Origin of the sequence: Cupriavidus sp. U2, from assembly GCF_009663685.2 — a bacterium.
GTDB classification, from domain to species: domain Bacteria; phylum Pseudomonadota; class Gammaproteobacteria; order Burkholderiales; family Burkholderiaceae; genus Cupriavidus; species Cupriavidus necator_C.
Window position 1 is genome coordinate 230,687 of sequence record NZ_RCOG02000006.1, and the last position, 115,343, is coordinate 346,029.

Below are 115,343 nucleotides of genomic sequence, written 5' to 3' on the forward strand. Positions count from 1 at the left end.
GCCAGCGTGGACCAGTGCGTCCAGACTTCGGCGTTCGAGGCCGACAACTGGCCGCCGTTGGCGAACGACGTTTCCATGGCCGCATAGCGATGCCGCTCGAACAGCGTGACGGAGAACCCGCGCCTGGCCAGCGCGTACGCGGTCGTGACGCCGGTAATACCGCCGCCGATCACTGCAATGGATTTCATGTGGAAGGTCTTTCAGGACGTCATGGGGTGGCAGTCCACGGCGCACCATGCGCTTCTCGCGGACGCCCCCTCTGTCCTTGACCTGAGAGATTCGCGAGCCGGGGCTCGCTTGCTCCTTCGGTACCGCCGGCCGACGTACAAGCCGGGGTTCTTCAGAGTTCAATGGCGATACCGGTCCTTTTGCCTGAGAGTTTCCGGGGCGGTTGCTCCTTCGGCGCCGCGCTGCCTGGCGGCAGCGACGGGCTCTCCCGATATCGCGGGTACAACGGTGGCCACTATGCCATAGAAATTAAGGATTCGGCCATCAGGTTTGTTGCCGTCAGGCCGAAGGCACCAGAAAGCGTTGCGCCAGCCGCACCCAGGCTGCGGCGCCCAGCGGCAGCACCTGGTCGTTGAAGTCGTAGCCGGGGTTGTGAACCATGCAGCCGCCGAATTCGCCTTCGCCGTTGCCCAGGATCAGGTAGCAGCCGGGCACCGCATCGAGCATCCAGGCGAAGTCCTCGCTGCCATTGAGGCCCTTGGGCGCCTGCGTGACCACGTGCTCGGCGCCCACCAGCTCCTGGCAGACCTCGGCAGCCAGCGCGGTGGGGGCGGCCGCGTTGACCATCGGCGGCGTGAGCTGGCGATAGTCGATCTGCGCCGTCACCCCATGGGCCTGCGCGGTCAGGCTGACAATCTCGTAGATGCGGGCTTCCACCAGCGCGCGCGTTTCGGGCCGCGCCGCGCGCACATTGAGGCCGAGCTTGACCTCCTCCGGAATCACGTTGTGCGTGGCACCGGCGTGGATGAAGCCGACCGATACCACGGCGGTGTCGTCGGGCGCCACGTTGCGCGCCACCACCGTTTGCAGCGCGGTGATGATGGCGGCCGACGCGGCAATGGGGTCCTTCGAACGATGGGGCATCGCGCCATGGCCGCCGACGCCGCGGATCGTGACATCGGCCACGTCGGACGACAGGCTGACCGGCCCCTCCAGCACCCGGAACGACCCGGCCGGCACGCCCGGCATGTTGTGCAGCGCGAAGACCGCATCGCACGGAAAACGCTCGAACAGGCCGTCTTCCATCATCGCGCGCGCCCCGCACAGGTTCTCTTCGTCGGGCTGGAAGATCAGGTTCAGCGTGCCGTCGAAGCTGCGCGACCTGGCCAGCGCGTGGGCGGCGGCCAGCAGGATGGCGGTATGGCCATCGTGCCCGCAGGCGTGCATGCGGCCGGGCGTCTTGCTGGCGTAGGGCAGGCCGGTGGCCTCGACGATCGGCAGGGCGTCCATGTCGGCCCGGATGCCCAGCCGTCGCGTGCCGTTGCCGACCTTCAACTGGCCCACCACGCCGCTCTTGCCAATGCCGGTGTGCACCGCGTAGCCCCAGCTTTCCAGCAGCGTGGCCACCAGGCGGCTGGTGGCGCCAACTTCGAAGCCCAGTTCGGGCTGCGCATGGATCTGGCGGCGGATATTGACGAAGGTCTCGGTGTCGATGGCAGGCAACAGGTGCGGCAGCAGCTGAAACGGGGTCAGGGTCGGTTCTCGGGTCATGGTGAGGTCTCGGAAAGTCAGATTCGCGGCGTCGCGACGGATATCGACAGGGATCAGTGTTCGCGTTTCTCGACGATGCGCAGCACGGCCACCAGGGCCAGCACGCCGCACGCCATCATGTAGAAGGCGGGGGCCATCGGGTTGCCGGTCTTCGCCAGCAGCCATGTGACGACGAACTGCGACGACCCGCCGAACACCGTCACGCCCACGCTGTAGATCACGGCCAGGCCCGTGGCGCGCACGCCGGCGGGCAGCATTTCCAGCAGCATCAGGAACAGCGGCGTGGTGCCCAGGTTGATGCTGGCAGTCAGCAGCGCGGACAGGCCCAGCACCAGCGGCACGCTCGGGTAGTGGTTCATCAGCCAGAACGCGGGATAGACGGCCATCAGGCTGAACAGCAGCGACCCGACCACCAGCGGCTTGCGGCGATCAAGGCGGTCCGCCAGCGTGCCGGCAACCAGCGACACCACCAGCAGCGTGACGCCCGTGACGCAGCCCGACAGGAACGACAGCGACGCCGGCATATGCAGCACGCGGATCATGTACGTCGGCATGAAGAACACCACGAGGTACATCGTGGCCGTACCGGCGGTGCCGGCCAGGATGCCCAGCACCACCTTGCCGGCGTGACGGCGGAACAGTTCGCCGACCGGGCTCGGCGCATGGGCGTCGGCCTCGTGCGTCTCGTCGAGATTGGCGCGGATGTAGAGACCTACCGGCGCGATCAGCAGCCCGAGCAGGAACGGCACGCGCCAGCCCCAGCTTTCCAGCGCGGCGGTGGGCAGCAAGGCATAGAGCGTGGCGCCCGTGGCGGCGCCCGCCAGCGCGGAAATGCCCTGGCTGCCGATCTGCCAGCTCACGCGCCAGCCGCGGCCCTTTACATCGCCGCCTTCCATCAGCATCGCCGTGGAGGCGCCAATCTCGCCGCCCAGCGAAAAGCCTTGCAACAGCCGGCCCGCCAGGATGGTCAGCGACCCGAGGACGCCGGCCGTGGCGTAGGTGGGGGCCAGCGCGATGCACAGCGTGCCCAGCACCATCAGGCCGATGGTCAGCGTCATGGCGGCCTTGCGGCCATGGCGGTCGGCATAGTTGCCGATCAGCACGCCGCCCAGCGGCCGCATGACAAAGCCGATGCCGAACGTGGCCACGGCCAGCAGCAGCGACCCGTACGGGCTATCCGACGGAAAGAACAGCTTGCCGATCAGCAGCGAGAAGAAGCTGTAGACCGTGAAGTCGAACATTTCCAGCGCATTGCCGATGGAGCATGCGGCGATCAGCCGGAACTGGCTTTGCTTTGCCCTGGCCGGGGTGGCGGAAGTGGCGGGGGCGGCGACGCTGGCAGCGGAGAGCGGCGTGCCGGCGGGCAAGGTGGCGTCGTTCATGTGGGGGCTCCACGAACTGGGTTGCGGAAATCGTGGAGCCCTGGCGGGCATCCATCGCTCGGGTTGTACGTCCTTGGCGATGCAGTATTCCGGCAAACACGCCGCCCCGAAAATCATTTATTGTCATCGTGATAACGAAATGGCATCACCGGCACCATCACTGGCCACGTACCATCAGGACTAGTACCTACGCGGCGCATTCCGGTGTGCCATGCACGGCAATTGCGCAGGCGCGCACCATCGCAAGGCATCGGCGGCAAGCCGGTGGGGAGAAACCCTGATGAAGCTGCAACAACTGCGCGTGCTGCTGGCGGTGGCCCAGCACGGCAGCATCCACGAGGCTGCGCGTAGCCTGCATACCTCGCAGCCTGCGCTGTCGAAGGCCATTGCGGAGCTGGAGCGCGAACTGGGCGTGACGCTGATGTCGCGCTCGGTGCGGGGGGTGAGCCTGACGGCCTATGGGCTGGCGCTGGTACGGCGTGCCACCGTGGTGGAGCAGGAACTGCGGCACGCGCTGGAAGATATCGAGTCGATTCGCGGGCACGCCGAGGCACAGCTGCATATCGGCTTTACCGCCGTGGCGTCGAGCGGCGCGCTGCCGGAGGCAATGGCCGCCTACCGGCAGAGTTATCCGAATGTCACGCTGCGCGCGCTGGAGCTGCGTCCGCAGCAGATCCTGGAAGGGTTGCGCGAGGGGCGGCTCGATCTTGGCCTGATCTCGACCAACAGCGGCCCCGGTGGCGGCGGCATGCAGTGGGAGCCGCTGTTTTCGGTCGGCATGGGCCTGGCCGTGCGGCCCGGGCATCCCCTGCGCCGTGCGCGACGCCTGCGTGCGCTGCTCGATGCGGACTGGCTGACGCTCGACCCGCTGGACGATCCCGGCAGCCCCCTGGCGAGCCTGATGCGCCTGCACCGCCTGGACATGCCCAGGCGCATCGTGCAGAGCGCGTCGAACCTGCTTGGACTGCAGCTGGCAACCAGGACCGACCTGATCAGCGTGTGGTCGAACTACGTGTTCGATGGCACGGGGCCGCTGAAGCTGGACCCCGAGGCCCTGGTGCGCTTGCCGATTGCCGACGAGCTGCCCGACTTCCAGCTTTTTCTGGTCTATCGCTCCGAGGACCTGATGACGCACGCCTGCGCGCAATTCACGCGCGAGGTGCGGCATGCGGCAAAGCCGCGCCGCGCACGCTGAGTCAGGCCGGGGCGCGCGGACGTGGCGGCCTGGCGGCTACTGCTTCAGCAGTTTCAGCAGTTCGTGGGCGCCAGCCTCGGACGACGCGGGGTTCTGGCCCGTGACCAGCTGACCATCGACCACGGCGTAGCTGCCCCAGTCATCGGTGCGCGAGAACTGCCCGCCGTTTGCCTTCAGTACGTCTTCCACCAGATACGGCACGACACTGGTCAGCTGCACGGCCTCTTCCTCGGTATTGGTGAAGCCCGTGACCTTGCGGCCCTTGACCAGCGGCTCGCCGTCGGCCCGCTTCACGTGGCGCAGCACCCCCGGTGCGTGGCACACCAGGGCCATGGGTTTGCCGGCGCGGTCGAAGGCTTCGATCAGCGCGATGGAGCGCTTGTCTTCGGTCAGGTCCCACAGCGGGCCGTGGCCGCCGGGATAGAAGACCGCGTCGAAGTCGTCGGCCTTGACCTGATCCAGCGTCAGCGTGGCTGCAAGTTGCTTCTGGGCGGCCGGGTCGCCCTGGAACCGGCGCGTGGCGTCGGTCTTGAAGTCGGGTTCGTCGCTCTTGGGATCGATTGGCGGCTGGCCGCCCTTGGGTGTCGCCAGCGTGACGTCGACGCCGGCATCCTTGAACACGTAGTACGGTGCCGCGAATTCCTCTAGCCAGAAGCCGGTCTTCTTGCCCGTGTTGCCAAGCTGGTCATGCGAGGTGAGCACCATCAGGATCTTCATTGTCGTTCTCCGGGTTGGTTGGCGCCGCGGCCACGCACGCGCAGCGGCGTTGGCAACCATCGTAGGCAGCGCGTGGCAATTCCGAAAGCCCGACGTTTCCGGTTATCAGGGCGAGCGGTCGGCGTCGCGCTGCTTGCGTCCGGTAAGCATCGCGGCGATCAGGTTTTCGCGGCCCTTGAGGCTCATCGCGATGGCCGCCGCCACATGCAGCGCAATCAGGCCGAGCAGCGTATTCGACAGCCAGCGATGGATGTCGATGGGCCAGTCCTCGCCCCAGAACGGGTCGAGCCGCGACATCCAGCCGGTGACGGCCAGCGCCAGGATCAGCGCCCACATGGCCAGCATCGTGACGGCGCCCAGCGGGGTATGGCTGACGAAGCGCGGCGCGCGGCCGCGCATCAGTGCACGGCCATAGGCCAGTACGCCGGCGGGACGCGGCAACCAGGCCCGGAAGCGTGCATGCTCGGTGCCGACGAAGCCCCAGACGATGCGGAACAGCACCAGCCCGGCGGCCACGTAGCCCAGGATGCGGTGCAACGAGTCGCCCGAATCGTCGATCAGGTCATAGCAGACGATGGCCGCCACGCTCCAGTGCGTGAAGCGGACGGCCACGTCCCAGACGCGAATCGTGTCGCGCGGATAAACGCGATCCGCCGGGGTGGCCATGCTTACTTCCCGATTTCCGATTTGACGACGTCCAGCGTCTTGGTATCGAAGTAGATCTCGGCCTTCTTGCCGTCCTTCGTGGTGCCGTAGATTTCGTAGCAGTTGCCGTCGACCTTGAACTTCTTGATGTTGTAGCCCTGGGCCTCGATCCTGGCTTTCGCGTCGGCCTCGGGCATCCATTCGGACTTCGGGTGCTTCTCGCATTTGGCGCCTGCGAACGCGGCAGTGGAAAACAGGCCGACAAAGGCTGCGACGACGATCTTGTGCATGGCTCAACTCCTCGGACAAATATGCCCATCTGGGCGGGGTGCAGGCATCGTAGAGCCTAATGAGATCGATTCTCAATATAGGTTTTCCCGATGCTCCGTGGCTGCCATCGCACAATCGCTGGAAATGTCACGTCGATGTCACGTTCTCGTAATATCCCTACATTGAGCGTGGACTTCATCATTGTTCGTCTTGTGGGACAATCGCGGCCCATCGGGTAAGGGTTTTCCCGGTGCCGAGCTTCGAAAGGTTTCGCATGAAAACGATTGACTGGAAGGACTGGGAAATCTTCTGCCGCGTGGTGGAAGGGGGCGGCTTCACGCAAGGGGCCGAACTGGCCGAGGTTCCGAAGTCATCGGCGAGCGCCGCCGTGGCCCGGCTGGAAGGCCAGCTTGGCGTGCGACTGTTCGAGCGCACCACGCGCCGTGTCCGCGTCACCCAGCGCGGCCAGCAGCTCTACGACCGCGTGGCGCCATTGTTCGGCGCGCTGCGCGAGATCAGCGCCGAGGCGGCCTCGGTCAGCGCTGAAGTCAGCGGTTCGATCCGGATCGCCACCCCCTACGAGGTGGGTTCGCAGCATCTGTCGCCGACAGTGAACCGGTTGCTCAAGCAACACCCGTCGCTGCGCGTGCAACTGGACATGAACTGGGACCAGCCCGACCTGATCCGCCATGGGTACGACCTGGCCTTCGTGATGACCGATACGAGCCTGCATGACAGCTCGTTCGCCAGCAAGCGCGTGGTGCTGATCGAGCGCGCGTTCTATGCGGCGCCTTCGCTGATTCGCGAACGCGGCCTGCCGCGCGCGCCACAAGACCTGCAGGGCTGGCCGACCGTGGGCAACCTGGACGATTCGAACTGGGAATTCCTGCGCGATGGCGTGGAGACGTTTTCGCTGGATGTGGCACCGCGCATCTGCACGCACAACGCCGAGGTGCGGCTGAAGGCGGCGGTCGATGGCCTGGGCGTCACGCGCCTGTCGCCGCGCTTTGTCCACGAGCAACTGGTGCAGGGCCAGCTCGTGCGCGTGCTGCCCGGCTATTCGTCGTCGCCGCTCAAGGTGTATGTGCTGATGCCGGCGCGCAAGCTGATGCCGGCCAGCGTGCGCGCCTTCCTGAACGCGCTGGAAGAAACGCTGGGGGTGCCGGAGAACGCGCGCCGTCCCACTTCGCGCCTGGGCGCCACCTTGCTGCCGGACACCGCCGAGGCGCCGGACGGGGACGAAGCCGCGCCCACGATCCTGACGCTGGAGTGACCGGCCGGCGCTTATCCGCCGGTCTGGAAAGCGGGCGATTCAGTAAGGCTGGTCGCCGCTGCGCAGGTCGAAGCCGAGTGTGTCGGCAATCTCCAGCATTTCGTCGTCGTCCTCGCTGCGCGTGATCCAGCCTGCGTAGGCGTCGCCGCCGGTATCCCAGTTCCACAGCGTGTAGCCGGCCACGCGCAGCTGTTCGGTGGCCAGCTCCATCAGCTCGGGCACGCTGGTGCCCTCCAGGAAATCCTCGTCCTCGGGGTCGTCGGTGCCCCAGTTGATCTCCAGGTCGATGCGCTCGCAAAGCTGGGTGAGACAGCCGATGAAGGATTCGACGTCCTTCCAGTCGACATGGAAACCCGCCTCCCAGTCGATGATCTCCTTGATCTGGAAGAGCAGCATCTCGGCGTCGGCCTCGTCTTCCTCGGCGTCGTCCAGGGCTTCCTCGAACAGCGCCAGATGCCGCGTGGTCTGCTGGGTGTCTCCCAGATTGATCAGCGCAAACAGGCGGCTTACCGCGTCCTGCGCGTCGTCGTCCAGTTCTATTGCCATCTGTGGCTCCTTTGTGGTCCGGCTGCGCCTGTCATGCGGCCACTTTCCCGATCTCGCGATGCCCCCGCGGCGTCACGCGCAATGCCCGTGACGCCTGGGTAGGCTCGATCCAGCCCTTCTCCAGCATGGTTTCCAGCAAGGCGGCACCCAGCGCGCCGCCCAGATGCGGCTTGCGCTCGCTCCAGTCGGGACAGGTGCAGGCGAACTGGCGGCGCTTGCGCCGTGTGGCGTCGAGGTCAATGCCCAACTGCGCCATCGCCTGCGTGCCGTCGCCGGTCAGGTCGATCCGCGTGCCATCCACGGCCAGCCATCCCGCCTGCGACATTCGTTCGAACAGACCTACCGCAAGTTCCCCTGCCAGATGGTCATAACAGGTGCGGGCCTGCCTGAGCGCCGGCGGCGTCCCGCGCGAAACGGGCACGGTCCGCATGCGTGGCGGCTGGCTGACCAGCGACGCCGTGGCCAGCGCCTCGATGGCCACGCCGATTTCCGGCGCGGCCAGACGGTAGTAGCGGTTGCGCCCGCGCGATTCCACGGCCAGCAGGCCGCCTTCGGACAGTCGTGCCAGATGGCCGCTGGTGGACGACGCCGACAGCCCGGCGATCAGCGCCAGCTCGCCCGCGGGCCGGGCACTGCCATCCATCAGCGCCCACAGCATCGCCGCGCGCCCGGGATCGGCAAGCAGTCCGGCCAGCTGGCTGATGCCTGGAGCGTATTCCATAGTTCATGCATGGCTGAAGGGACGGATGCAAGTATAGGCAATTCGTGGCGGAACCGCTGAGCCTTGGAAATCAAGCTCTTACTAGCAAATTTGGTTCTTACCAAAGAGACGCAATCGCCGCTCAGGAGACGTCCGGACGAATCCCTGCATGGAGAACCATGTTGGCATTGGAGACGGGGCAAACGCCGTGATGGTGTGGCTGATTGCCTGTTTTCAGATTGGCTGCCCAAGCATCAGCCATTGTCGAGTCATGAATACCTTATATTCGACGACTGGTTTGGCTTTTCAGTAGTCGCGACACCGCGCCGATAATGTCTGAGGGAAGACAAGGCTTTGCAAAGACGGCGTCAAACAGGTGTGGATAACGGCGGCCGAACTCTGCCTGAGCAGCAGTCAATAGCACGACGGGAATATGGGCGGTGGTGGCGTGGGCTCGCAGCGCCTGCGCAAGTTCAAGCCCCGTCATAAGAGGCATCATAAAGTCCGTGATGATCAAATCCGGATGAGTCTCTACCACCAAACGCAGACCTGCTTCGCCATCGGCGGCGGTTCGCACTGAAAACCCTTCCGCCGAAAGCATGAAGGCCATCACATCGGCATTCATTGGCTCGTCGTCGATGACAACAATGGTGACCATGGTTCGGAAATTCGCCAGACGTCTGAGCGGTGCATGACGGTACGACAGAGCCCACTCGGCGCATGTGTCATGCAACTGTTGCTGAAAAGCGTTTGCACAGCCACGCTGCGGGAGCGCCGATGAGCGGCAACTGACGCCACAGTGTGGCAGCGTCCCAGAAGTCTTGATGGCGTGCTACAAGACCGTCCTCATCAAAGGAAAGCTGGGTGCAGCCCGGTACGTCGAAGGGATGCCGTCGCACTTTCCCCGTGAACCTCCAGGCAACAAACGCTTCACGCCCACTGCTCGCGCGTGCCTGGATCGAAAAACGCGGCGTCTCGACACGCTCGAACATATGCTCAAAGACCGCTCGGATCGAGGCGACTCCGCAGACGTCGTTAAACGGGTCGCAGAAGCGCGCATGCGGCGCGTAATAGTGTTCCAGATGCGCGAGCGAGGCGGGCGACAGTTCCTCGTACCACGCCAATAACTGGACGAGGGCATGGGGCGTCGGGGTATCTTGATCGGGCATGTCGGACAATGGATTCATGATGCACGGGTTAATCGCTGCAGCAGGCCAAGGCTAAACCGGTACGGCAGCAGACTGACGAGGCGAACCAGGCGCGTAAACCGTTGCGGGAATGCGATTTCGAATCGACCTCGTTCCAACCCGTCGACAATCGCTTCGGCTGCGGCTTCTGGCGTCATGAGCGCGGGCATGCGGAAGGCGTTACGTGCCGTCAGGCGCGATTTGACGAAGCCCGGGTTGATCAGATACACGCCGAGGCCGTGGGCACGGAGTTCCGCGTACAGGAGCTCTGCCAGGTTGATCAGGGCCGCCTTGGACGGTCCATATAGCGTGGCGTTGGGTAAGCCGACGTAGCCTGCGACGCTTGCCACGATGGCGATACCGCCCGAGCGCCGCAAACGCATCGCAGGCAGAACGGCGCTCAGCCCGTAATACACGCCGCAAACATTGGTTTCTATCGTGTCGTGCGCTTCTCGCGCATTCAATTCCCAAGGGCTCAGGGGGCGGTAATCTGCCGCGCAGAAGACCACGAGGTCGAGCCCCTGCCATGCTTCACAAAGCGCGTCGTGGGTCGCTTTCCAATCTTGAGGCTGGCGCACATCCATGGTCAGCACGACGCCATTGGGATGGCCTTCGACCACCGCCAGCAGTGCGCTAGCGCGACGCGCCGACACTGCGACCCATGCCCCTTTCGAAAGCAAATCCCTGGCGAGTGCCGCCCCGATCCCGCTCGAGGCGCCGACCAGCCAGACGCGCTTGCCATGCCAGTCGCGCAGGCGGGGGTTAAGGTGCCAACCGAGGATCATGTTCGTGCTCCTACGGTGCCGGACGGCGGAAAACGAGCGTCACCTGTCCGACTTCGAAGCCAAATTTGGTGACACGGGCGCGATTGATCATCGTTTGCGGGTCGATAAGGACCATCATGTCGTCGAACTGGACGTCGTAGACCTTCCCTTCGACCGGAAGGTGCAAGGTATAGCGCCACCGTAGGACATTGCCAGCAGATTCTCCTCTCGCCGTGCCGACGATATCCGGGGCTTCCCCACGCCAGGCGCCGTCGGGCCCGCGTTGGAGCGTCCAGGTACGTTCCTGTGTGGTGCCATCGCTGTAGCGAAACGCCTCGTGCAGGACGAATTGATCCTGAGACATGCGACCGTCGAGGGCCACATGGAATCGTTTGACGATTTCGCCACTGCGTTTCTGGAACATTCCCCAGGCTTCGGTCTTGCCTGCAAAGAACTGCGTCACGTCCAAAACTGGGTGCTCCTGTGCATACAGGCTGACATCTGGCGTCGTGCAGGCCGTGCCGAGAATCGTAGCGGCGCCTAAGATCATCGCGACGAGCGGCTTCATTGGCGTTCCTTCGTGACGGTTGCTGTGGGCGAACTCCTGCGCAGTGCCATAAGGGCTCCGAGCTTGAGCAGGCAGGGAAGGCCAGCGTAGGCAAGGGCGAGCGCCATGCCTGGCGCGCCGAGGGCGGGGGTGCCCGGCTGGTAGCCTAGCCAGGCTAGTCCCGGGAGAATCAGGGCCGACAGTGCCAGGCATAGCTTGCCGGTCAGGGTCCAGATGCCGAAGTACGCGCCCGACCCTTCGCGATCAGGTATGCATTGGGCCAGCAGGACGGCCGGTAATGCAAGATCCGCCCCCAGTGCGAATCCCGATCCGGCGCAGGCCACGAGGAACGGTACGAGGTCTCCCGGCCCTAACGTCGCGGTCCACACGAACGCCATGATCGCCAGGCTCATTGCGATGCCCCAGGCACGCTGTGGACCCACGCGCCTGGAAATCCGGACCCATAGGGGCAGCCCGAGGGCGGCAGCCAGGAAATACAGACCAAGACTGGGAGCGACCCACTGCATGGCGCCCAGCCGGTCTTCGATAAAGAAAACTGCCAGTGAGGCGGGTATGGCGACAGATAGCCCGTTCATGAAGTAGGGCACCAGGATCTTGCGGAACGAGCCGTTGTCGCGCACGGCGCTCCATACACTCAGAACGGAACGGTCTGCTCGCCCGCGCCCGGCGCTAAGTCGCGGCAGGCGTGTTGCCTGCCAGGGCGGTGCAAAGCGGAGCGCCCACAGTGCTCCAATTAGCAGAACCGAGAAAAGCGCAATGAACGGGGACATGGCGTCCCGCTGCGCCGACGCTTCGCCTGCCAGTAGCCATGAGGGGCCCGCGCTGGCGATGAGGACGCCCACGAGGCCAGCGCCTTCGCGCCAGGCCGCCGCCCGAGTCAATACATCGCTATCGTCCCCTAGCTTGGCGCCCCACGCGAGGTACGCGATGTTCATGAAGCTGTGGGCGGCGTATACCGCAACAACGGCGGCGGCAAACCAGACGGCCAGTGCGGTGCCTGCTGCCAGCGGCATCCACAACGCCGCAAAAGCGGCGGCAAGACACACAGCACTGATCCACAAGGCCGCAGGAAGCCGGCCAGTGCGCGCCAGAGTATCTGCCCAGCGCCCGAAAAACGGGTCTTGTGCGGTATCGACAAGGCGGGCCAGAAACAAGATCAGGCCAGCCGTGGACAAAGGCATGCCAAGGCGAGAGGTGTAGTAGGCCGGGGCCTGCACGTATACGGGCAGCGCCACCATGGCGAGCGGGAGGCCCAGGGCACCGTAGGCGATGAGCTGCGTCGAGCGTATCGTCATCGGGCCAACCCAAGGAGCTTCTGGCGTAGTGCAGGATCCCGAGTCGAGGGCCCAAGCCAGATGGAAAAGAATGCACGGGCAAGCACCGGATCGGCGATCTGGCCAGTCTCGCGGTCGTTGGCGAAGAAGCGTGCGCCCAGCTTTGGCGTGTACACGCCAGTCAAGCGATCCCCCGCACGCACGTTGACCAGCACACGTGAAAGCGCGTGTCGCCACTGTTCAACGGTGGATTCGGACAGCGAATTTCCGTAGATGCGCTGCATTTCTTCGATGCTGGTGTCGACCAGGCGTTTTGCACCAATGTCTCGCGCGTAGATGAGGCGCAACGCGAACGGCTCGTCGAGCACGCCCGCCGGGTCCCCGGGGATGGGAGGCTGGTCTCTCCAAAGCTGCGCTTCATAGATGCGCATCCCCAGCCAGCGGTATTCACCTTGCCCGATCATATGCGCTTGCGGCAGGGCGTCGCGCCACGAGTCGGCCGCAATACCGGGCAGAGTTGCCAGCGCAAGCGTCCAGGCTGCCAGGTGCGGTCCCATGCTAGTCGCCGCGCGCGAGAAGGAACTGCATGACGTCGATGCGACCCGCATCGAATCCTGCCTCGCAGTAGCACAGATATAGCCGCCACATGCGTACGAATGCGTCGTCGAAGCCAAGACTCAGGATTGCACCGGTCTGTGCCTCGAAACGTTCACGCCATCGCCGAAGCGTTTCGGCATAGTCCTTGCCGAAGGCCAATACCTGACGGCTTGAAAACCCGGCTCGGCTGGCGGCTTGTGCAAATCTCTCCGGACTTGGGAGCATTCCGCCCGGAAAGATGTACTCGCGGATAAAGTCGCTGCCATACCGATACGCATCGAAGCGTGCATCGTCGATGGTGATCGATTGCACGACGGCCTGACCGCCCGGGCGAAGCCTGCGGCAGACCTGATCAAAGAAAACGGGCCAATAGGCCTGCCCCACCGCTTCAAACATCTCGATGGATACGACGGCGTCGTACTGGCCTTGCAGGTCGCGATAATCGCGCAACTCCAGCCTGACACGGTCGGTCATGCCCGCCTGCTCAATGCGGATCTGTGCCTGCGCCAATTGGGCGGCGGAAATCGTGACGCCGTGCACTTTCACGCCGCGTCTGGCCGCGTGCATGGCAAAGCCGCCCCAACCACACCCAATTTCAAGGACGTGCATCCCCGGCTGCAGCCCAAGCGTGTCGAAGATATGCGCGTACTTGGCTTCCTGTGCCTCTGCCAGGAGGCGCTCGTTGTGCCCGTCGAAGTACGCGGCGGAATAGCTCCACGTCTCGTCGAGCCACAGGGCATAGAAAGCGTTGCCCAGATCGTAGTGCGCGTGGATATTGCGTCGGCTGCCGCGCCGTGTGTTCCTGCGGAAGAGCTGTCGCAGTTGATACCAGCGGCGGCCTAGCCATGCACCATCAATGGCGCCTGACAAGACCGATTCGTTCTCAAGGGCCAGGCGAAGCAGGGCAACCAGATCGGGGGTGTCGATCCAGCCGGCACGATAGGCCTCAGCAAAACCGATGTCGCCGGCGCGCAGGATGGCCTCGCAGGCGCGCCAGTCTCGCAACGTCAGCCGAGCCCCCGGCGCTTCATGCGGATCGCCGTAAATCGCCTCCTCCCCGTCCGGCCGTAAGAGCACCAGATGGCCCACGGCCACGCGCTCGAGCGCGGCCAGGAACATCCGGGCAAATACGGACGTTCGTGACGGCAGCAGGGCTGGGATACAAGGTTGTAGCAGTGCACGTTGGTCAGGAAGGCGGGTCATATGAGCGGGTATTGCCGGACGGAAGTTGGTCTTAGCCGACGGGAGGTACCGAAGGCGGGTGCTTGCCATGAAAGGGAACCGACATCCGCCACAAGCGAAACGCCTGCCAGTGGATGCGCACGATGACGGCGATTGCCGCCCAGGGCTGGGTTGCCAAGGCCATCAGCATGCGCGGCAGGGTGAGCGGGAACTTGCGACCGCCTATCGAGGTGCGAAGCAACAGGCCACCGTCGTCGAAATAGTCAATGCCGGTATAGGCAGTGCTTTCTGTTTCGCGCACTTGAAACGCGTAGTGGCCCTGCATCGTGTTAAACGGCGACACATGCAGGAGCTTGCGGGTCGCGAGCACTGTGCGCGCATGGATGGCCCCGAGGTCCGGTGCCGTAACAAGGTAAGCGTGATGGTCGCCGAACGTGTTGTTCACTTCAGCGACAAGCGCTCGCAGCGCGCCAGCCTTGTCGTAGCAATACCAGAAGCTCACGGGATTGAAGGCATACCCGAAGATGCGGGGTGTGGTCTGCAACCAGATCGGTCCGTCATCGGGCAGCCCCAGGGCTGCGAGACGTGGACGAATCCAGTCGCTCAGGCTTGTGCCATCGCGCGGACCGTAGTCGCGCGTATGCAGGCTGAAAAGTCGCCCGCGGTCCACCCCGAACCACCAGCGTTGCAAGGCTGGCAGCGAATCGATATCGACGCGCAGGCAAAACACGGGGTAAACGAAGCGGTTGCGCGCCGGGCGCAGGCGGTCGTGCATGACGCGGCAGCGCAACAGCAATGCAGGGGGCTTCATAGTTTTGACCAGGTCGGCAAGGCGCCAAAGTCGCGAGCCACTCTCAGCGCCGATTTCAAGCCGTCTTCGTGAAAGCCGTAGCCTGTCCAGGCGCCGGCGTACCACGTCCGTCGTTTGCCTTGCAACGCGGGTAGTTGCCGCTGCGCTGCAATGGCAGCGAGGTCGAAGAGAGGATGCTCGTAGTGAAAGCGACGCAACTCCGTGCCGGGAGCCGGGTCCCGGTAGGCGTTGAGCGTCACCACGACGGGCGAGCGAAACGGCAGCGGTTGCAACTGGTTGAGAAGGTAGCTCACGCACACTGCACGCTCGGCATCGTCATGGCGGCGACCGAGATAATTCCAGGCGGACCATACACGGGAGCGCCTGGGCAGCAGCGTTGCATCGGTGTGCAAGATCGCGACATTCGGGGCGTAGCGCACACTGCCCAGCACCGCACGTTCCTCTGGTGTCGCATCCGCCAGCATTCTGAGGGTATCCGGGGCGTGCGATGCGAGCACGATGGCATCGAACCGCGCAGAGCCTTCGTCGGTCATAACCGTCACGCCGGTTTCGTCCCGGCGTACCGCACGCACGGCAACGCCCAGCCGGATGTCGTCGAGATGCGCGGCGATGCGTCTGACATATTCGCGCGCGCCGCCGGCGACCGTGCGCCACTGCGGGCGGTTGCGAACCTGCAGAAGCGCGTGATTCAAGCAAAAGCGCAGGAAGGTGGCCGCCGGGAAGCGCAGGACGTCGGTTGTCGCGCACGACCAGATGGCGGAGGCCATGGGCAGCAGGTAATGGTGACGGAAGGGCTGTCCATATCGGCCGGCCGTCAACAGGTCACCCACTGAACAGCCGCTGCGCTCGGCAAACGCGAGATGGCGTTGGGCGGCACTGTTAAATCGCGCGATGTCGCGCAGCATGCCGAGAAAGGTCGGTGAAAAGGCGTTGCGTCGTTGGGCAAAGACGGTGCTCAAATTCGTGCCAGCCCATTCGAGACGTCCCTCATCGAGTGAGACCGCGAAAGACATATCGCTCGCATGAGACCGTACGCCAAGCGCCTCGAACATCCCTACCAGATTCGGGTATGTGCGCTCGTTGAATACGAGGAAACCGGTGTCTACCGGACAAAGGTGGCCATCAAGGGACACGTCCACCGTGTTGGAATGACCGCCAAGGTAGTTACCCGCTTCGAAAAGCGTGACGGCGTGATCCCGTGCCAGCATCCACGCGCTGGCCAAACCTGAGATCCCGGCGCCAACCACAGCAATTCGCAATCCCGTTTGAGTGACTGAAGAAGCGCTCACGAGCCACCTTCCTAGTTTTTTTGCAGTTATTGATGCGCCGTCTAACCGGGGTGCTACCATAGCCCTACTGTCTCGGAAAGAAGGTTACTGCATAGTAACGAAATTTACAAATGGGTATTCTGGGCAAGCTAAGCTTCAAGGACCAAACTTTCCGGTTGCGCGAGGACGCAATCCTGGATGCCACGACACGCATCCTGGCGGGGAAGGGGTTCGACCTGATGACGATGGACGACGTCGCGGGAGAGGTGGGAATTTCAAAGCCCATCCTCTACAAGCACTTCAAGTCAAAGGACGACCTTGTGGGGGCGGCAATGATTCGCTTGATCGACGGTGCGCTGGAATTTCTGGATGGATTGCCGAAAGAGCAAACTGCGGCGTTTCGCCTGCGTGCGCTCCTGGCGTGGGCGTTGCGAGTCCGCCTGCAGGGCGGGTTGCCGTTCCTGCCTTCAACGAGCCCAAGCGTTCGCGATATGCTCACGCGCAATTTGCACTATGTAACGCGCGTGCTGAAGCTGAACGGCGTTCTGAAGGGGCTGGTGGGCGAAGCAAAGAAAACAGGTGACTTGGACGCGGGGCTTCCCGATGACGTCATCCTCTTTTCCTATTACTCGCGTACGTGCGACCCGGCGGTCGACTACTTGCGCCTATATGGCAAGATGGACGACGAGCAAATCGTTTCCCATATGCTCGACGTGTGTTTTCATGGCATCGCCACGCGTCGATAATGCGGGTCGTCTCGCTATCCACTGTGCCCTAAGCCGTTGCTTCTGCGTCGGCGCTTGACCGTCGTTCCAGCCGACGCCAGACGATTTGGGACGAGCGCCATTGGGCCAATCAAGAAAGCCGAACCAGGGTCGGCTCTTGTTCGAACAGCAGAGGCTCGTCAAATAATCTGCTGAGGGCATACCTATTTGTGGGGGAACCGGAAGCTCACAGCGATCTTGTACGCGCGGTTTATTTCCGCCATTTTTTCTTCCGCGAGTTCTCTCAGTGCTGGTCCTAAATGCCCCACCCTGTCAGGATGGTAAAGAGACGCGAGCCTCCTATACGCTTGCTTTATTTCCTCTTCCGATGCGATCGGTGTGACGCCAAGCACCATCCAACACGACGAAGCGGTTGGGCTTCCACGTTTTGGACGGCGGCGTTTACTACGATGCCACACGCTGATCGCGCAAAATGCAAGCATGGACAGTCCGACGACGGCGTCGATAAGCCATGCAAAGGTTGGCGTGCCAAACATATGTGGATTGGAGGCCGCCTCAGACCCTCGTGGCGATGGTCCAGATGATAGTGAACCGTCTGCCCACCTATTTTGCGCAACCAAAACTCTCGCTGGATCGCTTGTATTTGCCGAGAAGCGTGGCGCGTCCATGATATCCCCCAAACCGCAAGTTTCCTGGCGTCGCATTGGCTCGGTCAAGGCCTGATCGCGTTGGCCCATGTCACTAACCTCGGCCACAGGCCGCAGATCCATCCCCTTCTTGGCTTTCCGCGGACCTGGTCGTACGGCGGCCTGGCAAGGAAAATCACGAAACTCAGTTGAGCCATTTGGTTGGTGACAAGCATAGATATTGCCGGCAATGGCGGATTGACTCGACAAAGAAACAGCAATCACAACTGACCATGACCCTGGCACGTGCTCCAGAGCCACGACGAGCAGAAGGTCTGTTATTCGCTTTAGCATGGCAGGCCAAATAGCAACACGTCACGTCGACTCGATGATTTGGCCATTGGCACGGATATGCCTCCTCGGGCCGCCTCGACTAACTAGTACGGAAAGATTCCGACCCGTAATTGCTCGTGATTTGTCCGGCTATACAACCGCGAATGTAAGATAGCGAACGCTCGCAGCGGGTTGACCTACCCGACGGCGGCTTAGGGTCGGTCCGAGACCGGTCGCAGTTTCCTGAAGAGCGTTGCCCGAGGTTGGGAGAATCCTTCCGGATAAGGGAGGTTGCTTCTCCCGGTTCAGCGTGACACGAGGGAGCTTCCGCCCAACCGAGCAGGGAAAGTCTACGTCAGCAAAACTGCGACGCTTCGTGCGGTTCCGAACGCTCGTCGTGATGGGAAGCACCCTGTCAGTAGCGGGGCCAATAAGAGCGCGCTCAGAGCCGCCAGTTTCGCGGAGCATCGCTGTGTCGATGGGCTGGCCGCGTGGCGCTTGCGCCATGAGATGCCGACGCTTGCAATGGGAAAGGCACGAGCCGGTCCTGTGAATCTCGCGACGTGCTGACTCGGGCGGTTTTGATCGCACTACTGGTGGTTGTCTGCTTCACGACATTCCCGACGTTCTTCGACCTGTGTGTCTGGTCGCTCATCCTTGCCGTTTCGCTCATGTTGTCCCAGGTGTGGCCGCGATGCTGCGCGCACCATTACGTGCCACGTCTGCAAATGATCGTGCGTAGCTATCTTTATCCGAAGACGGCCTTAGCCGCCGTGGCGGGACAAGGACAACCGATGCCTGCTCCTGGGTGCAGCGATATTGTTCGAAAGTGTGCGCAGCGTAAAAGCGGGTGAGAAAAAGCGGGGCGGCGCATCACTCCACAATTGTCACGCCGCATTCATGTGCAACGCCTAGCAATGTCTGCAGGTCCACGGTGCCGGCGGGGACGGCTTCGTCGATTTGCGCAAACAGGCGTGACGCGTTGCCACCATGGCTGGTCACCGAGATCATTTCGCCGCCGCCTGGGCCGAACCGGAAGTAGTGGATGGTCTGGGCTGGCACATGGACAAAAGTGCCAGGGCTCGCAGTCAGAACCTGTTTGCCGTATCCAATCTCTATCACTCCTTTGGTCACGTAAAACGATTCATCCCAATCGTGGCAATGAGGAGGGGGACCGCTGCCTTCCTGCCCTTGTTGCAGGAAGACTTCGTATCCCTGCGTGGCCGCACTGGACGCCAGGACCGTGATTTTTTCACCTACGACATTGAAGGCACGCGGATATGCCGCAGGAGTGACAGCAAACGGTTCCGGTTTCATGCTTGGCTCCCGTCAGGTTTCAATATCCCGGTCAGCGCGAGTCCGTGGGGGACACATCTGCTGAGTGTAGGCGACGCATATTGCCAAGGACAGACGTGCTTCAAAACACCGGGTTCTGACGCGGCCATGAGGGAAGCGGCGCATCAGCGACAGAGTCGGTGCAGATGGACGTCCCGGGTGAATTCGGAGCGGTGTACTTGTATCCCCGCAGCTCGGACGAGCGAATTCGCTGAGCAGCAGTGCCGCACATGGCATTTTCCGGGTTCTGGAAGCATGCTTTTCCGATCGTAGTTGTCTGGTCGCGACCTCAACCCCACTAAAGCGGGGTTGAGGCTGCCCTGGGAACAGCCGATCTGCAAACGACAGCGCCTAATCCTGCGCGTCACGACGCAGCGGGGCAGTCAAAAACAACCAAGTAGGACCTATTGCCGAGGGCGTAGGGAAAATGGGGATACAAATGGCGTTCATCGGCAACATGAAGATTGGCAAGCGGCTGGCTCTTGGCTTCTCTCTGATTCTGGCGTTTTCCATTGCAATTACCGCTATCGCCATCTGGCGGCTCGACAACGTCGCGGCCGCGACGCGCGAGATGATGAAGGAGCCGCTCCTCAAGGAGAGACTGATTGGCGACTGGTATGCCAATTTGGCATCAGGGATCCGCCGCACTAGCGCAATCGCGAAGAGTAGTGATCCTGCGTTGGGCCCGTATTTCGCCGAAGAAGCGGCGACGTCGTCCAAGAGTTCAGGCGAAATTCAGAAAAAAGTGGAAGCGTTGATTTCCACCGAAGAAGAAAGGGCGCTGTTCAGCCAGATCGGAGAATCGCGGAAGGCCTATTTGAGTTCTCGCGATGAGATCAATAAGGCTAAAGCGGCTGGTAATGTCGATGAAGCCATGCGTATCCTGGACAAGGTGTTCACCCCGGCGGCGAACGCCTATCAGGGCACCATGCGCGAACTTGTTGAAGTGCAGCGACGCACCATTGACGATACCGCCAAGGAGATTGATGGCGTTGCGGGCAAGAGCCGCACTCTACTGCTCGTGCTCGAGGGGCTCATTCTGATCCTTGGAATCATGTGTGCGTACTTCCTGACGCGCAGCATCAGCCGTCCGCTGGCCCAGGCTGTCAGCGTGTCGCGTCGCGTGGCCGATGGTGATCTGTCCAGCGAAATAGTCGTGACATCGAGTGACGAGGCCGGTGAGCTGCTGCAAGCACTGAAAGATATGAATGACAAGCTCCGCGGGACGGTCGGAAATATCCGATCGGCCAGTGTGGCGGTCGCCACTGCCGCTGGGCAAATTGCATCCGGTAATCTGGATCTATCTTCTCGCACCGAGGAGCAGGCTGCTTCGATTGAGCAGACTGCAGCCAGTATGGTCGAGCTGACGGAAACGGTGAATCTGAATGCCGACAATGCGCGTCAGGCGACTTCCCTGGCGGGAAGTGCCAGAGAGATGACGGAATCCGGGCGTTCCGATGTAGCTGCGATGGTGCAGACGGTTGGTGAAGTGAACGCCGAGTCGAAGAAGATCGCAGAGATCACCGGCATGATTGAGGGCATCGCATTTCAGACGAATATCCTGGCGCTCAATGCTGCAGTTGAGGCGGCACGTGCGGGTGAGCAGGGACGAGGCTTCGCCGTGGTCGCCGGCGAGGTACGATCGCTGGCGCAAAGGGCGTCTGGCGCAGCCAAGGAAATCAAACAACTGATCGAGACGTCAACTGTGAAGGTGCAAGTTGGCGCTCAGCAGGCCGAGGGCGTTAGTGCCGCGATGGAACGGATTAGTACGGCAATCGAGCGCGTCTCGGACATTGTCGGCGAGATTTCTGCGGCATCCGACGAGCAGAGTAAGAACCTTGAACAGGTGAGCCTTGCCATTGCCCAGATTGACCAAGCCACTCAGCAAAATGCAGCACTGGTCGAGGAGTCATCGGCAGCAGCGCAGGCTCTGCGCGAGCAGGCGGTCGGTATGAAAGAAGGGGTGATGTATTTCAAGACCGCTGGCCAATTCGCGTAAGGCGAATCTTCAGTCGTCCCAATGTTCGATCGTAATGGCGCTGCTCCTCGTGAGACACCTGGTATAAGGCGACGCCGAGAGGGCTGCGTCACGAATGTATCACTCTCAGAACCATCGGTGTCCGCACGCGAATGCGGCCGCCTGTCACTCCAAACCTTATAACTTATGTAAGGAGTTAATTTCCAGGCAGCCGCGCTTCTCGTAAGACTTTCCCGTCGGCGGCCTGCAGACGGCAACAAAGAATCAACGACTTACGACAAAACTTGTCAGAAGTTAATTTGCACGACTCAACCGTGCGCCGGGCCGCCGGTCAGAACAGGCGGTCCAGCCAGCCGTGCGGGTCCGGCGCGCGGCCTTGCTGCAGGTCGACCAGTGCGCCCTTGAGGCGCGTCGTGATCTCGCCCGCCCCGCCGTCGCCAATGGTGAAGTTGTACGCGCGCCCCTTCACCTTGCCAATTGGCGTCACCACCGCCGCGGTGCCGCACGCAAACGCCTCGCGCAGGCGCCCGCTCTGTGCATCGGCCTGCCACTGGTCGATCGCGTAGGGCTCTTCGCGCACGGTCAGGCCAAGGTCGCGTGCCAGGGTGATGAGCGAATCGCGTGTGATGCCGGGCAGGATCGTGCCGGTCAACGGTGGCGTCTGCAGGGTGCCGTCGTCGAAGACGAAAAAGACGTTCATGCCGCCCAGTTCCTCGATCCAGCGCCGCTCCACGGCGTCGAGGAATACCACCTGGTCGCAGCCCTCGCGGGTGGCTTCCGCCTGCGCCAGAAGGCTCGCGGCATAGTTGCCGCCACACTTGGCCTCGCCGGTGCCACCGGGCGCGGCGCGCGTGTAGGTGTCCGACACCCACAAGGTGACCGCCGCCGATGCGCCGCCCTTGAAGTACGCGCCCACCGGGCACGCGACCACGCAATACAGGTATTCGGCGGCAGGCTTGACGCCCAGCACCACTTCGGTGGCGATCATGAACGGGCGCAGGTACAGCGCCGAGCCTTGCCCGGAGGGAATCCACGCACGGTCCAGGCGGACCAGTTCCCGCACCGATTCCAGGAACAGCTCTTCGGGCAGCGCAGGCATCGCCAGGCGTCGGGCTGAGTTCTGGAAGCGGCGTGCGTTCGCATCGGGACGGAACAGCGCACCGCCGCCGTCCGGCAGCCGGTACGCCTTCAGCCCTTCAAAGATCTCCTGCGCGTAATGGAACACCAGGGTGGACGGATCGAACTGGATGGGGCCGTGAGGTCCGATCTTCGCGTCGTGCCAGCCCTTGCCCTCGGTGTAGCGGATGGTGGCCATGTGGTCGGTAAAGACGCGGCCAAACGCCGGGCTCTCCAGCAGGCGCTCGCGCTCGGCCGCCGGCAGCGGGGTCGTGCTCGGCGCAATCGTCAGGTTGGATCCGACAGCGGTATTCATACAGTCTCCTAGGGGTGCAGGGGGGGGCGCCACGCGCCCAGACCCCGAATTTTGCGCCATGCGCGGTGTTTTGTGGTGAGAAACGGCCATGTTACTGGCCCTTGTCCGTGGGCGGGACGTAGGCAATCCGCTCTTCCTCGTAAAGCCGATAAATCATTTCCAGCATTTCCTTGATGTCCCGTGATTCGTCCATGGCGCGCATGCTCATGATGATGGGCGACGTGAGCGTCGTGTCATCCAGCGCCATATAGCTCACGTCATCGCGCTTCAGCCCATAGACGCTGCTCGGCACGACCGAGATGCCTTCTCCGGCGGCCACGAGTCCCAATGCGATCTGCAACTCGCGCACCTCGTAGATGCGGCGTGGCGTGAGGGCGCGTTCCTGAAACGCCGATAGCACCTGGTCGGCATAGCTGGGTCTGGGCGCTTTCGGGAAGACGATCAGCGTTTCGTAGATCAGATCGCGAAGCGAAAGCACCGGTTTCGATACCGATAGCGAATGGCCGACCGGCAGCGCGACAATCATCTTCTCTTCGCGAAGAACGACGCGGCGGATGTTGGGGTCCTCGTGCCGGATCCGGCCGAATCCGATATCGATGCGGCCGTCCTTCAGCGCGCGAAGCTGATCCATGGTGGACATCTCGTGCAGGCTCAGTTCGACCGACTTGTTCTCGTCCCGGAACCGCCGGATGATCTTCGGCAGCATGCCGTAGAGCGTGGAGCCCACAAAGCCGACCGAAAGGCTGCGCTCGATGTTTCCCACGCGCCGCGTCATCGATTCCAGCTCGTTCGTCTGGGCAATGAGATGCACCGCGTGGGAGTAGAAGAACTTGCCCGTCTCGGTGAGCTTGAGCGGCCGGGAGTTCCGCTCGAACAACTGCACGCCCAGGGCCTCCTCGAGCTGCTGGATCTGGCGGCTGAGCGGCGGTTGCGCAATATGGAGCCGGCGTGCTGCGCGCGTGAAGTTCCGTTCTTCGGCCACCGCTACGAAATAGCGAAGATGCCGTAGCTCCATACAATACCTCCAGGATATAGCCCGATACTAAAACGGTGTTGGACTCGCCCGTTTGGCGCCTCTATTCTGCTTTTACGCTCGGTTTCGCCGCCAGATTATACCTTTCGAGTAGCTTTGGATTGGCTTGGAGCGAGGGTTAACCCCACCAGAAACACAGAAAGTCAGGAGCAGACATGAGTCCCAAAGTATTCGACACCAAGGAAGTGCAGGACCTGCTGAAGGCCGCTGCCAATCTGGGAAGCGACGCGGGCAATGCGCGCGCCAGGCAGATTACGCACCGTCTGCTGAGCGACCTTTTCAAGGCCATCGACGACCTTGACATGACGCCCGACGAGATCTGGGCCGGCGTGAACTATTTCAACAAGCTTGGCAAGGACGGCGAGGCGGCGCTCCTGGCAGCCGGCCTTGGTCTCGAAAAGTATCTCGACATCCGCATGGATGCAGCGGACCGCGAGGCCGATATCCATGGCGGCACGCCGCGCACCATTGAAGGCCCGCTGTATGTCGCCGGTGCCCCGGTGCGCGACGGCGTATCGCGGATCGACATCAATGCCGATGAAGCGGCGGGGCCGCTCATCATCCGGGGCACGGTATCCGGCCCGGACGGCAAGCCCGTGGCCAATGCCGTGGTGGAATGCTGGCACGCCAACTCCAGGGGCTTCTATTCGCACTTCGATCCGACCGGCGCCCAGGACGACTTCAACCTTCGCGGCGCAGTGAGGACGGGCGTTGACGGCAAGTACGAGTTCCGCACGCTGATGCCTGTAGGCTACGGCTGTCCGCCGCAAGGCGCGACGCAGCAACTGCTTGATGCGCTGGGCCGCCACGGCAACCGCCCGGCACACGTGCACTTCTTCGTGACCAGCGACAAGTCGCGCAAGCTGACGACGCAGATCAACATCGAAGGCGATCCGCTGATCTGGGACGATTTTGCGTATGCAACACGCGAAGAGCTGGTGCCGCACGTCGTCGAAAAGACCGGCGGCATTGCGCTGGGCCTCAAGGCCGATGCGTACAAGGAAATCGAATTCGATATTGCGCTGACGCCGCTGGTGCAAGGCAAGGACAACCAGCTCGTCAACCGCCTGCGTGCCGCCGCCACGGCGTAACCCCGCGCTGCGGCCTGGCTGACCAGGTCGCCCCCTTTCCGCACGAATCCTCTGCACCAATGCCACGGCTTCGCCATGAAGCCGGCATAGGGAGACAACGCATGCCCGCAACCATCGACAAGGCAAGACAACTGGACGATCTGCTGAGCAACGCCGTCCAGGACGACAAGGAGAACGGCGTTTTCCGCTGCCGCCGCGACATCTTCACCAACGCTGATCTGTACGAACTCGAGATGAAGCACATCTTCGAGGGCAACTGGGTGTACCTGGCCCACGAAAGCCAGGTCCCGAACGTCAACGACTACTACACCACCTGGATCGGCCGCCAGCCCATCGTCATCACGCGCGACAAGGCTGGGGAACTGCACGCGGTCATCAATGCCTGCGCGCACAAGGGCGCCATGCTTTGCCGGCGCAAGCACGGCAACAAGGGCAGCTTCACGTGTCCGTTTCACGGTTGGACGTTCTCGAACGCGGGCAAGCTGCTGAAGGTGAAGGACGAGAAGACCACCGAGTATCCGGTGCAGTTCAACAAGGACGGCTCGCACGACCTGCGGAAGGTTGCGCGCTTCCAGAACTATCGTGGCTTCCTGTTCGGCAGCCTGAGCGCCGACGTGATGCCGCTGGAGGATTACCTCGGCGAGACCAGGATCATCATCGACCAGATCGTCTCGCAGGCACCGGAAGGCCTGGAAGTGCTGCGCGGCAACTCCTCCTACATCTACGACGGCAACTGGAAGATGCAGATGGAGAACGGTTGCGACGGCTATCACGTCAGCACCGTGCACTGGAACTACGCCGCAACGATGGGCCGGCGCAGGGTCGAGGGCACGAAGGCCGTGGATGCGAACGGCTGGAGCAAATCGGTCGCGGGCGTGTATGGCTTCGAACATGGCCACATCCTGCTGTGGACCAACACGATGAACCCGGAAGTTCGGCCGGTCCATCAGCATCGCGAAGAGATTGCGGCGCGCGTTGGCGAGGACAAGGCGCACTACATCGTCAACCAGACGCGGAACCTGTGCCTGTATCCGAACGTGTTCCTGATGGATCAGTTCAGCACCCAGATTCGCGTCGTCCGCCCGCTTGGCGTCGACAAGACCGAAGTCAGCATTTTCTGCTTTGCGCCGAAGGGCGAGAGCGCCGAAAGCCGCGCCCTTCGCATTCGCCAGTACGAGGACTTCTTCAACGTGTCGGGCATGGGCACCAGCGATGACCTCGAAGAGTTCCGTGCCTGCCAGGCCGGTTACGCTGGCACGACGTCGATGTGGAACGACATGTCGCGCGGTGCGCCGTTGTGGGTGAACGGACCCGACGCGAACGCGAAGGGCATGGGGCTGAATCCGCGCATCTCGGGCGAGCGAAGCGAGGACGAAGGTCTCTTCGTGGTGCAGCACGAATACTGGATGCGGGTGATGCGCGAAGCCCTGCGCAAGGAACAGGCAGAGGCAGCGGTATGACGATCGACCATCAAACCATCTGCAATGCCCTGTACCGGGAGGCGCGCTTTCTGGATGACCGTCAGTGGGACGAATGGCTGGCGTGCTACGCGGACGACGTCACGTACTGGATGCCCGCCTGGGATGACGATGACAAGCTCACCGAAGATCCCCAGCGCGAGATTTCCCTCATGTACTACGCGGACCGTGGCGGCCTGGAAGACCGGGTGTTTCGTATCCGGACCGAGCGCAGCAGCGCATCGATGCCGGAGCCGCGCACCAGCCACAACGTCACCAACGTCGAAGTGCTGGCCGAACGTGATGACGAAATCGACGTTCGCTACAACTTCCACACGCTGAGCCACCGCTACAAGGTGACGGACCAGTACTTCGGCACGGTCTACCTCACCTTCCGCAAGGTGGGCGATCGCCTGCTGATTTCGAGCAAGAAGATCGCGCTCAAGAATGACTATATCCGCCAGGTGCTCGACGTCTACCACGTCTGAGCGCGCGGATCGGATCGAGACAGGACGCAGGAGGCAACATGTCCAGCTACAACATTGCACTGAATTTTGAAGACGGTGTCACGCGCTTTGTCGAATGCAAGGCCGGTGAAAAGGTCCTCGATGCCGCATTTCGCGCCAGGATCAATCTGCCGATGGATTGCTCCGACGGCGTGTGTGGCACCTGCAAGTGCCGCGCCGAGAGCGGCAGTTACGACCTGGGCGACGAATACATCGAAGACGCGCTGAGCGACGACGAGAAAGCGGGCGGCCTCGTCCTGACGTGCCAGATGGTGCCGCAGAGCGACTGCGTCATCGCCGTTCCGGCATCGTCGGCGATGTGCAAGACCGAGCAAAGCAAATTCGCGGCGACGGTCACGAAGCTCGAACAGCACAACGACGCGGCCGTCGTGCTGGAACTGGACGTGGACAGCGTTCCCCCGGTCTTCCTGGCTGGCCAGTACGTGAACATCGATATTCCCGGTAGCGGCCAGCATCGGTCGTATTCGTTCTCGTCCCCGCCAGGCGCATCGAAGGTCAGCTTCCTGATCAAGAAGATACCCGGAGGCGTGATGAGCACCTGGCTCGAATCGGCCCGACCCGGGCACAAGGTGCAACTGACCGGCCCCCTGGGCAGTTTCTACCTCCGCACCGTGGAACGTCCCTTGCTGTTTCTGGCGGGCGGCACGGGCCTGGCCCCTTTCCTGTCGATGCTCGAAGTGCTGGTTCGCGCCAACTCGCAGCAGAAGGTGCACCTGATCTACGGCGTGACGCGAGACCTTGATCTGGTGCAGGTAGAGGCGATCGAGGCCTACATCGCCAGGTTGCCCAATTTCACGTTCAGCACGGTGGTCGCGGATGGGCAATCGAATCACCCGCGCAAGGGCTGGGTGACCCAGCATATGCCGGCGGAATGCCTGAACGGCGGCGACGTTGACGTGTACCTGTGCGGCCCCCCGCCGATGGTCGATGCCGTGCGCAAGTTCTTCGACGACAACGGCGTGAAGCCGGCCAGCTTCCACTACGAGAAATTCACGCCCAACGCGGCGCCGGTGACGCCATGAGCGCCCGTCGATTCGAAGGCAAGGTGATGGTGGTCACCGGGGCTGCCCAGGGTATCGGGCGGGGCGTGGCACTGCGGGCCGCGGCGGAAGGTGCGAAGGTCCTGCTGGTCGATCGCGCCGACTTCGTCTCGGAGGTCGCGGCCGAGGCGGCGGGGGCTGACACGGCCGCCTTCATGGCTGACCTGGAGACCTACGAGGGCGCTGCCGCTGCGATGGATTTCGCGATAAAGGTATTCGGTCGCATCGACATCCTGATCAACGGCGTGGGCGGGGCGATCCGGATGCGGCCGTTTGCGCAATTCGAGCCCGCCCAGATCGATGCGGAGATTCGCCGTTCGCTCATGCCCACCCTGTACGGCTGCCACGCAGTCCTGCCGCATATGCTGGCGCAAGGCGGCGGCACGATCGTGAACGTCTCGTCGAACGCGACCCGTGGTATCCGCCGCGTGCCGTACTCGGCGGCGAAGGGCGGGGTGAATGCCCTGACACAGTCACTGGCCATGGAGTATGGCGAACACAATATTCGCGTGGTCGCGGCAGCGCCGGGCGGCACCCAGGCCCCGCCGCGACGCGTCCCCCGCAATGCGGCAGGAGACACCGAGCAAGAGCGACTCTGGATGGGCGAGGCGGTCAAACAGGTAACCGAGTCGACGTTCTTCCGGCGATACGCAACGCTCGACGAGCAGATCGCGCCGATTCTCTTCCTCGCGTCCGACGAAGCGGGCTACATCACCGGTGCCGTGGTGCCGGTGGCAGGCGGCGACAACGGCTAGCAACCGCCGGATCAAGAATTTGTCATTGGCGTGGTGCCGCGCCTGTCCCCGCCGTGCCGTCGGCCGGCAGACTGAATCCGAATACCGCTCCCTTCGGACGGTTCGGCCACGCCTGCAATTTGCCGCCGTGGGCTTCCAGGATCGTGCGGCAGATCGACAGGCCCATGCCCATGCCTTCGGGCTTGGTCGTGTAGAACGCCTCGAACAGTTCGTCGGGATCGGCCGGCAGGCCCACGCCGACATCATGCACGGTCACCAGCACCTCACCCGCGGGGTTGACCGACGAACGGACCGTCAGCTCGCGCGCATGCGCATCGATGCCGCGCATGGCCTCGATGGCATTGACGGCCAGGTTCAGGAACACCTGCTGAAGCTGGACCTTGTCGGCGGACACCATGGGCAGCGCCGGCAGCAGTTCGGTCCTGAGCATGACCCGGTGGCGCGTGAGCTCGCCGGCCAGAAGCGGCAGAGTCTCGGCGATCATCGCATTGAGGTCAATCCGTTGCGCCTGTGGGCCGGCCTTGCGCAACATGGCCCGCATGCCGACGATCACATCGCGCGCGCGCTGACCCTGCTGGACGATGCTGTGGAGCGATTCCACGGCCTCGGCGACGTTGGGTGTCTCGCGTTTGAGCCAGCGCAGGGCGACATTGGCTTCGATGGTCAGCGCGGCCACAGGCTGGCTCACCTCGTGTGCGATGGACGCCGTCAACGCGCTGAGCGTCATGACGCGGCTGACGTGCGCCAGTTCGGCCTGGGCCCGGTGCAACGCTTCGTCGGCTTCCCGGCGCTGCTCGCCAAGCCGGCTGTTCTCGATGGCGCTGGCCGCCTGGAACGCCAGCAGCTTGATCACCTCGATCCGTGCCGGCACGAACGCGCCCGGCGCCAGCCCGTTTTCCAGATACAGCACGCCAGTCAGCTTGCCCTGGTTCAGCAGCGGCAGGCACAGCATCGAGCGCGTCCGGCGCTGGCGTATGTAAGGGTCGGCCGAAAAGGATGGCTGGGCTGCGGCATCGTCGATCACCACATGCTCGTGGCACTCCAGCACGTGCCGGACGATGGACAGCGGTATCTCCGCGGCGTCGAGCGGCAAGTCCGTCAGCGCCACGGCGGTGGTGTCGTCGCGAACGGCAGCTTCGGCTGCCACGCGATGCTCCGTGCCGTGCGGCAGGATCAGCAGCCCGCGTGATGCCCCCGCGTGCGCGATGGCCGTGCGCATCAGCGTGGCCAGCAGACGATCCAGGCGGGTTTCGCCGGACACCGCCTCGGAGATCGCCATGACCGTGGCCAGGTCCAGGTGTTGAAGCGGCGCGCCGATGGTGCCCATCAACGGCGTCGAAGCGGGAACGGCATTGGCGTCGGCAGCCAGGGCGGGATGCTGCCGGTCGAGCTGCCAGACCTTGGCGTCGGCGCCCCAGTGCAGGTAGCCATGGCGAGCCTGTCGCAGATAGACCAGCGCCACGTTGTCGAGCCGCCGGCTGAGGTAGAAACGTGCCGCAAGCTCGTTGGCCAGCGCCTGCATGTGGATGAGATCGCTGTCACGTGCGGATCCGATGGCCGTTTCGAAGCCACGCATCGCGTCGATGTCGCGCCCCTCCAGCCTGGCAATTTCCGCCTCGACGAGCAGGGCCCGGTGCGCGAACGTGGCCGGACAACGCCGGGCCCACTGGGCCAGCTGCCGATGGTGGCCGGCCAACACGGGAAGGTGGATGGCCAGGTCGTCCGCGACGGCGGGATTACAGCATGCCGCGCGCGCCAGCGCCGCGTAGAAGTGATACTCGGCCTGCTCGAAATAGGCGGGAGACGTCCACAGCAGCGCACGGGCCCGTTCGGCCGCATCCAGCGCCTGCGCGGCTTCGCCGGCCAGATAGCGCGCCTGCAGCTTGCGGATCCAGTACCAGCACGACGCAAGGCGCAGCCCCACGTCGCTGTCCAGCCGCGCCTCGAACGCGGCCTCGCTGAAATCCCTCGTGTCGAAGCGTCCGAATACGGGGGTCAGCCCGCGCAAGGTCCGCACGAGCTGGCGCTGCGCGGCAAGGCGGTCCGCCACCAGTGCGAAGCGCGGTCCCCACGCGAACACGCTGCCCGTATCCGCATCGTGCTGCACGCGCCCCAGCGGGTCGCCAACGGCCAGCGCGTGGGTCATCAGGTTGCTGCGGATGTAGGCGGCGTAGGTGAGGTCGCCGATCTGCGCGGTCAGCGCCAGCGCCTGGCGCAACAGGGCGCGTGCCACGCGCAGGGGTTGCGTCCAGTGCAGCAGGTTGCCACCCGCAACCTGGTACACGCGGGCGCGCACCCGCTCGACACCCTGCTGCTCGGCCACGGTCAGTGCCAGGCGCTGGAACGCGATGCCGGCCGTCTCGTCCGGCGCCGCCGCGGTGCGCAGCATTGCCAGCCATGCATAGGCCAGACACGATTCCTCGCTGTTCCCCAGCGAGATGCTCAGGTTGACCATGCGCAGGATGACCAGCGTGCGCAGGTGATCGTCGGTGTACCACGCCGGCTGCAGCAGCGCCGTCAGCACGCGCATCGTGGCAAGACAGCCGGCGTCCGTCATGGGCGGCAACGTGCTGAGGCTGGCGATGTCCCGGCCATCGAGCAGGCTTGTCAGCAGCGCCTCTTCCTGCGCCACGACCGACGCAGCAGGCTGGGCGGTCCAGTCGATACCGGCGCGGCGCAGGTAGGCCAGGCCAATCGTCACCGCTTCGACGCGCCGCCCGCCCGTCAGCAGCAAGCCAAGCTGGAGTTGCGTGACAACCCCCAACGCGGTCAGTGACGACGTGCGTGCAGCCAGCGCCGCCAGCCGCGGTTCGGCACGCGCGGAATCCCCGGTCAGGAATTCGCATTCGGCCATATGCCGCGTCAGCGAGAACGCGAGGGCTTCGCAGCGCGCAAAGGCGTCGTCGCCAAGCAAGGCGAGACCGGTTGAAAGATAGTGAAGCGCGGCGGTGTTGGCACAGGTGGACTTGGCGCGCAGCCCCGCGGCCAGGTTCAGTTCCGCGAGCCTGTCGCGTTCGTCCTGCGTGTCGATCTGGCTGGCCGCGCGGTTCCACTGGCCGACGATCGTAAAGACGTTGGCATCGATCTCTTCCGTTGGCGTGCGGTCCAGCAGCAGGCGGCCGAGGTGCAGATGGAACGCCTGCCGCTCCGGCTCGGGAATGCGCGCATAGGCGGCTTCGAGGATGCGGTCGTGGCGGAAGCGCAGCACGTGATCCTTGCGCGAAACCAGGCCCGCATGCACGGCTTCGCGGATCGCCGGGTCCAGTTCGCCGGGCTCGCGCGTCCAGGCGCGCGCCAGAGTTTCGACCGGGGTGTCGTTGCCCAGGCAGGCCAGGAGCTTCAGCGCCGCACGGGTCCGGGCGGATAGCCGGCCAATCCGCCCGACCATCAATGCCACGACATTGTCGGTGAAACCCTTTGCCGCGATCTGGTCAAGGTCCCAGGTCCAGCACGCTGCGCTGTGGTCGAAGCGCAGCAGGCCTTCGGTCGCCAGTTCGCTCAGGAACTGCGTGGCGAAGAACGGGTTGCCAGCCGTCTTCTCCATCACCAGTCGTGCCAGCGGCGCACTGGCCGTGGCGTCGCAATGGAGTGTTTCGGCAACGAGCCGAAGCAGGTCCGATGCGTCGAGACAGCCCAGTTCGATATGGGCCACGCTGGCACCATCCGCGCGCAATGCCGCGACGCAGTGCGTGACCGTATGGCCATCGTCCACTTCCTGGCTGCGATAGGCGCAGACCACCAGCAGGTGCGTCGTGGCCGGATCGGTCAACAACTGGTGCAGCAGTGCCGTGGTTTCATTGTCGAGCCACTGGATGTCGTCGAAGCAGAGCGTCAGCGGCCCGGCGGCACGTGCCAGGGCCGCCGTGAGGCAGTGCAAGGCGAGCTGCAGCCGTGGCCCGGCCTCACGCGACTGCGTGTCGGGCACCCAAGGCACCGGACCCAGCATGGTTTCGAGTTCGGGCAGCAGCGATACCAGCAGCCCGGCGTTCGGCCCGAGGGCCTCGCTAATGACGGTGCGCCATGACGCCACGTCGGCCGGATCGCAGGCCAGCCGTTCCCTGAGCAGGCCCCGCAGCGCCTGCGCCAGCGTGGCATAGGGCAGCCGCGCGCCGGCATCGGCCGGGCCCTCGGTCGAGGCATCGGCCGGCGCATCCGACTTGCTGGTGGCGCAAAGGCCGCCACGCCCGGCGATGGTTCGCGCGAACGACTGCATGACCGACGTCTTGCCGACGCCCGAATGCCCGGACACCATCACGATCTCGCTGCAGCCCGTGGTGGCAACGCGGTCGAAGGTATCCACCAGCGTCGCCACGGTCTGCTCGCGGCCATAGAGGTGTTCGCGCAGTGCGAAGACGTCCGAATGGTCGCCCTGGCCAAGCGCGAACGGCGCGATGTCGCCGTGCGCCTGCAGTGTCTGGCGACAGTGCTGCAGGTCGCGCAGCAGGCCGGCCGCAGTCTGGTAGCGTTCCCCGGGCGCCTTTGCCAGAAGCTTCATGACCAGATCCGAAAGGATCGCGGGCACCGTGGCCACGCGGCTGGCCGGTGGCGCCGGCAAGCGCGCCAGGTGGGCGTGGACCCAGTCGATGGGGTCCGAGCCGGCAAAGGGAAGCGCGCCGGTCAGCATCTGGTAGAAAGTGATGCCGAGCGAATACAGGTCGCTGCGCGCGTCGATGGCCCGGTTCATCCGGCCGGTTTGCTCGGGCGCCATATAGGCAAGCGTGCCGGCGATTTCGCTGGCCTCAGGCAGCGGCTCGGCGCCGCGCGACGCCCGCGACGCGATGCCGAAGCCGATCAGCCAGGCGCGGGTGCGGTCGCCCGCCACCAGGAAGTGGGCCGGCTTCAGATCCTTGTGAATCAGGCCGCGCTGATGGAGCTTGCCGACGGCGCTGGCCATGGCGATGGCGATATCAAGGAACGCCGCTGCGGCCATCGGCGCGCCCAGCATGGGGGCGAGGGGCTCGCCGCCCGGATCGTCGAGCAGCAGCACGGCGGTATCGCGCTCGCGCAGCAAGGTCAGCGGGCGGGCGGCCCAGTCCGCGTCGATGTCGTCGCGCAGCGCGTATTCGTGAACAAGGCGGTCGAGGGTGGCGGGTGCGCGATGCCCGTCGGCGGCCCAGACGCCGAGCGCGGGTGTCTTGCCGCCGTCCTCCCGCAACAGCCAGCCGCGTCCGAACCGGCGGTCGCCTGCATCCCACGTGGAATCGAAACCGAGGCCGACACCGGCCCTGGGGAAGTACATGGATGACATCGCTATGCTGACGAAGGGGCGGAGGGAACACCCGAGGATTCAAGGGGGGCGCTGCAGGCAGGCCAGATAGTATCAAATAGCCGTGGGCGGCCAGGGGTATGATCTCGTCCGGAAAGCCACCCGGTGACCTGATCTCCAGCCCTTCCCAGAAAAGCATGCGATTTGAACCTCCCGCGGCCACCGGACGCATCTTCACCCGGATCAGGCAGGCAGCGCCGGCCGGGCTGCAGATATTGCGTCGCACGATTGCCCGGCGAGCCGGGGTGCTGCTCGCTGCGGCATTCGTCACGGTTCACCCGGCGTGGGCCGCCTACCCCGAACAGCCGGTCACGATCATCGTGCCGTATCCGCCGGGCGGGCCGGCGGACCTTGTCGCGCGTCCGCTGGGCGCCGCATTGCAGAAGCGACTTGGGACGCCAGTGCTGCTGGAATACAAGCCGGGGGCGGGCGGACAGATTGCGCTGCGATATGTGCAACGGGCCCGGAACGACGGCTATACCCTCGTGCTTGCCCTTGCTGCCTACGCCATCGGTCCGCTTGTCAGTCAATCGGCCGGCTACGATCCCATCAAGGATTTCCAGCCGGTCTCGCTCGTCGCAAAGCAGCCGCTGGTGCTCTATGTCGGGCCGAATTCCCGGTTTCATTCGGTCGCCGACCTGATCCAACGTGCAAAGTCGAATCCCGAGAGGGTGACCGTAGCGTCGTCGGGATATGGCAATACCAGCCACCTGGCCATCGAGCTGCTTTCGCAGGCGGCCGGAATCCGGGTGATGCATGTCCCCTATCACGGCGGCGTGCCGTCCGTGGCGGCCGCCATGAGTGGCGATGTGGATGCCGTGTTCGCCGGTGCCGATAGTCTCAGATACGTCAGTTCGGGCAAATTGCGCGCGCTGGCCGTGGCCGCCGATGTCCGGCTGCCCATTGCTCCCGAAACGCCCACCTTTGTCGAGGCCGGCGTGCGCAATATGTTCGTCACCGGCTGGTATGGCGTTCTGGCGCCGAAAGGCACCCCCGGGGACCGGATCGAGACCCTCGACCTCGCCATCCGCCAGGCGCTCTCGGAACTGACGCTCAACGAGATGCTGGCCGGTTACGGCTTCAAGGTGCTGCATGCCGGCCCGGCGGACTTCCAGATGTTTATCGAACAGGAGCTGGCACGGTGGAAGCGGCTGATCGTGGACCGGCGCATCGTCCCCGAACAGACCGATGCCCGCGCGGACAGGCCCACTGGCGGCACACGCCGGTAGCCGCGGGTGCCCCGGTTCGGCAGTTCGGCAGGCGGCGGCTATCGCCTTCGCCTGCCGAACCAGTTGTTACGCCCCAGTTCCTGCGCCACCACATGCATGTGGTGGCGTCCGATGGCGAGTGCTTCGCGCAATTCCCGCAGCAGATTCACAGAATCCAGTTCGTCCCGGTGGCGGTGCTGGCAGAGCCGGACAATCTCGATCTGCCGCCGCACCAGTTGCCGGCAGCGGGTGACGTGTTGACGAGCGGTTGCAAGCTCTTTGAGGATGGATGAGGGATGTTGCATGATGGGCTCTGTATTCCTAAAGGTAGGCCTGCCGCGCTGCAACGGCAAGTGCTGATGATCGCCAGATACCGGCGCTTCCGCCCCTGGCGGCCGGGACGTGGACGCCTAGCATGCGCCAACCCGCCGATCGCCTGGCCCGGGGGCGTGTTTCGTGCGCCCGGGACGCTACAATGAGCCCCGATTGTGCCTTCGGATGCCTCGTCCAGCCGCTGCGACGAGTGTGGGATGGGAGGAATCATGGCGCGGAAGAAACTCAAGGAGAAGAAGGTGGGAAATCCGGCGGGCGCGGTAAAGAGTACGTTGCGTTTCCCTGTCGTTGGCATCGGAGCTTCCGCGGGCGGCCTGAGGGCCCTGCAGACGCTGTTCCAGCATGCGCCGGAACAGATGGACATGGCCTTCGTCGTGGTGCTGCACCTGGCGCCGGACCTCGAAAGCCAGGTCGCGGCCCTGATTCAGCGTGTCACGACCATGCCCGTCAGCGAAGTCCGTACCACGACGCCGATCCAGGAGAATCACATCTATGTGGTGGCGCCGGGCACCCATCTCGAGATGTCCGATGGCTGTCTCAGGGTCCTGGAACAGCCGAATACCTTTGGGCGGCCCTTTGCGATTGATCATTTCTTCCGTACCCTCGCCGATGCTCACGAGCGGCGGGCCATCGGCATCGTGCTGTCCGGCTCCGGGTCCGATGGCACGATCGGAATGGGCCGGATCCGCGAGGTCGGCGGCCTGACGCTGGCGCAGTCGCCTGACGACGCCGAACATCCGGAGATGCCGCGCGCCGCCATCCACGCGGGCTGGGTCGATATCGTATTGCCTGCGGCCGAGATGCCGCAGCGGCTCATGGAGCTGTGGGAGAACATCCAGCGCATCGAGCCGCAGGATGCAGTGCTTGAAGACGACGACTTGCAGGAATCGGGGCAGTCGCCCAAGACGAGCGGGGAACGGGCGCTGTCCGAAATCCTGATGCATCTGCGTGTGCGCACAGGGCATGACTTCCGCTTCTACAAGCGCGCCACGGTGCTCCGTCGCATCGAGCGGCGCATGCAGTTCAATGGCCAGAGCGACCTGGCGGCCTATCGCGATTTCCTCCGGGCAACGCCGGACGAGGCCAGCGCGCTGCTGGGCGACATGCTGATCGGCGTGACGCAGTTCTTCCGGGATGGCGAGGCCTTCGAGTTTCTCGAGCAGGAAATGATTCCGACGCTGTTCGACGGCAAGCTCAGCGACGACGATCAGGTGCGGGTGTGGGTGGCCGGCTGCGCCACCGGCGAGGAAGCGTATTCCATTTCGATCCTGCTGGCCCAGGCGCGCGAGACGGCGGCCTCGGCCCGGCCCATCCAGGTGTTTGCCACCGATATCGACGTGGCGGCCATCGGCCGGGCGCGCACGGGGTCGTATCCGCTGTCCATCGCCAACGATGTGCCGCCGGCTCTCCTGCAGCGTTACTTCACCCGCGAGGGCGCGCACTACGCCATCAGCAAGGCGGTGCGCGAGCGCATCCTGTTCGCGCCGCACAGTCTGCTGCGCGATCCGCCGTTCTCGCACCTGGATCTGATCTCGTGCCGAAACGTGCTGATCTACCTGGAACGTGCGGTCCAGCGGCAGATCCTGGAGCTCTTCCACTTCGCCCTGCGGCCCAACGGGCTGCTGTTCCTCGGGACGGCGGAATCGGCCGACGCCGCGGATGACCTGTTTGCGGTGGTGGACAAGAAGTGGCGGGTCTATCGCGCACGCGCGGTGTCGCAGCGCGCCAAGCCGCCGATTGGCTTCCCGGTCCTGACGCCGGCCGATACCAGCATGGCCGACGACCGGCCGGCCGTTACCATGCCGCTGCGTACCGCGACCAGTTCGCCCCAGCGCAGTTTTTCGCTGACGGAACTACACCAGCGCGCGCTGGAGACGTATTCCCCACCAAGCGTCATCATCGACCGCGAATCGAACGTCGTTCACTTGTCCGACAATGCGGGCCGGTTCCTGCGGCATGTGGGCGGCGAACTGACCACGAACATCATGACGCTGGTGCTCCCCGAGCTGCGGCTCGACTTGCGCACGGCGATCTTCCGGGCGTTGCAGACCGGCACCAGCGTGGAGGCGCGCAAGGTCAAGTGGGATCATGACCCCGAAGTGTCGTGGATCAGCATGACGGTGCGGCCGTTTCACGACAAGGTTGCCAATGCCGACTTCCTGCTGGTCGTCTTCGATGAGGTGGCCGGTCACATGACCGAAGAGGAGCTGGCCGCCGCTTCGGGGCAGGACCCGGTCCTGGCGCAGCTCGAACTGGAACTGCAGCACAGCAGGGAGCAGCTGGCAACGATCATCGAGCAGTACGAGACGTCGGTGGAGGAGCTGAAGGCATCCAACGAGGAGTTGCAGGCAATCAACGAGGAGCTGCGTTCGACCAGCGAAGAGCTTGAAAGCAGTAAGGAAGAACTGCAGTCGGTCAATGAAGAGCTGACCACGGCGAATGCCGAGATGCAGGCGCGGATCGAGGATACGGCCAAGGCCAACGACGACCTGCATAACATCATTGCCTCCAGCGAGATCGCCACGGTCTTTGTCGACAAGGAAATCCGGATCAAGCGGTTTACGCCGAACGCGACCGCCATTTTCAACCTGATCGACTCCGATCTTGGCCGGTCGCTGTTCCACATCACGCATACGCTGCGCTATCCGACCCTGGTCGACGACGTAAGGCAGTCGTTCCAGTCGCTGAGGCTGACCGAGCGGGAGATCCAGAGCGAGGCGGGGCGGTGGTATCTGATGCGGCTCCTGCCCTATCGCACGGCGGACGACCATATCGACGGGGCGGTGATCACGCTGATCGATGTGACGGATCGCCATCAGGCCGAGGAAGCCGCCCGTGCGGGGGCGCAGCGGTTGCGGCTGGTGGCGCAGTCCACCAAGGACTACGCCATCATCATCCAGGACCGCGAAGGGCTGATCGTCAGCTGGAACGCCGGGGCGGAGCGGATCTTCGGCTATACGGAAGACGAACTCATCGGCAAGAGCGTGGAGGCGATATACGAGGTCAACGATCGCCAGACATCGGTGCCCGCCCATGAGCGGGACACGGCCATGAAGGAGGGCCGTGCGGACGACGAGCGGTGGTATCGCACGAAGGACGGCCGCCGGATTTACTGCAGCGGCGTGGTCACCCCCATCACGGACACATCGTTCAGCGGCTTCGCCAAGATTGTGCGCGACCTCACGGCCCGCAAGCTCCATGAGGATGCGAGCCGCGATGCGCTGGCCAAGGAGCAGGCCGCGCGCGAGCAGGCGCTCAATGCCAGCCAGTTCAAGGACGAGTTCATTGCCGTGCTTTCGCATGAACTGAAGCACCCGCTCAACCTGATTGGCGTCAAGGCGGAAATGCTTCCGCGACTGCCCGAGGTGCGCAATGTCGCCGCGGTCCGCGAAGCGGCCGGCGCCATCCGCCAGGCCGTGCGCAGCCAGGCGCAGATCATCGACGATCTGCTCGATCTTTCGCGCGTGCAGACCGGCAAGCTGGCCCTGGACGTGTCGCGCGTCGATCTGTCGGCGATGCTGGCGGACATTGCGCGGACCTGCGAGCAGGATGTCGGCGACCGCGGCATCACCATGCGGCTGGCGCTGCCGGATCGTCCGGCCATCGCCCTGGTGGACCGCGTGCGCTGCGAGCAGATCATCTGGAACCTCGTCTCCAATGCCTTGAAGTTCTCGGAGGCGAATGGGCAGATCGATCTGCGGCTGTCTCGGGAAGGCGGGATGCTGCGTATCGAGGTGAGCGACAACGGCCAAGGCATCGATGCCGCCCTGCTGCCGTACGTGTTCGACATGTACCGGCAAGGCGGTCGCGACAGGGCGAAGGGCGGGCTCGGCATTGGTCTGGCGCTGGTGAAGCAGCTTGCCCGGATGCACGGCGGCAGGGTGACCGCCAGATCGGAAGGCCCCGGCCACGGTACGACCATGACGGTATGGCTGCCCGCCGCGCCTGTCGATAACGCGTCGGACCCGGACGCCGCGGACGGCATGCAGAGCATTGCCGGCCTGCGGATTCTCCTGGTGGAAGGCGACCGGGACACGTCCGCCGCGCTCGCCGAGCTGCTGGAACTGGAAGGGGCAAGCGTGAGCGTGGCAACGTCCGGTGCCGAGGCGCTGGAGATTCTGGCCGAGGTTCCGATCGACGCCATCGTCTCGGATATCGGGCTGGCCGATATGGACGGCTACGCGCTCATGCGCAATATCCGCCAGGACACCCGCTGGGCGAATATCTGGTCGGTGGCCCTGACCGGACGCGATCACAAGGAGGATGCCAAAGCCGCCCGGGAAGCCGGATACAACAAGCATCTTGCCAAGCCGCTCGACTTCCAGGAATTGCTCGGCGCGCTGAGCGATCTGGTGTCCCGGCAGGACGGCGCCAAGTCCGACTGAGACGGCCTGCACAAGACTGACGCGCCTGTTGTGTCACGGGTGCGGAACTTGCTTTTCCCGTAAAAAGGAAAAGCCATGCGCAGAGATATTGTCGTTGTAGCTGCATCCCGGGGCGCACTTCCGGTCCTCAAGACGCTGGTCGAAGGCCTGGCCAGGGACCTGGAGCTTGTCATGCTTGTGGTGCTGCACATTGGACGGCACCGCAGCATCCTGCCGGAACTGCTGTCGAAGTGGGGCTGCTTCCCGGCGCACCACCCCCAGCACGGCGAAGCAATTCAACACGGCAGAATTTACGTGGCGCCGCCGGATCGACACATGGTCGTGCGTGGCGACACCGTGTGCCTGCTGGAGACGGCACCGGAGAATTTCTGCCGGCCTGCCGCCGATCCGCTGTTCCGGTCGGCCAGCGCACAGTACAAGGAGCGTGTGGTCGGCATTGTGATGAGCGGCGAACTCGACGACGGTGCGGCGGGCCTTGCGGCGATCGAGGCACGCGGCGGCTATCGCATCGTCCAGGATCCGGACGACTGCGAGGCGCCCTCCATGCCTCGCAGCGCAATCGCCGCGGCGGGGGCCGATGCCATTGTCGGGCAGGATGGGCTCGCCAATGCGCTACGGGCTGCCGTCAACGGGGCCGCACGGCAAAAGGAGTCGATCATGAGCAACCTGACAGACCTGGATCGCGAGGAGCGGATTGGGGACAGCGGCGTTGCGGAACCTCGGCAACTCGACGCTATCGCGGATCGCTCGGCACTGACTTGCCCGACATGTCACGGCGTGCTGTGGCGGCTGCGGGACGATCGGCCATTGCGATACCGCTGTCACACGGGCCACGCCTTCTCCGCGCTGTCGCTCGACGCCGCGAACGCCCAGGAGACTGCCGATGCAATCTGGGGGGCGCTTCGTGCCGTCCACGAACGGATCATATTCGCCCAGGAGCGGCAGCAATGGGCCAGGCGCGTGGGCAACCACACCGACGTGGCGATCGAACAGTCACGGATAGACGAGAACGAGAAACTCGCCGATCTGTTGCGCGCGGCTGCCGGCACGCGCATGAGCTGAACGCGACACGCAACGCGCGTCAGCGGCTTGGGGCCGGCGTCCCGGCACACACGCGCCACGCTATTGCTGATAGGACGGCGCGACGAATCCCGCAAAACGCTGCTGCGTCACGGCCTTGAAGTCGGCGGACCGGTAGGCATCGCGAATGTCGGACACGAACGGCTTGTTCAGGTCCTCGGTCCTGACAGCCACCAGGTTCATGTAGTAGTCAGGGATCTTCTCCAGCGCCAGTGACGACGTCAGCTTGAGCCCGGCCGCGAGCGCGAAATTGCCATTCACGAAGGCGTAGTCCACGTCATCCAGCGAGCGGGGCAACTGGGCGGCCTCCAGCTGAATCAGCTTGAGCCTGTGCGGATTGCCGTCGATGTCGCGCTCGCTTGCCCGCACGGCATCGGTGCCGGGCTTGAGCGTGACCCAGCCGATCTGCTGAAGGATGGCAATGGCGCGCGCCAGATTGGTCGGATCGTTGGGCAGCGATACGGTGGCGCCGGGCTTCACGTCGCCCAGCGTCTTGTGCTTGTGGCTGTAAATGCCGATCGGCGCCGTGGGCACCTGGATCAGCGCCGACAGTTGCAGCTTGCGGTCCGCCGAGAATTTCTTCAGATACACCACGTGCTGGAACGCGTTGGCGTCGATGGCGCCGTCGGCCAGCGCGAGATTCGGCTGCACGTAGTCGCTGAACTCGACAATTGTCACCTTGTAGCCGCGCTTTTCCAGAATCGGCTTGATGCCGTAGCGTACCTGGTCCGCGTAAGGCCCCGCCGTGGCGCCGAAGCGGATTTCCTTCCTGTCGGCGTCTGCGGCCTGCGATCCCTGCACGATACCGAACGCCAGCAACGCGGCGACCAGCTTGACCCCGGTCTTGATGAACATGTGGCTCCTTTTCTCTTGTGATATCAGAACTGGCGGAACGCGGCGGCGGCATGCCGTTGGGGCAGCCGGTCGCCGCTGGAAAACAGCTTGTGCCGTAGCGAACCCTCGGCATACGCGGTCTTGTAACGGCCCCGATCCTGCAACGCGGGAACGACCAGGTCCACAAAGTCCTGGTGGCTCTCGGGCGCCACGGTGCGGCTTAGATTGAAGCCGTCGATGCCGGTCTCGTCGACCCATTCGGCAAGCGTGTCCGCTACCTGGGACGCGTCACCGACGATGGCCGGATAACGCCCGCCCATCGTAAACAGGTCCAGCAGCTTGCGGCGCGTCCAGCCGTGCTGCGCGGCGGTGCGGGTGGCCGATTCGATGGCGTTGCCACCGCCGTAGTCAACAGGATCGTCGAGACCATAGCGGCCAAAGTCGACGCCGGTGCTGGCGGCAAAGTGGGCAAGCCCGGCTTCGCGGCTGGCGTAGTCGCGGTATTCGGCATGTTTTTCTCGGGCTTCCGCCTCGGTGCGGCCGGTGACCACCGCCGCGCCCATGAATACCTTCACGTCGTCCGGATGACGGCCGGCAGCCACAAGTTGCTCGCGCAACGCGGTCACCGTCTTGCGCGCCGCGTCCTTGCTCGGCGGCGAGATGAAGACGCATTCCGCATGGCGTGCCGCAAATCGCTGCCCCCGGCCGGAGCTGCCGGCCTGGAACAGTACCGGCGTGCGCTGTGGCGACGGCTCGGACAGGTGGTAGCCGTCCACCTTGTAGTACCGGCCGTGGTGGCTCACCTTGCGCACCCTGGCCGGATCGGCGAAGACGCGCGCGGCCTTGTCGCGCCGCACGGCGTCGTCCTGCCAGCTACCTTCCCAGAGCTTGTAGAGCACCTCCAGATACTCGTCGGCGCGGTCGTAGCGTTCGTCATGGGCAAGCTGCGCGTCCAGTCCCATCGCGCGCGCGGCGCTGTCGAGGTAGCCCGTCACGATATTCCAGCCCACGCGGCCGCGCGTGAGGTGATCCAGCGTCGAGAACCGGCGCGCCAGCAGGTACGGCTGCTCGTACGTCAGGTTCACCGTGACCCCAAAGCCAAGATGCCGCGTGGCCGCGGCCATGGCCGACACGATCAGCAGCGGGTCGTTCACGGGAAGCTGCACCGATTCCTGCAGCGTCACATCGACGTTGTTGCGATAAACGTCGTACACGCCAACGATATCGGCGATAAACAGGCCGTCGAACAGGCCACGCTCCAGCGTACGCGCCTGGTCGATCCAGTATTCGAGCGTGTTGTAGTCGGCAGACCGGTCCCGCGGATGCGTCCACAGGCCATGGTTGATATGCCCGACACAGTTCATGTCGAAGGCATTGAGCAGGATGTGCCGCCGTTGCGAACCATCGTCCATCACCATCAGATGGCTCCATGCCGGGGCGGCAACGTGTCGTTGAGGTGGAAGTTGCCGATGGCGTGGTACTTCCAGCGTACCGGGTCGTGCAGCGTATGCGTGCGGGCATTGCGCCAGAAGCGGTCCAGCCCCTGGTTGTCGAGGGTGGCCGATGTGCCGCCGAGCTCGAACAGCCGCGTGCCCGCCAGCAGCGACGCGGTGGTGGTCGATGCGCGGGCCGCAGCCACCGCCAGCGATGCCTGCGCCACGCTTTGCTCGCCGGGCGCCGCCTGGGCGGCATCGGTGGCGCGGCCGGCCCGGCGCACCAGAGCTTCGGCGGCCCGCAGCCTGACCTGGACGTCGCCAACATGATGGATGGTCAGCGGGTCCTGCGATGCACTCGCCACGCCCGCATCGATCCACGGCCGGGCGTGGTCGCGCACATACGGCAACGTGGCGGCAAACGCGCCACGTCCGATACCCAGATCGATGGCCGCGTGCAGCAGCTGGGCGAACGGGCCAATCGTCGTGGGCCGCTCGAACGATGCCAGGAAGGGCACCACCCAGTCGCCGTCGATCCGCACGTTGTCGAAGGTGACCGACCCGCTGCCGGTCACGCGCTGGCCAAAGCCGTCCCAGTCGTCGGTGATGCTGACGCCCTCGGCCGTGCGGGGGACGAACGCCAGCCACGTCACCTCGCGGCCGTCTTCCTGCGTCACCACCAGCGTCGGAATCCAGTGCGCATACAGTGCGCCGGTGCAGTAGAACTTCTGGCCGTCCACCCGGAAGCCGTCGCCATCGCGCGTCAGCCGGGTGCGTCGCCTGAAATCCTTGTGGCCGATCTCGGCCAGCGCATTGCCGAAGCGGTCGCCAGCCAGGGCGCGCTGGTAAAAGAACGCCTGCTGGGCAGGCGTGCCGCCTACGCGCAATACCTCCAGCGCGTAGAAATGGTTCTGCGGGATCTGCCCGAGCGATCCGTCCGCCGCGGCGATGATGGCAATGACCTCCGCCAGCGTCACACTGGAAACCCCAGCGCCCCCGTGCTCGCGGGGCACGGTGATGCCCCACAGGCCGCTGGCGCTGAAGGCGTCCAGCTCGTCCCACGGCAACAGGCGCTCGCGGTCCCGTCTGGCGGCGCAGGGCGCGAATTGCGCGGCCAGCCGGTGTGCGATCGCAATGGCCTCGGCATCGTCCGCAACGGCATGGGGTGCGGCGGTGGGCGCAGCGGCGGGGGCCACCCGGCCATCTGCGGGGGGCGGCGTCAGTAGCAACGACATGTCAGTTCCAGGAATGCCGCTTGGGCAGCGCGTTGTTCAGGTGATAGTTGCCGATCAGATGCAGCTTCCAGCGCACCGGATCGTGCAGCGTATGAGTGCGGGCATTGCGCCAGTGGCGGTCAAGGTTGTGCCTGGCACGCGTGGCCGACGAGCCGGCCAGCTCGAACAGCTTCTCGCTCGCATGCAATGCGGCCTCGGTGGTCAGAACCTTGGCTTCGGCCACGGCAACCGACGCGCGGGCGCTCGATGCGTCGGTGAGCGGCTGTGCGGCGATCTCGTCCAGCGTCAGCCCGGCTTCGCGCAGCACGGCGCGGGCGCCTTCGATGTCGATGGCCAGCCGGCCCACGTCTGCGATCAGGTGGGGGTCATCGGTGGCGCGTGCCACGCCGGCATCGACCCAGGGGCGGGCGTGTTCGCGCACGAAGGCCACCGCATCGTCAAAGGCCGCCTGGGCGATACCCAGGTCGATGGCGGCCTGGATCAGTTGCGAGTTGGGGCCATAGAGCCCGGGCTTGCCGGCAAGTTGCCAGAGCGGGATCACGTCATCGGGCGCGATGGATACCTGGTCGAATACCACGGTGCCGCTGGCGGTGGTGCGCTGGCCGAAGGATGACCAGTCGTCGATCACGGTCAGGCCGGCGGCGTCGCGCGGCACCCAGACCTGCACGGGGCGGTCATCGTCGTCCAGCGCCCGCGTCGGCACGCGATGCGCGTACAACGCCCCCGTCGAGTAGTAACGCTTGCCGCTGAGCCGCAACCCCTGGGCCGTCCGCTGCAGGCGCGTGGTGCCATCCAGGATGGTGCGGCTGCCCGCCGAACGCCGCTCGGGACCGGCATTGCCAAGCCGCTGGCCGGCCAGTACTTCGGCATAAAAGCGTCGCTGCTGTGCATCGGTCCCGGCCTCGCGCAGTACGCCAAGCAGGCCAAAGTGATTTTGCGGAATCTGGCCCAGCGATGCGTCGGCCGCGCTGAGGATTGCAAAGACCTCGGCCAGCGTCGCGAACGACACGTCGGCGCCGCCATGGGCCTTGGGCACCGTGATGCCGCCCAGACCGCTCTCGGACCACAGATCCAGCTCGTCCCATGGCAGCACACGTTCACGATCGCGGGCCGATGCGCCCTGTCGATAGATGCCGGCCAGCGTATGCGCGGCTTCGATGGCTTCGGCGTCGGTGCGGATGCGTCGCACGCGGGACGGGTCGGGCGGGCGCGGCTCGCGCCGGCCTGTGGTGGCGGGCGCCACCGCGTGAATGTCGGAAAGGTCGGTCATGGCGTATCGATGGAATGCGCGGCGCGGGCTGGCGGTCCGCCCGCCCTGTGCGGTGTCATCAGCCAGGGCCCCGGCGCGGCATGGTTCCGACACCATACTGCGGCGGGTCCGGTACACGAACGACGCGTTTTTTCTATCCAAACGCGACCGGAGCGCATAAGGCCATGCGCATTCCGTCGATCGGCGGCAATGCCGCGCGCAGGATGGCCGCCCTGGTGGCGCGGCGGCGCCGGCCGCGCTAGCCTTTGCGCCGGCGGCCTGGCGCATCCACCCGATACTGGCCGGGCATGCCCTTCCAGGCGCAGCGGTCGCCACCGCCGCCCAGTTCGCACGCCAGCGCCGACAACATCATGGTGGCCAGTATCAGCAGTCGATGCAGCATGGTGGCCCGGTTACTTGCGGTCGATGTCGAGCACGGCCTGCGCAAACGCCGTGGGCGCTTCCTGCGGCAGGTTGTGGCCGATGCCGCCCGTGATGTCGCGATGCTCGTAGCGCCCCGTGAACTTGCTCTTGTAGGCGCTGGGCGCCGGGTGCGGCGCACCGTTGGCGTCGCCTTCCATCGTGATGGTGGGCACGCTGATGGTGGGCCCCGTGGCGAGCTTCTTCTCGATGTCGTCGAACTTCGACTCGCCCTCGACCAGGCCCATGCGCCAGCGGTAGTTGTGAATCGTGATGGCCACGTGGTCGGTGTTGTCCAGCGACACGGCGCTGCGCGCGAACGTGGCGTCGTCGAACTTCCACTGCGGCGACGCGAGCTTCCAGATCAGCTTGGCAAAGTCATGCGTGTACTTCGTGTAGCCCGCCGCGCCGCGCTCCGTGGCGAAGTAGAACTGATACCACCATTGCAGTTCGGCCTCGGGCGGCAGTGGCAGCTTGCCGGCAGCCTGGCTGCCGATCAGGTAGCCGCTGACCGAGACCAGGCCACGGCAGCGGTCGGGCCACAGCGCGGCCATGATGTCGGCGGTGCGGGCGCCCCAGTCGAAGCCGGCCACGACCGCGGTGCGGATCTTGAGCGCGTCCATCAGCGCGATCATGTCGACCGCGATGGCGGACGGCTGGCCGTTGCGCTTGGTCTCCGGCGACAGGAACGTGGTGGTGCCGTAGCCGCGCAGGTGCGGGATGATCACGCGGTAGCCACGCTGTGCCAGCAGGGGCGCGACATCGACGAAGGCGTGAATGTCGTACGGCCAGCCGTGCAGGAGCAGGGCCACCGGGCCGTCGGCCGGGCCCAGTTCGGCATAGCCGACGTTGAGCACGCCGGCGTTGACCTGCTTGATGGTGGCGAACGACGTATGCGAGCCGGGCGTGACCGGCGCCAGTGGCGCGGCCTTCGACACGCCCGACTGCGCGTGCGCGGAACCGATCACGCCAAGCTGGGCGGCAGCCAGCGCCAGGCCGGCGGTGCCAAGAAAGTTGCGGCGCGGCAAATCGATGGTCTTGCTCATGTTTTCTCCTTTGCGTCTGACGCTAGCGTTCTACTTCGAGGGTGGCTTGTATTTCGCTTCTATCGGGCCGAAGCGCCCTCCCACATCGCCTTGTCGAAGGGCTCGGGATGGGCCTTCGACGGACGGCCCGTGCTGGAGGGTTGGCACGAGTCTAGGGAGGTGCCGCAAGCCGCATGTGTCGGCCTGCCCCGTTTTTGTATCGCTGTGTATGCAGACCCGGGCGGCACGATATGCGGATACAAATCCGCCGCTCAAATCCGCCCCATACGTCTTTGGTATGACCCCGGCATGCCGATGCGCTACGGCTGTCGGACCAACGGGCAATGCACACCGGGGACGGGCATGCCTACCATGTACGCACGGGGCACGCGGGTGTTGGCCCTGGGGAGAGACATCATGGATCAAGCCAATGGGCTCGAACTGGTCCGGCTGCGCGCGGCGGCGTCTGCACTGAGCCAGGACGCACGGCTGTGGCGCTGGTTTTCCGACCAGATGGAAGAGCACCGGCTCATTTGCGAACGCAACCGGGACTGGTGGCATATCACCGTCGCCGGGCGCGAACTGGCCTGCGACCGATCCTTCGATGTCGCCGTGCGCGCGGCCTACGCGCTGAGCCGCGCGCTGGAAGCCGTGTAGCCGTCGTTGCCGGGGCGCCATGGGGCCCCTCTGCGGCGCCAGCACCACACAGTCGTTTGCAATTTCATCGAAAGCGTCGATAATTCCGCTTCGCGTTGGGCGGGCCGACGTCGATATCGCGCCGTTTCCCGGCAATTTCATCGAATCCTTGTGCATCTTCGGTCATCTGGCTGGAGCGCGGTCCGTTCTGCTGCGTCAGGCGCAGCGCCTGGGGCCGCCCCCGCAAGCCCCGGGCAGAACGTCCATGCATAGTGAGAACCACGATGAACAGCAGTGCCGCCTTGATGCGGGAATCGACCGACGACGGTGTCGTACTGGTCGTCGATGACGACCTCGACGTGCGGCGTGCCCTCTCGGGGCTGTTCCGCTCGGTCGGGCTCGCCAGCGAGTCCTTTAGCTCGGGCGAGGAACTGCTGGCCCACGAATTTCCGGACCAACCCACCTGCATCGTGCTCGATGTGCGCCTGCGCGGCGCCAGCGGGCTGGACCTGCAGGGTCATCTCAACCGCGCCGGCAAGAGCGCGTCGATCGTGTTCATCTCGGGCTACGGCGACGTGCCGATGACCGTGGCCGCCATGAAGGCGGGCGCCGTCAATTTCATCGCCAAGCCGTTCCGCGAACAGGATCTGCTCGATGCCGTCAACGAGGCATTGCAGCGCGACCGCGACCGCCGCCAGGCCAGCTCGCAGACCCAGCTGCTGCGCGAGCGCCTCGATACCCTGACCAGCCGCGAGCGCGAAGTCATGAAGCTGCTGGTCCACGGCCTGATGAACAAGGAAGTGGCGGACGAACTCGGCATCAGCCAGGCCACCGTCAAGATCTACCGCGGGCAGGCCATGCGCAAGATGCAGGCGCGAACCTTTGCCGAACTGATTCTCATGGCCCAGGCACTGGGCATGGTGACGCCGGGCACAGGCCCCGGCGGCGACGGCGGCCCGGACGCCGACGCGGACTGATGGGAAAGTCATGCCGGCCAGCACCGTTCAGGCGGGCTGCGCCGCGCCCATGATCCGCTGACCCAGTGCGATCCCCCACTTGACCAGGCGCCGGTCGGCCGGCAGCTGGTCCTGTTCCCACGCAGCCAGCGCCGGGTCGATACCGCCCGCACCGTCCGCCTTGTCAACGGCGCGCCCCTGCAGCGCCCGCGCCAGCGCCACGGCATTGGCCGCGGCCTTGCCGGCCCCGGCGCCGGTGTGCGGGCGCGCGACGAACGCTGCGTCGCCCAGCAGCACCACGCGCCCGAACACCATGCGTGGGGCCTCGTAGTCGTGAATCAGCTGCAGGAACGGATCGGGCGTGGCGGTGACCAGCCCCGCCAGCGCGGGCGCCAGCACATCCAGCGCGCCCATCTGGAGGTTGCGTATCTCGGCATCGCGCATGGCGCCGGGCGGCAGGGAATAGTTGTGGCGCTGGCCCACGCGGTCCTGCAGCAGCGCATCGAGTTCCGGCCCCTGCGCGATCTTGCGATACCAGACCCAGTTCTGCCGGCGCTCGCCGGGCCGCACGCTGCCGTCTTCGCCCGGAATCCGGTACGACAGGAACTGGTGCGCCCGGCCGTCCTGGAACACGAAGCTGTTGCGCAGCAACGGCTCGCTGATGCTCGGGAGCGCCGTTTCGGGCAGAACGCCGCGCCACGCGGCATATCCGGCGTAGGTGGGCCGGGCACCGGGCAGCAGCTGTGCGCGCACCGCCGACAGCGGGCCGTCGGCGCCAATCAGCAGGTCGCCTTCTTCGGCGTGGCCCGACGCAAAGCGCGCCGTTACCCGGCTGCCATGCTGCGCGAACGCCGTGAAGGTTTCGCCGGCACGCAGCGTGGCGGGGTCCACGGCGCGGCGCAGGCGCAGGTAGAGGCCGTTCCAGGCGATCTGGGTCTGCGGCATGTACGCGCGTCGCTCGGCGCCGTTTCGGTCCACGAACACGCGGTCGCGCGACGGCACGCCGAAATCGGCGCCCGGATCGATCCCGGCGAAGTCGAGCGCGTCGATAACCGCTGGCTGCAGCACCAGGCCGCCGCCACGGCTGTCCAGTTCCTGGGGAGACCGCTCGAAGACGACGACGTCCCAGCCGGCTGCCCGCAGGCAGACGGCGCTGAACAGGCCGCCAAGCGAGCCGCCGATGACGATGGCGCGGGGGCGTGGTGGTGTGCGCATGGTTGACTCCGGGTGGAAACGAGATATGTGGAATGGGGACGGGAAAGCGGCTCAGGGCGCAATCAGGTGGCGCAGCCGCTCGCCGGCCAGCGGCATGTCGCGCAGGCGCTGGCCCGTGGCATCGAACAGGGCGTTGCCGATGGCGCCCGCGGTCGGGCCCATGGCCGCTTCGGCCACGCCCAGGAACGGGGTACCGGGGCGATCCACCAGATGCACGCGCACCTGCGCGGGTACCGCGGAAAAGCGCAGGATCGGATAGCTGCCCCAGTCGAAGCTGCGCACGCCATTGGCATCGAAGCGCAGTTGCTCGTAGAGCGTCCAGCTCGCCGATTGCAGGATGCCGCCCTCGATCTGGTTGCGCACGCCATCGGGATTGACGATCTGTCCACAGTCCACCGCCACGTCGGCGCGTGTCAGCCGAACCTGGCCCGTATCGCGTTCCACGGCCACTTCCACCGCCATCGCCACGTAGGCCATCAGGTTCTTGTACTTGCCGAAGGCGAAACCCACGCCGTGTCCGGGCTTGCGCTGGCGGCGCGGCCAACCGAACCGCTGTGCCGCCAGGCGGATCACGTCGAGCGCGCGGGGGTCGTCCATGTGGCGGATGCGGAATGCCACCGGGTCGGTGCCAGCCGCACGCGCCAGGTCGTCCATGAAGGTCTCGATGGTGAACACGTTCATGTGCGCGCCCAGTGACCGCATGGCCGACGTGCGTAGCGGCATGGTCGGCGAGAAGTTGTTGACGATATGGCTCGCGAGCAGCCGGTAGAGCGGAATCGCGTTGCGGTCGCCGCCGCCCTCGGGTTGCAGCATCGGCGTGGACGGGGCCGGCTTGAACGGCCGTGCCAGCTGCGTGGCAGGCAGCAGCCGGCCGGCGTTGACCACCCGTTCGTTGTGGGAGCTGCTCCACAGCGCATAGTCCCAATCGACGATCGTGCCGTCGGCCGACAGCGATGCCTTGACGTGCGTAACCATGGCCGGCGTGAAGTGGTCCCACATGTGTTCCTGGTCGCGCATCCATTGCACGCGCACCGGGCGCCCCGGCAGGGCGCGGGCCAGCAGCGCGGCGTGCGCGGCCACGTCGTCGGCGCCGTTGTGGCCATAGCAGCCCGAGCCTTCCACATGCACGCAGCGGACGGCATCCTTCGGCAGCGACAACATCTCGGCCAGGCCGTCGCGCAGCGGGTAGACCCCTTGCGAATGGGTCCAGACGGTCAGCTTGCCGTCCTGCAGATGCCCCACGGCGCACGACGGGCCGATCGATCCGTGCATCAGGTAGCGTTTCGTGCAGGTGGCCTCCAGTGTCTTCGCCGCCGGCGGCATCGGCGCCCTGGTGTCGGCAATCACGATGCGCTCCGTGGCGATCTGGCGCAACTGCGCCGCCACCTGGTCTGGCTGGGGCAGGGCGCGGCCCTTGCCCCAACGGCAACCGGCCGACAGCGCGCGCTGGGCCTGCACCGCCTGCCATTCGCGCCGGGCCACCACGGCCAGCATGCTGCCGTCGCGCACGATGGCGATAAAGCCGGGCGTGGCGCGCGCGCCGGCTTCGTCCACGGACAGCAGTGGCGCATCGTAGGCCGGCGGCAGGACCACGCGGGCATGCACCATGCCGGGCATCTTCAGGTCCTGCACGTAGCTGGGTCCACCGGTTACCTTGCCGGGGATATCGAGGCGCGGCATGGCGGTGCCGATCACGGTGAACGATGCCGGATCGCGCAGCGGCGACGTCGGCGTGGCCATCGTGTGCAAGTTCACATGCGGCAGCAGTTCGGCAAACGTGACCGAGCGGCCATCGCGGGCCGCGATGCGCGCGTCGCGCGCGGTCAGCGTGGCCGGGTCCGCGCGCAGCACGCGCGCGGCGGCATCGGTCATCAGGCCGCGTACCTGTGCGGCGGCATGCAGCAGCGCGCTGCCGCTGTCGGCCATCGTGTGGCTGCCGGCGGTCAGTCCTTCGTCGGGCAGCCGCACGGTGTCGGCCGTCAGGAACGTGATGCGGCGCGGATCGATCTGCAGTTCCTCGGCGGCCACCTGCAGCAGCGCGGTGCGAATACCGGTACCGAGTTCGACCTTGCCCGTATGGACGGTGACGGCGTTGTCGGGCGCCACGCGGATCCAGGCGTCCAGATAGGGGTTGGTCTTCAGGCTGCCGGGCAGCTTTTCGAGCCCCTTGCCCACGTGAATGGCCGCGCCTTCGTCGGCCAGCACCATCTGCGCCAGCGCCTGCCTGCCCGGCAGCAGCGAGAAGCCCACCAGCAGCGAGCCGGACACCATGAAGGCGCGTCGGCCGGGATTGGCCACGTTCGCGATGTCGTCTGCGGGGTTCATCACGCGGCCTCCGTGGCGGGTTTGATGCCGGCCTTGCCGGCATCCGCCACTGCGCGGATGGCTGCGAGGATGCGCATATGCGTGCCGCAACGGCACAGGTTGGGCTCCATGTGCGCGCGGATCTCGGCATCGTCCGGATGCGGGTTGCGATCGAGCAGCGCCTGGGCGCGCATGATCATGCCGGCGATGCAGTAGCCGCATTGCGCCGCCTGGTGATCGATGAACGCCTGCTGCAACGCGCCGGGCTTGCGCGTGGTGCCAAGGCCCTCGATGGTACGCACCTGGCGCTTGCCCACGGCCGACACCGGCAGCAGGCACGAGAACGTCGGCTGGCCATCGACGATCACGGTACAGGCGCCGCATTGGCCCAGGCCGCAGCCGAACTTCGCGCCGTTGAGCCCCAGGTCTTCGCGCAAGGCATAGAGCAGCGGCGTGGCGGGATCGATGTCGAGGGAATGGGTGCTGCCGTTGACGGTGAGCTTGATCATTGCGGGGCATCTCCCTTGCGGATGTCGGTAACGGCCTGCGCGACGTCGTTCCACGGCGGCAGGCGGGAATAGGTGGCCCGCAGATAGACGGTCAGGTCGGCGATCTGGCGATCGTCCAGGGCCTGGTGGAACGCGGGCATGAAGTGCAGGGCGTCCTCGCCTTCCCATGGCACGCCTTGCAGGATCATCTGGATGGTGTTGCGCGGCGTGGTGGCATGGATGGCGCTACTGGTGGCCAGGCTTGGCCGGTCGCCGAATTGCTGCATGGGCGACCGATCGCCATGGCACGACGCACACGCGCCGGCAAACAGCACCTGGCCACGCTGGACGGCCTGCGCATCGACGGGTGCGCTGCCGGGGCCGGCCTGCCGGGGGGCGGGCTTGCGCAGGTCCAGCAGATAGGCGGCGATGGCTTCGGCATCGGCCTGCGGCACGGTGCCCAGTTCGCGCGTCACCGGCAGCATCGGCCCGGCTGCGGCCCCATGTGCCGACGAGACACCGGTGCGCAGGTAGGTCACCAGTTCAGGCGCTGTCCACGGCACGGCGCCGTGTGCCAGTGCGGCCAGCGACGGAGCCTCCCAGCCGTCGATCACCCCGCCTTCGAACGCCTGGCTCCATTTCTCCCCGCCGATCAGGTTCAGCGGCGTGTGGCACGCAGCACAGTGGCCGGCGCCGTCAACCAGGTATCGGCCGCGGTTCCATTGCGCGCTACGCGAGGTATCGGCGGCCTGCGGGCCGGGCCGCAGGAACAGCACGTTCCAGAACGCCACAAGCGGGCGGAAGTTCAGCGGGAACACCAGCGCGTTGGCTGGCGTGCGGGTCTGTACCGGATCGCGCCGCATCAGGTACGCGTAGGCCGCCGCGATATCGTCGTCGGACATGCGCGTGAAGTGGATATACGGAAAGGCCGGGTAGAGCTGATGCCCGTCGCGGGCGATACCACGGCGCATGGCGCGCGTGAATGCCTCGGGCGACCAGTTGCCGATGCCTGTCTGCGGGTCGGGCGTGATGTTGGTGGAGTAGATCGTGCCAAACGGCGTGGCCAGCGGCAGGCCGCCCGCAAACGGCTTGCCGCCCCTGGCGGTGTGGCATACCGCGCAATCGCCCTGCGCCACCACCTGGGCGCCGCGCAGCACGCGTTGCCGGTCGAACGATGCCGGAGCCGGTGGTGCCACCGGCGCGATAGCCGGCTCCCACATCAGGTACGCGGCCATTGCGATGGCCAGCATGGCGGCAATGAGGAGGATGGATAACCATCGGCGTGGCAACGGCATCTGGGGGCTCCCGTGGATTCCTGTGTCTTGTTGACAGGCATCGTAGAAGTCGGGGCAGGGTGGCTTCAATTGCCGCGTGGTCGGTGACGCGCTAAACGAAGGTATGAGATGGGGGCGGCCAGGAGTGTGGTGGCGGGCGCAATGGCTGACTCCCCTCGGCCGTGTGGGCGAGGGGAGTCAGCCAGGGCCAGGCGCGGCAGCCGGCGCCTAGCGCAGCAGGTTGGTTTTCGCCAGTTCGACCAGTTCGTCGGCGCGGCCGTTCATGACGGCCTTCAGTGCCCACAGACTGAAACCCTTGACCTGTTCCGCCTTGAGCGCAGGCGGCATGGCCAGCTCCTGGGTGTTGGTCACGACGTCGAGCAGGGCCGGCCCATCGTGCGCCAGCATCGACGCAATGGCGTCCGGCAATAGGCGGGGGTCTTCCACGCGCTGCGCGTGCACGCCCACCGCGCGAGCCATGGCAGCGAAATCGGGGTTCTGCAGCGAGGTGCCGCTCTCCAGAAAGCCCGATGCCTTCATCTCCAGCGCCACGAAGCCCAGCACGCTGTTGTTGAAGATCACCACCTTGACGGGCAGCCCCTGCTGCACGAGCGTGAGGAAGTCCCCCATCAGCATGGCAAAGCCACCGTCGCCGGACAGGCTCACCACCTGCCTGCCCGGGAAGGCGGCCTGCGCGCCGATGGCCTGCGGCAGCGCGTTGGCCATCGACCCGTGCGCCAGCGATCCGATCAGCCGGCGCCGGCCATTCATGTGCAGGTAGCGTGCCGCCCAGATGGTGGGCGTGCCCACGTCGAACGTGAAGATCGCATCGTCGGCGGCCTGCTCGCTGACCAGCCGGGCCAGGTATTGCGGATGGATCGGGCGCCGGCCGCTGTCGCCGGTGGCCAGGTCGTCCAGCTGCTTGCGGGCGTCGCGGTAGTGGCGCACGCTCGCATCGAGGAAGGCGGTGTCGGCCTGCGGGGTCAGGCGTGGCTGCAGCGCGTCGAGCGTGGCGGCCACATCGCCCACGAGCCCGAGATCCAGCCGCGTGCGACGCCCCAGGTTTTCCGGCCGTACGTCGATCTGCACCACGCGGGCGCGTTCGGGATAGAACTGGCGATACGGGAAGTCGGTGCCCAGCATGACCAGCGTGTCGCAGTTCTGCATGGCGTGGTAGCCGGAACTGAAGCCGATCAGCCCCGTCATGCCCACGTCGTAGGGGTTGTCGTATTCGATGAATTCCTTGCCGCCCAGCGCGTGCACCACCGGCGCCTTCAGTGTCTCGGCCAGCCGCACCACCTGGTCGTGCGCGCCGGCACAACCGCGCCCGCACAGCAGCGTGGTGCGCTGGCCGCCACGCAGCAGCTCGGCCAGCGCGTCCAGCGACGCGGCGTCGGGCACCACCACGGGCGCCGGCAGGGTCATCGACGCCGGTGCGGATATCCCTGCCGTCGCAACGGCCCGCAGCGCCACGTCACCGGGAATGACGATGACCGCCACGCCCCGACGCCCCACGGCCGCGCGAATCGCGGTCTCCAGCACGCCGGGCAGCTGCTCCACGCTGGACACCAGTTCGCAATAGTGGCTGCATTCGCGGAACAGCTGCTCGGGATGCGTTTCCTGGAAATAGTTGCGGCCGATCTCGGCGCTTGGAATGTGTGCGGCGATGGCCAGCACCGGCACGCGCGAGCGATGGCAATCGAAGAGCCCGTTGATCAGGTGCAGGTTGCCCGGCCCGCAGCTGCCGGCGCACACGGCAAGGTTGCCGGTCAGGTGCGCTTCCGCGCCGGCCGCGAAGGCAGCGGTTTCCTCGTGCCGGGTGTGAATCCAGTCGATGTCGCCGCGCTGGCGCAGCGATTCGGTCAGTCCGTTGAGGCTGTCGCCAACGACGCCGAAGATGCGGCGAACGCCGGCGCCGTGCAGCACCGAGGTGATCAGATCGGCTGCATTTTCCGTGGCCATGCTGTGCTCCTTGTCCGGAAGGAATGCCTGTCAGATAAGCCAGGCAGCGAAAGATTCAACCTAGCCTACGTCGGGCCGATCCGCCAGCCTTGTATTCCGGTGGCCGCACTTTCGAATTCGCACGGTGCGCCGGGGCGGCTACGGCTGGCGCGGGATCGAGAAGGCAAAGCGGCTGCCGTGCGGCGCCAGCGCCTCGGCGCGCAACTGGCCGCGATGCGCTTCGACAATCGACTTGCAGATGGCCAGCCCCATGCCCATGCCGTTGACCTTGGTGGTGTAGAACGGCTCGAACACCTGCTCGGCAAGGTCCGGCCCGATACCGGTTCCGGTGTCGGCCACGCTGACTTCCAGCCACTGGTCGTCGAGCAGGCGCGTGGCCAGGTGCAGCAAGCGTGGCCTGTCGTGGATCTCGCCCATGGCGTCGATGGCGTTGACCACCAGGTTCAGGATCACCTGCTGCAACTGGATATCGTCGCCAAAGGCATGCGCGGGTTCGGCATCGAGCGACAGCTTCAGTGCAATTTGCCGCCGCTCGATCTCGTTGCGCGAAATCGCCAGGATATGGCGGATGGCCTGGTGGATGTCCACCTGGGCCAGCACCGGCGCGGCGTTGCGCGTCAGCGCCTGCAAGCTGCGGATCATGTCGCCCGCGCGCTGGCCCTCGCTGCGGATCGCCTCCAGCCCCTCGCGCGCATTGGCGATGTCGGGCGTGGGCCGCGCCAGCCAGCGCAGGCTGGCGCCGGCATTCGACACGATCGACATCAGTGGCTGGTTCACCTCGTGCGCGATCGACGCGGTCAGCTGGCCCACCGTGGTGGCGCGCGCCACGCGGGCCAGGTCGGCCTGGGCGCTGCGCAACGCGTCTTCGGCCTGGCGGCGCGCGGTGATGTCCGTCACCGTGCCCACGTAATCGAGTTCGCCATTTTCGCCGGGCAACGGCTTGCCAATGGCGGCCAGGTAGCGGATCGATCCGTCGGACCGCACGATGCGGTGCTCCACGCGGACGGTGGCCTGCCGCGCGACATGGGTCTCGGTGACGTGCCGCACCATCTCGCGGTCCTCGGGATGCATGTGCGACAGGAAGACCGCGAACGGCAGGTCGTGCTGGTCGGGGTCGAGTTCGTAGATGCGGCGCAGTTCGTCCGAGCCCGTGAAGCGGTCGCGCTTCAGGTCCCAGCGCCAGCTGCCCGTGTGGCTGACACTTTCGCCCATGGCCAGCGATGCCTCGCTGGCGCGCAGTTCGCGCTCCACCTGCTGGCGGCGTTCGTTTTCGGCCAGCAGGTCGTCGTAAAGCCGTGCCGTGCGCAGCGAGATGGCCGCCTGCGAGGCGATCAGCTCCAGCACGCGCGTGCGGTCCAGCGTGAAGGCGTCGCGCACCAGGCGGTTTTCCAGGTAGAGCGCGCCGATGGCCTCGTTGTGCCGCAGCATCGGAATGCACAGCGCGGAGATGTCCGCCATGCCCGACGGCTCCGACAGCTCCGCCGGGTGGCCGCCCCGCCCGAAGTACGGGTCGGTCGCAAACGGGTTGGCGCCGACCGACGTGCCGGCCATGGCGGCCTGTCCCGTTCGCACAGCCGTATGGAGCATGGTCACGGGCAGTGCGCTGGCGGTGACCGGGTCTTGCGTGACCCGCACATGAATGCCATCGGCCGTGGTGTCCGCGCTGGCCTCGACGACCGGCCCTTCGGGGCGCATGCGGATCAGCAGGCCGCGTTGGGCGCCGGCGTACTCGAGCACGATCGTCATCAGCTTGTCGATCAGGCGGTCGAGACGGATTTCCTCGCTCAGTGCCCGGGATGCCTTGATCACGCTCTCGGCATCGAGCGTCTGCGCGCTGGTGCCCAGATGCCAGGTACGCAGTGGCGTGGCATCCACGATCTCCGGATGGTCGGATTCCAGCTGCCGTGCCTTGCCGACGGCGCCCCAGCGCAGGTATGCGTCGCGCGCATGGCGACGATGCGCGGCGGCCGCCGATGCCAGTCCATGCGCGTCGCCAAGCCGCGCCGCGCGCTCGTGGGCCATGGCCGCAACCTGCACGAAGCCGTGCGCGGTGGCATGGGCGATGGACTGTTCGTAGCGCGACATGGCCGTCAATGCGTCGCCTTCCAGCCGGGCCAGTTCGGCCTCCACCAGCAGCGCCTTGTCGGCGAACGTCAACGGGTTGGCCTGCGCCCAGTCGCGCAGCTTGCGGGCATCGGCACGCAGCATCTGCCAGGCTGCCGCATCGGGCGCCGCCGGCGACGCGTCGAGCCGGGCGGCAAGCGTCAGCGCACGCATCAGATGGAAGTCGAGCTGATGGATATGGGCCGGCGCCGACCAGGCGAACGTGGCCGCGTGGTCGAGACACCGTGCGGCCGCATCGACGTGGCCGGCCAGCAGCAGGACGTTCGACCGATACACGGCCTGCCAGAACTCGAACGTGCTGAGGCGTTCCTCGGCGGGCGCCTGATCCGTCGGCACGCCAGCGGCCTGCCAGGCGAGCGTCCGCAGCCCGTCGACGAACCGTTGTTGCAGCAGCAGGATGGCCTCCACGTCGCCGAACCGGGCGGCGCGTACGAACTGCAGGCCGCGCGCGATTTCGGCCTCGACATCGTCGAGCGGATCGCCACGCGCCAGCATGACGGCCACGACATGACAGCACGCATAGCAGGCCGTGGTGATGTCGCCGTGTGCCACGCCCGCGGCAAAGCCGGCCCGTGCGCACTCGATCGAATAGGACAGCGGCTGGGTCCACACGCTGAGCTGGTCCAGCGGCAACAGGGTGCGCGCTTCGTGCCCGGCGTAGCCGGGACGCGTGGTCAGCCGTCGTGCCAGTTCCCCGTAGCGAAAGCCGTCGTGGTATGCCCCATAGCGATGGCACACCAGCACGCCGAGCCAGCCGAGCGACGCCGTGGCCGATGCGTTCATGCCATGTGCCAGCGTGAGCCGCATCATCTGGCACAGCGTGGCGAACGCCAGGTTCGGGTCCGTGAAGCTGGCCGGAATCTGCAGTGCCGCCAGCAGGCCCATGGCGGCGTCGATGCGGGCGTCGGCCACATCCGGCAGGGCAAGCAGTGCGTCGAGCCGCGTGGCGTCGAGCTGCGGCCGGATCCCGGCATACAGCGCATCGCACAGCGCATCGGAGGGATGCGGCGGCAGGTCGATGCCGAAGCCATGCAGCCCCTCGATCGCTTGCTGTACCGCCAGTGCATTCTCGGACCGTCGCATGTGGATTTCGATCTTCAACCGGTATACGCCGGTCTGCCGCAACGGGCCGGTCGGCCGTTGGAGCAGTTCGGCGGCCAGCGCCAGCGCCTCGTCGAGCCGGCCTTGCAGGAACCAGCAGTGCGCCTGTTCCTCGCGCAGCGAGAACACCAGCCCGTCGGCGGCAGCGGACGGCATGCCCGGCCCGCACGCGCGGCGCAGGCCGCTGTCGATGTATTGCAGCGCCGCGGCGTAGGCGGCCGTGCTGCGAGCGCGCCGCGCGGCGTCCAGAAACAGCGTGGCGATCGCGCGGGCGTCGTCGATCGACGTCTGCTGCGTCTCGCCGTGCATCAGCAGGTCTGCGGCGCGGAACAGCAGGTCGTCGCGCCCATCGTGCCGGGTCGATTGCGCGAGCAGGCGTCCTGCACGCAGGCTGAGCCGGGCGCGTGCGGTCGCGTCGAGGCCGTCGTGTGCGGCTTCCTGGATGCGGTCGTGCGTGAAGAAGTACGCCTGCTCGGCCAGCATCAGCAGCCCTGCGGCACGCGCGGGCGCCAGCCGGGCATGCAGTGCGCGTTCAGACAGGTCGAAGATGTCGCAAAGCAGCGCGACTGGAGAAGGGCTGCCCAGGCACGCCATGCCGCGCAGGCAGTCGCGCGTTTGCGCCGGCAGCCGGTGCAGCCGCTGGAGGCACAGTTCGGCCACGTTGTCGGTGTAGCTGCGCTGCTCGATGGCCACCAGGTCGAATTGCCAGCTCTCGCCCTGGGCCGAGCAGTGGATCAGCCGTTCGTCGGCCAGCGTCCGCAGGAACTGCCTGACGAAGAACGGGTTACCCAGCGTCTTGGCGTGGACCCGCTGCGCCAGGGTCTGCACGGCCGGCTCAGGCATGCGCAGGGCCTCGGCGAGCAACGTGGCGACCGATGCCACCGACAGGTTGGGCACGGCGATGTCCCGTACGGCCGCCTGCTGGCGCAGTGCGGCCAGCGGCGACGCGTCAGCGGTGCGCGCGCTGCAGACCAGCAGCAGGGGCAGCGGCGTCGAGGCATCGGCCAGGCGCGCCAGAAGCTGCAGCGACGGCTGGTCGAGCCACTGGATATCGTCGATCAGCAGCACGAAGGGCAGGTCTGGCTGCGCAAACGCCTGCACCAGCTGGCGCATCGCGATGCCGACGTGCACATCGGCATCGGCGCCTTGCGCGGCGGGCGGCGCCGGAAAATCAGCGACCAGCAGTCGCAAGGCCGGTGCGATGCGTGCCGCAACCTGCCCGTAGCTGCCGAGGCCCTGCGCCAGCCGCAGTTGCCACATCCGCACCGCCTCTTCGGGCAGGCCGAGGATCTGATGAACCAGCATGCGGAAGGCATCGGCCAGGACAGCGTAGGGCACGGCCTCGCGGGACGGGTCTGCTTTGCCGATCGCGCACCACGCGCGCCGCGCCTGCATGGTCTGGAGGAAAGCCTGTGTCAGGGTGCTCTTGCCCGCCCCCGATGGCCCGGTCAGCGCCGCCACGGCCGGTGTGCCACTGGCCTGCACGCTGGCGAAAGCGTCGGTCAGGGCGGCAAGTTCGCCGTTGCGCTCGTAAAGGCTGTCCGGCAGCGCCAGATCGGCGGAGATGTCGCGCTCGCCGGTTTCGAACGGTTCGATATGGCCATGCGAATGCCATGCGTCGACGCACCGGTTCAGGTCGGCTTGCAGTCCGGATGCGGTCTGGTAGCGGCGCGACGGGCTTTTTTCGAGCAGCTTGAGCACGATTCGCGACAGCATGGACGGCACGCCGGGTGCGATGGCATCGGGCGGCAGCGCCGTGCCGGCGACGTGGCCGTGAATCCATTCGCCAAGGTCGTCCGGGTTCCTGACGCCAAACGGCAATTGACCGGTCAGCAACTGGTAGACGATGACACCCAGCGCGTAGAGATCGCTGCGCGCGTCGATGGCATGCCGCGTGCGCCCTGTATGCTCGGGCGACATGTACGCCGGGGCTTCGCCCGCCAGCATGGTCAGGGCGGGGCGGTCGGCGTCGGGCTGGGAGGCGTGGATAGCAAAGCCGAAGCGGCCGATCCGGCAGCGTCCCGCGTCATCGACGAACAGGCTGCACGGCGTGATGGCCCGATGCACGAGGCCGCACTCGTGTACGGCCTTCAGCGCCGCGCTGGCACCGAGCGCGATCGACAGCACCTGCGCCACGGGCAGGCGCCGGCCTGCCAGGGCGGACACCGGCGTGCCGGCGTGGTCGTCATAGACGGCTGCCACGCCCTGGCGGTAGCGGGTGAGCGCGCGCGGCACCAGCGCCCATTCCGCGCGCAGCAGTCCGCGCAGTGCGAATTCGGTCTCGATGCGCCGCGCGGCATCGGGCTCCGCGCGCGGGGACGCCGCGTGTGCCAGCATCAGCGTGCTGCCGGTACGGGCATGCACGCCGCGCGAGAGCGCCACGATGCCATCCTGCACGCAGGCCTCGAAGCAGTATTCCGACAGGGAGAGCGCGTCGTGCGGGCCGTTCCGAAGGTGAGTCGGCAGGCTGGATTCGTCGGTCGTCATGGGGCGGCGCCGGAGAAAAATGGGAGACCTGGGAGCGGGCCTAGTTTCCGGGGCGGATGTGCAGGGCGTCCTCGATGCAGCCGATGATATCCGTATCCTGAAAGGGCTTGTTCAGGAAACAGGCTGCGCCGGCGTCGCGGGCACGCTGTTCGTAGCCTTCCTGTGCGAAGGCGGTCATGAAGATGACGGGCATCCTGTGCCCGCGGGCGCGCAGCGCCTCGCACAGGGCAAAGCCGTTCATGCCGGGCATCTGCACGTCGGTGATGACGCAGTCGATGCCGGCGATCGATGCGGATGCCAGCAGTTCCGAGCCGCCGCCATAGAGTTCCGCGGTCATGTCCAGCGAGCGCACCAGTCTGCCCATGGCATGCCGGACGGAGGCGTCGTCGTCGACAATGGCAATCACGGGGGTGGCAGTCACACGGAATCCTTGAGAAGTCTGGAGCGGTGACAGGGGCCATCGCTCGCGCACAGCATAATCCCGCCGGGCCATGCTCGACATCATACGGTGGTATTGCCGGTGTTCCGCCGACAGCGAAAGTCGGCGCAGCGACCATGATCCGCGCGGAAACCCACAAGGATATTCGCTTCGGCCCCGCTCCGCCACGAATCGGAGCGAACCCATACCAAGGTATGAGTGACGCCCCGTGCGTGGCATCCGACCTCAGAAGTTGTGCCGCATGCCCAGGGCGAACGTCTGCGGGTCGGCCCCGGCGCTGACGCCCAGTTCGTTGATCGCGAAGTCGTAGATCGCGTTCTTCCTGTTGTTGATGCGGCTGTAGAAGACGAACAGCGCCGTGCGTTTGGACAGCGGATAGTCGTAGCCGACCGTGAACTGCGTGGCGCCGGTCTCCGGGCCGCTGCGGAAAAAGCCGATCGTATCGGTGGACGACCCCGTGCCGTTGGCGGCCAGCGCAACGCCCAGCCGCACGCTGCCCGGGCCCAGCTGCTGCACCAGCGACGCATAGTAGCCGTTGCGCTGCAGGTCGCCGGTGTCGGTGCGGTAGTGCAGGTGTTCGTAGAGCGCCGAAATGCGCGTGCCCTTGAACAGCTGGTAGGCCACGCCTACCTTCAGTGCATCGTCGTTGCGCCCGGCGGCCTGGTAGTGCTGGTGGATTTCGTAGGCCAGCGTGGCGTTCAGCGGCCCCTGGTCGTAGACCACGGCGACCGAATACAGCGCCGGATTGCGCGCGACCGTGTTTTTCTCCTCGGGCAGGCCCCAGCCCAGCCAGACGCTGACGCCGGCCAGCTGCGGCGTGCGGTACTGCAGGATGTTCTTCTGGCGCCGGTCGAACGAGCTGGTGTCCTGCACGTTGTCCGAGCTGGACGTCGAGCCGTTGCCGATCAGCGCCATGTAGCCGGCCGTGGTCGGATAGTACGGGTCGTACGCCATGGTCGACTCGGTATAGGGCGTATGCCAGTGCCCCATGAACAGCAGGCCGTAGTCGCCCTGCAGGCCGATGCGCGAATTGCGCGTGGCGATGCCGCCCTGGCCGTTGTCGATCGAGAGGTTGCTTTCGATCTGCCAGACGGCCTTGAGGGAGCCGCCCAGCCCTTCCTCGCCGCGCAGACCCCATACCGAGCGGTAGTTGGTCTGGCGGACCACGCTGCCCAGCGACGTGCCGTCGGTGGCCGTGCTGGCGCGCGAGTATTCGATGGCGGTGTTCAGCCGGCCGTAGATCGTCACGGCGTCGGCCGCCAGCGCCGATGCGGGTGCGGCCAGCGCCGCCAGCAACGCCAGCCCGTCAGTGCGCCGCATCGGTCTTTTCATCGGCCTTTGCCGTCAGCGTGGCTGGTCCGGGCGTGCCGGTGATCTTCGGCACGCACTCGGAATGGAACCACGAGAGGGTCACGGGCTCGCCGGCGATCATGCGCTTGATCGGCGGCACCACCTGTTCGCCGATCAGCATGCCCAGCAGGCCGATCAGCGCCACGGCCGGCGGCGCGGGCGAGCGTACCTGCATCAGGGCATAGATGATGCCGACCAGGATGCCGGCGCCAAGAGAGACAAGATAGATCTTCATGATGGTCTCGCAATACAACAACACAACAAAACAACGAAACGGCAGATGTCGGGGTCAGCGCGTGGCGCCCGGCAGCCCCACGCCCAGCAGGTGCCGCACGCGCGGCGGCTCGCTGGCCACGTGGAACCGGGCCACGTCGCGCTGCAAGTCGGCATCGGCATTCGGCACGCGCCGATGCTGGCGCAGGTGTTCGGCCCACGACTCGACCAGGAACCATTCGGTCAGCAGTTCCGGGTTGGCCGGGTCTTCCATGACGCCCCAGTTGAAGGCGCCGTCGCGCAGGCGTTCCTCGGACAGGTGATGGACAGCGCGCAGGAACGCCTCGCGGTTGGCCGCCGGAATGCAGTATTCGATCAGGATCATCACCGGACCGCGATCGTGGGCGATGTCGTCGGCCATCTCGGGTTCGGGCCAGTGATGCGCCGGCCCCAGGTCTTCCTCGCCGCGCGGCAGGCGGATGCGGTTCAGCAACAGTGCCGCCACGACCAGGCCCGCGCCGGCAATCAGCAGCGCGTGCGGCGTGCCCAGTGCCTGGGCCACAAAGCCCCACAGCAGGCTGCCGCCGGCCAGCGCGCCGTTGAATACCATCTGGTAGACAGCCAGCGCACGGCCGCGCACCCAGTTGGGCAGGATGGCCTGTGCCGCGCCGCCCAGCGTGGTCAGCGCCAGGATCCACGCCGCGCCCAGCACCAGCAGCAGCGGCAGCGCCAGCCACACCGGCGGCGCGAACGAGAGCCCGGCCATGACCACGGCGGTTGCGATGGCGGACACCAGGATCACGCCATCGCCATCGAGGCGCTTCTGCAGCGTGGGCATCGACAGCGCGCCCAGGATGGCCCCTGCGCCAACCGCGCCCAGCAGCACGCCGTACAGCCCGGCGCCGCCGTGCAGCAGTTGCCTGGCCACCAGCGGCAGTAGCGCCCATACGCTGCTGCCAAACGCGAAATGCACGGCTGCACGTAGCAGTACGATATGAAGCTTGCTATGGGCCCGCGTGAAGCGCAGCCCGGCGCGGAAGGCGCTGAAGAAATGCTCGCGTAGCGGATCGCTCGGCTGCACGGGCCGCTTCCACCAGATCAGCGCGCCGATCACGAACACATAGCTGATCAGATCGGCACAGTAGGTGGCGGCCGCGCCGAACCCGGCCAGCAGCAGGCCGCCCATGGCCGGGCCGATGGCGCGCGCGATATTGACGCCCAGGCCGTTCAGGGCCACGGCCTGGCGCAGCGTATTCGCTGGCACCAGTTCGGGCACGATGGACTGCCAGGTCGGCCCCATCATCGCCGCGCCGATGCCGCCGGCAAACGCCAGCGCGATCAGGATCTCGATCGTCAGCCCGTTCTGCCACGACAGGAAGGCCAGCGAACCGCTGACCGCCGCCAGCGCGATCTGGATCACGATCAGGAAGCGCCGGCGGTCCAGGATATCGGACAGCACGCCCGCCGGAATGGCGAGCAGGAAGACCGGCAGCGTGGCCGCCGCCTGGATGGTGGCGACGGCGGCCGGCGACGACGACAGGTCGGTGGCCAGCCACGCACTGGCCACATCGCGCATGAAGCTGCCGATATTGCCCAGGATCGTAGCCACCCAGAGGACGGCGAACGTCGACTGGGCCAGCGGCGCGAACGAGCCGGACGGCTTGGCCGTGGAGGTTGCGGCAGCCTGTGTCATGCGCGGCCCCGCGTGCGCAGGTCGTGCCAGGCGACCAGCAGGAAGCCGCCCACCAGGCCCAGGTGCTCGAAGAACGCATTCATCAGCATGAAGTAGGCATCGGGCGGGGCGCTCCAGAAGCGGTTGGCCATGAAGGTGGCGGCCAGCGTGAAGGCGGCCAGCGCCAGCGCGCCGACCCAGCGGTACACGCCGAGCAGGATCATGGCCGGCGCGGCCAGTTCCAGCGCGATCGTGGCCGCCGCCATCGGCACGGCGGGACTCAGGCCAAAGTGCTGCATCTCGGCCACCGCGCCGGAGAAGTCGAACAGCTTGACGAGCCCGCCTTGCAGGTACGCCGCGCACAGCAGCAGCAGGGCGATCCAGTGCATCCAGCGTGGCAGCCGGTGCGTGGTGTCGCCGGCCGCCGCCAGCGGGGAAGAGGTATAGGGCATGACGGGTCTCCGGTTCAATGCAATGCGGATGGCGGGATGCAGCCGGCGTCAGAACGCCCAGCAGGAGCAGCCCAGGGCGCCCCAGAAGCTGCTTTCGTCCGATGTCGGCACGCTGGACGTCCACGCCCTGGCATGCGCGTGGCCATGCACGCCGCACGAACTGGCGCAGCCGCAGGCGGTGTTCATCGCCAGCTGCCTTGCCTTGGCCGTCGGGCGCGGCTGGTACTGGCTGCCATGGCGGGCCGGCGACCAGTCCGGCATGGCCGGCGGGATGGCGGGCGAATGCGTGCCGAACTCGTTGTCGCCGTAGACCACCTTGCCGCCCAGCACCGTCATCACGGACGTGATGTCCTGGATGTCGTCGCCCGGCACGGCGAAGTAGTCGGCCGACAGCACGGCCAGGTCGGCCAGCTGCCCAGCCTTGATCTGGCCCTTCTTGCCTTCTTCGGACGAGAACCACGTGTTGGCCTCGGTCCACAGGCGCAGCGCCGTCTCGCGGTCAAGCAGGTTGGCTTGCGGATACATCGACATGCCGCCCACGGTCTTGCCGGTGGTCAGCCAGTACAGCGACACCCACGGGTTGTACGACGCGACGCGCGTGGCATCGGTGCCGGCGCCCACCTTGACGCCCTTTTCCAGCATCTTCTTGATCGGCGGCGTGGCTTCGGCAGCCTTCGCGCCGTAGCGTTCGACGAAATACTCGCCCTGGTAGGCCATGCGGTGCTGCACCGCAATGCCGCCGCCCAGTGCCGCGATGCGGTCGATGTTGCGGTCGGAGATCGTTTCGGCGTGGTCGAAGAACCAGTTCAGGCCGTTGAACGGCACGTCCTTGGCCACCTTCTCGTAGACATCCAGCGCGCGGTCGATGGTCTGGTCGTACGTGGCGTGCAGGCGCCACGGCCAGCGTTTTTCGGCCAGCAGGCGGATCACCGGCTCCAGGTCGGCTTCCATCGACGGCGGCATGTCGGGGCGCTCGACGCGGAAGTCCTCGAAGTCGGCGGCCGTGTAGACCAGCATTTCGCCGGCGCCGTTGTGGCGGTACAGGTCGTCGCCCTGGCCCGGCTTCACCGTGGTAGTCCAGGTCTTGAAGTCGCTCAGTTCTTCCTTGGGCTTCTGCGTGAACAGGTTGTAGGCCAGACGTACCGTGAGGTTGCCCTCCTTGTGGAGCTCCTCGATGACGTTGTAGTCCTCGGGGTAGTTCTGGTAGCCGCCGCCGGCATCGATCACGCCGGTCACGCCCAGGCGGTTCACTTCGCGCATGAAATGGCGCGTGGAGTTCTTCTGGTACTCGGGCGGCAGCTTCGGACCCTTGGCCAGCGTGGCGTACAGGATGGTCGCGTTGGGCTTGGCCAGCAGCAGGCCGGTGGGATTGCCGCCCTTGTCGCGAATGATCTCGCCGCCCGGCGGGTTCGGGGTGTCCTTGTTGTAGCCCACGGCGCGCAGCGCGGCGCCGTTCAGGATGGCGCGGTCGTACAGGTGCAGGATGAACACGGGCGTATCGGGCGCCACGGCGTTCAGTTCCTCGATGGTCGGCAGGCGCTTTTCGACGAACTGGTGCTCGGTGAAGCCGCCGACCACGCGCACCCATTGCGGCGCGGGCGTGCGGGCGACCTGGTCCTTGAGCATGCGCATGGCATCGGCCAGCGACCGCACGCCGTCCCAGCGCAGTTCCATGTTGTAGTTCAGGCCGCCACGAATGATGTGCATGTGGCTGTCGATCAGCCCGGGAATGGCCCGCCGGCCATTCAGGTCGATCACTTTCGTCCTGGCAGCCGCGAGCTTCATGATCTCGTCGCGCGTGCCCACGCTGAGGAAGCGGCGGTCCTGGATGGCCACGGCATCGGCTTGCGGGTTGGACTTGTCAAGGGTGGTGAACTTGCCGTTGACCAGGATGAGATCGGGAGTCGGGTTCGGTGACATGGCGAAAAGCTCCGAAGAGGCTGCCGCGCCGAGCGCGGCGGCCGAGGCGATGAACTGCCGGCGGGTAACTGACATGGTTTCAGGCGGCTCAGGCGTTCAGGAAGGCCAGCAGGTCGGCATTGACCTGGTTGGCGTTGATCACGCACATGCCGTGCGAAGCGCCGGGGTAGACCTTCAGCGTGGCGTTCTTGACGATCTTGGCCGACAGCCTGGCCGCGTTGTCGATCGGCACGATCTGGTCGTCGTCGCCGTGCAGGATCAGCGTGGGCACGTCGATCTTCTTCAGGTCCTCGGTGTAGTCCACTTCCGAGAACTCCTTGATGCACAGGTACTGGCCCAGGATGCCGCCGGCCATGCCCTGCGCCCAGAAGGCGTCGATGGTGCCCTGCGATACCTTGGCGTTGGGGCGGTTGAAGCCGAAGAACGGCGTGGCCAGGTCCTTGTAGAACTGCGAGCGGTTCTCGGCAACGCCCTTGCGGATGTTGTCGAACACTTCCAGCGGCAGGCCGTTCGGGTAGGCGGCGCTCTTGGCCATGGTCGGCGGCACGGCGCCGATCAGCACGGCCTTGGCCACGCGCTTCGTGCCGTGGCGGCCGATGTAGCGGGCCACTTCGCCGCCGCCGGTGGAGTGGCCAACCAGCGTGGCACCCTTGATGTCCAGCGCGTCGAGCACGGCGGCCAGGTCATCGGCGTAGGTGTTCATGTCGTTGCCCTGCGCCGGCTGGTCCGAGCGGCCATGGCCTCGGCGGTCGTGGGCGATCACGCGGAAGCCCTTCTGCACCAGGAACAGCATCTGGGCGTCCCAGGCGTCGGCGTCGAGCGGCCAGCCGTGCGAGAACACCACCGGGCGGCCCGAACCCCAGTCCTTGTAGAAGATGCGCGTGCCGTCCCTGGTGGTCACGTAGTGACCCTGCTTCGACTGGCGGCCCGCGGCCGGTGCGGCTTCCGCGGCAGCCGGCGTCAGCGCGGCCATCGATGCCACGGTGGCAGCGGCTGCGCCCATGGTGCTGCCGACCAGCAGCTTGCGGCGCGACGCGTCGTGTTGTTCGGCCTGGGATTGGGGGGCGATGTTGGACATGAGATATCCCTGCAAGAAGTAGTTCAGATTGTTTGAGTTATCGGCCCGGCGCATTTGCTGGCTATTCGCCGGCCGTGCTGCGATGGCATGAACTTTAGCGGCGCGAATGCGGTGGCTGCCGCACTCGCGCTGTACATTTCATTCAAATAAATTGAATGTCTTTGACGGGGCCGATTAGCGTGCCGGCACCGGCGCGATGGATTCATGCGGCGTGCCGGTGCGCTGGGCGGCCTTGTGGACCATCGTGTAGGCGTAGTCCACGCCCATGCCGTAGGCGCCCGAGTGTTCCTTGACGAGCTTCATCACGGCGTCGTAGGTGTCGCGGTGCGCCCAGTCGCGCTGCCATTCCAGCAGCACCTGCTGCCAGGTCACGGGCACGGCGCCGGCCTGCACCATGCGCTGCATGGCGTAGTCGTGGGCTTCCTTGGTGGTGCCACCCGATGCGTCGGCCACCATGTAGATCTCGTAGTCGCCTTCCAGCATGGCGCACAGGGCGAAGGTGGTGTTGCAGACTTCGGTCCACAGACCGGCCACCACCACCTTCTTGCGGCCGTTGGCCTTCAGGGCGTCACGCACCTTCTGGTCGTCCCAGGAATTCATCGAGGTGCGTTCCAGCGTCTTGGCATTCGGAAACACGTCGAGGATTTCCGGGTACGTGTAGCCCGAGAACGATTCGCTTTCGACGGTGGTGATGGTGGTCGGCACGTTGAAGATCTTCGCGGCCTTGGCCAGGCCCACCACGTTGTTCTTCAGCGCCTGGCGGTCCATCGATTGCACGCCGAAGGCCATCTGCGGCTGGTGGTCGATGATGATCAGCTGGCTGTTCTGCGGGGTCAGTACTTCGAGCTTCGGGTTCGACATGATGAAAATTCCTTGAAACGAAGGTTGGGGCTGGGCGCGGACGGCGCAGCGTGCGCTGGCCCGTCCGGCACCGGGGTTGCATCGAAGTCGTCATGCCTGGAGACAGGCAGGATGCGACCCGACGCAAGACTAGACGGCACATGCGTCTGCAGCCATTGGCCCATCGTATTAGGCGATCGTGTCTACGGATTAGCGGTCCGCCGCGGCGTCCGCGAGCGAACTTGCAGGCGCCGGGCAAGCGGCGACCGGCGGGCGTGCGATCACGCCAGTGGACAGGACTGGACATGGGCAACGGGGGCGACGGGATAACAAGGCACGCGCAGGGTAGGCGGGCGCGCGCGGCTTTGCCATACCCACTTGGTATAGGTCCTGGCGGCCCCGCCGACAAGCAGGGTTTTGCGGGCCGTTTTGGCGGCGCTGTCCACTCAGCCAATGGTATGGGTGGCGAAGCGGCGCCCGCTGTGCTGAAATGCTGGGCGCGCCCCGGGCCATGTCGCTCCCGTGCGCGCGGATTTAGCCTGACTTGCCGCCCGTCGGGCGGCACCGCAACATGCCCTCAAGGACCTTGGAGAACAGAACCGTGACATCCCAGAGCGGGGACCCTGCCGGTACGGGCGACGACGACGCGATGGTGCTGATCGTCGATGACGACGCCATGCTGCGCGCCGGCCTGGGCAATCTGTTCCGGTCGGTGGGGATGCAGGCGGCGCTGTTCGGCTCGGCAGCCGAGCTGCTGGAATACCGCTTGCCTGATGTGCCGTGCTGCCTGGTGCTCGACGTGCGGCTGCGCGGACCGAGCGGGCTCGACCTGCAGACCCGCCTCGCGCAGATGGGTGTGCATATCCCGATCATCTTCATGACCGGCTACGGCGATATCGCCATGACGGTGACCGCCATGAAGGCGGGCGCCGAGGATTTCATGGCCAAGCCGTTCCGCGACCAGGACCTGCTCGACGCCGTGTCGGCGGCCATCGAGAAGGACCGGCTGCGTCGCCGGGGCCTGCGCAAGGTGGAGGAGATTCGCGGCAACTACGCCACGCTGACGCCGCGCGAGGCGGAAGTCATGGGCATGGCCGTCTCGGGCCTGCTGAACAAGCAGATCGCCGGGGAAATCGGCATCAGCGAGGTGACGGTGAAGATCCACCGTGGCCAGGCCATGCGCAAGATGCGCGCCCGCACCTTTGCCGACCTGGTGCTGATGGCCCAGCAGATCGGCCTCTGCAAGGCCGAGCAGTAGGGCAATCTGTCGGCAGGCCGGCAGGCCGGTCTGCCAGCGTCCCCGGGCACGCGCCGGGGATCAGGCTCAGCCGAACTTGCGGGCCGCGTCCAGCGCCAGCCCTGAACCGATACCGCCGAACAGGTCGCCTTCCACGCGCCGCGCGCCGGGCAGCAGCCGCGCCAGTTGCTCGCGCAGCATCGGTACGCTGCTGGAGCCCCCGGTGAACAGGATGGTATCCACCGCATCGGCCGGAACGCCGGCCGTCTTCAGCATGCCCTTCACGGTGCTGGCCGTCTTGTCGACCAGTTTCGAGATCGACTGGTCGAAATCGTCGCGCGTGACTTCCAGCGTGGTATCGGGCGCGATGCGCGCGAGGTCCATGGTGGTGAGCGGCGCCTCGGACAGCGCAATCTTGGCGGCTTCCACCTGGATCGCCAGCCAGTGTCCCGCACGGTCCTTGATCAGGCGGATCAGGCGGTCCAGCTTCTCGGTTTCGGCGGCATCGCGATAGTTGTCCATCACGATGGCCCAGGCGCGGCGCGTATAGACCAGGTTGATCGTGTGCCAGCTGGCCAGGTCGAAATACTGGCCCGACGGCATCGCCTTGCCGTTGCGCAACTGGCTGTTCAGGCCCAGCATCGGCATGACGCTGGCCAGGCTCAGTGCGCGGTCGAAGTCGGTGCCGCCGATGTGCACGCCGCCATTGGCAAGGATGTCCTCGCGGCGGTCGGCCTTCTTCGCGCGTGCCGGCGACAGGCGCACCAGCGAGAAGTCGGACGTACCGCCGCCGATGTCGGCCACCAGCACCAGTTCCTCGCTGCCGATGCCGGCCTCGTAGTCGAAGGCGGCCGCAATCGGCTCGTACTGGAAGGCGATGTCCTTGAAGCCCGCGTCGCGGGCAATCTCCGCCAGCGTGTCTTCGGCAAGCTGGTCGGCGGCGGCATCCTCGTCGATGAAGTGAACGGGACGTCCCAACACCGCCGCGCTGAACTGGCGGCCGGCAGCGCGCTCGGCGCGGCCCTTCAGTTCGCCGATGAAGTGCGCCAGCAGCTTGCGGAACGGCATGGCCTGGCCCATGACCTCGGTGCTGTCGTCCATCATCGACGTGCCCAGCAGGCTCTTGAGCGACCGCATCATGCGGCCTTCGTAGCCGGCCAGGTAGTCAGCCAGCGCTGCGCGCCCGTAGCTGACGAGCGGATCCTCGGCGTGGAAGAAGATCACCGATGGCAGCGTGGACTTGTCGTCTTCCAGCGGCAGCAGCGTGGGTGCGCCGGGACGCAACCAGCCGACGGTGGAATTGGACGTGCCGAAGTCGACGCCGCAAGCGTTTGAGATCATGGGAATGCAGGGGTTCAGGTACAGCAGGATGCAGGCGGCGCGCTTGTCCGCTGCCATTTGGCGGAGCGGATCGGGTGCCGTTGCGTGGGGCGCTATTGTAGGGGTTTTCCTGGCATGGATGGAAACCCACAGCGCGGCATGCCATCGGGGATCACCCCATGCGGGTTTATGCCAACTGTTCTGCACACCGGCGTTGCAGTCTACTGAAGTCGCAGGTTGCAGTGTGACTGACCGGTACGACACCACCGGCCAGCCGTTTGGAAAACCGACTGGAGACAATACCATGGTGACCAAGCAGGACGAATCACGCATTTTCCGCGAACTGGTGGCGCTGGCCACGCTGGAGGCTCTGGGCGGCGCCATTGCACTAGGCTTCGTGTTCAATCTGCTCACATGACGCGACGCGACGAGGGGGGCCGCCACTGACGGCCCCTTTTCCGTTTCCGGCCGCGTCCTGCCCCCGCATCCTGGCCGAAGGGCCGGTGCTGGTGATCCATGCGGCCTGATCGGCAGGATCGACGAGCCTCCGGCAGCCTTGCCGGAACCCCACTAGAATGGCGCATCGCCCGGCAAGGTGCCGGGCCAGACCTGGGAGTCTAGGATGCGTATTCTGGTGGTCGGTGCCGGCGCGACGGGCGGCTATTTCGGAGCACGGCTGTTGCAGGCCGGGCGTGACGTGACCTTTCTGGTGCGCGCACGGCGGGCTGGGCAACTTGCCGAGCATGGGCTGCGCGTCAAGAGCCCGCACGGCGATCTGCATATCGCCACGCCCCCGGTTGTTCTCCCGGAGCAGATCGCCGCGCCGTACGACGTGGTGCTGCTGAGCTGCAAGGCCTATGACCTGGCCGGCGCCATGGATTCGATCACCCCGGCCGTGGGCCCGGACACCGTGATCGTGCCCCTGCTCAACGGCATGCGCCACCTGGACCAGCTCGATGCCCGCTTTGGCGCGGCCCGCGTGATGGGCGGCCGCTGCATGATTTCAAGCACGCTCGACGACCAGGGCACCATCCTGCATCTGTCGGCATTCCACATCCTGTCGTTTGGCGAGCGCCCGTCGGGCAATAGCCCGCGCGCGCAGGCGCTGGCCGAAGTGTTCGGCAACGCCGGCTTCGACGTGCAACGCAGCGACGCGATGCTGCAGGACATGTGGGAAAAATGGTTCTTCCTGGCCACGCTGGCGGCTTCCACCTGCCTGATGCGGGCCACCATCGGCGACATCCTTGCCGCGCCGCGCGGCCGCGAGACCATCGCGGCCCTGCTGGACGAATGCGCCGCCATCGCGGCAGCCAACGGCTATCCGGTGCGCGAGCCGGCGATGCAGCAAGCCAGGACCACGCTGTTCACGGAAGGCTCGCCGATCACGGCGTCGATGCTGCGCGACGTGGAGCGGGGCGCCGCCATCGAATCCGACCAGATCGTCGGCGACCTGCTTGCACGCCGGGGCAGCACCGACGCGCCCACGCTCGCCATGGCACTGACCCACCTGAAGGCGTACGAGGCCCGCCGGGCGCGCGGCGGCTGACGTCAGGCCCCGCCGCCGTCGATGCTGGCTTCGCTGTTCGCGGTGGCTGTGGCCGTGCGCGCGCGCAGCCAGGCCAGCAGTTCGGCTTCGGGCATCGGACGCACCGCCTCCAGGCTGCGCACCCGTGTTCCGCCTTCGGCAAAGATCGGCTGGAGCCACACCTCCAGCGTGTCGTCGGCCAGCGCACGCGGCAGGTCGCGTTCGATGTCGCGCTGCATCTGCAGGTGCCGGTGCAGGTCGTCGTCGAACACGTACACGCTGTTGCGGCCCGCCCGCTTGGCCGCGTAGAGGGCCGCGTCGGCGAACAACAGCATGTCGGTATAGGTGCAAACTGGCGCGCGGACGCCGGCATCGGCGCTCAGGCTTCGACGGTGGTGCCCGCGTGCTGTTGCCAGAACGCCAGGAATTCGGCCACCGGCATGGCCTTGCCGAACAGCCAGCCCTGGCCGTACTGCACGCCGCGTTGCCGTAGCGCCACGCGCTGCGCTTCGGTTTCGATGCCTTCGGCCACCATATCGATGTCCAGCGCACGGGCCATCCCGATGATATGGGGCCCGACCGACTTCGACGGGGCATCGGTCGTCATCGAGCCGACAAAGGCCTTGTCGATCTTGATACCGTCCACGTCCAGGTCATGCAGATAGGCCAGGCTCGAATAGCCGGTGCCGAAGTCGTCGATCAGGATCGGGTGGCCGGCCTTGCGGAAGGCCGCGATCATCTCGCGGCAGGCGGTGTCATTGGCAAAGCCGCGCTCGGTCACCTCGATCCAGATCTGCCCGGCGCGCACGCCGGCGCGCGCCAGTGCCGCACTGATAGCGGGCAGCGTGTCCTGTGCGCGGAAGTCGTCCGGCGAAAGGTTGATCGATACATGCATGGCCGGATCGGCGGCAAGGTGCGGTCCCAGGTCTGCCAGCACGGCCTCGATCACGCACGTGGTGATGGCATGGATGGCACCGACCGATTCGGCCATCGGAATGAAGCGGTCGGGCAGCGCCACCGAGCCGTCCGGCATGCGCCAGCGCACCAGCGCCTCGGCGCCGACGCAGCGTCCGTCGTCGAGCGCCATCACGGGCTGGTAGACGGCGAAGAACGCCTTGCGGCGGATGGCGTCCTGCAGCAGGTACTTGGGGCTGCGCAGGCGCCGGCCCCAGCGCAGCATCAGCCAGGCCGCCAGGGCGCTGACCAGCAGCGCCACGGGCAGGCCGACGACCAGCAGTTGCCGCCAGGTGCCCGTCATCGCGTCGAGCGGTTCGTAGGCCACCACGGCGAATGGCAGGTGTTGCGACTGCTTGACGTCCAGATAGCGGTCCCGCCGCACCTTGCCGTCGAGCTTCCCGGCCCATGCGCGCTGCAGGGTGGCCGTATCGGTGTCGCCCCAGATCGCCACGGCCTTGCCCGAGCGCGTGTCGATCATGCCAAGGCGAATCTGCGCATCGAGCGGCACGATATCAATAAAGAACTGCGCATCGACCACGGCCACGTGCCGCCCCACGCGAAACTGGACGGCCGGCGGCGGCTCCCCGGCGGCATCGATGCGATACAAGGCCCGCAGCGCCGGCAGCGCGGTCCAGTGCGGATTCTGGCCTTCGATGCTACGCAGCGCCCCCGGCACCGATGACGACGCGCACAGCAGCTGCTCGCCATCGAGAAAGACGATCTGGCGTGCGTAGCGGTGATGGAGGTCGGCCTCGCGCATGGCGTCCAGATGGGCCTGGGTGCATGGCATGCCGCCAAACTGGTCGGCCTGGCGGGCGGCTTCGACGGCATCGCGCGCCACCGCTTCCACACGCAGCAGCGCGCGTTCGGTGAAGGCGTCCACACGCTGGCGGAACAGCTGCTCGGCCAGCTCGCGCGATACCCATGTGGTGAGCGCCACCGGGCCGCAGACGCCCAGCGCGATCGCGCAGAACATGAAGAGCCAGAGGCGCCGGGTCATTGGGTCAGGGTGGATGGAATGCGAGGCAGCATAGCAGAACGATCTCCATGACATATCTGATATTGCGCATGCAGCGACTGGCTGTCGGGCTGCCGCGCGTCCGCGTCTGGCGCCAGCTTGACAGGGGTCACGCGCAGCGCGGCCGCGCATTCGACATTTCACGACAGGACGAACCTTTTCCGGTCCGCGCGCTGCGAAGATGGCCGTATCGCCCATTCGCCCGGAAACCGTGATGGATTCGTCCCTTGATGCCTTGCCCGCGCTGTGCTCTCCTGGCGTGGCGCGCGCCGCCCATGCCAGCCCCGCAGACCCCATTGCGGCGGTCACGCATCCCGACCCCTATCCCTGGTATCGCCGCCTGGCGCGCACGCGTGCGTTCCATTACGACGTGTCGCTGAAGCTGTGGGTGGCCGCAAGCGCCGCCGCCGTGGCGGAGGTGCTGGACCATCCCGATGCCCGCGTGCGTCCGCCTGGGCAGCCGGTGCCGCCTGCGCTGGCCGGCGGGCCGGCGGGGGACCTGTTCGGCCGACTGGTTCGCATGACCGACGGCCCGGCCCACGCTGCCCTGAAGGCCATCGTGCTGCGCTATCTGGTCGGGCTGGACCTGGGCCTGGTGCGCGTGCGCGCCCATGCGCTGGCAGCGGCGCTGCCGCGCATGACGGGCGACGATGCGCACGAAGCCATGCGCTGGATGTTCACCTTGCCCGTGCTGACCGTCGCGGACCTGCTGGGCCTACCGCTCGAACGCGACGCCGATGGCCATGTTTCCACGCGGGTGGCGGGCTTCGTTTCCACCTTTGCGATGGCGATGTCGCCGCTGGCCACGCCGGCCGAAGTGGAAGCGGGCGCGGCGGCCGCGCAATGGCTCACGCAATGGACGCATGACTGTACGCCGTCGGCGCCTGCGGGAACGCTGCTGCATGCGCTGTCGCAGGACACCGCGCTGGCGGGCATCGATACCCCGACGATGGTCGCCAATGCCGTGGGGCTGATGATCCAGGCGTGCGAGGCCACCGCCGGCCTGATCGGCAACACGCTGGTCCATCTGGGGCGTACCGGCCAGGCCGCCGGCCCGGACAGTTGCGCCGATGGGCTGGTGGCACACGTGGCCCGCCTGGACCCGCCCGTGCAGAACACGCGGCGCTTCATGGTCGCCGACGCCACGCTGTGCGGCCAGCCCGTTCGTGCCGGCGATGCGGTGCTGGTGCTGCTGGCCGCCGCCGCGCATGACGCTGCCGGGGAGGTGGCCCCAACGGCGGCGGGCCGCCCCTGGACATTCGGTGCCGGGCGTCACGGCTGCCCCGGCGATGCGCTGGCCCAGGTACTGGCCGCGTGTACCGTGCAGGCGCTGCTGTCGCGCGGGATACAGCCGGCGCGACTGGTGGATCGCGTACGCTATCGACCATCGGTCAACGCCCGGATTCCGCAGTTTGACGTACAACCCTGAACCATAAGAAGGAGCCCCCGATGATTGCCGTGATCTTCGAAGTCGAGCCTGCGCCCGGGCGCCAGGACACCTACCTGGACATTGCCGCCCACCTGAAACCGACGCTGGAGGCCATCGACGGCTTCATCTCGGTGGAACGCTTCCAGAGCCTGACGAACCCGGGCAAGCTGCTGTCGCTGTCGTTTTTCCGCGATGAGGCAGCCGTACTGGCCTGGCGCAATACGCTCGACCACCGCCAGGCGCAGGCGGCCGGGCGCGGCGGCGTGTTCGCAAACTACCGGCTGCGCGTGGCGCAGGTGTTGCGCGACTACGGTCTGCGAGAACGCGACGAAGCGCCGGCCGATAGCCGCGCCGTGCATGACGCGGGCGGCCGTTGACTGCTGCTTGACGGATTGACCGCATCCGGGCGGTCTCCGACGCGCCGGTTCATGACAATCTGACATATTCGTCCCGTAGACTCGTGCATCATCGCAGCGGAGGTCTGACCACGCAGCAGCGGAAACGAAAGGGCGATGCGGCATGAAACGGCGCACGGGCGGCACCAAATTGTGGGCAACGCTGAGCAAGCAGGCGACGCGCAGCGCACGCCAGTTCAGCCGCACGGTCAGCAGGACCGTGACCGATCCGATGGTGCGCGCGGCCCGGCAGCAGGGCCAGGCCGTCAGCAAGGCCATGGGCCGCGCCGTGGGCAAGGTGGCGCGCCAGGCCCTGACCGGCGTGGTGACACCGGCGCGCGTGCCGGTCAGCAAGAGCGGCGGTTCCTGGGAGGAAGGCCTGTGGGGCTTCAGCCTGGGGATCGGCAGCGTGGGGCAGCGCCGCTACCGGGTGTTCGTTCCGCCCGGCGTCAGCGCGGCCCGGCCCGCGCCGTTGCTGGTCCTGCTGCACGGCTGCGGGCAGGATGCCGCCAGTTTTGCCGCGTGCGCCCGTGTGGCCAAGGTGGCGCGCGACGCGCGCTGGGTCGTGCTGATGCCCGAGCAGTCGGTACACGCCAATGCCCAGCGTTGCTGGAACTGGTTCCGTCCCGCGGCGCGCGGTGCATCGGAAACCGCGCTGCTGATGTCGATGATCGACCATGTCAGCCAACGCTACGCCATCCTGGCCCATCGCGTCTGCGCGTTCGGCCTGTCGGCGGGCGGCGCCATGGCGATGATGCTGGGCCTGCGTTATCCGGATCGCTTCGCGGCCATCGGTTCCCATTCGGGCGCCGCGCCCTTTAGCGCCATCAATGCCACGCAGGCGCCAAAGGCCATGCGCGGCGATCGGGCGCCCGACGCCGTGGCGGCCCGCCTGGCGCTTGCCGGGCGCTCCCCGCCCCCGCTGCTGTTGCTGCACGGCGACGAAGACAGCGTGGTGTCCTACGACAACGCCACGTCTACGGCCGCGATGTGGCTGGAACTGTTGCCGCCGGGCACCCCGGCCCCCAGGGCACTGCCGGCCAGGCGCGTAAGGCGTGGCACGCGGCGCGCGGTGGACGTGTTCGACTGGCAGGCGGGGCCGCGTCCCTATCTGCGCGTGGTGAAGGTGGAAGGGCTGCGCCACGCGTGGAGCGGCGGCGCGCCCGGACAGGCGTTCTCGGACCCCAGCGGGCCTGACGCGCTCAAGATCGCGCTACGCTTCTTTTCGGTGAACGGGCGCCAGCGGGAATGAGCCCGATAAACGGGCGGTGAATGCGGTCTTTCGAGGACAGGTCGATCCAGCTGTGATAATCAGGCACGACTTTCACTTGTGCAGTGAAAATGATCAGACTCGACGACCTTCATCTTTTTGTACGAACCGCGGCGCTCGGCAGCTTTTCGAACGCTGCCCGCGAGGCCGATCTGCTGCCCGGCCAGGTCAGCGCAGCCATCCTGCGGCTGGAAAAGGAACTGGATATCCGGCTGTTCGCCCGGTCGACGCGCAGCCTCCGGCTGACCGCGGAGGGGGAGCAGTACCTGCCTTATGCCGACGAAGTGCTGGCGATGCTCAAGGAAGGCCGGGAGCGCATGCATGGCGAGCAGACGGCGCTGCAGGGCACCCTGAAGATTGCAGCGCCTTCCGACCTGGGGCGCAATGTCCTGTTGCCACTGCTGACGGCGTTCCAGGCATCGCACCCCAAGCTGGTGCTCCGGCTGTCGTTGTCCGACCAGGTCACCGATGTATTTCGGGACCCGGTGGACATCGCCATCCGCTACGGCGCGAACGAAGGCGCCACTTACGTGGCGCTGCCATTGGCCGAGCACAATCGGCGCGTCCTGGTCGCTTCGCCGGACTACCTGCAACGCCATGGACGTCCGGCATCGCTCGATGACCTGCTCATGCACCAATGCCTGCCGTTTGTGCTGGGTGGCCGCCTGTACGATCGCTGGCACTTTCCAGCGGCCGGCATGCGGCGACAGATCACGATCAAGGGCACGCTGCTATGCGATGACGCGGAGATCGCGCGGCGCTGGGCCATCGACGGACGCGGCATCGCGTACAAGTCGTGGATAGATGTCTGTGCCGACGTCGAGCAGGGCCGGCTGGAACTGCTGCTGCCCGAGCAGCCCGGCGAGCCGGTGCCGCTCAATCTGGTGTGCCCGCACCGCCGACAGTTTTCGCCGGCCGTGCGGTACCTGCACGCAATGCTGCGTGAGCGATTGCTGGAGATGAGCGAAAAGATGCGTACCTACACGCGCTATCCCGTGGGCTGAGTGTGGGCGACAGGTTCGCGGGAAACGCCGTCCGCGACTGCCGCGTCACCCACTGATAGCCTGTATGAAGGTGCCGGACGTCAGCTGGCGCGATCACCCCGCGCCGACCGGCTCGAACACCACATCGCCGGTCGGGCAGGCCACGCAGGGCAGGATGTACCCGTCGTCCTTCTCGTCCGGGCTCAGCCCCGGCCATTCGATCCGATACCGCACGCTTCCCGCGTGCAGCTTGCTCATGCAGGCGCGGCAGGTGCCATTGCGGCAGGAACTGGGCAGGCTCACGCCATCGAGCAGGGCGCTTTCGAGCAGGCTCAGCGACGCCGGCGCGGCAAAGCGTACCTGGCTAGGCAGCACCTGCGCGGTGAATTCCCGGTTGTCGTCCAGGATGTCGGCTGGCATGCCGTATTGCGATTCGGCCATGGGGCTAGTCCTCGTCGGCCGGAAAGCCGGCGCGCCCGTGGGTGGCGTCACGCAGGGCTGTCTGCGCCTGCTCGCGAAACGCGGCCGGCAGGCGGATGACCAGCGTGGCCAGCGTGCCATAGCGGGTCTCGGCCAGCGTGCAGCCCGCATCGGCCGATTGATCGATCCAGCGGCGCACGCGCGGTTCGTCGGGGTAATCGACCAGCACGGTCAGCGTGGCGTAGGTGATGCGCTCGATCCGCTCCGCATCCTTGAGCGCGCCCGCGATGGCGTCGGTATAGGCCCGCACCAGTCCCCCGGCGCCCAGCTTGACGCCGCCGTAATAGCGCACCACGGCGGCCAGCACGCCATCCAGGTCGTGATGGCGCAGTACCTCCAGGATAGGGCGGCCGGCCGTGCCGGACGGCTCGCCGTCATCGGACATGCCCGACTGGCCGCCGGCCAGCAAGGCCCAGCACACGTGCGTGGCCGTGGGATGCCGGGCGCGCAGGTCCGCGATCACGCCCATGGCCGCCTCGCGATCGGGCACCGGCACGGCCAGCGCGATAAAGCGGCTTTTGCGTATCTCGATGTCGGCGTGTACCGGGGCGGCTAGCGTGAAGGTTGGCAAGACAGGGCAGGAAATTCGACAGGCAGGAGGGCGAGTGTAGCGCAGCCGGCCAGGGCACCAAATGCGTGACAGTTTGCCGACCGTCAAACATCTGTCATGAAAGCGCCTTACCATCCGGACGGGCAGATGTCGTTCCTGCCACCCGCCATCGCTTCATAAGAACTGCCAGACACCCACAGAGCCCACTTCGATCCCATGTCCGACCAGACCGTCAATGCCCGTCGCCGCGCCCTGAAAATCCTGGGTGGCGCCCCGATGCTGCCGCTTGGTGCCGCTGCCGCCAGCCTGGCCGGCGGCATGTCCGCGATGGAGGCCGCCTTTGCCGCCGCGCCCCGCCGCAAGGCCGCTGCCTTTACATCCGCCACGTTCACCGGCATGGCCGCGCCCACGCTGGACAACGCGGCGGCCATGGCCACCACGACGGTGGGTTCGTCGCTGAACGTGTCGTACGCCGACGGCACCAGGCAGGACTACACGCTGGCCTACCAGCCGTTCTTCGTCACCGGCGACCTGGTGCCGGACGGCAAGGGCGGCAAGGTGCTGGCCGGCGGGTATTACGACATCCAGAACCGTCCGATCATGGACGACTCGGTGCCGGGCAAGGCGCGTCAGTTCTATTCCGATGCCCCCGACGGCAGTTCGCTGCTGACGCTGCGCAACGCCAGGGTGCGTGGCGTCAAGGGCAACACGGTGTTCGCGGTGGTGCAGTTCGAGTACACCACGCGCGACCAGGCCGATGCCGAGATGCATGGCATGCTGCCGTCGCCCATCGCCGTGCTGACGCTGGACCAGGACCCCAAGACCGGCAAGCTGAGCCTGGTGCAGTATCACAATGTGGACACTTCAGGCGTGAACGGCCTGTGGATCACCTGCGGCGCAAGCCTGTCGCCGTGGAACACGCACCTGTCGAGCGAGGAATACGAGCCCGACGCGGCCAAGGCCGCCACCGACAAGAAGCTGCGCGGCTTCAGCCGGCACCTGTATGGCGATGCAGGCCGCGCCAATCCGTATCACTACGGCCACCTGCCGGAGGTGACCGTGCACCCCGACGGCACCGGTTCGATCCGCAAGCACTATTGCCTGGGCCGCATCTCGCACGAACTGGTGCAGGTGATGCCCGACGAGCGCACCGTGCTGATGGGCGACGATGCCACCAATGGCGGGCTGTTCCTGTTCATCGCCGACCGTCCGCGCGACCTGTCGGCAGGCAGGCTGTATGTGGCCAAGTGGCACCAGACATCGGGCGCCGGCCCGGGCGCGGCCACGCTGTCGTGGATTCCGCTGGGCAGTGCCAGCAGCGACGAGATCCGCAGGCTCGTGGACGGCGGCATCCAGGTCACCGACATCATGGACCTGAAGTTCAAGGACCCGGAGGATGCGAGCTTCACGCGCATACTGTTGGACGGCAAGCCGAACTGGGTGAGGGTCAAGCCGGGGCAGGAGAAGGCCGCCGCATTCCTGGAAACCCACCGCTACGCCGCGCTGGTGGGCGGCAGCCTGGGCTTCACCAAGATGGAAGGCACGACCGTCAATATCGCGGACAAGAAAGCGTACTCGGCCATCTCGCGCATCGAGACCAGCATGCTGGCCGGCCACGCCGCCAATGCCGGCGATATCCGCGTGGAAGGCCCGTACTCGGGCGCGGTCTACGAACTCAACCTGCGCGGGGCGCAGTCGGACCGGGCGGGCGCGCGCATGGACAGCGAATGGGTGCCGGTCGACATGGCGGCCGTTCCGGCACTGGTGTCGGAAGACCTGGGCGGCGGCCCGAAGAAGGCGCAGGACGCGCTGGGCAACTACGCCAATCCGGACAAGGTGGCCACGCCGGACAACCTCAAGTTCTCGGAGACACTTCGTACGTTGTTTATCGGCGAAGACAGCAACACGCATGTGAACAACTTCCTGTGGGCCTACAACGTGGACACGAAGCAGCTGTCGCGCGTGCTGTCGTGCCCGGCGGGCGCGGAATCCACCGGGCTGCACGCGGTGGACGAGATCCACGGCTGGACCTACATCATGACCAACTTCCAGCATGCCGGCGACTGGGAAAAGGGGCTGCATGACAAGGTGAAGGGCACGCTGGACCCGCTGGTGCGCGCCAACTACAAGGACCGCTTTGGCGCGGCGGTCGGCTACCTGACAGCAACGCCGTCGGCGCTGCGGCTGAACCGCCGCGCCTAAGCGCGGCACAAGACGCGCATCAGAGCCGTCCTGCGCTGTCTGACCACGCAGGTACGGCGGGCCTGCTACCCTGTGGGCTGGCGCCCGGCACATCGTCGGCGCACGCCCACAGGAATCCCCATGACACAGCCCGCCGCAGACCTGACCGCGCGCCGCATGGCGCCCGCCACCGACCGCAACCGCGCGCCTATCCTGGCCGTCTTGCGCGACGCCCTGCCGAAGACCGGCACGGTGCTCGAGATCGCCAGCGGCACCGGCCAGCATGCGGTGTACTTCGCGGCCGCGCTGCCCGGGCTCACCTGGCAGCCCAGCGACCCCGATGCCACGTACCGCGAATCGATCGCGGCCTGGACGGCCCACGACAAGGCCACGAACGTGCGGCCGCCGCTGCCCATCGACGTGAGGCAGGAGCCCTGGGGCATCGACGCGGTGGATGCCATCGTCTGCATCAACATGATCCACATCGCGCCCTGGGCCGCCGCCGAGGCGCTGTTCGCCGGCGCCGGCCGGCACCTGTCCCCCGGTGGCGTGCTGTATCTCTACGGCCCCTACCGCCGCAACGGCGCGCATACCGCACCCAGCAACGAAGCGTTCGACCGGCAGCTGCGCGTGGCCGATGCCGATTGGGGCGTACGCGACATGGAAGCCGTCATCGCCCTGGGTGCGGCGCACGGCTTGACCTGTGCGGAGCCGATTGCCATGCCGGCCAACAACTTCAGCCTGGTGTTCCGCAAGGCCGGTTGAGGGCGGCGCGCAACGGAATGTTGCGGAAGGGTTAAGGATTGCCATAATCCAGTTGCGGTGCTTGAGCGGCCCCCATGGCATGCGTAGCCTTGGTCTCGTGGTGACAACCAGGAGGTCAGTATGTTTGCCGAAGCCGTAGCGATAGTCCAAGCGCAGGAGGTTCGCAGCGTTTCGCGAAACAGCCGCGCCGCCAATGTGGCTGGCGATCTTTTGAAGGCAATGCGGGAATTGTCCGTATTGCCGCTGACAACGCTGACGCCTGCGGAAGTTATCGAAAGCCACTTCGCCGGCATGTCGATGGATGATCTGGTGCGCGAGTTGGCGGCGGGGCGGCTCTGTGGAGGGCGCGGCCGGGAGGCAAGCGACCTGGAATTTCCTGCATGGCAGTTCGTCGAGCCGGCTCGGCAACTGTTGCCGCCCGTCATGCGGGCGGTACACGAGGCGGGCGGCGTAGATCCGCGCTACTTCTGGACTATCCGGTACGAGGGACTCTTCGACTTGACGCCGGCGGAACTCCTTTGCGGAAAGCTCTTTGTGACCCGCCGCTCCGTCTCAATGGAACAGGCCGACTATCTCGCCAGGTCTGATAAAGAACGTCAACGGATCGTGGTGGCACATCATGAGGCACTGCTGGCGGAGCGGGACGGGCCTCACGCATGAATGTCACCAATTCCGCGAGCCTCGGAATCGAGATGCCAGCTCGCGCGCATCTGAAGGAAGTCCTTGCTGCCGGTGTGTGTGTACTGCGTCGTGGCACGTGGCTTGTCAGGGCAGCCCGAGCGCAGGCATCCGTGTTACCGGACACGGTCAAGACAGCATACCGGTGGGGACCTCCAGATTCAGCGCGAGGCAACGATGCCCGCTTGCCCTTCCACTGGCTATATGTTGCTGAAGATCCGAACACGGCGATCTGGGAAGGACGCTTCTGTGAGCGCAGTGAAGAACGTCCAGGGTTCTTTCATGTGCAACCGGATGTGGTGGAGCGAGGCATTATCGCGCTTTTCCGGCTGGAGGCCGATTTTCGGCTACTGGAACTCGGCGGGCCAACAGCGGCCCGGCTCGGCATATACGACCAGATATCCGAGCCCAACCACACCTGGTGCCAGCACTTCGGCGTCGAGCTGCACCACGTCCTTGCCGAGCTCCATGCAGACACCGGCGCCATCGGCATACGCTATCCTTCGCGGAAGCTACGCAATCGCTCGGCCATTGCCATTCATTCCGAATACCTGAGTGCCTGGCGGCGTGCGATCACGATACGCACGGTCAGATTCGAGGATATGCCAATTCACCGGCAACTGTGCCGCGATCCGTGCTATCTCCCACAGGACCGCCGATAGCCGTGCTGCGTGGCAGGCCGCCTACCCCCGCACCAGCATCACCACCGCCGTTGCAATCAGGCATATCGCGAACGCTGCGCGAAGGCGCCGTTCCGGCATGCGGTGGGCCAGTGCCACCCCCCAGGAGATCGTCAGCATGCCGCCCAGCGACAGCGGGATGCCGCTGGTCCAATCCACATGGCCGGCGTGTGCATAGGTGAGCAGCGCTACCACCGCGCCCGGTGTGACAAGGGCCAGGGCCAGTCCCTGGGCGGCGGCCTGGCGCATGCCGAACAGGCCGACCAGGGCAGGGGCGGCGACCACGCCGCCGCCTACGCTGAAGAATCCGGAGAACGCGCCGCCGACCACGCCGACGGCCGGAATCCAGGATGCCGATACCCGTGCCTGCTGGTGTGTCGCGGCGCGGCCGGGCAATAGCCGCCAGAGAAAGTAGAGGGCCAGGCCGATCATGAACACGGCGAAGATGCGGCGCAGCAGTGCAGCGTCGATCGACGTGGCGAGCCTTGCGGACAGATAGGTGGACAGCATGGCGGACAGCCCCAGGACGATTGCCGTCTTGAGGTCGATGTCGGCGCGCTTGCGGTATTGCCAGAAGCCGATCACCACGTTGGGCGCGATCATGACCAGCGAGGTGCCCTGCGCCAGTTGCTGGTCCATGCCGTAGAGGAGGCCCAGCGCCGGAATGGCGATCAGGCCGCCGCCGATGCCGAACAGGCCGCCCACCCCACCGAGCAGCCCTCCAAGTCCGAAGATAAGCAGGGCGGACAACAAAGAATGGTCAGGCATGGCGAATCAGGGGCGGGGTACGGATCAGGCAAGCGCACGATGATACGCGGACATGGCGCAGACATTCGGGAAATCATCGACACGATGCCGGTCGCGCAGGGCCCGGATCGGCGGCCGACGCTCCATTCCCGCGGCAGGAGAGCAGAGCGCCGTACTACGGCTGAAGCCGATGGAAGCGGTCCGGGCGAGCCGTGCCGGGCGCGGCTCAGTCCACCTGGGCCCCCGACTGCTTGACGATCTTCGCCCACTTGTCGATATCGGCGCGCAGCGTGGTGGCCAGCTGCTGCGGCGTGCCGCCGAGCGTTTCGGCGCCCTGCGCGGCCAGCTTGTCGCGCAGCGATTTGTCGGCCAGTGCGGCCTGCATGGCCGTGGACAGCTTCTGGACGACCTCCTTCGGCGTGCCGCGCACCGCGAACAGGCCGACCCACAGATCGCCGCTATAGCCGGGCACGGTCTCGCCGATGGCGGGGATGTCGGGCGCGAACGGCGACCGTTTGGCCGAGCTGACGCCCAGTGCGCGCACCTTGCCGGCCTTGATGTGCGAAAGCACCGACGGCAGGCTCGCAAACGCCATCGGCACCTGGTTGCCCAGCACGTCGTTCAGCGCCGGCGCCACGCCCTTGTAGGGCACATGCTCCAGCTTGATGCCGGCCATCGTGTTCAGCATCTCGCCCAGCAGGTGGTTCAGCGTGCCATTGCCCGCCGATCCATAGCGATAGAAGTCGGGCTTGGCCTTGGCCATCGCGATCAGTTCCGACATCGATTTGGCCGGGAAGGCCGGATTCACCACCAGCACATTGGGCACCGTGGCCACCAGCGAAATCGGCTCGAAATCCTTGACCGGGTCGAACGGCACGCTGCGGTACAGCGACGGATTGATGGCCTGCGTACTGCTGATGGTCATCAGCAGCGTATAGCCGTCGGGCGTGGCGCGCGCGGCGGTCTGCGTGCCGATGTTGCCGCCGGCACCGGGGCGGTTTTCCACCACCACCTGCTGGCCGATCCGCTGCGACAGGTCGGCCGCGACCAGCCGCGCGACGATGTCGTTGGATCCACCCGGCGCCTGCGGCACGATCATCTGGATCGGCTTCGAGGGGTAGGTGTCTGCCTGGGCGTGGCCGATGGCGGCTGCCGCCATTGCCACGCCGGCCAGGGCGCGAAGGGTACGGGTCATGCTGTCTCCTGATGAAAGCGGCCCGGCCCGTGTTCTGGGGTCTTGCCGGGTGTTGTGGGGCCCACTCTAGCCCAGCCCCGCACGCAGGAGAAATTCAATCGGCGACTGGCGCCATAAGCTTTTCTTATTGGCCGCTCCCGCCAGCCGGCTGCCAGCCGCCGCCCATCGCCTGGTACAGGGCCACGCTGGCATTGAGGCGGTCGGCGTGAGTCTGGATCAGGTTCAGTTCGGCACTGAACAGCTGGCGCTGGGCGTCCAGCTGTTCCAGATAGGGCGAGTACCCGGCGCGATAGCGGTTGGTGGCATGGCGCAGGGCCGCCGCCAGCGCGTCGCGCTGCTCGCGCAGCCGCGCTTCCTGTTCGCCCAGCTTCTGCACCGCGGCCAGGTTGTCGTTGACTTCGCGGAAGGCGGTCAGCGCCACGCGGCGGTAGGCATAGGCGGCCTCGTCGCGCTGTGCGGCGGCGGCATCGGCGCCGGCCACGATGCGGCCGCCCTCGAACAGCGGTGCCAGCACGCTGCCGCCGAGGGTCCAGATTCGGACCGGATTGGCCAGCCCCGTTGCGTAGACCAGTCCGGCCGAGGCGGTCAGCGGAATGCGGGGCAGGTAGGCCTTGCGGGCGGCGGACAGACCGGCATCGGTGGCGGCCAGCGTGTATTCGGCCTGGGCGATGTCCGGCCGCCGCCGCAGCAGTTCGGACGGCAGGCCCGCCGGCACGGGCGGCTGCTGCAGCGCCTGCAGCGGCAGGCCACGCGCGATGGCACCCGCATCGGGATTGCCCACCAGTACACCGAGCGCGTTTTCCTGCCGTGCCACGGCCAGTTCGGCCTGGGGTACGGCCTGGGCGGTCGATTCATATTCCGCCCGCGCCTGTTCGTATTCGAGCTGGGACGTGTACCCGGCCCGCGCACGGTCGCGCGCCAGCCGCAGCGCTTCGGCGCGCGACGTCAGCGTCTGGCGCACCACATCGAGCTGGGCATCGAGCGCCCGCAGCGTGATATACCCGCGCGCGGCGGCCGCCGATACGGACAGGATGGTGGTGTCGCGCGCCGCCTCGCTGGCCAGCAGGCTGTTGCGCGCGGCCCCCACCGAATCGCCGATACGGCCGAACAGATCGACCTCGTAGGAAGCATCCAGCGCCAACTGGCCGGTGTTGGCGGTGCCGGCCTTGCCGAATGCGTTGATGGCGCGGGCGCGTGTGCCACCGGCCGTGAAGTCCAGCGTCGGGAACAGCGCGGCGCGGGCGATGCGTGCCTGGGCATCGGCCTGGCGCACGCGCGTCACGGCGATGGCGATGTCGTCGTTCTGACCCAGCGCCTGCGCCACCAGCGCGGTCAGCGCAGGGTCGCCGTAGGTCTGCCACCATTCGCGCTCGATGGCGACGGTGGGGCCGGGCTCCACACGCCAGGCTACCGGCGGCGCGACGGGCTCCGGCACGGGCGGGCGCGGTCCCATGCAGCCGGCCAGCAGCAGGCCGATGGCGGGCAGCACGGCGCGGCGCGTCAGGCGCAGCGCGATGCAGGCGGAAGGACCAGGCGTGTGCGTCATCGCGTGGGTGGCGGATTGGTGCGGGTGTCGACTTCGGCCTGCACCGACATGCCCGGACGCAGGCGATCGGCCATCGGCTGATCGGGGTCGATGGCAATGCGCACCGAGATGCGCTGCGCCACCTTGACGAAATTGCCGGTGGCGTTATCGGCGACGATCACCGCGAATTCGGAACCGGCCGCCGGCGACAGGCGCTCCACGCGGCCGGTCAGGCGCGCGTTGTCCAGCGCATCGACGCGGAACGTGGCCCGCTGGCCCGGCGCCATGCGGGCGGTCTGGGCTTCCTTGTAGTTGGCGATGACCCAGCGTTGCGGCGGCACCAGAAACATCAGCTGCGAGCCCGACGTCACGTACTGCCCCAGCCGCGCGCCGATCTGGCTGAGCCGGCCGTCCTGTGGCGCGATCACGACCGTGTTCGACAGGTCGATGTCGGCCAGTTGCAGGGCGGCACGCGCCTGTTCGACGGCAGCCTTGAGGCCCTCGCGGCCCACGATGATGGCTTCCACGTCCTGCCGGGCGATCTCCACCGCGGCGCGCGACTGCTCGACGGCAGCCTCCGCCTGGCGCAGCGCCGCCCGGGTCTGGTCGCGTTCGCGCAGCGACACCGAACCGTCGGCCACCAGTTCGTCCACACGCTTCATGTCGGCCTGGGCGCGCAGCAGCTGGGCGCGGGCGTTGTCGGCATTGGCCAGCTGTGACTTCACGGTGGCCTCGCGGGCGCGCTGGGTCTGGTCGGCGTTCGCCAGATTGGCAATCTGCGTGTTCAGCGATGCGCGCGCCTGTGCCACGCGTTGGCTATAGATACGGTCGTCGATCCGCAGCAGCACCTGACCCGTCTTGACCAGGTCGAAGTCATGCACCGGCACCTCGGTCACATAGCCGCTTACCTGCGGGCTGATGATGGTGGTCTGGCCGCGCACATAGGCGTTGTCGGTGCTCTGGATCGACGGCGAGAACGGCGGCAGGCCCCAGGCGTACAGGATGATCAGCACGCTGGCCAGCGCCACGACGACGATCAGTGCGGTCAGCCGGCGCGATCCGCGCGGCGGCGCCCAGCCCTTGGGCGAAGCATCGACCTCCACCGGGTCTTCAAGCCGTTCGGGTTTGCCGGCCGGGGGCTGGGCCGGGGTGCGATCAGGCTGCGCTGGCGATTCGGGCGGTTCTGGCGGGTCGGGCGGCGGGGTCAAGTGCCTTTCTCCGTGGGGGGCGGGGTTGGCGATGGCGTCTTCTCTGGAATATGTCCCGGCACCACCCGGTTCAGGTACAGCGCCAGCAGCCAGACAAAGGTGACGGTGGACAGGATGCCGATCACCAGGAAGACGTCATTGAACGCCAGCACGTTGGCTTCGCGCGTGACCTGCTGCGCCAGCGCCATGGCGCCCTCCGTCTGGCGCAGCACCGGGTCGGCCAGCACGCGGCTGTAGACGTTGGCTAGCAGTTGCAGGCGCGCGGCGTCGAGCGGGTCGGACAGGCTGATGCCTTGCACCAGCGCATGCGAATGGAACTTCTCGCGCCAGGTCTGGAACGTCCCCAGCAGCGCCGACCCCGCCAGCCCGCCCAGCGACTGCGTGATGCTGAACAGCGCCGAAAAACTGACGAAATGGCTCATGCCGCGCTGCAGCGCGCTGCCCATGCCGATCAGCAGCGTCGGCCCCAGGAAATAGACTGCCGCAAAGGCGATCAGCGACTGCGTGAAGTACATGTTCTGCGGCCGCGTCAGGTTCGTCGAGCCGGCATCGACAAACGCGCCGATCGCGATCAGGATCAGCGAAATGCGGATTGGCCGCCCGAGGTTCTGCGGATTCAGGGTCAGGGCGCTGGCCGCGATGCCGGCCACCGTGGCCATCGACACGACGATATACAGCGAGATCAGCTGGTCGTTGCCCATGCCCAGCGCCGTCAGAAGGCCCACCGCGCCATACGGCTGTTCGGACAGCAGGATGCGCACCGACGTGGCCACCACGGCAAAGCGGATGATCGCCATGCTGCCCAGCCAGCGCGTATTGAGCAGCGGATTCACGCGGTTGTGCTCGATCCACAGCGCCGCCGCGATCAGGATCACCGCGCCGCATAGCGCGTAGCCCAGCCACGGCGCCTCGGTCCACCACAGGATGCGGCCCTGGCCCAGCACCGCGCACAGCAGCGCCATGCCCGGCGCGAACAGCGCGAAGGTGACGAAGTCGAGCGGCTCGAAGGCCTTGATCCGCTCGCTGGGCGGCAGCGGCAGCAGGGCCACCGTTACCAGCGACAGCAGCGACAGGCCGAATTCGAACTGGTACAGCGTCTGCCAGTTGCCGGCTTCGAGCATGCCCGTGGAAAACGTCCGCGCCAGCGGCGTGGCCAGTTGCGGCACGCCGAAGCCGATCACCACTGCACGCATGCGATGCCGCGCCGGCAGCGACTGGATGATGTAGTAGAGCGCCAGCGTGGACATGCCACTGGCGGCGATGCCGTTGGCGGCGCGCGCCAGCAGGGCGGTGCCGAAGGTGTGGGTCAGCAGGTGGGCGCCCGTGATCAGCGCGTAGGAAAGCAGGAAGACCTTGGTGAACCGCTGCAGGCCGTACTGCTGGCGGAACTTGATCACCAGCATCGACATGCAGACATTGGTCATGACATAGACCGTGGACAACCACGCGGCTTCGTCGCTGTACAGGCCGAACACGCCCTGGATGTTGTTGAGGTTGGCCACCACCAGCGCGTTGCCGAAGGCGCCGGTCAGCCCGATCAGCACGCCCACGCAGAAGTAGGCGACGCGCCGTGGCGTGGGGTGGTCCGGCGTGGCGGGTGACCCCGGCATCGACGGCCGTTCATGCGGCTTGAACGCGTAGCTGGCAGTTGCCATGGCTGACTGGTAGGCGACGAACGACGTGGGATGTGGCGATGATGCGGGAGGAACCGGCGCGTGGCAAGCGCGGCCCGGGGCGCCCTGCCGGGCGGTTGCCCAGGGTCAGCGCTTTTGCAATGCGGGCGGCGCCAACGAACCGCCTTCTGCAATTCTCTCCTTGACGATGTCGCGCAGGACGTCGGCAACGGCTTCCGCCGCGTTCGAACGTGGCAGCGCACGCGGCCAGCACAGCGACAGCGTGCGGCGCAGTTCGGGCACGATCCGCCGGCGCGGCACGGCGGCATCGCTTTCGTCCAGCGACGAGGCCGGCAGGATCGTGCAGGCCAGCCCTTCGCGGGCGGCGGCCAGCAGGAACGGCAGCGAATCGAGGTCGGCCACCACGTTCAGGGCGATGCCGGCCTGGGCGAAGCGCCGCTCCACCACCTCGCGCAGGCCCTGCGATCCGCTGGGCAATACCAGTGGCAGCGCGTCGAGCGCCTTGAGCGCCACCGTCTCGGTGGCCTTGCCGCGCGGCGCTGGGCCGGGTGGGGCGCCAATCAGGTAGAGCGGTTCGCTGGCCAGCGGCTCGGGCTCCACCGCGCGCGACGGTGTGTCGCGGAACAGGATGGCAAAGTCGAGCCGGTTCTGGTTCAGCAGTTCGGAGATATAGCCGCTCATGCTTTCGAAGAGCTGCAGCCGCACCTGCGGATAGCGTTGGCGTACGGCCCGCACCAGGGCCATGCCGAAGGCGGCGGCAGCGGTGGTGGGCAGCCCGATGGCCACGGTGCCCGAGACCTCGGTGCCGGCCACGCGTACGTCGGCCCCGGCAATCTCGATCTGGCGCAGGATATTACGCACATGCCGGTACAGCGTCTTGCCGGCCTCGGTGGGTCGCACGCCCTTGGCGCCGCGATGCACCAGCGGCACGCCGAACTCGTCCTCCAGCGCGGCCAGCTGCTGCGACAGCGCGGGCTGTGCCACGCACACCACCTCGGCGGCCCGCGTGAGGCTGCCGTGGTCGACGATGGCCACGAAATAGCGCATGGCGCGGATGTCCATGATGGTGGGTCTCTCCCCTTCGACTTATCAGATATGAAAACGCCAGGGTATTGATTCTACTTATGGTGCCTTCCGCATTCCCTATTTCACACGGCCGGCGGCGGCAGGTAGATTGTCGGCATCGCGCCATGCGCATCTTTCGCCCCCGACACTGCCATGTCCAGACCGCTTGAAGGCATCACCGTAGTCTCGCTCGAACAGGCCATTGCCGCGCCGTTCTGCACCCGCCAGCTGGCTGACCTTGGGGCGCGCGTCATCAAGATCGAACGTCCCGGCCCCGGGGATTTCGCGCGTGCCTATGACGGCCGGGTGCGGGGGCTGTCGTCGCACTTCGTCTGGACCAACCGTTCGAAGGAAAGCCTGACGCTGGACGTCAAGGCGCCCGGCGCGGGGCCGGTGCTGGAGGCGTTGCTGGAAAAGACCGACGTGCTGGTGCAGAACCTGGCGCCCGGCGCTTCCGCGCGGCTGGGGCTCGACTATGAAACGCTGTCGAAACGCTATCCGCGCCTGATCGTCTGCGATATTTCGGGCTACGGCGGCGATGGCCCCTATCGGGACAAGAAGGCGTACGACCTGCTGGTGCAAAGCGAGTCGGGCTTCGTGTCCGTCACCGGCACGCCGGAAGAGGGCGTCAAGGCGGGCGCATCGGTGGCCGACATCGCGGCTGGCATGTACGCCTACAGCAACGTGCTGGCGGCGCTGATCGAGCGGGGCCAGACCGGGCGCGGCAAGCGCATCGACGTGTCGATGCTCGAATCGATGGTCGAGTGGATGAGCTTTCCGATGTATTACGCGTTCGAAGGCGCCGAGCCGCCGCCCCGCGCGGGCGCCGCGCACGCCACGATCTATCCGTACGGGCCGTTCCCGACCGGCGACGGCAAGACCGTCATGCTGGGCCTGCAGAACGAGCGCGAATGGGCGGTGTTCTGCAAGGTGGTGCTGCAGGAGCCCGATCTGGCCACGCAGGCTGACTTCGCCACGAACAGCCTGCGCAGCGCAAACCGCGCGCAGCTGCGCGCCCGCATCGTCGAGGCCTTCAGCCGGCTTAGCGCCGCCGAGGTGGTGCACCGGCTGGAAGAGGCCAGGATTGCCAATGCCAGCGTCAATACCATGGCCGATGTGTGGCATCACCCGCAACTGGCCGCCCGCGCGCGGTGGCGCCAGGTGGACACGCCGGCCGGACCGATTCCGGCGCTGCTGCCGCCAGGCATGACGGATGCGCGGATGGATGCCGTGCCGGGCGTCGGCCAGCACACCGATGCCATCCTGGCCGAAGTGGGCTGCAGCGCGGCGCAGATCGCCAGCCTGCACGCCGACGGCGTGGTCTGAGGAGGCGGCATGAGCGCAACTCCTGCCCAGGTGCGCGTCCCGCGCAGCTATCTGTTTGTGCCGGCGTCGCGGCCGGATCGCATCGGGAAAGCCATCGCGGCCGGTGCCGATGCGGTCATTGTCGATCTGGAAGATGCCGTCGCACCCGACGCCAAGGCCCAGGCGCGCGACGGCTTGCATGCAGTATGGCGCACACTTCAACAGCAGGCCGACGCGGCGGGCGTGGCGCTGCTGCTGCGCACGAACGGCGCGGATACGCCGTATTTTGGCGACGATCTGGCTTTCTGCCGCACGCAGGCGGTCCAAACCATCGTGTTGCCCAAGGCAGACAATGCGTCGCTTGAGGCACTTCGCGCTCGGTTGCCGGATACCCCTTGCCATGCCTTGCTGGAAACCGCCGCCGGGTTTGCCGATTTGCCGGACGTGGCGCGGGCGCCAGGTGTCACACGTCTGCTGTTCGGCAGCATCGACCTGATGTTCGACCTCGACGTGGGCGACGACGACCTTCCGCTGCACTCCTGCCGCAGTGCCCTGGTGCTTCATTCCCGGGCGGCCGGCCTGCCGGCTCCGGTGGACGGCGTCTGCACCGCCATCGGCGACGCCCAGGCGCTGGCGGCCGATACGTTACGTGGGCGTCGCTTTGGGTTCGGCGCGAAGCTGCTGATTCATCCGAGCCAGGTAGCCGGCGTGCACGCGGCGCTGGCGCCCGCCGATGCGGAAGTGGCATGGGCGCGCCGCGTGGTGGAGCAGGCTGCGGCAGCGCAGGGCGCCGCCATTGCGGTGGACGGGAAAATGGTCGACCGACCCGTTCTTGATCGCGCGCAACGTATTGTCGCGGCGGCAGGCCGTTAATGTTTCGCTAATAAAGCCCTGACGCAGCCATTTGCGTCCGTACGGCGCCAATCGGTGTTTTCCCTGACCGGTGGGTTCGATGCAAATGTCGAAATTTATCGACAGGATGAAAGCAATTTGTAATGGGGTTGCTGTCAAATGCGCATGGGAGATCGTGCGCTGCCATGCATGCGGTATTAATGGACTGGACGCCGGGTAAAACAGAACGATAAAAGTCACTTACCCGGTCCACCATTCGGCTGGCACGGTCGTTTACTCCAGACCGCAAGTCGAATTGAGCCAGACCGATCGTGCATTTTCCTGCTGTTTACCGTGCCGCCGCGGCAACGCTGCTTGCCCTGGTGGCCAGTGCTGGTCACGCCGCCAGCACGCCAATGCCGCCCGACGGCCCCTGTGTGCCACCCCCGCCCAAGGCTGCCCTGACGCTGGCGCAAGCCCGGCTTGACGCGTTGCGCTGCAACCGCGACATCATCGCCGCCCGCCGTAACGAAGAGGCCAGCCAGGCCGACATCCAGATTGCTTCCCAGCGGCCCAACCCGGTGCTGAGCCTGGGCGTGGCCAATATCAACCCGCACCTTGGCGTGGGCGCAGGCAACCTGCGCAGCAAGACGGTGGATTCGACCGTTCGCGTGGACCAGGTCATCGAGACGGCCAACAAGGGCAACCTGCGTACCGAGGTCGCCCGCAAGGCCAGTGCCGCCGCCGGCGAGCAGACCCAGGCGGTGGTGGCCCAGCAGCTGGGCGCCGTGGACCAGGCCTGGTACGAAGCCGTGGTCAGCCAGACCCGCGTGGAGGTGCTGACCGAGACCGTGGGACTCTACGGCCGGACCCAGCAGGCCAACGAGGCGCGGCTCAAGGCGGGCGATGTGTCGCGCGCGGACGTGACCAAGCTCCAGCTCGAAACGTTGCGCGCCCAGAACGACCTGCGCGCGGCCATGGCCGACCACAGCAGCGACAAGGCCGCGCTGGCCGCCGCCATGGGCGTGCCCGGCACGCTGATGGACAACCGCCTGGTGGCGGACTGGCCGGCCCCCGATGCGCCGGTGCCGCCGTTCGATCCCGAAGTGCTGCAGCGCCGCCCGGACGTGACCGCCGCCGAAGCGCGGCTGGCCGCCGCGTCGTCGCAGCGCGACCTGGCCCGTGCCGGCCGCGTGCCCGACGTGACCGTGGGTGTGCAGTACGAGCACTATCCCGTTTCCGAAACCAACACCACCGGCAGCGGCAACAGCTACGGCGCGTTCGTGTCGATCCCGCTGTTCGTGCGCCACAGCTTCGGCGGCGAGGCGCGCCGGGCCGAGGTCGATTACTACGCGGCGCTGGACGACCGCAATCGCATCCTGCTCGAGGCCCAGAACGAGATCGGCCGGCTGCGTGCGCAACTGGACGCCGCCCGGGCGTCGCTCCAGCAGATGCGTGAGTCGGTGCTGCCGGCGGCCGAAAGCGTGGCCAACAGTGCGGAATTCGCCTATTCCAAGGGGGCCAGCGGCGTGCTGGACCTGCTGGACGCACGCCGCGCGCTGCGCCAGACCCGTGTGGATGCCGTGGAAGCGCAGGGCAACTATGCCAAGGCCCTGTCGGCCTACCTGACCGCGCTGCAATCCACCCAATCCGATATCAACAAGCTTCCCCAGGTTCGTACCGATGCGTCGCGCCCATAATTTCCCGTCTTTCTCCGGCCGTTTCCGCATGGCCGCCGTGGTGTCTCTGTGCGCGCTGGCGTTGGCCGGCTGTGGCAAGAAGGAAGTCCCGGAAAACGATGACGAGCCGAAGATCACCGGCCAGACCATCACGTATCCGGCCAGCGTGAAGGCGCTTTCCGGGGTGGTTGGCCAGCCCGTGCAAAGCGGCGGCGACCGCATGCTGAGCATGCCCGGCCGCCTGGTCTGGAACGAGGACAAGACCGTGCGCGTGGCCACGCCGTTCGTGGGCCGCGTGATGGAGATCATGGTGCAGCCTGGTGCCACGGTGAAGGCCGGCCAGGCGTTGGCCATGCTGACATCGCCCGACTTTGGCGTGGCGCAGGCCGACGCCCGCAAGGCTGCGGCCGACAGCGCCGTGGCCGCCAAGGCACTGGCCCGCCAGCGCGAGCTGTACCAGGCCGGCGTGATCGCCCAGAAGGACCTGGAGCAGTCGCAGGCCGACAACGCCCGTGCCGCCGCCGACCTGGCCCGCACGCAGGCCGCGCTGCGCATGTATGGCGCGGGCAGCGGCGACGCCGTGAATCAGCGTTTCGCGCTGCGCAGCCCGATCGACGGTCTGGTGGTGGAACGCAATATCAATCCCGGCATGGAAGTGCGCCCGGACCAGCAGCCCAATGCGCCGCTGTTCCTGATCACCGATCCCAGCACGCTGTGGGCCCAGCTCGACGCCGCCGAGGCCGACCTTGGCCTGTTCAAGCCGGGCATCAACGTCCAGCTGGTCAGCGCCGCCTATCCCGGCGAGACCTTCACGGGCACCGTGGTCAAGATCGCCGACTATGTCGATCCCGCCTCGCGCAGCGTGAAGGTGCGCCTGGTGGTGCCCAACGCCGACCGGCGCCTGAAGGCCGAGATGTTCGTGACGGCCAAGCTCCAGGCCGCGTCTTTCCAGGGGATTGCGGTGCCGTCCAAGGCCGTGTTCCTGGCCGACAACAAGAACTACGTGTTCGTGCGCACGTCGGCCACGCCGTTCGTGTTCGAGCGCCGCGAGGTCAAGCTGGGCGTGTCGCTGCCGGGCACGACCGAAGTGGTGGCGGGCCTGAAGGACGGTGACGTTGTCATCACGGATGGCAACCTCTACCTGCAGGACATCCTGCGCGATGCCACCGCGGTGAATGCCGCGCGTGCGGCCGCCAAGCAATAAAGGCGGCCCGATGATCCAACGTATCGTTAGCTTTGCGCTGCACCAGAAGCTGTTCGTCTGGCTCGGCCTGATCATCTTTGTCGCGGGCGGCCTGGCCGCCTTCAAGAACCTGCCGATCGAGGCCTTCCCGGACGTCTCGGACATCCAGGTCAACATCATCACGCTGTACCCGGGCCGTGCCGCCGAGGAGGTGGAGCGCCAGGTCACGATTCCGATCGAAACGGCACTGGCCGGCACGCCGAATTCGGTGCGGGTGTTCTCGCACACCCAGTTCGGCCTGTCGTTCATGATGGTGACCTTCAACGACAAGGCCACCGACGTCACCGCGCGCCAGCAGATCATCGAGCGGCTGCGTAGCGTGGACCTGCCCGACGGCGTGCAGCCGGAGCTGGCGCCGCTGTCCACCGCCATCGGCGAAATCTTCCGTTTCCGCCTGACCGGCAAGGGCTATACGGCGCAGGAACTGCGCACGCTGCAGGACTGGGTGGTCGAAAAGAACATGCGCCAGGTGCCGGGCGTGGCCGACGTGGTGACCATTGGCGGGTCGATCAAGCAGTACGAGGTGAACCCCAACCTGGGCCGCATGCGCGACGCCAAGATCTCGCTGTCGCAGCTGTTCACGGCGCTGCAGCGCGGCAACTCGAACGCCGGTGGCGGCGCGGTGGCCCATGGCCGCCAGCAGTACCTGCTGCGTTCGCTGGGCAGCTTCCGCTCGTCGGCGGACATCGCCAACGTGGTGGTGGCCGAGAACAACGGCACGCCGATCCTGGTCAAGGACATTGCCGAGGTGAAGGTCGGCTCGGCGCCGCCGCAGGGCCTGATGGGCCAGGACAACGAGGACGACATCGTGTCGGGCATCGTGGTGATGCGCAAGGGCGAGAACCCGTCGGTGGTGCTTGAGGCACTGAAGCAGAAGATCGAACTGCTGGACTCGCAGATCCTGCCCAAGGGCGTGAAGATCGTGCCGTACTACGATCGCTCCACGCTGATCGACAAGACGCTGCACACGGTATTCGGCAACCTGGTGGAAGGCGCGCTGCTGGTGCTGGCCGTGCTCTACCTGTTCCTGGCCAATGTGCGCGCGGCGGCGATCGTGGCGCTGGTGATTCCGCTGTCGCTGCTGTCGACGTTCATCGGCCTGACGTGGGTCGGCATTCCGGCCAACCTGCTGTCGCTGGGCGCGATGGACTTCGGCATCATCGTCGACGGCGCGGTGATCGTCGTCGAGAACATCTTCAAGCGGCTGGGCGAGCTCAAGGAGCAGCAGATCAAGGACAGCCGCGCGCGGCTTTACGCGATCCTGCAGGCCACCACCGAGGTGGGCCGGCCCACCGTTTTCTCGATGATCATCATCATCGCGGCGCACATCCCGATCTTCACGCTGCAGCGCCACGAGGGCAAGATCTTCGCGCCGATGGCGTACACGGTGACCGGCGCGCTGATCGGCTCGCTGATCCTGTCGCTGACCGTGGTGCCGCTGCTGTGCCACCTGCTGCTGACCAAGAACATCGCCCACGACGACAACTTCGTGGTGCGCTACTGCAAGCGCCTCTACGAGCCGATGCTGGCCTGGGCGCTGGACAACAAGAAGAAGGTGGTGGGCATTGCACTGGGCCTGCTGGTGGCGACCGTGGGCGTGGGCAAGTTCCTGGGCAGCGAATTCCTGCCCGAGCTGGACGAAGGCTCGATGTGGGTCAGCTTCGACCTGCCGGCGTCGGTGTCGCTGGTCGAGGCGCGCGACCAGGCCCGCATCCTGCGCAACGTGATCCGCAAGACGCCCGAGGTAAACACCACGATTTCCAAGGTGGGCCGACCCGACGACGGTACCGATCCCAAGCTGATCAACACGGTGGAGATCCTGGTCGACCTGAAGGCCGACAAGCAGTGGCGCGCGGGCTTCGACAAGCGCAAGATCATCAACGAGATCAACCACAACCTGCGTCAGCTGCCGGGCATCGAGCCGAATTTCTCGCAGCCGGTGCGCGACAACATCCTGGAAAGCATCTCGCAGATCAAGGGCCAGATCGTGATCAAGGTGCAGAGCGACAGCCTCGAGCACAACAAGAAGGTGGCCGACCAGATCCTGGCGAACGTGCAGTCGGTCAAGGGCGTGATGCGCGCGTTCATCGACCGCGACGGTGAGCTGCCGCAGTACGTGCTGGAATTCGATCGCGCCCAGGCGGCCCGCTACGGCATCAACGTGGCCGATGTGCAGGACCTGATGGAAAGCGCGCTGGCCGGCAAGGCCGCCACGGAACTGTGGGAGGGCGAAAAGCACTTCAGCGTGGTGGTGCGCCTGAAGCCGGGCGAGCGCGAACTGCCGAACCTGCCGAACATCTTCATGCAGACCGCCGACGGCGCGCAGGTGCCGCTGTCGCAGCTGGTGACGTTCCGGGCGGCGTCCGGCGCGATGAACATCAGCCGCGAGAACGGCCAGCGCACCACGTCGATCGGCATCTTCATCCACGACCGCGACATGGGCAGCGTGGTGAAAGACATGCAGCAACTGGTGAAGAAGAACGTGAACGCCGAGGACGTCAAGATCAGCTGGTCGGGCGAATTCGAGAACCAGGAACGTGCGATGGCGCGGCTGTCGATCGTGGTGCCGCTGTCGGTGCTGCTGATCTTCCTGCTGCTGTTCAATGCGTTCCAGTCGTTCAAGAGCGCGGCGCTGATCATCTCGAACATTCCGTTCGCGCTGATCGGCGGGGTGTTCGCGCTGTTCCTGACCGGCATTCCGCTGTCGGTGTCGGCGGCCATCGGCTTTATCGCGCTGTTTGGCCAGGCCGTGCTGAACGGGGTGGTGATGGTGACGTACTTCAACCAGCTGCGCCAGGAAGGCATGCCGGTGCGCCAGGCCGTGCTGACCGGTTCGATGGACCGCCTGCGCACGGTGCTGATGACAGCCATGCTGGCCATGCTGGGTCTGTTCCCGATGGCCATCTCGCGCGCCATCGGCTCGGAAACGCAGCGTCCGCTGGCCATCGTCATCATCGGCGGCCTGATTACGGCCACGCTGCTGACGCTGATCGTGCTGCCGACGCTCTACGAGTGGATGGTGGGCCGCAACTGGCCGGACGAGGAAGGCCAGTCGAACAACGAGAACCGCCTGAACGACTCGATGGCGCATTGAGCCGAGGAGGGCCGTAACGAAGACCGGGGCAACGCGCCCCGGTTTTTTTTCGTCGCTGTGCGGCGCAGATGACCGGCCCGGCTTCAGCGGCTGGCTGGCCGCGGAAAGAGCGGCCAGGCGCCGAGCGCCACCACGGCCGTCGTTGCCCAGACGACTGGCCATGAAGTCAGCGCCAGCCAGTGCGGCAGCGCAAGCGGCGTGACGAAGAAACCGAAGAACACCACCGTGTTGGCCATGCCGAGCGAGGTGCCCGCCCGGTCGGCGCCGGCCATGGCCGCCAGTTCGGTGTAGCCGACGCCGTGCCAGGCGGATACCGCGATACCGGCAAGCGTCAGCACCACCGGGAGCAGCGCCATCCACCGGCCATCCGCCGCACTGCCGTGCACGCAGCCGGCCAGCAGCAGGAAGGCAATCGCCGCGATCAGCGTGCAGGCACGCAGATAGGTCCGGCGATTGCCGTGCCGGTCGGTCCAGCGGCCGCTCCAGATGCGCGTGAGCATCGCGCCGGCCTGGATCGTGACCAGCGTGGTCGTGATCACACCCAGCCCGGCCTGTGCGTAGTCATGCAGAAAGATCGAGGTGAAGGCCAGCACTGCGAATTGCGGCACGCAAAGCAGACCGATGGCCAGCACGATGCGCCAGATGCCTGCCCGGCCGAGCGGGTTCGGGCTGCGCAACTGCGCCACGGAGGTGGCCTGGAAGTCGGGCGGTTCATGGAGCCAGCACCAGGTCAGGAGGGCGGAGACGCCGCACAACAGCGCGAGCCACCCATAAGCCCAGGTAAAGCCGACGGTTGACGCCAGCCATGGCAGGGTCAGCGCCCCGATGCCGCCGCCCATCGGCACGGCAGTCTGGCGGATGCTCATGGCGAGCCCGCGTTCGCCTTCGTGAAACCAGCGCATGACCGCGCGCCCGCTGGCGCCGTTGACGCTGCCGCCCACCAGCCCGACCAGCGTCATGGCCACCACCAGCCACGACAGTGAGGGGATATGCGCGGAGGGCCCGGTCATGGGCGACAGCCAGAGGGCCATCGCCAGCAGCGCCGCGCTGGTGGCGGCCAGTCCGCCCAGCAGCACCGGGCGGTCGCCCCAGCGGTCGGCGGCCAGGCCCCACGGCAGTTCGGACAGCGCGGTACCCAGGCCGATCGCGCCGACGGCCAGGCCGACTTGCGCGGTGTCCAGGTGGTAGCCCGTGCGCATCCAGACGGCTGTGGTCGGAATGCCGCCCACGGCGGCCAGTACGCTGGCGTTGGCCGCCACGCCGACGCCCAATACCTTCCAACGATGGGAAGGGGTCAGGCGCCGGGCCGGCGGTACGGGAAGCGGAACGGTTTGCGAGGACATAGGTGACAGGCGATCCCGGAGCTGTTTGACGTGATCCAGTCTGTCACCGAGAATTCATCCTGAAAATCGGAAAATTCTTCACGATTCGTTCGATAAAACAGGATGGTTGCGATGTCCCGAACCAATCTCGATCTGGCTGCGTTGCGCAGCTTGCTGGCCGGCATGGAACTTGGCAGCTTTGCCCGCGCGGCGGATCGCGTGGGCCGGTCCACATCGGCCATCAGCGCCCAGATCCGCAAGCTCGAAGAACAGGCCGGCACGCCGCTGTTCCGCAAGGCCGGGCGCGGGTTGGCGCTGACGGCCGCGGGCGAGGCGATGCTGGGTTACGCGCGCCGTCTTGTGGAGCTCAACGACGAAGCGGTCAGCGCGGTACGCGGGGTTGACCTGTCGGGCGGCATCCGCCTGGGGCTCCAGGAGGAATTCGGCGAAGGCTTGCTGCCAGAAGTGCTGGGCCGCTTCGCGCGCGCCCACCCAAGGGTGCGCATCGAGGCGGTGGTGTCCCGCAATGCCGACTTGCTGGAGCGGATCGACAGCGGACGGTGCGATCTGGCGCTGGTGTGGGCCGACATGCATCCCGCCGTATCGGACGATGTGGCCGGGTACGCGATGGGGCACCGGTACGTGGAACGGATCGACGACGTGCCGATGTGCTGGGTCGGCGCCGCAACCGGCGCGGCGACGATGCCTTGGCAGCCGGACGATGGCGAGCCGTTGCCGCTGGTGGCCTTCGACCGCCCATGCCAGTTTCATTCGGCCGCGGTGGCGGCGCTGGACCGTGCAGGTATTCCGTGGCGAATCACGTTTTCGAGCCCGAATCTTGGCGGGCTGTGGGCTGCCGCCGCTGCGGGGCTGGGCTTGACGGTGCGCTCGCGCTACGGATTGCCCGCGGGCGTGCGGGCGCTGCAGGCCGGCGAACATGGCCTGCCTGCGCTGCCGTCGATGTCGCTCGCGATGGTGCGCGCGTCGGCCACGATGCCGCCCGAGGTGGAGCGGCTTGCCGACATCCTGCGCGCGGCGCTGCCCGGCACGCCGGTGCCGGACGCCCTGGCAGCCTGATTCAGCCAGCCGCCAGGGCCCGCGCGTCAGTCATCGTAGCGCTCGCCATGCCGGGTCGGCCGGCATAGCAACGCGCCCAGCAGGACGCCAATTCCCAGCGCCATGCCCAGCGCCTTGATCGGCTCCCGGTGCGTATAGTCGGTCACGCATTCCTGGCCGCGCGACACGCTGTCGCTGACCGATGCCTTGATCGATGCCAGCTTGTCCGTTCCCTGCGCGGCCTTCGCCAGGAAGGTCTGCTTGGCGGTTTCGATGGCCTCGCCGGTCAGGTTTGGCAGCTGGGCCAGCAGGTCATCGAGATCCTTGGCAAGCTGCCGGGTATCGGCCTGGAGCTTCTGCTGGTTGCTGGATACATTGGTGTCGTTGGGGTCAAAGGCGGCCATGGCGTCTCCTCGCTGGGTGCGTATGCGGAAATCTGCTGGCGCAGGTTTCATACCAGCGGCCAATGCACGGGCGCCGCGTGGCTTGCGGCCACTTGACCGGGCAACTGGCAGCGCCGACTTACCGACGTTTGTAATTTGCGCCATGGCGCGCTGGGTGCACGCGACCATGGGGTCGTCGTGTGCCTCGCGGCATATGAGAGCAATCTGAATCTGGCCGCGATGAGACAAATACGATATCGGCTTTCCGGCCGCTGCGGTATGGTTGTTCCGTGTGATGAAGTCCGCCCAAAACGGCGCGGGCCACCGACGGGCAACTTTCGTTCAGGGGTCAATCATGAGGATTCTTCGAACTGCCGAAATGGCAGAACACTGCGCCAACGACGCCATCGATGCGAAGCCGCGCCGGGGCAGGTCGCGGGCACCGGGCGATGCAGGCGGGCCGCCACCGGGCCGCTTCGGTGTGGCGGAGTGGGCGCCCGTTCTGGCGATGGTCGGCGCAGGCGTGACGTTCGTGCTCTACATCATGACCACGATCAACGCGTCGATGGCAGACAAGCTGGTTGCCGTGACGCGGAGCATCGAGGAACTGGACAAGCGCATCAATATGCGTTTCGACGAGATGGACAAGCGGTTCAACGGCCAGCTGGCTGCCATGGACCAGCGTTATGACGGCAGGTTCGCTGCCATGGACAAACGGCTGGAACGCCTGGAAGTGCGAGCCGACCGGACCGACGAGCGGTTGAACAAGGTCGAGGTGCAACTGACAACGATGGACGCCAAGCTGGATCGCGTCCTCGATCACGTCGCCAGGCGCCGCTAACTACGCCGGTGCCCCAGTGGCTGGCGACGGTGCTGCTATGCCTTGCCGGGGCCCGTGCAGATCCCGTGCAGCTTGCGCAGGCCAGCATAGAGACCCTGCCGCTCCTCGGGCGTGAGCAGCCGGATCACGGAAGCCTGGCCGCGCCGCGCCAGTGGAATCACCTGTGCATGAAGGGCCGCCCCCGCTTCGCTGATCTTGCAGGACAGGCGCTTGCGCGGCGTCGTGCCCTCCGATTCCAGCGTGACGAGGCCACGGTCTTCGAGCAATCGCAGCGTGCGGCTGACCAGGGCCTTGTCCGACGTCGATTGCTTGACCAGTTCCGCGAAGGACATCGGCTCGCCGTGGGCCAATAGCGCCAGAATGCGCCATTCCGGCACGGTCAGGTCGAATTGCGTCGCATACGGCTCGGTGACGCTGCTGCGCAGGGCGGTCACAAGCTGGCTCAGCATGGTGGTCAGGAAGTCGTTGACGTTCAGCCCGGTGCCGGCTTCGTCGAGGTGCGACCAGGGATCGATGCCCTCGGTGGTAGCCGGAATGTGCTGGGTAGTGCTGGACATGTACGGGGCGTTAAAAAGGTATGCCGGGCAATGGCCCGGAAAACGCCTGCGATTGTCTCACACCGCTTGTTGTTCGCAACTTTGTGGCGCCGTACGTGTTGCAACTGCCCCGCATGCGTGCGCGCATGACGGTCAATGGCCCCTCGACCGCAAGCGGCGGAGGGGCCATGCTGACCGGAACGACGATGCCGGAGCTTGCGCGCCGGGCGACCGACGCAAGGCGTTACGCCGCGAAGCCGCCGTCCACGTTCAGGCTGGCGCCGGTGACGAAGCTGGCTTCCGGGCCCGCCAGATAGGCGACCATGCTTGCGATTTCATCCGGGTGGCCATGGCGCGGCAGGGCCATCAGACCATGCAGCGATGCGGCGAAGTCGGAGTTCTCGGGGTTCATGTCGGTGTTGACTGGGCCGGGCTGCACGTTGTTGACCGTGATGCCCTTCGGGCCCAGATCGCGCGAGAGGCCTTGCACCAGGCCCTTCAGGGCGGACTTGCTCATGGCGTAGGCGGCGCCGCCGGCGAACGGCATGCGGTCGGCGTTGGTGCTGCCGATGTTGATGATGCGGCCACCTTCGCCCATGTGCGACAGCACGGCCTTGCTGGCCACGAACACGGCGCGGACGTTGACGGCCAGCGTCTTGTCGAAGTCTTCCAGCGAGAAGTCCTCGACCGCGCCCAGGAACAGCACGCCGGCGTTGTTGACCAGGATGTCGATCTTGCCGAAATGCACGGCGGCATCGTTGATGGCGTCGGTGAGCGCGGCGGCGTCGGCTGCATCGGCGCGATAGGCCTTGGCGCGGCCGCCGGCTGCCTGGATCGACTCCACCAGTTCCTGCGCGGCGGCGCCGGAGCTCTGGTAGGTGAAGGCGACGGCGGCGCCGTCCCGGGCCAGGCGGCGTACCACGGCGGCGCCGATGCCGCGTGCACCGCCGGTTACGAAGGCAACTTTGTTCGAGAGCGAGGTCATGATCGGTTCCTTGTTGAGAGAGGGTGGGTGAACGAAGTATGGTTTGTGCGATCCCCTACCGGTAGTCATAAATCCGGATCAACTTTTTCAACCATTGGTATAAGCTTGCCGCCATGGAAGCCTTGAACCTGCTCGAATCGTTTATCCAGAGTGCCGAAACTGGCAGCTTTTCGGCTGCAGCCCGCCGGCTCGGCCTGACGCCGGCCGCCGTGAGCAAGAACGTGGCCCGGCTCGAGGACCACCTCGGGCTGCGGCTGTTCCAGCGCAGCACGCGCAAGCTCACGCTGACCATGGGCGGGGAGCAGTTCTTCCGGCAGGTGTCCGACCCCTATTCCACGTTGCGCGATGCGTTTGCCAGCGCCGCGCAGGATGACGGCAAGCCCGCCGGGGTGCTGAAAGTCAGCATGGGCGTGGCGTTTGGGCGCGAATACCTGGTGCCATTGCTTGGCGAGTTCCTGGCGATGTATCCGGCCATCGTTCCCGACTGGCATTTCGAGAACCGGAGCGTGGACCTGATTGCCGGCGGCTTCGACGCGGCCATCGGCGGCGGCATCGAACTGACCGAGGGCGTGGTGGCGCGCGAACTGGCGCGGACCTACGTGGTGGCGGTAGCCTCCCCCGCCTATCTGGCAGGGAAGACCCTTCCGAAGCATCCGGCTGACCTGTCCGCGTTTGACGGCATCGTGCGCCGGTCTGCCTCCACCGGCCGCCTGCGGCTGTGGAACCTGCGCAACCAGATTGGCGAGGAAGCCCTGGCCGAGCCGCGTACCCGGCTGATCTTCGACGACCCCGAAGCCATGGCCCACGCCGCGATGCAGGGCCTGGGCGTGGCGCTGCTGCCGATGCCGCATGCCGCGCCATGGCTGGAACGTGGCGACCTGGTGCGCCTGGTGCCTGGCTGGTGTGCTGACAACGGCCCTCTGGCGCTTTACTATCCCAACCGCAAGCTGCTGCCGCCCAAGACGCGCGTGTTCATCGAATTCGTCGTCGATGCCTTCCAGCGCAAAGGCCTGGCGCGCAGATTCGACGGACGCTGAACTGTCATTTCACGAAGCACCCCACATCGGGAGGGGCTGTATGGCAACGGCAGTGCGACGGAGCGTGCGGCTCCATTTCCATATCTGGACGTGGTTCGGCTCGCTGGTGCTGCTGGTGGGGGCGCTGATTTGCAGCATCAACTACGTGATGACCAAGGACGCGCTAGAGCGGTCCGTCACGGACACCACCCAGCGCGTCAGCCGCGAGAGCCTGGAGGAAGTCGAGAACCTGTTGCAGCCCGCCCAGATGGCGGTCCGGCTGCTCAGCCACAGTTCGCTGGCCGATGCCAGGTGGCTGGCGCAGCGCAAGCAGCGCATGGCGCTGATGCGCGACGCGCTGGAAAGCTCGCCGATCCTGCAGGCGCTGTATATCGGCTACGCGGACGGCAGTTTCTTCTATATGCGCCCGCTGCGCGACGAGGGCGAGCGTGCCGCCTACAAGGCGCCGCCGCGCGCGGCATTCCTGGTGCAAAGCGTGGACCGCGACAGCGGTCGCGCAGTGGGTCGGTACTATTACCTGGCGTCTGACCTGGATGCGGTCGGCGAGGCCGATGCCGCCGACTTTGCCGGGCGCTACGACCCGCGCACGCGGCCCTGGTACGCCTCGGCCATGGCGTCCGGAACGCTGGTGCGCACCGATCCGTACATGTTCTATTCCGACCGCGAATCGGGTGCCACGCTGGCCTTGCGCACCGCTGACGGGCAGGCCGTGGTTGGCGGGGACTTCCGGCTGGACGCGCTGGGCCAGCTGTTGAACCACGAAACGCTGACGCCACGCGCGGTGCTGGCGCTGCTGGACCGCAAGGGCAAGCTCGTCGCCATCAACCGTACGACGCCCGATTCCGTGGCCGCGCCCGATACCGTGATCATGGATCCGGCCGGTCGTCCCGAGGACTACGGCCTGGCCGTACTGACCGGCCTTGCCGTCAAGGTGGCGGCGCCCGGCGACCCGCAGGCCGTCGCCCACCCCATGCTGCTGGAACGCGCCGATGGCGAAGACTGGTACACGTCGGTGGACTGGCTGGACCCCAAGGACCCCAATTCGCTGCTGCTGGTATCCGCCATTCCGCAGGCCGAGCTATTGCACGATGCCCGGCAACACGCCGCGTGGGGCATGGTCATGACCGGGCTGGTGCTGCTGCTGGCGTTGCCGGTCACCTGGCTGGTCGCGCGCAGCGTGGCGCGGCCGCTGCAATCGCTGGCCGCCGAGGCCGACGCCATCCGCCGCTTCGATTTCGTGCGTCCCGTGTCGGTCCGCTCGCAAATTGACGAAGTGAACGATCTGGCCATAACGATGGACCAGATGCGCGGCACCATCCAGCGCATGCTGCACGTCATGGGGGCCGTATCGGCCGAGCACCGCCTCGACCGGCTGCTGCCGCTGCTGCTGCAGGAGACGCTGAGCGCCGCAGGCGGACAGGCCGGGGCGCTGTACCTGGCCGCCAGTGAGGACGAAGGCCTGCGTCCCGCCGTGGGCTTCGACCGTAGTGGCACCGAAGTGACCACGATGCGCGAGACGCTGGCGCACGACACCTTGGCGCTGGTGCGCACGGCCGTGCGCGAAGGCACGGCGCGCGCCGGCCATCTGACATCGGCCGACGTGGCCGCCGCGCGGCTCGATGTGCTGGCGGGCGCCGCGCCGGTACACGCCGCCGTCATTCCGCTGATCAACCGCCAGCAGGCGCTGCTGGGCGTCGTGCTGGTGCTGCGCGATACGCCGATCGAAGCCGCGCAGCTGGCATTTGCCAGCACCATGGCCAGCCTGTCTGCCGGCGCGCTGGAGGTGGGCGAGCTCACCACGGCGCAGCGCGACCTGTTCGATGCGTTCATCCGCCTGCTGGCAGGCGCCATCGATGCCAAGAGCCCGCACACCGGCGGTCACTGCGCGCGCGTGCCGGAACTGGCCAAGCTGCTGGCCCGGGCCGCCTGCGATGCCACCGAAGGGCCGTACCGGTCGTTCGACCTGACCGAAACGGAATGGGAGGCGCTGCACGTGGCCGCGTGGCTGCATGACTGCGGCAAGGTCACCACGCCCGACTACGTGATCGACAAGGCCACCAAGCTCGAAACGCTGCACGACCGCATCCACGAAGTGCGCATGCGCTTCGAGGTGCTGAAGCGCGACGCGGAAATTGCCTGCCTGCAGGCCGTGGCCGATGGCGAAGACCCGCAGGCCGCGCGCGAGCGGCGGGATGGGCTGCTGCGCCAGCTTGACGAGGAGTTCGCGTTCGTGGCGGCGTGCAATGTGGGCGGCGAACAGATGGATGCCGGGGACCAGGCCCGCCTGCGACAGATCGCCACGCGGACCTGGCGGCGCACGCTGGACGACCGGCTCGGCGTCTCGCACGAGGAATTGACCCGCCGGAACAGCATGCCGGCCGTGCCGCTGCCGGTCATGGAGCCGCTGCTGGCCGACCGTCCGGATCATCGGATCGAACGTGCCGCAAGGGACCAGATCGCCGACATCAATCCGTGGGGGTTCCGCCTTCGCACTCCCGAGTTTCTCTACGACCGTGGCGAACTGCACAACCTGACGATATCGCGCGGTACGCTGACCGCCGAGGAGCGATTCAAGATCGAGGACCATATCGTGCAGACGCAGATCATGCTGTCGCGCCTGCCGTTTCCGAAGCATCTGCGCGATGTGCCGGAGATTGCCGGAGGGCATCACGAGAAGATGGATGGCACCGGCTATCCGCGTGGTCTCAAACGCGACCAGATGAGCCCGTTGGCCAGGATGATGGGGATCGCCGATATCTTCGAGGCGCTGACGGCTGCCGACCGCCCATACAAGAAGGCCAAGACCCTGTCCGAAGCCGTGGGCATCATGACCCGGCTGCGCGACCAGCAGCATATCGACGCCGAGCTGTTCGACCTGTTCATCGCGGCGGGCATCCATCGCACCTACGCCGAACGCTACATGGACCCCGCGCTGATCGATATGGCCTGAGCCAGGCTCCAGGGTGCCGCGCCGATGGCGCGCCCTCACGCGGAACCGGTGCGTGGACTATGCTTCGGGAGTTCGCGCAACGCGTGTCGAGGGGGCGGTGATGAGCGTCGAGAAAATCGAGATTCCCGGCAGTCAGGGCGGTACGCTGTCCGGCCGGATGGAATGGCCCGACGGCCCGGTGCGCGCGCATGCGCTGTTTGCGCACTGCTTTACCTGTGGCAAGGACAGCCTGGCGGCCACGCGCATCGCGCGGGCACTGACGGCCCAGGGCATTGCCGTATTGCGTTTCGATTTCACGGGCATCGGCGCCAGCGAGGGCGATTTCGCCAGCACCAATTTCTCGTCGAATCTGGCCGACCTGGAGGCCGTGGCCATGTATATGCGTGCGCGCGGCCAGGCGCCCACGCTGTTGATCGGCCATAGCCTGGGCGGTGCCGCCGTGCTGGGCGTGGCCCGCCGCCTGCCCGAACTGCGAGCCGTGGTTACGATCGCCGCGCCCAGCGATCCGCGCCATGTGCTGGGGCTGCTGGGCGACAACGTCGAGCGCATTCGCGCCGAAGGCGAGCTGGAGGTCAAGCTGGCGGGGCGTCCGTTCCGCATCGCGCGGCAGTTCATCGACGATGTTTCCAGTCACACGCTGCTCGACGAGGTGGCCCACCTGGGCAAGCCGCTGCTGGTCCTGCAGTCGCCGACCGACGACACGGTGGAAGTGCAGAACGGCCTGGCAATCTTCGAGGCCGCCGCGCAGCCCAAGAGCTATGTGGCGCTGGACGGCGCCGACCACCTGCTGCAGAATCGCGCCGGCGCGGCGTATGCGGCCAGCATGATCGCGGCATGGGCGCAGCATTACCTGCCGACGCTGACCGAGGACGTCCAGGCCGAAATTCCCGAGCCGGGCGTGGTGGTGGTGGCCGAGCGCCATCGGGGCCGATACCAGCAGACCGTACGCGTGGGCGGCCATGCATTCGTTGCCGACGAGCCCGCTGCGCTGGGCGGCGACGATGCCGGCCCGAATCCCTATGAGCTGCTCTTGTCGGCGCTGGGTGCCTGTACGTCGATGACGATGCGCATGTACGCCGAACGCAAGGCATTGCCGCTGGAACACGTGGCCGTGCAGTTGCGGCACGAAAAGATCCACGCGAAGGACTGCGCCAACTGCGAGACCACCGCGGGCATGGTGGACCGGATCGAGCGGCGCATCGCGATCAGTGGCGAGCTGACCGCAGAGCAGCGCGCCTCGCTGATGGCCATCGCCGACAAGTGCCCGGTGCATCGCACGCTGGAATCCGAGGTCCACATCGATACGATGCAGGCCTAGCCACCTGCGCTAGCCACGCGCCCTAGCCGATTCCCAGCACACGCCGGCGCGCGGCGTCGAATGCCGCGCCCTCGGCCACCAGCCAGGCTTCCACTTCGGCCACCTGGGCGGTCTGCCCGTGCGCGCAGACAAAGTGGTACGACGCGTGGCTGCGTGCGTGGATGCCCCACAGGTCCACCAGGCGGCCCGATTCTAGGTCTTCCAGCACCAGCGCGGAACGTCCCATGGCGACGCCTTGCCCGGCCAGCGCGGCATTGATGGCCAGTTGCGACAGGTTGAATCGCTGGCCGGCCGATGCATCGGGCAGGGTCAGGCCGGCGTGCCGCAGCCAGCATTGCCATTCCTCGAACTCGCCGGCGCCGTCCCACGGGGTTACGTCGTGCAGCAGCATGCCGGCGCGCAGGCCTTCGGGCGATTGCAGTTCGGGGTGCGCGTCGAGGTAGGCGGGGCTGGCCACGGGGATCAGCCATTCCTCCAGGAACTGATGCGCCTTCAGGTCCGGATAGCCACCGGGATCGAAGCGCACGGCGGCCTCGGTGCCGTCGCGCAGCATGCGCGAGCGGTCGAGCGCGTGGAATTCGCCATAGACGCGCAAGCCGATGTCCGGATGCTGGCGGAAGAAGCTGCCCAGCCTTGGCGTGAGCCACACCATCGCGAATGACGGCGAGCACGACAGCGCGATGGGCTGCTTGTCGCGCGGCCTGCGCAACTGCGTCAGCGTGCCTTCGATGGCCTGGAACGACTCGCGCAGCACAAAGCGCAGGCGCTCACCTTCCGGCGTCAGCACCAGCGCGCGCGGCGTGCGCAGGAACAGCGGCCGGTCCAGCCATTGCTCCAGCTGCTTGACCTGCTGGCTGACCGCGCCCTGGGTCACGCACAGTTCGGCAGCCGCCTGCGTGAAGTTGCAATGTCGGGCCGCCGCCTCAAAACAGCGCAGCCAGCCCAATAATGATGCAGAAAGCGTGTTGGCCATTAGTCAGGCTAATGCTCGGATCAGTACAAATGGTTTGTCACGACGGTGCAATGGGACAAGAATGAAGTCACCCCTCTCCCGCTTCTCCTTGCTTCATGCCGACCGATTTTTCCGCTTTCCCGCAACAACTGCTCGCCGATCTGCAGGCCGCCCGCCCGGTCTTCTGGGGCAACCCCCACCGCAGCGACGCTGCGGCCGTCCCCACCGTCGTGGAAGGGCGCGGCATTAGTCTAGCTGATGTGAAAGCCGCCCGGGCGCGCTTCGACAGATTTGCGCCGCTGCTGGCGCGGCTGTTTCCCGAACTGCAGGGCAGCGCAGGGCGGATCGAATCGGACCTGCTGCCAGCGCCGGCCATGCAGCGTACGCTTGGTCTGCCGGCCTCGGCCGGCGCGCTGTGGATCAAGGCCGATCACAGCCTGCCCGTGGCCGGTTCGATCAAGGCGCGCGGCGGCATTCATGAAGTGCTGGAGTTTGCCGAGTCGCTGGCGCTCGAACACGGCCTGGTGACGCGTGACGCCGACTACGGCGTGCTGGCCGAAACCCCGGCGCGCACGCTGTTCGGCCGCTACCAGGTGGCGGTGGGCTCCACGGGCAACCTCGGGCTGAGTATCGGCGTGATGGCCTCGGCGCTGGGCTTCCGGGCGGCCGTCCACATGTCGGCCGACGCCAAGGAATGGAAGAAGGCCCGGCTGCGGGCGCGCGGCGTGGCCGTGGTGGAACACACGGGCGACTATGCCGCAGCCGTCGCGGCCGGCCGCCGCGAGGCCGACGCCGACCCGTACAGCTATTTCGTCGACGATGAACGGTCGCTGTCGCTGATGCTGGGCTACAGTGCCGCCGCCCTGCATCTGCACGACCAGCTGGCCGGCGCAGACGTGAAGGTCGATGCCGCGCACCCGCTGTTCGTCTACCTGCCATGCGGCGTGGGCGGCGCGCCAGCCGGCATCGCCTTCGGATTGCGCCAGCTTTATGGCCCGCATGTGCATCCGGTCTTTGTCGAGCCCACGCAGTCGCCGTGCTTCCTGGTGGAAATGCTGGCACCCGGCGCAACGGTGTACGACGTGGGCCTGACCAACCGCACCGAGGCCGACGGGCTGGCCGTGCCGCAGGCGTCGGCGCTGGCCGCGCAGGCCATGCGTGCGCTGCTGGCCGGGGTCTGCACCGTGGCCGACGACACCCTGTTTGCCGACCTCCATCGCGTGCGCGAAGCCGAAGGCTTGCGCATCGAGCCATCCGCCGCGGCCGGCTTCAGCGGTCCGGGCATGCTGACCGGCACCGAAGCTGGGCGCGCCTACCTGACACAGCACCACCTGGACGGCGCGATGGCCCATGCCACCCATCTGGTGTGGACGACCGGCGGCCTGTTCGTGCCGCCCGAGGAATACGCGCGCTTTGCCGAACGTGGCGCGGCGCTGGCCGCCTGATTGTCCCCTGAACCAATCTTTCGATTGCATCGTTGCGGAGCTTGATCATGACCCGTTTGCCTTCCCGAATTGCCCACGCCGTCGTTGCGTGCACCCTCGCAGCCGGTGCCTCGCTGGCGTTTGCGGACACCTTTCCGTCCAAGCCGATCCAGCTTGTGATTCCGTTCCCGCCCGGTGGCGCCACGGAGGTGATCGGGCGCCTGGTCGGCAAGAAGCTTGGCGACAAGCTTGGCCAGACCGTGGTGATCGACAACCGCCCCGGCGCAGGCACCATCGTCGGCGCCAGCTACGTCGCCAAGGCCGCGCCGGACGGCTATACGCTGCTGGCCAGTTCGGGCACCACGTTCACGGTGAACCCGGCCATCCAGCCAAGCTGCCGTACGACCCCGTGAAGAGCTTCGAGGCGATCGGGTTTATGGGCCGCACCGGCCTGATCCTGCTGGCCAACAAGGACCAGCCCGTCAGCAACCTGAAGCAGCTGGTGGCCGCCGCCAAGGCGCAACCGGGCAAGCTGACGTACGGGTCGTTCGGCAGCGGCACCACGGCCCAGTTCGCCGGCGAGATGCTGTTCAACCTGGCCGGCGTGAAGCTGCTGCACGTGCCGTACAAAGGCAGCGCGCCGGCCATGACCGATCTGATCGGCGGGCAGATCCCGTTCACGGTGGATACCGTGGCCGCCGCGATCCCGCAGGTGAAGTCGGGCAAGGTCAAGGCCATTGCCGTGACCACCGCCAGGCGGTCCGCGCTGCTGCCTGACGTGCCGACGGCCGCCGAAGCCGGCTATCCCGGCATCGACGCCGACACCTGGCTGGCGCTTGTGGCGCCGCGCGGCCTGCCGGCCGACGTGAAGCTGAAGCTCGAAAAGGCACTGGCCGACGTGATGGCCGACCCGGAGACGCGCAAGGCGCTGACCCATGCGGGCTTCGAACCGCTGGACGGCAACGGCGCGGCGGTGTCCGCATTGATTGCGAAGGAACTGCCGCTGATGCGCGCCACGGCACAGCGTGCGAACATTACGGCCGATTGAGACGGCCTCTGGAGACAGTCGTGAACGAAGCACAGAAGACGCTGGTGGCGCGCCCGGCCACCGAGCTGCGGCGCATGATCGGCAGCAAGGAGATTTCGCCTGTCGAGCTGCTGGACGCGTGCATCGCGCAGATCGGACAGGTGAACCCGTTCCTCAACGCGGTGACCGCCACCTGCTTCGACCGCGCCCGCGAGGAAGCCCGCGCCGCCGAACGGGCGGTGCTCGATGGCAGGCCGCTGGGCCTGCTGCACGGCCTGCCGCTCGGCGTGAAGGACCTGGAGGCCACGGCGGGCCTGCTGACGACGTACGGCTCGCCGCTGTACCGCGACAACGTGCCGGCCGAAGACAATGTGCTGGTGGCGCGCCTGCGCGCTGCGGGAGCCATCGTGGCCGGCAAGACCAACATCCCGGAAATGGGCGCCGGTGCCAATTCGCGCAACGACGTCTGGGGCGCCACGGGCAATCCGTTCAATCCGAACCTCAACGCCGGCGGATCGTCGGGCGGCTCGGCTGCCGCGCTGGCGGCAGACCTGCTGCCGGTCTGCACGGGCTCGGACACCGGGGGGGCGCTGCGCATCCCGGCCGCGAAGTGCGGGGTGGTGGGCTTCCGTCCGTCGCCGGGCGTGGTGCCGAGTTCGCGCAAGCTGCTGGGCTGGACGCCGATCTCGGTGGTGGGACCGATGGGCCGCACCGTGGCCGATGCCTGCCTGCAGCTGGCGGCCTCTGCCGGGGTATCGGCAGGCGATCCGCTGACCTACCCGCTCGATCCGCTGTCGTTCCTGGCGCCGATGCCGGTGGACCTGGGCAGCCTGCGCGTGGCGTACACCGAAGACTTTGGCTGTTGCGATGTCGATGACGGCATCCGCCGCACGTTTCGCGAGAAGATCGCCGCGATGCGTCACCTGTTCCGCAGTTGCGACGCCATCGATATCGACCTGGGCGAAGCGCACCGCTGCTTCGACGTGCTGCGCGCGGAAAGCTTCGTGGCCGGCATGCGCGACGCCTACGCGCGCGACCCGTCGAAGCTGGGCCCGAACACGCGGGCCAACTACGAGATGGGCGCGCGCATGTCGCTGGTGGACAGCGCC

95 protein-coding genes, 1 pseudogene and 1 riboswitch (2 of these 97 running past the window's edge) are annotated in these 115,343 nt (G+C 66.4%); of the genes and pseudogenes, 37 read left to right on the plus strand and 59 right to left on the minus strand.

The window, feature by feature from the left end; genetic code table 11:
- The 3 genes from D9X30_RS06885 to D9X30_RS06895 all read right to left on the minus strand — a co-directional run.
- Positions 1 to 188 carry the start of a D-amino acid dehydrogenase gene (locus D9X30_RS06885; protein WP_153946991.1) on the minus strand. It extends 1,081 nt beyond the left edge of the window, so only the first 188 of its 1,269 coding nucleotides appear in the window; its start codon is at positions 186 to 188; its stop codon lies beyond the left edge, outside the window.
- Between the two features lie 162 nt (positions 189 to 350).
- Positions 351 to 449, minus strand: a riboswitch (glycine riboswitch).
- 58 nt (positions 450 to 507) lie between these two features.
- On the minus strand, positions 508 to 1,719 hold the full coding sequence (locus D9X30_RS06890; RefSeq protein ID WP_153946992.1) for a M20 aminoacylase family protein: 1,212 nt from the start codon (positions 1,717 to 1,719) through the stop codon (positions 508 to 510).
- 53 nt (positions 1,720 to 1,772) lie between these two features.
- The gene (locus tag D9X30_RS06895; protein ID WP_153946993.1) at positions 1,773 to 3,101 is read right to left on the minus strand and encodes an MFS transporter; all 1,329 of its coding nucleotides are present in this window, start codon (positions 3,099 to 3,101) and stop codon (positions 1,773 to 1,775) included.
- 280 nt (positions 3,102 to 3,381) lie between these two features.
- Between D9X30_RS06895 and D9X30_RS06900 the strand changes: the two genes are divergently transcribed.
- Positions 3,382 to 4,296, plus strand: coding sequence for a LysR family transcriptional regulator (locus tag D9X30_RS06900; RefSeq protein WP_153946994.1), 915 nt, complete (start codon positions 3,382 to 3,384; stop codon positions 4,294 to 4,296).
- A gap of 36 nt (positions 4,297 to 4,332) precedes the next feature.
- Here D9X30_RS06900 and D9X30_RS06905 read toward each other — a convergent pair whose 3' ends face one another.
- The 3 genes from D9X30_RS06905 to D9X30_RS06915 all read right to left on the minus strand — a co-directional run bounded on the left by D9X30_RS06905 (position 4,333) and on the right by D9X30_RS06915 (position 5,948).
- Positions 4,333 to 5,013, minus strand: a complete 681-nt coding sequence (locus D9X30_RS06905; RefSeq protein WP_153946995.1) for a type 1 glutamine amidotransferase domain-containing protein — start codon at positions 5,011 to 5,013, stop codon at positions 4,333 to 4,335.
- 105 nt (positions 5,014 to 5,118) lie between these two features.
- The gene (locus D9X30_RS06910) at positions 5,119 to 5,679 is read right to left on the minus strand and encodes a cytochrome b/b6 domain-containing protein (protein ID WP_153946996.1); all 561 of its coding nucleotides are present in this window, start codon (positions 5,677 to 5,679) and stop codon (positions 5,119 to 5,121) included.
- A 2-nt stretch (positions 5,680 to 5,681) separates the two neighbouring features.
- A complete protein-coding gene (locus tag D9X30_RS06915; protein WP_153946997.1) occupies positions 5,682 to 5,948 on the minus strand; it encodes a PepSY domain-containing protein in 267 nt (88 codons plus the stop codon).
- Positions 5,949 to 6,202: 254 nt separating this feature from the next.
- Here D9X30_RS06915 and D9X30_RS06920 point away from each other — a divergent pair, with 254 nt between their 5' ends.
- Positions 6,203 to 7,201: a LysR family transcriptional regulator gene (locus tag D9X30_RS06920; protein WP_153946998.1), complete on the plus strand. Its 999-nt coding sequence runs from the start codon at positions 6,203 to 6,205 to the stop codon at positions 7,199 to 7,201.
- Between the two features lie 39 nt (positions 7,202 to 7,240).
- Here D9X30_RS06920 and D9X30_RS06925 read toward each other — a convergent pair whose 3' ends face one another.
- The 11 genes from D9X30_RS06925 to D9X30_RS06975 all read right to left on the minus strand — a co-directional run bounded on the left by D9X30_RS06925 (position 7,241) and on the right by D9X30_RS06975 (position 16,119).
- A complete protein-coding gene (locus D9X30_RS06925) occupies positions 7,241 to 7,747 on the minus strand; it encodes a DUF6630 family protein (protein WP_153946999.1) in 507 nt (168 codons plus the stop codon).
- A 31-nt stretch (positions 7,748 to 7,778) separates the two neighbouring features.
- A complete protein-coding gene (locus D9X30_RS06930) occupies positions 7,779 to 8,468 on the minus strand; it encodes an ArsR/SmtB family transcription factor (RefSeq protein ID WP_153947000.1) in 690 nt (229 codons plus the stop codon).
- A gap of 259 nt (positions 8,469 to 8,727) precedes the next feature.
- Positions 8,728 to 9,105, minus strand: coding sequence for a response regulator (locus D9X30_RS06935; protein ID WP_153947001.1), 378 nt, complete (start codon positions 9,103 to 9,105; stop codon positions 8,728 to 8,730).
- 67 nt (positions 9,106 to 9,172) lie between these two features.
- The gene (locus D9X30_RS06940; RefSeq protein WP_153947002.1) at positions 9,173 to 9,634 is read right to left on the minus strand and encodes a nuclear transport factor 2 family protein; all 462 of its coding nucleotides are present in this window, start codon (positions 9,632 to 9,634) and stop codon (positions 9,173 to 9,175) included.
- Positions 9,631 to 10,419, minus strand: coding sequence for an SDR family NAD(P)-dependent oxidoreductase (locus tag D9X30_RS06945; RefSeq protein ID WP_153947003.1), 789 nt, complete (start codon positions 10,417 to 10,419; stop codon positions 9,631 to 9,633). The genes D9X30_RS06940 and D9X30_RS06945 overlap by 4 nt, the downstream gene beginning before the upstream one ends.
- Positions 10,420 to 10,429: 10 nt before the next feature.
- On the minus strand, positions 10,430 to 10,966 hold the full coding sequence (locus tag D9X30_RS06950) for a DUF3833 domain-containing protein (RefSeq protein ID WP_153947004.1): 537 nt from the start codon (positions 10,964 to 10,966) through the stop codon (positions 10,430 to 10,432).
- On the minus strand, positions 10,963 to 12,261 hold the full coding sequence (locus D9X30_RS06955; RefSeq protein ID WP_153947005.1) for an MFS transporter: 1,299 nt from the start codon (positions 12,259 to 12,261) through the stop codon (positions 10,963 to 10,965). Before D9X30_RS06955 ends, D9X30_RS06950 begins: the two co-directional genes overlap by 4 nt.
- On the minus strand, positions 12,258 to 12,797 hold the full coding sequence (locus tag D9X30_RS06960; protein ID WP_153947006.1) for a chalcone isomerase family protein: 540 nt from the start codon (positions 12,795 to 12,797) through the stop codon (positions 12,258 to 12,260). The genes D9X30_RS06955 and D9X30_RS06960 overlap by 4 nt, the downstream gene beginning before the upstream one ends.
- A 1-nt stretch (position 12,798) precedes the next feature.
- Positions 12,799 to 13,956 (minus strand): SAM-dependent methyltransferase, encoded by a 1,158-nt coding sequence (locus D9X30_RS06965; protein ID WP_228770843.1) that lies wholly within the window; start codon positions 13,954 to 13,956, stop codon positions 12,799 to 12,801.
- A gap of 115 nt (positions 13,957 to 14,071) precedes the next feature.
- The gene (locus tag D9X30_RS06970; RefSeq protein WP_153947008.1) at positions 14,072 to 14,830 is read right to left on the minus strand and encodes a DUF1365 domain-containing protein; all 759 of its coding nucleotides are present in this window, start codon (positions 14,828 to 14,830) and stop codon (positions 14,072 to 14,074) included.
- A complete protein-coding gene (locus tag D9X30_RS06975) occupies positions 14,827 to 16,119 on the minus strand; it encodes an NAD(P)/FAD-dependent oxidoreductase (RefSeq protein ID WP_283780757.1) in 1,293 nt (430 codons plus the stop codon). Before D9X30_RS06975 ends, D9X30_RS06970 begins: the two co-directional genes overlap by 4 nt.
- 110 nt (positions 16,120 to 16,229) lie before the next feature.
- Between D9X30_RS06975 and D9X30_RS06980 the strand changes: the two genes are divergently transcribed.
- Positions 16,230 to 16,844 carry a TetR/AcrR family transcriptional regulator gene (locus tag D9X30_RS06980; protein ID WP_153947010.1) on the plus strand — a complete coding sequence of 205 codons (615 nt, stop codon included), beginning with the start codon at positions 16,230 to 16,232 and terminating at the stop codon, positions 16,842 to 16,844.
- A 182-nt stretch (positions 16,845 to 17,026) separates the two neighbouring features.
- On the opposite strand, the gene D9X30_RS29800 is transcribed toward D9X30_RS06980, so the two are convergent.
- The gene (locus D9X30_RS29800; RefSeq protein WP_349632224.1) at positions 17,027 to 17,803 is read right to left on the minus strand and encodes a J domain-containing protein; all 777 of its coding nucleotides are present in this window, start codon (positions 17,801 to 17,803) and stop codon (positions 17,027 to 17,029) included.
- Positions 17,804 to 18,655: 852 nt separating this feature from the next.
- Positions 18,656 to 19,099 carry a cupin domain-containing protein gene (locus D9X30_RS06990; RefSeq protein WP_153947011.1) on the minus strand — a complete coding sequence of 148 codons (444 nt, stop codon included), beginning with the start codon at positions 19,097 to 19,099 and terminating at the stop codon, positions 18,656 to 18,658.
- Between the two features lie 457 nt (positions 19,100 to 19,556).
- On the opposite strand from D9X30_RS06990, the gene D9X30_RS06995 reads away from it, so the two are divergent.
- Positions 19,557 to 21,116: a methyl-accepting chemotaxis protein gene (locus D9X30_RS06995; protein WP_153947012.1), complete on the plus strand. Its 1,560-nt coding sequence runs from the start codon at positions 19,557 to 19,559 to the stop codon at positions 21,114 to 21,116.
- A gap of 310 nt (positions 21,117 to 21,426) precedes the next feature.
- Here the strand turns inward: D9X30_RS06995 and D9X30_RS07000 are convergent, their stop codons facing one another.
- The gene (locus D9X30_RS07000) at positions 21,427 to 22,527 is read right to left on the minus strand and encodes a branched-chain amino acid aminotransferase (RefSeq protein ID WP_153947013.1); all 1,101 of its coding nucleotides are present in this window, start codon (positions 22,525 to 22,527) and stop codon (positions 21,427 to 21,429) included.
- Between the two features lie 91 nt (positions 22,528 to 22,618).
- Complete coding sequence (locus tag D9X30_RS07005; RefSeq protein ID WP_153947014.1) at positions 22,619 to 23,542, minus strand: LysR family transcriptional regulator; 924 nt, start codon at positions 23,540 to 23,542, stop codon at positions 22,619 to 22,621.
- A gap of 173 nt (positions 23,543 to 23,715) precedes the next feature.
- Between D9X30_RS07005 and catA the strand changes: the two genes are divergently transcribed.
- From catA to benD, 5 genes are all read left to right on the plus strand, one after another.
- Positions 23,716 to 24,651, plus strand: a complete 936-nt coding sequence (gene catA / locus D9X30_RS07010; RefSeq protein ID WP_153947015.1) for a catechol 1,2-dioxygenase — start codon at positions 23,716 to 23,718, stop codon at positions 24,649 to 24,651.
- 101 nt (positions 24,652 to 24,752) lie between these two features.
- Entirely contained in the window at positions 24,753 to 26,111 is a 1,359-nt protein-coding gene (locus D9X30_RS07015) for an SRPBCC family protein (RefSeq protein WP_153947016.1), read from the plus strand.
- Entirely contained in the window at positions 26,108 to 26,596 is a 489-nt protein-coding gene (benB, locus tag D9X30_RS07020) for a benzoate 1,2-dioxygenase small subunit (protein ID WP_153947017.1), read from the plus strand. Before D9X30_RS07015 ends, benB begins: the two co-directional genes overlap by 4 nt.
- Positions 26,597 to 26,634: 38 nt before the next feature.
- On the plus strand, positions 26,635 to 27,657 hold the full coding sequence (gene benC / locus D9X30_RS07025; RefSeq protein WP_153947018.1) for a benzoate 1,2-dioxygenase electron transfer component BenC: 1,023 nt from the start codon (positions 26,635 to 26,637) through the stop codon (positions 27,655 to 27,657).
- On the plus strand, positions 27,654 to 28,430 hold the full coding sequence (gene benD, locus D9X30_RS07030; RefSeq protein WP_153947019.1) for a benzoate diol dehydrogenase BenD: 777 nt from the start codon (positions 27,654 to 27,656) through the stop codon (positions 28,428 to 28,430). The genes benC and benD overlap by 4 nt, the downstream gene beginning before the upstream one ends.
- A gap of 22 nt (positions 28,431 to 28,452) precedes the next feature.
- On the opposite strand, the gene D9X30_RS07035 is transcribed toward benD, so the two are convergent.
- Positions 28,453 to 33,669: a trifunctional serine/threonine-protein kinase/ATP-binding protein/sensor histidine kinase gene (locus tag D9X30_RS07035; RefSeq protein ID WP_153947020.1), complete on the minus strand. Its 5,217-nt coding sequence runs from the start codon at positions 33,667 to 33,669 to the stop codon at positions 28,453 to 28,455.
- Positions 33,670 to 33,833: 164 nt separating this feature from the next.
- Between D9X30_RS07035 and D9X30_RS07040 the strand changes: the two genes are divergently transcribed.
- The gene (locus D9X30_RS07040) at positions 33,834 to 34,925 is read left to right on the plus strand and encodes a Bug family tripartite tricarboxylate transporter substrate binding protein (RefSeq protein WP_153947021.1); all 1,092 of its coding nucleotides are present in this window, start codon (positions 33,834 to 33,836) and stop codon (positions 34,923 to 34,925) included.
- Positions 34,926 to 34,963: 38 nt separating this feature from the next.
- Here the strand turns inward: D9X30_RS07040 and D9X30_RS07045 are convergent, their stop codons facing one another.
- On the minus strand, positions 34,964 to 35,209 hold the full coding sequence (locus D9X30_RS07045) for a hypothetical protein (RefSeq protein WP_153947022.1): 246 nt from the start codon (positions 35,207 to 35,209) through the stop codon (positions 34,964 to 34,966).
- 237 nt (positions 35,210 to 35,446) lie between these two features.
- Here D9X30_RS07045 and D9X30_RS07050 point away from each other — a divergent pair, with 237 nt between their 5' ends.
- The gene (locus tag D9X30_RS07050; RefSeq protein WP_153947023.1) at positions 35,447 to 39,622 is read left to right on the plus strand and encodes a CheR family methyltransferase; all 4,176 of its coding nucleotides are present in this window, start codon (positions 35,447 to 35,449) and stop codon (positions 39,620 to 39,622) included.
- Positions 39,623 to 39,697: 75 nt separating this feature from the next.
- Positions 39,698 to 40,684, plus strand: coding sequence for a chemotaxis protein CheB (locus tag D9X30_RS07055; protein ID WP_153947024.1), 987 nt, complete (start codon positions 39,698 to 39,700; stop codon positions 40,682 to 40,684).
- 60 nt (positions 40,685 to 40,744) lie between these two features.
- On the opposite strand, the gene D9X30_RS07060 is transcribed toward D9X30_RS07055, so the two are convergent.
- From D9X30_RS07060 to D9X30_RS07085, 6 genes are all read right to left on the minus strand, one after another.
- Positions 40,745 to 41,557, minus strand: a complete 813-nt coding sequence (locus D9X30_RS07060; RefSeq protein WP_153947025.1) for a MetQ/NlpA family ABC transporter substrate-binding protein — start codon at positions 41,555 to 41,557, stop codon at positions 40,745 to 40,747.
- Positions 41,558 to 41,580: 23 nt separating this feature from the next.
- Positions 41,581 to 42,948, minus strand: coding sequence for an LLM class flavin-dependent oxidoreductase (locus tag D9X30_RS07065; protein ID WP_153947150.1), 1,368 nt, complete (start codon positions 42,946 to 42,948; stop codon positions 41,581 to 41,583).
- 5 nt (positions 42,949 to 42,953) lie between these two features.
- Entirely contained in the window at positions 42,954 to 44,204 is a 1,251-nt protein-coding gene (locus D9X30_RS07070) for an SfnB family sulfur acquisition oxidoreductase (RefSeq protein ID WP_153947026.1), read from the minus strand.
- Position 44,205: 1 nt separating this feature from the next.
- Complete coding sequence (locus D9X30_RS07075; protein ID WP_153947027.1) at positions 44,206 to 45,474, minus strand: SfnB family sulfur acquisition oxidoreductase; 1,269 nt, start codon at positions 45,472 to 45,474, stop codon at positions 44,206 to 44,208.
- A gap of 238 nt (positions 45,475 to 45,712) precedes the next feature.
- Positions 45,713 to 45,856 carry a MarR family transcriptional regulator gene (locus D9X30_RS07080; RefSeq protein ID WP_228770844.1) on the minus strand — a complete coding sequence of 48 codons (144 nt, stop codon included), beginning with the start codon at positions 45,854 to 45,856 and terminating at the stop codon, positions 45,713 to 45,715.
- Between the two features lie 10 nt (positions 45,857 to 45,866).
- A complete protein-coding gene (locus tag D9X30_RS07085; protein ID WP_153947028.1) occupies positions 45,867 to 46,919 on the minus strand; it encodes an alpha/beta fold hydrolase in 1,053 nt (350 codons plus the stop codon).
- 396 nt (positions 46,920 to 47,315) lie between these two features.
- Here D9X30_RS07085 and D9X30_RS07090 point away from each other — a divergent pair, with 396 nt between their 5' ends.
- A complete protein-coding gene (locus tag D9X30_RS07090) occupies positions 47,316 to 47,555 on the plus strand; it encodes a hypothetical protein (RefSeq protein WP_153947029.1) in 240 nt (79 codons plus the stop codon).
- A 263-nt stretch (positions 47,556 to 47,818) separates the two neighbouring features.
- Positions 47,819 to 48,511 carry a response regulator transcription factor gene (locus D9X30_RS07095; RefSeq protein ID WP_153947030.1) on the plus strand — a complete coding sequence of 231 codons (693 nt, stop codon included), beginning with the start codon at positions 47,819 to 47,821 and terminating at the stop codon, positions 48,509 to 48,511.
- Between the two features lie 27 nt (positions 48,512 to 48,538).
- Here D9X30_RS07095 and D9X30_RS07100 read toward each other — a convergent pair whose 3' ends face one another.
- The 14 genes from D9X30_RS07100 to D9X30_RS07165 form a co-directional block, all read right to left on the minus strand.
- Positions 48,539 to 49,705, minus strand: coding sequence for an FAD binding domain-containing protein (locus tag D9X30_RS07100; protein ID WP_153947031.1), 1,167 nt, complete (start codon positions 49,703 to 49,705; stop codon positions 48,539 to 48,541).
- 51 nt (positions 49,706 to 49,756) lie between these two features.
- Entirely contained in the window at positions 49,757 to 52,030 is a 2,274-nt protein-coding gene (locus D9X30_RS07105; protein ID WP_153947032.1) for a xanthine dehydrogenase family protein molybdopterin-binding subunit, read from the minus strand.
- Positions 52,030 to 52,518, minus strand: a complete 489-nt coding sequence (locus D9X30_RS07110; protein WP_153947033.1) for a (2Fe-2S)-binding protein — start codon at positions 52,516 to 52,518, stop codon at positions 52,030 to 52,032. Before D9X30_RS07110 ends, D9X30_RS07105 begins: the two co-directional genes overlap by 1 nt.
- Positions 52,515 to 53,792 carry a cytochrome c gene (locus tag D9X30_RS07115; RefSeq protein ID WP_153947034.1) on the minus strand — a complete coding sequence of 426 codons (1,278 nt, stop codon included), beginning with the start codon at positions 53,790 to 53,792 and terminating at the stop codon, positions 52,515 to 52,517. Before D9X30_RS07115 ends, D9X30_RS07110 begins: the two co-directional genes overlap by 4 nt.
- A 207-nt stretch (positions 53,793 to 53,999) precedes the next feature.
- The gene (poxB, locus tag D9X30_RS07120) at positions 54,000 to 55,733 is read right to left on the minus strand and encodes a ubiquinone-dependent pyruvate dehydrogenase (protein WP_153947035.1); all 1,734 of its coding nucleotides are present in this window, start codon (positions 55,731 to 55,733) and stop codon (positions 54,000 to 54,002) included.
- A 138-nt stretch (positions 55,734 to 55,871) separates the two neighbouring features.
- Positions 55,872 to 61,445: a trifunctional serine/threonine-protein kinase/ATP-binding protein/sensor histidine kinase gene (locus tag D9X30_RS07125; protein WP_153947036.1), complete on the minus strand. Its 5,574-nt coding sequence runs from the start codon at positions 61,443 to 61,445 to the stop codon at positions 55,872 to 55,874.
- A 40-nt stretch (positions 61,446 to 61,485) separates the two neighbouring features.
- Complete coding sequence (locus D9X30_RS07130) at positions 61,486 to 61,851, minus strand: response regulator transcription factor (RefSeq protein ID WP_249640905.1); 366 nt, start codon at positions 61,849 to 61,851, stop codon at positions 61,486 to 61,488.
- 258 nt (positions 61,852 to 62,109) lie between these two features.
- On the minus strand, positions 62,110 to 63,204 hold the full coding sequence (locus D9X30_RS07135) for a porin (RefSeq protein ID WP_153947037.1): 1,095 nt from the start codon (positions 63,202 to 63,204) through the stop codon (positions 62,110 to 62,112).
- Positions 63,191 to 63,469: a XapX domain-containing protein gene (locus D9X30_RS07140; protein ID WP_153947038.1), complete on the minus strand. Its 279-nt coding sequence runs from the start codon at positions 63,467 to 63,469 to the stop codon at positions 63,191 to 63,193. Before D9X30_RS07140 ends, D9X30_RS07135 begins: the two co-directional genes overlap by 14 nt.
- 54 nt (positions 63,470 to 63,523) lie before the next feature.
- Positions 63,524 to 65,140 (minus strand): MFS transporter, encoded by a 1,617-nt coding sequence (locus D9X30_RS07145; protein WP_153947039.1) that lies wholly within the window; start codon positions 65,138 to 65,140, stop codon positions 63,524 to 63,526.
- A complete protein-coding gene (locus D9X30_RS07150; RefSeq protein ID WP_153947040.1) occupies positions 65,137 to 65,571 on the minus strand; it encodes a DoxX family protein in 435 nt (144 codons plus the stop codon). Before D9X30_RS07150 ends, D9X30_RS07145 begins: the two co-directional genes overlap by 4 nt.
- Positions 65,572 to 65,619: 48 nt before the next feature.
- Positions 65,620 to 67,566, minus strand: a complete 1,947-nt coding sequence (locus D9X30_RS07155) for an amidohydrolase (protein ID WP_153947041.1) — start codon at positions 67,564 to 67,566, stop codon at positions 65,620 to 65,622.
- A 13-nt stretch (positions 67,567 to 67,579) separates the two neighbouring features.
- A complete protein-coding gene (locus tag D9X30_RS07160) occupies positions 67,580 to 68,494 on the minus strand; it encodes an alpha/beta fold hydrolase (RefSeq protein ID WP_228770860.1) in 915 nt (304 codons plus the stop codon).
- Positions 68,495 to 68,743: 249 nt separating this feature from the next.
- The gene (locus D9X30_RS07165; RefSeq protein ID WP_153947043.1) at positions 68,744 to 69,430 is read right to left on the minus strand and encodes a hydrolase; all 687 of its coding nucleotides are present in this window, start codon (positions 69,428 to 69,430) and stop codon (positions 68,744 to 68,746) included.
- A gap of 580 nt (positions 69,431 to 70,010) precedes the next feature.
- On the opposite strand from D9X30_RS07165, the gene D9X30_RS07170 reads away from it, so the two are divergent.
- The gene (locus D9X30_RS07170) at positions 70,011 to 70,667 is read left to right on the plus strand and encodes a response regulator transcription factor (protein WP_249640906.1); all 657 of its coding nucleotides are present in this window, start codon (positions 70,011 to 70,013) and stop codon (positions 70,665 to 70,667) included.
- A 66-nt stretch (positions 70,668 to 70,733) separates the two neighbouring features.
- On the opposite strand, the gene D9X30_RS07175 is transcribed toward D9X30_RS07170, so the two are convergent.
- Positions 70,734 to 71,987, minus strand: a complete 1,254-nt coding sequence (locus D9X30_RS07175; RefSeq protein ID WP_153947153.1) for an Hsp70 family protein — start codon at positions 71,985 to 71,987, stop codon at positions 70,734 to 70,736.
- Positions 71,988 to 72,588: 601 nt separating this feature from the next.
- On the opposite strand from D9X30_RS07175, the gene panE reads away from it, so the two are divergent.
- Positions 72,589 to 73,512 (plus strand): 2-dehydropantoate 2-reductase, encoded by a 924-nt coding sequence (gene panE / locus D9X30_RS07180; RefSeq protein WP_153947045.1) that lies wholly within the window; start codon positions 72,589 to 72,591, stop codon positions 73,510 to 73,512.
- A 2-nt stretch (positions 73,513 to 73,514) separates the two neighbouring features.
- Here panE and D9X30_RS07185 read toward each other — a convergent pair whose 3' ends face one another.
- Both D9X30_RS07185 and D9X30_RS07190 read right to left on the minus strand, forming a co-directional pair.
- A complete protein-coding gene (locus D9X30_RS07185) occupies positions 73,515 to 73,826 on the minus strand; it encodes a hypothetical protein (RefSeq protein ID WP_153947046.1) in 312 nt (103 codons plus the stop codon).
- A 44-nt stretch (positions 73,827 to 73,870) separates the two neighbouring features.
- Positions 73,871 to 75,448 (minus strand): EAL domain-containing protein, encoded by a 1,578-nt coding sequence (locus D9X30_RS07190; protein WP_194946485.1) that lies wholly within the window; start codon positions 75,446 to 75,448, stop codon positions 73,871 to 73,873.
- A gap of 232 nt (positions 75,449 to 75,680) precedes the next feature.
- Here D9X30_RS07190 and D9X30_RS07195 point away from each other — a divergent pair, with 232 nt between their 5' ends.
- From D9X30_RS07195 to D9X30_RS07210, 4 genes are all read left to right on the plus strand, one after another.
- Complete coding sequence (locus tag D9X30_RS07195; RefSeq protein WP_228770846.1) at positions 75,681 to 76,895, plus strand: cytochrome P450 family protein; 1,215 nt, start codon at positions 75,681 to 75,683, stop codon at positions 76,893 to 76,895.
- A gap of 20 nt (positions 76,896 to 76,915) precedes the next feature.
- Positions 76,916 to 77,272, plus strand: coding sequence for an antibiotic biosynthesis monooxygenase family protein (locus D9X30_RS07200; RefSeq protein WP_153947048.1), 357 nt, complete (start codon positions 76,916 to 76,918; stop codon positions 77,270 to 77,272).
- A 142-nt stretch (positions 77,273 to 77,414) separates the two neighbouring features.
- Complete coding sequence (locus tag D9X30_RS07205; RefSeq protein WP_153947049.1) at positions 77,415 to 78,542, plus strand: extracellular catalytic domain type 1 short-chain-length polyhydroxyalkanoate depolymerase; 1,128 nt, start codon at positions 77,415 to 77,417, stop codon at positions 78,540 to 78,542.
- Between the two features lie 89 nt (positions 78,543 to 78,631).
- A complete protein-coding gene (locus D9X30_RS07210) occupies positions 78,632 to 79,564 on the plus strand; it encodes a LysR family transcriptional regulator (protein WP_153947050.1) in 933 nt (310 codons plus the stop codon).
- A gap of 93 nt (positions 79,565 to 79,657) precedes the next feature.
- Here D9X30_RS07210 and D9X30_RS07215 read toward each other — a convergent pair whose 3' ends face one another.
- A complete protein-coding gene (locus D9X30_RS07215) occupies positions 79,658 to 79,984 on the minus strand; it encodes a 2Fe-2S iron-sulfur cluster-binding protein (protein ID WP_228770847.1) in 327 nt (108 codons plus the stop codon).
- A gap of 4 nt (positions 79,985 to 79,988) precedes the next feature.
- Positions 79,989 to 80,594: an IMPACT family protein gene (locus D9X30_RS07220; protein WP_153947051.1), complete on the minus strand. Its 606-nt coding sequence runs from the start codon at positions 80,592 to 80,594 to the stop codon at positions 79,989 to 79,991.
- Positions 80,595 to 80,789: 195 nt separating this feature from the next.
- Between D9X30_RS07220 and D9X30_RS07225 the strand changes: the two genes are divergently transcribed.
- From D9X30_RS07225 to D9X30_RS07240, 4 genes are all read left to right on the plus strand, one after another.
- Positions 80,790 to 82,775 carry a PhoX family protein gene (locus D9X30_RS07225; protein ID WP_153947052.1) on the plus strand — a complete coding sequence of 662 codons (1,986 nt, stop codon included), beginning with the start codon at positions 80,790 to 80,792 and terminating at the stop codon, positions 82,773 to 82,775.
- Between the two features lie 120 nt (positions 82,776 to 82,895).
- Positions 82,896 to 83,519: a DUF938 domain-containing protein gene (locus D9X30_RS07230; protein ID WP_153947053.1), complete on the plus strand. Its 624-nt coding sequence runs from the start codon at positions 82,896 to 82,898 to the stop codon at positions 83,517 to 83,519.
- Between the two features lie 120 nt (positions 83,520 to 83,639).
- Entirely contained in the window at positions 83,640 to 84,179 is a 540-nt protein-coding gene (locus tag D9X30_RS07235) for a hypothetical protein (protein ID WP_153947054.1), read from the plus strand.
- Positions 84,176 to 84,859, plus strand: a complete 684-nt coding sequence (locus D9X30_RS07240; RefSeq protein WP_153947055.1) for an RES family NAD+ phosphorylase — start codon at positions 84,176 to 84,178, stop codon at positions 84,857 to 84,859. Before D9X30_RS07235 ends, D9X30_RS07240 begins: the two co-directional genes overlap by 4 nt.
- A gap of 21 nt (positions 84,860 to 84,880) precedes the next feature.
- On the opposite strand, the gene D9X30_RS07245 is transcribed toward D9X30_RS07240, so the two are convergent.
- From D9X30_RS07245 to D9X30_RS07270, 6 genes are all read right to left on the minus strand, one after another.
- Complete coding sequence (locus D9X30_RS07245) at positions 84,881 to 85,645, minus strand: sulfite exporter TauE/SafE family protein (RefSeq protein WP_153947056.1); 765 nt, start codon at positions 85,643 to 85,645, stop codon at positions 84,881 to 84,883.
- Positions 85,646 to 85,850: 205 nt separating this feature from the next.
- On the minus strand, positions 85,851 to 86,819 hold the full coding sequence (locus D9X30_RS07250) for a tripartite tricarboxylate transporter substrate binding protein (RefSeq protein ID WP_153947057.1): 969 nt from the start codon (positions 86,817 to 86,819) through the stop codon (positions 85,851 to 85,853).
- Between the two features lie 124 nt (positions 86,820 to 86,943).
- Positions 86,944 to 88,365, minus strand: coding sequence for an efflux transporter outer membrane subunit (locus D9X30_RS07255; RefSeq protein ID WP_153947058.1), 1,422 nt, complete (start codon positions 88,363 to 88,365; stop codon positions 86,944 to 86,946).
- On the minus strand, positions 88,362 to 89,552 hold the full coding sequence (locus D9X30_RS07260) for an HlyD family secretion protein (protein ID WP_153947059.1): 1,191 nt from the start codon (positions 89,550 to 89,552) through the stop codon (positions 88,362 to 88,364). Before D9X30_RS07260 ends, D9X30_RS07255 begins: the two co-directional genes overlap by 4 nt.
- The gene (locus D9X30_RS07265; RefSeq protein WP_153947060.1) at positions 89,549 to 91,207 is read right to left on the minus strand and encodes an MFS transporter; all 1,659 of its coding nucleotides are present in this window, start codon (positions 91,205 to 91,207) and stop codon (positions 89,549 to 89,551) included. Before D9X30_RS07265 ends, D9X30_RS07260 begins: the two co-directional genes overlap by 4 nt.
- Positions 91,208 to 91,312: 105 nt before the next feature.
- Positions 91,313 to 92,248, minus strand: coding sequence for a LysR substrate-binding domain-containing protein (locus tag D9X30_RS07270; protein ID WP_153947061.1), 936 nt, complete (start codon positions 92,246 to 92,248; stop codon positions 91,313 to 91,315).
- Positions 92,249 to 92,404: 156 nt separating this feature from the next.
- Here D9X30_RS07270 and D9X30_RS07275 point away from each other — a divergent pair, with 156 nt between their 5' ends.
- From D9X30_RS07275 to D9X30_RS07295, 5 genes are all read left to right on the plus strand, one after another.
- Positions 92,405 to 93,577 (plus strand): CaiB/BaiF CoA transferase family protein, encoded by a 1,173-nt coding sequence (locus D9X30_RS07275; RefSeq protein WP_153947062.1) that lies wholly within the window; start codon positions 92,405 to 92,407, stop codon positions 93,575 to 93,577.
- A 30-nt stretch (positions 93,578 to 93,607) separates the two neighbouring features.
- Positions 93,608 to 94,429 carry an HpcH/HpaI aldolase/citrate lyase family protein gene (locus D9X30_RS07280; protein WP_502799617.1) on the plus strand — a complete coding sequence of 274 codons (822 nt, stop codon included), beginning with the start codon at positions 93,608 to 93,610 and terminating at the stop codon, positions 94,427 to 94,429.
- Between the two features lie 374 nt (positions 94,430 to 94,803).
- Positions 94,804 to 96,087, plus strand: coding sequence for a TolC family protein (locus D9X30_RS07285; protein WP_153947156.1), 1,284 nt, complete (start codon positions 94,804 to 94,806; stop codon positions 96,085 to 96,087).
- The gene (locus tag D9X30_RS07290; protein WP_153947064.1) at positions 96,071 to 97,270 is read left to right on the plus strand and encodes an efflux RND transporter periplasmic adaptor subunit; all 1,200 of its coding nucleotides are present in this window, start codon (positions 96,071 to 96,073) and stop codon (positions 97,268 to 97,270) included. Before D9X30_RS07285 ends, D9X30_RS07290 begins: the two co-directional genes overlap by 17 nt.
- Before the next feature lie 10 nt (positions 97,271 to 97,280).
- Positions 97,281 to 100,403, plus strand: a complete 3,123-nt coding sequence (locus tag D9X30_RS07295) for an efflux RND transporter permease subunit (protein WP_153947065.1) — start codon at positions 97,281 to 97,283, stop codon at positions 100,401 to 100,403.
- Positions 100,404 to 100,486: 83 nt separating this feature from the next.
- Here the strand turns inward: D9X30_RS07295 and D9X30_RS07300 are convergent, their stop codons facing one another.
- Positions 100,487 to 101,746 carry an MFS transporter gene (locus D9X30_RS07300; protein WP_153947066.1) on the minus strand — a complete coding sequence of 420 codons (1,260 nt, stop codon included), beginning with the start codon at positions 101,744 to 101,746 and terminating at the stop codon, positions 100,487 to 100,489.
- Positions 101,747 to 101,857: 111 nt separating this feature from the next.
- On the opposite strand from D9X30_RS07300, the gene D9X30_RS07305 reads away from it, so the two are divergent.
- Complete coding sequence (locus D9X30_RS07305; protein ID WP_153947067.1) at positions 101,858 to 102,802, plus strand: LysR substrate-binding domain-containing protein; 945 nt, start codon at positions 101,858 to 101,860, stop codon at positions 102,800 to 102,802.
- A gap of 26 nt (positions 102,803 to 102,828) precedes the next feature.
- Here D9X30_RS07305 and D9X30_RS07310 read toward each other — a convergent pair whose 3' ends face one another.
- The gene (locus D9X30_RS07310; protein ID WP_194946487.1) at positions 102,829 to 103,185 is read right to left on the minus strand and encodes an ElaB/YgaM/YqjD family protein; all 357 of its coding nucleotides are present in this window, start codon (positions 103,183 to 103,185) and stop codon (positions 102,829 to 102,831) included.
- A gap of 334 nt (positions 103,186 to 103,519) precedes the next feature.
- Between D9X30_RS07310 and D9X30_RS07315 the strand changes: the two genes are divergently transcribed.
- Positions 103,520 to 104,005, plus strand: coding sequence for a hypothetical protein (locus D9X30_RS07315; protein WP_153947069.1), 486 nt, complete (start codon positions 103,520 to 103,522; stop codon positions 104,003 to 104,005).
- Positions 104,006 to 104,040: 35 nt separating this feature from the next.
- Here D9X30_RS07315 and D9X30_RS07320 read toward each other — a convergent pair whose 3' ends face one another.
- Positions 104,041 to 104,562, minus strand: a complete 522-nt coding sequence (locus D9X30_RS07320; RefSeq protein ID WP_153947070.1) for a MarR family winged helix-turn-helix transcriptional regulator — start codon at positions 104,560 to 104,562, stop codon at positions 104,041 to 104,043.
- Between the two features lie 223 nt (positions 104,563 to 104,785).
- Positions 104,786 to 105,526: an SDR family oxidoreductase gene (locus D9X30_RS07325; protein WP_153947071.1), complete on the minus strand. Its 741-nt coding sequence runs from the start codon at positions 105,524 to 105,526 to the stop codon at positions 104,786 to 104,788.
- Between the two features lie 113 nt (positions 105,527 to 105,639).
- Between D9X30_RS07325 and D9X30_RS07330 the strand changes: the two genes are divergently transcribed.
- The 3 genes from D9X30_RS07330 (at position 105,640) to D9X30_RS07340 (ending at position 110,831) form a co-directional block, all read left to right on the plus strand.
- Positions 105,640 to 106,563 carry a LysR family transcriptional regulator gene (locus D9X30_RS07330; protein WP_153947072.1) on the plus strand — a complete coding sequence of 308 codons (924 nt, stop codon included), beginning with the start codon at positions 105,640 to 105,642 and terminating at the stop codon, positions 106,561 to 106,563.
- A gap of 40 nt (positions 106,564 to 106,603) precedes the next feature.
- The gene (locus D9X30_RS07335; RefSeq protein WP_153947073.1) at positions 106,604 to 109,513 is read left to right on the plus strand and encodes an HD domain-containing phosphohydrolase; all 2,910 of its coding nucleotides are present in this window, start codon (positions 106,604 to 106,606) and stop codon (positions 109,511 to 109,513) included.
- 100 nt (positions 109,514 to 109,613) lie between these two features.
- Positions 109,614 to 110,831, plus strand: coding sequence for a bifunctional alpha/beta hydrolase/OsmC family protein (locus D9X30_RS07340; protein WP_153947074.1), 1,218 nt, complete (start codon positions 109,614 to 109,616; stop codon positions 110,829 to 110,831).
- A gap of 22 nt (positions 110,832 to 110,853) precedes the next feature.
- Here D9X30_RS07340 and D9X30_RS07345 read toward each other — a convergent pair whose 3' ends face one another.
- Positions 110,854 to 111,804, minus strand: a complete 951-nt coding sequence (locus tag D9X30_RS07345) for a LysR family transcriptional regulator (RefSeq protein ID WP_153947075.1) — start codon at positions 111,802 to 111,804, stop codon at positions 110,854 to 110,856.
- A gap of 95 nt (positions 111,805 to 111,899) precedes the next feature.
- Here D9X30_RS07345 and dsdA point away from each other — a divergent pair, with 95 nt between their 5' ends.
- The 3 genes and pseudogenes from dsdA to D9X30_RS07360 all read left to right on the plus strand — a co-directional run.
- A complete protein-coding gene (gene dsdA, locus D9X30_RS07350; RefSeq protein ID WP_153947076.1) occupies positions 111,900 to 113,228 on the plus strand; it encodes a D-serine ammonia-lyase in 1,329 nt (442 codons plus the stop codon).
- Between the two features lie 47 nt (positions 113,229 to 113,275).
- Positions 113,276 to 114,255, plus strand: a pseudogene (locus D9X30_RS07355) (Bug family tripartite tricarboxylate transporter substrate binding protein).
- Between the two features lie 74 nt (positions 114,256 to 114,329).
- Positions 114,330 to 115,343 carry the 5' portion of an amidase gene (locus D9X30_RS07360; RefSeq protein WP_153947157.1) on the plus strand. It continues 462 nt past the right edge of the window, so 1,014 of the gene's 1,476 nt are visible here — the first part of the coding sequence; it begins with the start codon at positions 114,330 to 114,332; the stop codon falls past the right edge of the window.

Coding starts and splice junctions, on each gene's coding strand:
- D9X30_RS06890 (WP_153946992.1), bottom strand. CDS start 1,719: ATGACCCGAGAACCGACCCTGACCCCGTTTCAGCTGCTGCCGCACCTG.
- D9X30_RS06895 (WP_153946993.1), bottom strand. CDS start 3,101: ATGAACGACGCCACCTTGCCCGCCGGCACGCCGCTCTCCGCTGCCAGC.
- D9X30_RS06900 (WP_153946994.1), top strand. CDS start 3,382: ATGAAGCTGCAACAACTGCGCGTGCTGCTGGCGGTGGCCCAGCACGGC.
- D9X30_RS06905 (WP_153946995.1), bottom strand. CDS start 5,013: ATGAAGATCCTGATGGTGCTCACCTCGCATGACCAGCTTGGCAACACG.
- D9X30_RS06910 (WP_153946996.1), bottom strand. CDS start 5,679: ATGGCCACCCCGGCGGATCGCGTTTATCCGCGCGACACGATTCGCGTC.
- D9X30_RS06915 (WP_153946997.1), bottom strand. CDS start 5,948: ATGCACAAGATCGTCGTCGCAGCCTTTGTCGGCCTGTTTTCCACTGCC.
- D9X30_RS06920 (WP_153946998.1), top strand. CDS start 6,203: ATGAAAACGATTGACTGGAAGGACTGGGAAATCTTCTGCCGCGTGGTG.
- D9X30_RS06925 (WP_153946999.1), bottom strand. CDS start 7,747: ATGGCAATAGAACTGGACGACGACGCGCAGGACGCGGTAAGCCGCCTG.
- D9X30_RS06930 (WP_153947000.1), bottom strand. CDS start 8,468: ATGGAATACGCTCCAGGCATCAGCCAGCTGGCCGGACTGCTTGCCGAT.
- D9X30_RS06935 (WP_153947001.1), bottom strand. CDS start 9,105: ATGGTCACCATTGTTGTCATCGACGACGAGCCAATGAATGCCGATGTG.
- D9X30_RS06940 (WP_153947002.1), bottom strand. CDS start 9,634: ATGAATCCATTGTCCGACATGCCCGATCAAGATACCCCGACGCCCCAT.
- D9X30_RS06945 (WP_153947003.1), bottom strand. CDS start 10,419: ATGATCCTCGGTTGGCACCTTAACCCCCGCCTGCGCGACTGGCATGGC.
- D9X30_RS06950 (WP_153947004.1), bottom strand. CDS start 10,966: ATGAAGCCGCTCGTCGCGATGATCTTAGGCGCCGCTACGATTCTCGGC.
- D9X30_RS06955 (WP_153947005.1), bottom strand. CDS start 12,261: ATGACGATACGCTCGACGCAGCTCATCGCCTACGGTGCCCTGGGCCTC.
- D9X30_RS06960 (WP_153947006.1), bottom strand. CDS start 12,797: ATGGGACCGCACCTGGCAGCCTGGACGCTTGCGCTGGCAACTCTGCCC.
- D9X30_RS06965 (WP_228770843.1), bottom strand. CDS start 13,956: ATGTTCCTGGCCGCGCTCGAGCGCGTGGCCGTGGGCCATCTGGTGCTC.
- D9X30_RS06970 (WP_153947008.1), bottom strand. CDS start 14,830: ATGAAGCCCCCTGCATTGCTGTTGCGCTGCCGCGTCATGCACGACCGC.
- D9X30_RS06980 (WP_153947010.1), top strand. CDS start 16,230: ATGGGTATTCTGGGCAAGCTAAGCTTCAAGGACCAAACTTTCCGGTTG.
- D9X30_RS29800 (WP_349632224.1), bottom strand. CDS start 17,803: ATGCTAAAGCGAATAACAGACCTTCTGCTCGTCGTGGCTCTGGAGCAC.
- D9X30_RS06990 (WP_153947011.1), bottom strand. CDS start 19,099: ATGAAACCGGAACCGTTTGCTGTCACTCCTGCGGCATATCCGCGTGCC.
- D9X30_RS06995 (WP_153947012.1), top strand. CDS start 19,557: ATGGCGTTCATCGGCAACATGAAGATTGGCAAGCGGCTGGCTCTTGGC.
- D9X30_RS07000 (WP_153947013.1), bottom strand. CDS start 22,527: ATGAATACCGCTGTCGGATCCAACCTGACGATTGCGCCGAGCACGACC.
- D9X30_RS07005 (WP_153947014.1), bottom strand. CDS start 23,542: ATGGAGCTACGGCATCTTCGCTATTTCGTAGCGGTGGCCGAAGAACGG.
- catA (WP_153947015.1), top strand. CDS start 23,716: ATGAGTCCCAAAGTATTCGACACCAAGGAAGTGCAGGACCTGCTGAAG.
- D9X30_RS07015 (WP_153947016.1), top strand. CDS start 24,753: ATGCCCGCAACCATCGACAAGGCAAGACAACTGGACGATCTGCTGAGC.
- benB (WP_153947017.1), top strand. CDS start 26,108: ATGACGATCGACCATCAAACCATCTGCAATGCCCTGTACCGGGAGGCG.
- benC (WP_153947018.1), top strand. CDS start 26,635: ATGTCCAGCTACAACATTGCACTGAATTTTGAAGACGGTGTCACGCGC.
- benD (WP_153947019.1), top strand. CDS start 27,654: ATGAGCGCCCGTCGATTCGAAGGCAAGGTGATGGTGGTCACCGGGGCT.
- D9X30_RS07035 (WP_153947020.1), bottom strand. CDS start 33,669: ATGTACTTCCCCAGGGCCGGTGTCGGCCTCGGTTTCGATTCCACGTGG.
- D9X30_RS07040 (WP_153947021.1), top strand. CDS start 33,834: ATGCGATTTGAACCTCCCGCGGCCACCGGACGCATCTTCACCCGGATC.
- D9X30_RS07045 (WP_153947022.1), bottom strand. CDS start 35,209: ATGCAACATCCCTCATCCATCCTCAAAGAGCTTGCAACCGCTCGTCAA.
- D9X30_RS07050 (WP_153947023.1), top strand. CDS start 35,447: ATGGCGCGGAAGAAACTCAAGGAGAAGAAGGTGGGAAATCCGGCGGGC.
- D9X30_RS07055 (WP_153947024.1), top strand. CDS start 39,698: ATGCGCAGAGATATTGTCGTTGTAGCTGCATCCCGGGGCGCACTTCCG.
- D9X30_RS07060 (WP_153947025.1), bottom strand. CDS start 41,557: ATGTTCATCAAGACCGGGGTCAAGCTGGTCGCCGCGTTGCTGGCGTTC.
- D9X30_RS07065 (WP_153947150.1), bottom strand. CDS start 42,948: ATGGACGATGGTTCGCAACGGCGGCACATCCTGCTCAATGCCTTCGAC.
- D9X30_RS07070 (WP_153947026.1), bottom strand. CDS start 44,204: ATGTCGTTGCTACTGACGCCGCCCCCCGCAGATGGCCGGGTGGCCCCC.
- D9X30_RS07075 (WP_153947027.1), bottom strand. CDS start 45,474: ATGACCGACCTTTCCGACATTCACGCGGTGGCGCCCGCCACCACAGGC.
- D9X30_RS07080 (WP_228770844.1), bottom strand. CDS start 45,856: ATGCTGCATCGACTGCTGATACTGGCCACCATGATGTTGTCGGCGCTG.
- D9X30_RS07085 (WP_153947028.1), bottom strand. CDS start 46,919: ATGAGCAAGACCATCGATTTGCCGCGCCGCAACTTTCTTGGCACCGCC.
- D9X30_RS07090 (WP_153947029.1), top strand. CDS start 47,316: ATGGATCAAGCCAATGGGCTCGAACTGGTCCGGCTGCGCGCGGCGGCG.
- D9X30_RS07095 (WP_153947030.1), top strand. CDS start 47,819: ATGAACAGCAGTGCCGCCTTGATGCGGGAATCGACCGACGACGGTGTC.
- D9X30_RS07100 (WP_153947031.1), bottom strand. CDS start 49,705: ATGCGCACACCACCACGCCCCCGCGCCATCGTCATCGGCGGCTCGCTT.
- D9X30_RS07105 (WP_153947032.1), bottom strand. CDS start 52,030: ATGAACCCCGCAGACGACATCGCGAACGTGGCCAATCCCGGCCGACGC.
- D9X30_RS07110 (WP_153947033.1), bottom strand. CDS start 52,518: ATGATCAAGCTCACCGTCAACGGCAGCACCCATTCCCTCGACATCGAT.
- D9X30_RS07115 (WP_153947034.1), bottom strand. CDS start 53,792: ATGCCGTTGCCACGCCGATGGTTATCCATCCTCCTCATTGCCGCCATG.
- poxB (WP_153947035.1), bottom strand. CDS start 55,733: ATGGCCACGGAAAATGCAGCCGATCTGATCACCTCGGTGCTGCACGGC.
- D9X30_RS07125 (WP_153947036.1), bottom strand. CDS start 61,445: ATGACGACCGACGAATCCAGCCTGCCGACTCACCTTCGGAACGGCCCG.
- D9X30_RS07135 (WP_153947037.1), bottom strand. CDS start 63,204: ATGCGGCGCACTGACGGGCTGGCGTTGCTGGCGGCGCTGGCCGCACCC.
- D9X30_RS07140 (WP_153947038.1), bottom strand. CDS start 63,469: ATGAAGATCTATCTTGTCTCTCTTGGCGCCGGCATCCTGGTCGGCATC.
- D9X30_RS07145 (WP_153947039.1), bottom strand. CDS start 65,140: ATGACACAGGCTGCCGCAACCTCCACGGCCAAGCCGTCCGGCTCGTTC.
- D9X30_RS07150 (WP_153947040.1), bottom strand. CDS start 65,571: ATGCCCTATACCTCTTCCCCGCTGGCGGCGGCCGGCGACACCACGCAC.
- D9X30_RS07155 (WP_153947041.1), bottom strand. CDS start 67,566: ATGTCAGTTACCCGCCGGCAGTTCATCGCCTCGGCCGCCGCGCTCGGC.
- D9X30_RS07160 (WP_228770860.1), bottom strand. CDS start 68,494: ATGGGCGCAGCCGCTGCCACCGTGGCATCGATGGCCGCGCTGACGCCG.
- D9X30_RS07165 (WP_153947043.1), bottom strand. CDS start 69,430: ATGTCGAACCCGAAGCTCGAAGTACTGACCCCGCAGAACAGCCAGCTG.
- D9X30_RS07175 (WP_153947153.1), bottom strand. CDS start 71,987: ATGATCTCAAACGCTTGCGGCGTCGACTTCGGCACGTCCAATTCCACC.
- panE (WP_153947045.1), top strand. CDS start 72,589: ATGCGTATTCTGGTGGTCGGTGCCGGCGCGACGGGCGGCTATTTCGGA.
- D9X30_RS07185 (WP_153947046.1), bottom strand. CDS start 73,826: ATGCTGTTGTTCGCCGACGCGGCCCTCTACGCGGCCAAGCGGGCGGGC.
- D9X30_RS07190 (WP_194946485.1), bottom strand. CDS start 75,448: ATGACCCGGCGCCTCTGGCTCTTCATGTTCTGCGCGATCGCGCTGGGC.
- D9X30_RS07195 (WP_228770846.1), top strand. CDS start 75,681: ATGGATTCGTCCCTTGATGCCTTGCCCGCGCTGTGCTCTCCTGGCGTG.
- D9X30_RS07200 (WP_153947048.1), top strand. CDS start 76,916: ATGATTGCCGTGATCTTCGAAGTCGAGCCTGCGCCCGGGCGCCAGGAC.
- D9X30_RS07205 (WP_153947049.1), top strand. CDS start 77,415: ATGAAACGGCGCACGGGCGGCACCAAATTGTGGGCAACGCTGAGCAAG.
- D9X30_RS07210 (WP_153947050.1), top strand. CDS start 78,632: ATGATCAGACTCGACGACCTTCATCTTTTTGTACGAACCGCGGCGCTC.
- D9X30_RS07215 (WP_228770847.1), bottom strand. CDS start 79,984: ATGGCCGAATCGCAATACGGCATGCCAGCCGACATCCTGGACGACAAC.
- D9X30_RS07225 (WP_153947052.1), top strand. CDS start 80,790: ATGTCCGACCAGACCGTCAATGCCCGTCGCCGCGCCCTGAAAATCCTG.
- D9X30_RS07230 (WP_153947053.1), top strand. CDS start 82,896: ATGACACAGCCCGCCGCAGACCTGACCGCGCGCCGCATGGCGCCCGCC.
- D9X30_RS07235 (WP_153947054.1), top strand. CDS start 83,640: ATGTTTGCCGAAGCCGTAGCGATAGTCCAAGCGCAGGAGGTTCGCAGC.
- D9X30_RS07240 (WP_153947055.1), top strand. CDS start 84,176: ATGAATGTCACCAATTCCGCGAGCCTCGGAATCGAGATGCCAGCTCGC.
- D9X30_RS07245 (WP_153947056.1), bottom strand. CDS start 85,645: ATGCCTGACCATTCTTTGTTGTCCGCCCTGCTTATCTTCGGACTTGGA.
- D9X30_RS07250 (WP_153947057.1), bottom strand. CDS start 86,819: ATGACCCGTACCCTTCGCGCCCTGGCCGGCGTGGCAATGGCGGCAGCC.
- D9X30_RS07255 (WP_153947058.1), bottom strand. CDS start 88,365: ATGACGCACACGCCTGGTCCTTCCGCCTGCATCGCGCTGCGCCTGACG.
- D9X30_RS07265 (WP_153947060.1), bottom strand. CDS start 91,207: ATGGCAACTGCCAGCTACGCGTTCAAGCCGCATGAACGGCCGTCGATG.
- D9X30_RS07270 (WP_153947061.1), bottom strand. CDS start 92,248: ATGGACATCCGCGCCATGCGCTATTTCGTGGCCATCGTCGACCACGGC.
- D9X30_RS07275 (WP_153947062.1), top strand. CDS start 92,405: ATGTCCAGACCGCTTGAAGGCATCACCGTAGTCTCGCTCGAACAGGCC.
- D9X30_RS07285 (WP_153947156.1), top strand. CDS start 94,804: ATGCCGCCCGACGGCCCCTGTGTGCCACCCCCGCCCAAGGCTGCCCTG.
- D9X30_RS07290 (WP_153947064.1), top strand. CDS start 96,071: ATGCGTCGCGCCCATAATTTCCCGTCTTTCTCCGGCCGTTTCCGCATG.
- D9X30_RS07295 (WP_153947065.1), top strand. CDS start 97,281: ATGATCCAACGTATCGTTAGCTTTGCGCTGCACCAGAAGCTGTTCGTC.
- D9X30_RS07300 (WP_153947066.1), bottom strand. CDS start 101,746: ATGTCCTCGCAAACCGTTCCGCTTCCCGTACCGCCGGCCCGGCGCCTG.
- D9X30_RS07305 (WP_153947067.1), top strand. CDS start 101,858: ATGTCCCGAACCAATCTCGATCTGGCTGCGTTGCGCAGCTTGCTGGCC.
- D9X30_RS07310 (WP_194946487.1), bottom strand. CDS start 103,185: ATGGCCGCCTTTGACCCCAACGACACCAATGTATCCAGCAACCAGCAG.
- D9X30_RS07315 (WP_153947069.1), top strand. CDS start 103,520: ATGAGGATTCTTCGAACTGCCGAAATGGCAGAACACTGCGCCAACGAC.
- D9X30_RS07320 (WP_153947070.1), bottom strand. CDS start 104,562: ATGTCCAGCACTACCCAGCACATTCCGGCTACCACCGAGGGCATCGAT.
- D9X30_RS07325 (WP_153947071.1), bottom strand. CDS start 105,526: ATGACCTCGCTCTCGAACAAAGTTGCCTTCGTAACCGGCGGTGCACGC.
- D9X30_RS07330 (WP_153947072.1), top strand. CDS start 105,640: ATGGAAGCCTTGAACCTGCTCGAATCGTTTATCCAGAGTGCCGAAACT.
- D9X30_RS07335 (WP_153947073.1), top strand. CDS start 106,604: ATGGCAACGGCAGTGCGACGGAGCGTGCGGCTCCATTTCCATATCTGG.
- D9X30_RS07340 (WP_153947074.1), top strand. CDS start 109,614: ATGAGCGTCGAGAAAATCGAGATTCCCGGCAGTCAGGGCGGTACGCTG.
- D9X30_RS07345 (WP_153947075.1), bottom strand. CDS start 111,804: ATGGCCAACACGCTTTCTGCATCATTATTGGGCTGGCTGCGCTGTTTT.
- dsdA (WP_153947076.1), top strand. CDS start 111,900: ATGCCGACCGATTTTTCCGCTTTCCCGCAACAACTGCTCGCCGATCTG.